111 protein-coding genes, 1 tRNA gene and 1 pseudogene (1 of these 113 only partly in view) are annotated in these 115,343 nt (G+C 49.0%); 108 read left to right on the forward strand and 5 right to left on the reverse strand.

The annotated features are described in order from the left end of the window. From B1H56_RS03065 to B1H56_RS03100, 8 genes are all read left to right on the forward strand, one after another. Window positions 1–957 carry a phosphoglycerate dehydrogenase gene (locus B1H56_RS03065; RefSeq protein ID WP_066739634.1) on the forward strand — a complete coding sequence of 319 codons (957 nt, stop codon included), beginning with the start codon at window positions 1–3 and terminating at the stop codon, window positions 955–957. Window positions 958–970: 13 nt separating this feature from the next. Further along, window positions 971–1,612, forward strand: a complete 642-nt coding sequence (locus B1H56_RS03070) for a bifunctional 2-keto-4-hydroxyglutarate aldolase/2-keto-3-deoxy-6-phosphogluconate aldolase (protein WP_066523639.1) — start codon at window positions 971–973, stop codon at window positions 1,610–1,612. Window positions 1,613–1,944: 332 nt separating this feature from the next. Further along, a complete protein-coding gene (locus B1H56_RS03075; RefSeq protein ID WP_066739982.1) occupies window positions 1,945–2,931 on the forward strand; it encodes a sugar phosphate isomerase/epimerase family protein in 987 nt (328 codons plus the stop codon). Between the two features lie 22 nt (window positions 2,932–2,953). Beyond that, window positions 2,954–4,012 (forward strand): zinc-dependent alcohol dehydrogenase, encoded by a 1,059-nt coding sequence (locus B1H56_RS03080; protein ID WP_066519154.1) that lies wholly within the window; start codon window positions 2,954–2,956, stop codon window positions 4,010–4,012. A 2-nt stretch (window positions 4,013–4,014) separates the two neighbouring features. Further along, window positions 4,015–4,407, forward strand: coding sequence for a VOC family protein (locus B1H56_RS03085; protein ID WP_066519152.1), 393 nt, complete (start codon window positions 4,015–4,017; stop codon window positions 4,405–4,407). A gap of 248 nt (window positions 4,408–4,655) precedes the next feature. Then, window positions 4,656–5,993, forward strand: a complete 1,338-nt coding sequence (locus B1H56_RS03090) for a hypothetical protein (protein WP_242862037.1) — start codon at window positions 4,656–4,658, stop codon at window positions 5,991–5,993. A 34-nt stretch (window positions 5,994–6,027) separates the two neighbouring features. Continuing rightward, complete coding sequence (locus B1H56_RS03095) at window positions 6,028–6,888, forward strand: sugar phosphate isomerase/epimerase family protein (RefSeq protein WP_066519150.1); 861 nt, start codon at window positions 6,028–6,030, stop codon at window positions 6,886–6,888. A gap of 16 nt (window positions 6,889–6,904) precedes the next feature. Next, on the forward strand, window positions 6,905–8,074 hold the full coding sequence (locus tag B1H56_RS03100; protein WP_066519148.1) for a Gfo/Idh/MocA family protein: 1,170 nt from the start codon (window positions 6,905–6,907) through the stop codon (window positions 8,072–8,074). Between the two features lie 124 nt (window positions 8,075–8,198). Here B1H56_RS03100 and B1H56_RS03105 read toward each other — a convergent pair whose 3' ends face one another. After that, window positions 8,199–9,737 (reverse strand): xylulokinase, encoded by a 1,539-nt coding sequence (locus B1H56_RS03105; protein ID WP_066519146.1) that lies wholly within the window; start codon window positions 9,735–9,737, stop codon window positions 8,199–8,201. A 245-nt stretch (window positions 9,738–9,982) separates the two neighbouring features. Here B1H56_RS03105 and B1H56_RS03110 point away from each other — a divergent pair, with 245 nt between their 5' ends. The 18 genes from B1H56_RS03110 (at window position 9,983) to holA (ending at window position 30,498) form a co-directional block, all read left to right on the forward strand. After that, window positions 9,983–10,912 carry a 1-phosphofructokinase family hexose kinase gene (locus tag B1H56_RS03110; RefSeq protein WP_066519137.1) on the forward strand — a complete coding sequence of 310 codons (930 nt, stop codon included), beginning with the start codon at window positions 9,983–9,985 and terminating at the stop codon, window positions 10,910–10,912. A 56-nt stretch (window positions 10,913–10,968) separates the two neighbouring features. Next, on the forward strand, window positions 10,969–11,601 hold the full coding sequence (locus B1H56_RS03115) for a class II aldolase/adducin family protein (RefSeq protein ID WP_066519134.1): 633 nt from the start codon (window positions 10,969–10,971) through the stop codon (window positions 11,599–11,601). After that, window positions 11,598–13,085, forward strand: a complete 1,488-nt coding sequence (locus B1H56_RS03120; RefSeq protein WP_066519131.1) for a rhamnulokinase — start codon at window positions 11,598–11,600, stop codon at window positions 13,083–13,085. The genes B1H56_RS03115 and B1H56_RS03120 overlap by 4 nt, the downstream gene beginning before the upstream one ends. Window positions 13,086–13,205: 120 nt before the next feature. Next, entirely contained in the window at window positions 13,206–13,874 is a 669-nt protein-coding gene (locus B1H56_RS03125; protein WP_066519331.1) for a response regulator transcription factor, read from the forward strand. Window positions 13,875–13,929: 55 nt separating this feature from the next. After that, window positions 13,930–15,312, forward strand: a complete 1,383-nt coding sequence (locus B1H56_RS03130; RefSeq protein WP_242862154.1) for a sensor histidine kinase — start codon at window positions 13,930–13,932, stop codon at window positions 15,310–15,312. A 126-nt stretch (window positions 15,313–15,438) separates the two neighbouring features. Continuing rightward, window positions 15,439–16,110, forward strand: a complete 672-nt coding sequence (locus B1H56_RS03135; RefSeq protein WP_066519126.1) for a response regulator transcription factor — start codon at window positions 15,439–15,441, stop codon at window positions 16,108–16,110. After that, window positions 16,107–17,123 carry a sensor histidine kinase gene (locus tag B1H56_RS03140; protein WP_066519123.1) on the forward strand — a complete coding sequence of 339 codons (1,017 nt, stop codon included), beginning with the start codon at window positions 16,107–16,109 and terminating at the stop codon, window positions 17,121–17,123. Before B1H56_RS03135 ends, B1H56_RS03140 begins: the two co-directional genes overlap by 4 nt. 178 nt (window positions 17,124–17,301) lie before the next feature. Next, window positions 17,302–18,069 carry an ABC transporter ATP-binding protein gene (locus B1H56_RS03145; RefSeq protein ID WP_066519328.1) on the forward strand — a complete coding sequence of 256 codons (768 nt, stop codon included), beginning with the start codon at window positions 17,302–17,304 and terminating at the stop codon, window positions 18,067–18,069. Beyond that, window positions 18,059–20,080, forward strand: coding sequence for an FtsX-like permease family protein (locus B1H56_RS03150; RefSeq protein ID WP_066519120.1), 2,022 nt, complete (start codon window positions 18,059–18,061; stop codon window positions 20,078–20,080). The genes B1H56_RS03145 and B1H56_RS03150 overlap by 11 nt, the downstream gene beginning before the upstream one ends. Before the next feature lie 448 nt (window positions 20,081–20,528). Next, window positions 20,529–21,296, forward strand: a complete 768-nt coding sequence (locus B1H56_RS03155; protein WP_066519118.1) for an ABC transporter ATP-binding protein — start codon at window positions 20,529–20,531, stop codon at window positions 21,294–21,296. A 147-nt stretch (window positions 21,297–21,443) separates the two neighbouring features. After that, a complete protein-coding gene (locus B1H56_RS03160; protein WP_066519116.1) occupies window positions 21,444–22,130 on the forward strand; it encodes a response regulator transcription factor in 687 nt (228 codons plus the stop codon). Further along, complete coding sequence (locus B1H56_RS03165; protein ID WP_147554682.1) at window positions 22,105–23,559, forward strand: sensor histidine kinase; 1,455 nt, start codon at window positions 22,105–22,107, stop codon at window positions 23,557–23,559. The genes B1H56_RS03160 and B1H56_RS03165 overlap by 26 nt, the downstream gene beginning before the upstream one ends. After that, window positions 23,556–24,533 (forward strand): GerMN domain-containing protein, encoded by a 978-nt coding sequence (locus tag B1H56_RS03170; RefSeq protein WP_066519111.1) that lies wholly within the window; start codon window positions 23,556–23,558, stop codon window positions 24,531–24,533. Before B1H56_RS03165 ends, B1H56_RS03170 begins: the two co-directional genes overlap by 4 nt. A 7-nt stretch (window positions 24,534–24,540) precedes the next feature. After that, the gene (locus B1H56_RS03175; protein ID WP_066519108.1) at window positions 24,541–25,983 is read left to right on the forward strand and encodes a GerMN domain-containing protein; all 1,443 of its coding nucleotides are present in this window, start codon (window positions 24,541–24,543) and stop codon (window positions 25,981–25,983) included. A gap of 15 nt (window positions 25,984–25,998) precedes the next feature. Beyond that, window positions 25,999–26,511, forward strand: a complete 513-nt coding sequence (locus B1H56_RS03180) for an ECF transporter S component (protein WP_066519106.1) — start codon at window positions 25,999–26,001, stop codon at window positions 26,509–26,511. Then, entirely contained in the window at window positions 26,508–27,224 is a 717-nt protein-coding gene (locus tag B1H56_RS03185; RefSeq protein ID WP_066519104.1) for an MBL fold metallo-hydrolase, read from the forward strand. Before B1H56_RS03180 ends, B1H56_RS03185 begins: the two co-directional genes overlap by 4 nt. 43 nt (window positions 27,225–27,267) lie before the next feature. Continuing rightward, the gene (locus B1H56_RS03190; RefSeq protein WP_066519102.1) at window positions 27,268–29,472 is read left to right on the forward strand and encodes a ComEC/Rec2 family competence protein; all 2,205 of its coding nucleotides are present in this window, start codon (window positions 27,268–27,270) and stop codon (window positions 29,470–29,472) included. 9 nt (window positions 29,473–29,481) lie between these two features. Next, window positions 29,482–30,498 carry a DNA polymerase III subunit delta gene (holA, locus tag B1H56_RS03195; protein ID WP_066519101.1) on the forward strand — a complete coding sequence of 339 codons (1,017 nt, stop codon included), beginning with the start codon at window positions 29,482–29,484 and terminating at the stop codon, window positions 30,496–30,498. Window positions 30,499–30,546: 48 nt separating this feature from the next. Here the strand turns inward: holA and rpsT are convergent, their stop codons facing one another. Further along, a complete protein-coding gene (gene rpsT, locus B1H56_RS03200; RefSeq protein ID WP_066519326.1) occupies window positions 30,547–30,810 on the reverse strand; it encodes a 30S ribosomal protein S20 in 264 nt (87 codons plus the stop codon). 165 nt (window positions 30,811–30,975) lie between these two features. Between rpsT and murI the strand changes: the two genes are divergently transcribed. The 3 genes from murI to B1H56_RS03215 all read left to right on the forward strand — a co-directional run bounded on the left by murI (window position 30,976) and on the right by B1H56_RS03215 (window position 34,922). Further along, on the forward strand, window positions 30,976–31,764 hold the full coding sequence (murI, locus tag B1H56_RS03205; RefSeq protein WP_066519100.1) for a glutamate racemase: 789 nt from the start codon (window positions 30,976–30,978) through the stop codon (window positions 31,762–31,764). 96 nt (window positions 31,765–31,860) lie between these two features. Beyond that, window positions 31,861–34,101, forward strand: coding sequence for a vitamin B12-dependent ribonucleotide reductase (locus B1H56_RS03210; RefSeq protein ID WP_066519099.1), 2,241 nt, complete (start codon window positions 31,861–31,863; stop codon window positions 34,099–34,101). 161 nt (window positions 34,102–34,262) lie between these two features. Continuing rightward, window positions 34,263–34,922, forward strand: a complete 660-nt coding sequence (locus tag B1H56_RS03215) for a beta/alpha barrel domain-containing protein (RefSeq protein ID WP_066519098.1) — start codon at window positions 34,263–34,265, stop codon at window positions 34,920–34,922. A gap of 37 nt (window positions 34,923–34,959) precedes the next feature. Here the strand turns inward: B1H56_RS03215 and B1H56_RS03220 are convergent, their stop codons facing one another. Beyond that, window positions 34,960–35,247 (reverse strand): hypothetical protein, encoded by a 288-nt coding sequence (locus B1H56_RS03220; RefSeq protein WP_066519096.1) that lies wholly within the window; start codon window positions 35,245–35,247, stop codon window positions 34,960–34,962. 187 nt (window positions 35,248–35,434) lie between these two features. Here B1H56_RS03220 and fusA point away from each other — a divergent pair, with 187 nt between their 5' ends. From fusA to B1H56_RS03340, 24 genes and pseudogenes are all read left to right on the forward strand, one after another. Continuing rightward, window positions 35,435–37,510 (forward strand): elongation factor G, encoded by a 2,076-nt coding sequence (gene fusA, locus B1H56_RS03225; RefSeq protein WP_066519093.1) that lies wholly within the window; start codon window positions 35,435–35,437, stop codon window positions 37,508–37,510. Between the two features lie 138 nt (window positions 37,511–37,648). After that, window positions 37,649–39,400 carry a pyruvate kinase gene (gene pyk / locus B1H56_RS03230; protein ID WP_066519084.1) on the forward strand — a complete coding sequence of 584 codons (1,752 nt, stop codon included), beginning with the start codon at window positions 37,649–37,651 and terminating at the stop codon, window positions 39,398–39,400. An 8-nt stretch (window positions 39,401–39,408) separates the two neighbouring features. Then, entirely contained in the window at window positions 39,409–40,317 is a 909-nt protein-coding gene (locus B1H56_RS03235) for a DUF2156 domain-containing protein (RefSeq protein ID WP_066519083.1), read from the forward strand. After that, a complete protein-coding gene (locus tag B1H56_RS03240; RefSeq protein ID WP_066519082.1) occupies window positions 40,314–41,366 on the forward strand; it encodes a GNAT family N-acetyltransferase in 1,053 nt (350 codons plus the stop codon). Before B1H56_RS03235 ends, B1H56_RS03240 begins: the two co-directional genes overlap by 4 nt. Window positions 41,367–41,516: 150 nt before the next feature. After that, window positions 41,517–41,831, forward strand: a complete 315-nt coding sequence (locus tag B1H56_RS03245; RefSeq protein WP_066519079.1) for a hypothetical protein — start codon at window positions 41,517–41,519, stop codon at window positions 41,829–41,831. After that, window positions 41,806–42,486, forward strand: coding sequence for a F0F1 ATP synthase subunit A (locus B1H56_RS03250; protein WP_066519075.1), 681 nt, complete (start codon window positions 41,806–41,808; stop codon window positions 42,484–42,486). The genes B1H56_RS03245 and B1H56_RS03250 overlap by 26 nt, the downstream gene beginning before the upstream one ends. 64 nt (window positions 42,487–42,550) lie before the next feature. Then, entirely contained in the window at window positions 42,551–42,775 is a 225-nt protein-coding gene (atpE, locus tag B1H56_RS03255) for an ATP synthase F0 subunit C (RefSeq protein WP_046443207.1), read from the forward strand. Window positions 42,776–42,826: 51 nt separating this feature from the next. Further along, on the forward strand, window positions 42,827–43,303 hold the full coding sequence (gene atpF / locus B1H56_RS03260) for a F0F1 ATP synthase subunit B (protein WP_066519070.1): 477 nt from the start codon (window positions 42,827–42,829) through the stop codon (window positions 43,301–43,303). Between the two features lie 9 nt (window positions 43,304–43,312). Further along, window positions 43,313–45,103, forward strand: a pseudogene (gene atpA, locus B1H56_RS03265) (F0F1 ATP synthase subunit alpha); the annotation flags it as partial. A gap of 59 nt (window positions 45,104–45,162) precedes the next feature. After that, window positions 45,163–46,023, forward strand: a complete 861-nt coding sequence (atpG, locus tag B1H56_RS03270) for an ATP synthase F1 subunit gamma (protein WP_066519068.1) — start codon at window positions 45,163–45,165, stop codon at window positions 46,021–46,023. 13 nt (window positions 46,024–46,036) lie between these two features. Continuing rightward, window positions 46,037–47,452 carry a F0F1 ATP synthase subunit beta gene (gene atpD / locus B1H56_RS03275; RefSeq protein WP_066519065.1) on the forward strand — a complete coding sequence of 472 codons (1,416 nt, stop codon included), beginning with the start codon at window positions 46,037–46,039 and terminating at the stop codon, window positions 47,450–47,452. Next, a complete protein-coding gene (gene atpC / locus B1H56_RS03280) occupies window positions 47,452–47,865 on the forward strand; it encodes an ATP synthase F1 subunit epsilon (protein ID WP_066519054.1) in 414 nt (137 codons plus the stop codon). The genes atpD and atpC overlap by 1 nt, the downstream gene beginning before the upstream one ends. Before the next feature lie 66 nt (window positions 47,866–47,931). After that, entirely contained in the window at window positions 47,932–48,504 is a 573-nt protein-coding gene (cobU, locus tag B1H56_RS03285) for a bifunctional adenosylcobinamide kinase/adenosylcobinamide-phosphate guanylyltransferase (protein WP_066519052.1), read from the forward strand. Next, window positions 48,501–49,067 (forward strand): histidine phosphatase family protein, encoded by a 567-nt coding sequence (locus tag B1H56_RS03290; RefSeq protein WP_066519049.1) that lies wholly within the window; start codon window positions 48,501–48,503, stop codon window positions 49,065–49,067. The genes cobU and B1H56_RS03290 overlap by 4 nt, the downstream gene beginning before the upstream one ends. Window positions 49,068–49,203: 136 nt before the next feature. Continuing rightward, complete coding sequence (locus tag B1H56_RS03295) at window positions 49,204–50,502, forward strand: phenylacetate--CoA ligase family protein (RefSeq protein WP_066519324.1); 1,299 nt, start codon at window positions 49,204–49,206, stop codon at window positions 50,500–50,502. A 65-nt stretch (window positions 50,503–50,567) separates the two neighbouring features. Beyond that, window positions 50,568–52,295, forward strand: a complete 1,728-nt coding sequence (iorA, locus tag B1H56_RS03300) for an indolepyruvate ferredoxin oxidoreductase subunit alpha (RefSeq protein ID WP_066519321.1) — start codon at window positions 50,568–50,570, stop codon at window positions 52,293–52,295. Next, window positions 52,292–52,870 (forward strand): indolepyruvate oxidoreductase subunit beta, encoded by a 579-nt coding sequence (locus tag B1H56_RS03305; protein ID WP_066519047.1) that lies wholly within the window; start codon window positions 52,292–52,294, stop codon window positions 52,868–52,870. Before iorA ends, B1H56_RS03305 begins: the two co-directional genes overlap by 4 nt. Before the next feature lie 46 nt (window positions 52,871–52,916). Beyond that, window positions 52,917–53,348 (forward strand): ACT domain-containing protein, encoded by a 432-nt coding sequence (locus B1H56_RS03310; RefSeq protein ID WP_066519046.1) that lies wholly within the window; start codon window positions 52,917–52,919, stop codon window positions 53,346–53,348. A gap of 11 nt (window positions 53,349–53,359) precedes the next feature. Next, window positions 53,360–54,502, forward strand: coding sequence for an alanine racemase (alr, locus tag B1H56_RS03315; RefSeq protein WP_066519039.1), 1,143 nt, complete (start codon window positions 53,360–53,362; stop codon window positions 54,500–54,502). A gap of 16 nt (window positions 54,503–54,518) precedes the next feature. Further along, window positions 54,519–55,070, forward strand: a complete 552-nt coding sequence (locus B1H56_RS03320; RefSeq protein ID WP_066519037.1) for a 5-formyltetrahydrofolate cyclo-ligase — start codon at window positions 54,519–54,521, stop codon at window positions 55,068–55,070. Next, window positions 55,067–55,615, forward strand: coding sequence for a 16S rRNA (guanine(966)-N(2))-methyltransferase RsmD (rsmD, locus tag B1H56_RS03325; protein ID WP_066519036.1), 549 nt, complete (start codon window positions 55,067–55,069; stop codon window positions 55,613–55,615). Before B1H56_RS03320 ends, rsmD begins: the two co-directional genes overlap by 4 nt. Continuing rightward, window positions 55,616–56,095 carry a pantetheine-phosphate adenylyltransferase gene (gene coaD, locus B1H56_RS03330; protein ID WP_066519035.1) on the forward strand — a complete coding sequence of 160 codons (480 nt, stop codon included), beginning with the start codon at window positions 55,616–55,618 and terminating at the stop codon, window positions 56,093–56,095. It abuts the gene before it with no gap. Beyond that, entirely contained in the window at window positions 56,092–56,562 is a 471-nt protein-coding gene (locus B1H56_RS03335; protein ID WP_066519028.1) for a hypothetical protein, read from the forward strand. Before coaD ends, B1H56_RS03335 begins: the two co-directional genes overlap by 4 nt. A gap of 67 nt (window positions 56,563–56,629) precedes the next feature. Continuing rightward, window positions 56,630–57,409 (forward strand): patatin-like phospholipase family protein, encoded by a 780-nt coding sequence (locus B1H56_RS03340; protein ID WP_066519024.1) that lies wholly within the window; start codon window positions 56,630–56,632, stop codon window positions 57,407–57,409. Here B1H56_RS03340 and B1H56_RS03345 read toward each other — a convergent pair. Next, window positions 57,402–58,577 (reverse strand): nucleotidyltransferase, encoded by a 1,176-nt coding sequence (locus B1H56_RS03345; protein WP_066519018.1) that lies wholly within the window; start codon window positions 58,575–58,577, stop codon window positions 57,402–57,404. The genes B1H56_RS03340 and B1H56_RS03345 overlap by 8 nt on opposite strands. Window positions 58,578–58,685: 108 nt before the next feature. Between B1H56_RS03345 and pta the strand changes: the two genes are divergently transcribed. The 50 genes from pta (at window position 58,686) to B1H56_RS03595 (ending at window position 109,314) form a co-directional block, all read left to right on the forward strand. After that, window positions 58,686–59,684 carry a phosphate acetyltransferase gene (gene pta, locus B1H56_RS03350; RefSeq protein ID WP_066519318.1) on the forward strand — a complete coding sequence of 333 codons (999 nt, stop codon included), beginning with the start codon at window positions 58,686–58,688 and terminating at the stop codon, window positions 59,682–59,684. Window positions 59,685–59,703: 19 nt separating this feature from the next. Beyond that, window positions 59,704–60,906 (forward strand): acetate/propionate family kinase, encoded by a 1,203-nt coding sequence (locus tag B1H56_RS03355; protein ID WP_066519010.1) that lies wholly within the window; start codon window positions 59,704–59,706, stop codon window positions 60,904–60,906. A gap of 102 nt (window positions 60,907–61,008) precedes the next feature. Continuing rightward, entirely contained in the window at window positions 61,009–61,494 is a 486-nt protein-coding gene (locus B1H56_RS03360; RefSeq protein ID WP_066519009.1) for a YceD family protein, read from the forward strand. Between the two features lie 21 nt (window positions 61,495–61,515). After that, on the forward strand, window positions 61,516–61,704 hold the full coding sequence (gene rpmF, locus B1H56_RS03365) for a 50S ribosomal protein L32 (protein ID WP_079547589.1): 189 nt from the start codon (window positions 61,516–61,518) through the stop codon (window positions 61,702–61,704). A 114-nt stretch (window positions 61,705–61,818) separates the two neighbouring features. Further along, on the forward strand, window positions 61,819–62,829 hold the full coding sequence (gene plsX, locus B1H56_RS03370) for a phosphate acyltransferase PlsX (RefSeq protein WP_066519006.1): 1,011 nt from the start codon (window positions 61,819–61,821) through the stop codon (window positions 62,827–62,829). Beyond that, the gene (rnc, locus tag B1H56_RS03375; RefSeq protein WP_066739973.1) at window positions 62,819–63,499 is read left to right on the forward strand and encodes a ribonuclease III; all 681 of its coding nucleotides are present in this window, start codon (window positions 62,819–62,821) and stop codon (window positions 63,497–63,499) included. The genes plsX and rnc overlap by 11 nt, the downstream gene beginning before the upstream one ends. 6 nt (window positions 63,500–63,505) lie before the next feature. Continuing rightward, window positions 63,506–64,744 (forward strand): serine hydroxymethyltransferase, encoded by a 1,239-nt coding sequence (locus B1H56_RS03380; RefSeq protein WP_066519003.1) that lies wholly within the window; start codon window positions 63,506–63,508, stop codon window positions 64,742–64,744. 63 nt (window positions 64,745–64,807) lie between these two features. Continuing rightward, complete coding sequence (locus B1H56_RS03385) at window positions 64,808–66,106, forward strand: DUF512 domain-containing protein (RefSeq protein WP_066519001.1); 1,299 nt, start codon at window positions 64,808–64,810, stop codon at window positions 66,104–66,106. Window positions 66,107–66,116: 10 nt separating this feature from the next. Next, a complete protein-coding gene (gene der / locus B1H56_RS03390; RefSeq protein ID WP_066518996.1) occupies window positions 66,117–67,448 on the forward strand; it encodes a ribosome biogenesis GTPase Der in 1,332 nt (443 codons plus the stop codon). Between the two features lie 3 nt (window positions 67,449–67,451). Beyond that, window positions 67,452–68,057, forward strand: a complete 606-nt coding sequence (plsY, locus tag B1H56_RS03395) for a glycerol-3-phosphate 1-O-acyltransferase PlsY (RefSeq protein ID WP_066518994.1) — start codon at window positions 67,452–67,454, stop codon at window positions 68,055–68,057. Window positions 68,058–68,177: 120 nt separating this feature from the next. Continuing rightward, window positions 68,178–68,636 (forward strand): ribosome maturation factor RimP, encoded by a 459-nt coding sequence (locus tag B1H56_RS03400; RefSeq protein WP_066518990.1) that lies wholly within the window; start codon window positions 68,178–68,180, stop codon window positions 68,634–68,636. Window positions 68,637–68,651: 15 nt separating this feature from the next. Continuing rightward, complete coding sequence (gene nusA, locus B1H56_RS03405; protein ID WP_066518986.1) at window positions 68,652–69,857, forward strand: transcription termination factor NusA; 1,206 nt, start codon at window positions 68,652–68,654, stop codon at window positions 69,855–69,857. Between the two features lie 4 nt (window positions 69,858–69,861). Continuing rightward, the gene (gene rnpM, locus B1H56_RS03410) at window positions 69,862–70,134 is read left to right on the forward strand and encodes an RNase P modulator RnpM (protein ID WP_346979859.1); all 273 of its coding nucleotides are present in this window, start codon (window positions 69,862–69,864) and stop codon (window positions 70,132–70,134) included. Next, complete coding sequence (locus tag B1H56_RS03415; RefSeq protein WP_066518981.1) at window positions 70,124–70,459, forward strand: L7Ae/L30e/S12e/Gadd45 family ribosomal protein; 336 nt, start codon at window positions 70,124–70,126, stop codon at window positions 70,457–70,459. Before rnpM ends, B1H56_RS03415 begins: the two co-directional genes overlap by 11 nt. Beyond that, window positions 70,446–72,911: a translation initiation factor IF-2 gene (gene infB / locus B1H56_RS03420; RefSeq protein ID WP_066518980.1), complete on the forward strand. Its 2,466-nt coding sequence runs from the start codon at window positions 70,446–70,448 to the stop codon at window positions 72,909–72,911. The genes B1H56_RS03415 and infB overlap by 14 nt, the downstream gene beginning before the upstream one ends. A gap of 14 nt (window positions 72,912–72,925) precedes the next feature. Next, on the forward strand, window positions 72,926–73,282 hold the full coding sequence (gene rbfA, locus B1H56_RS03425) for a 30S ribosome-binding factor RbfA (RefSeq protein WP_066518978.1): 357 nt from the start codon (window positions 72,926–72,928) through the stop codon (window positions 73,280–73,282). Beyond that, window positions 73,279–74,229 (forward strand): DHH family phosphoesterase, encoded by a 951-nt coding sequence (locus tag B1H56_RS03430; RefSeq protein ID WP_066518975.1) that lies wholly within the window; start codon window positions 73,279–73,281, stop codon window positions 74,227–74,229. Before rbfA ends, B1H56_RS03430 begins: the two co-directional genes overlap by 4 nt. Before the next feature lie 8 nt (window positions 74,230–74,237). Then, complete coding sequence (truB, locus tag B1H56_RS03435) at window positions 74,238–75,125, forward strand: tRNA pseudouridine(55) synthase TruB (RefSeq protein WP_147554681.1); 888 nt, start codon at window positions 74,238–74,240, stop codon at window positions 75,123–75,125. Next, complete coding sequence (locus B1H56_RS03440) at window positions 75,122–76,042, forward strand: bifunctional riboflavin kinase/FAD synthetase (protein ID WP_066518967.1); 921 nt, start codon at window positions 75,122–75,124, stop codon at window positions 76,040–76,042. Before truB ends, B1H56_RS03440 begins: the two co-directional genes overlap by 4 nt. A gap of 93 nt (window positions 76,043–76,135) precedes the next feature. Next, a complete protein-coding gene (gene rpsO / locus B1H56_RS03445; RefSeq protein WP_066518960.1) occupies window positions 76,136–76,399 on the forward strand; it encodes a 30S ribosomal protein S15 in 264 nt (87 codons plus the stop codon). A gap of 144 nt (window positions 76,400–76,543) precedes the next feature. Continuing rightward, complete coding sequence (locus B1H56_RS03450; RefSeq protein WP_066518957.1) at window positions 76,544–78,640, forward strand: polyribonucleotide nucleotidyltransferase; 2,097 nt, start codon at window positions 76,544–76,546, stop codon at window positions 78,638–78,640. A gap of 87 nt (window positions 78,641–78,727) precedes the next feature. Then, on the forward strand, window positions 78,728–80,005 hold the full coding sequence (locus B1H56_RS03455) for a M16 family metallopeptidase (RefSeq protein WP_066518953.1): 1,278 nt from the start codon (window positions 78,728–78,730) through the stop codon (window positions 80,003–80,005). A gap of 168 nt (window positions 80,006–80,173) precedes the next feature. Then, window positions 80,174–82,603 (forward strand): FtsK/SpoIIIE family DNA translocase, encoded by a 2,430-nt coding sequence (locus B1H56_RS03460; protein WP_066518950.1) that lies wholly within the window; start codon window positions 80,174–80,176, stop codon window positions 82,601–82,603. Between the two features lie 6 nt (window positions 82,604–82,609). Further along, a complete protein-coding gene (rimO, locus tag B1H56_RS03465; protein ID WP_066518947.1) occupies window positions 82,610–83,935 on the forward strand; it encodes a 30S ribosomal protein S12 methylthiotransferase RimO in 1,326 nt (441 codons plus the stop codon). Then, the gene (gene pgsA / locus B1H56_RS03470) at window positions 83,932–84,474 is read left to right on the forward strand and encodes a CDP-diacylglycerol--glycerol-3-phosphate 3-phosphatidyltransferase (RefSeq protein ID WP_066518945.1); all 543 of its coding nucleotides are present in this window, start codon (window positions 83,932–83,934) and stop codon (window positions 84,472–84,474) included. Before rimO ends, pgsA begins: the two co-directional genes overlap by 4 nt. Window positions 84,475–84,492: 18 nt before the next feature. Continuing rightward, window positions 84,493–85,533, forward strand: coding sequence for a recombinase RecA (gene recA, locus B1H56_RS03475; RefSeq protein WP_066518942.1), 1,041 nt, complete (start codon window positions 84,493–84,495; stop codon window positions 85,531–85,533). 664 nt (window positions 85,534–86,197) lie between these two features. Further along, window positions 86,198–86,746 carry a hypothetical protein gene (locus B1H56_RS03480; protein WP_066518941.1) on the forward strand — a complete coding sequence of 183 codons (549 nt, stop codon included), beginning with the start codon at window positions 86,198–86,200 and terminating at the stop codon, window positions 86,744–86,746. Beyond that, window positions 86,730–87,515, forward strand: coding sequence for a TlyA family RNA methyltransferase (locus B1H56_RS03485; protein ID WP_066518938.1), 786 nt, complete (start codon window positions 86,730–86,732; stop codon window positions 87,513–87,515). Before B1H56_RS03480 ends, B1H56_RS03485 begins: the two co-directional genes overlap by 17 nt. Before the next feature lie 62 nt (window positions 87,516–87,577). Then, the gene (locus B1H56_RS03490; protein WP_066518935.1) at window positions 87,578–88,420 is read left to right on the forward strand and encodes an NAD(+)/NADH kinase; all 843 of its coding nucleotides are present in this window, start codon (window positions 87,578–87,580) and stop codon (window positions 88,418–88,420) included. A gap of 10 nt (window positions 88,421–88,430) precedes the next feature. Further along, complete coding sequence (locus tag B1H56_RS03495; protein WP_066518932.1) at window positions 88,431–88,883, forward strand: arginine repressor; 453 nt, start codon at window positions 88,431–88,433, stop codon at window positions 88,881–88,883. Between the two features lie 15 nt (window positions 88,884–88,898). After that, on the forward strand, window positions 88,899–90,608 hold the full coding sequence (gene recN / locus B1H56_RS03500; protein ID WP_066518931.1) for a DNA repair protein RecN: 1,710 nt from the start codon (window positions 88,899–88,901) through the stop codon (window positions 90,606–90,608). Window positions 90,609–90,623: 15 nt separating this feature from the next. After that, the gene (locus B1H56_RS03505) at window positions 90,624–91,370 is read left to right on the forward strand and encodes a sporulation initiation factor Spo0A C-terminal domain-containing protein (protein ID WP_066518929.1); all 747 of its coding nucleotides are present in this window, start codon (window positions 90,624–90,626) and stop codon (window positions 91,368–91,370) included. Window positions 91,371–91,385: 15 nt separating this feature from the next. Then, the gene (locus tag B1H56_RS03510; protein ID WP_066518927.1) at window positions 91,386–92,201 is read left to right on the forward strand and encodes a purine-nucleoside phosphorylase; all 816 of its coding nucleotides are present in this window, start codon (window positions 91,386–91,388) and stop codon (window positions 92,199–92,201) included. A gap of 99 nt (window positions 92,202–92,300) precedes the next feature. Beyond that, the gene (locus B1H56_RS03515) at window positions 92,301–92,990 is read left to right on the forward strand and encodes a site-2 protease family protein (RefSeq protein WP_066518926.1); all 690 of its coding nucleotides are present in this window, start codon (window positions 92,301–92,303) and stop codon (window positions 92,988–92,990) included. After that, window positions 92,968–93,714, forward strand: coding sequence for a segregation and condensation protein A (locus B1H56_RS03520; RefSeq protein ID WP_066518924.1), 747 nt, complete (start codon window positions 92,968–92,970; stop codon window positions 93,712–93,714). The genes B1H56_RS03515 and B1H56_RS03520 overlap by 23 nt, the downstream gene beginning before the upstream one ends. Beyond that, on the forward strand, window positions 93,707–94,243 hold the full coding sequence (scpB, locus tag B1H56_RS03525) for an SMC-Scp complex subunit ScpB (RefSeq protein WP_066739970.1): 537 nt from the start codon (window positions 93,707–93,709) through the stop codon (window positions 94,241–94,243). Before B1H56_RS03520 ends, scpB begins: the two co-directional genes overlap by 8 nt. 25 nt (window positions 94,244–94,268) lie before the next feature. Beyond that, entirely contained in the window at window positions 94,269–94,988 is a 720-nt protein-coding gene (locus tag B1H56_RS03530) for a pseudouridine synthase (protein WP_066518922.1), read from the forward strand. A 199-nt stretch (window positions 94,989–95,187) separates the two neighbouring features. After that, window positions 95,188–96,693: an acyl-CoA carboxylase subunit beta gene (locus B1H56_RS03535; RefSeq protein WP_066518919.1), complete on the forward strand. Its 1,506-nt coding sequence runs from the start codon at window positions 95,188–95,190 to the stop codon at window positions 96,691–96,693. A 15-nt stretch (window positions 96,694–96,708) separates the two neighbouring features. Continuing rightward, window positions 96,709–97,074 (forward strand): OadG family transporter subunit, encoded by a 366-nt coding sequence (locus B1H56_RS03540; protein WP_066518917.1) that lies wholly within the window; start codon window positions 96,709–96,711, stop codon window positions 97,072–97,074. A 26-nt stretch (window positions 97,075–97,100) separates the two neighbouring features. Beyond that, a complete protein-coding gene (locus tag B1H56_RS03545; protein WP_066518914.1) occupies window positions 97,101–97,493 on the forward strand; it encodes a biotin/lipoyl-containing protein in 393 nt (130 codons plus the stop codon). Between the two features lie 114 nt (window positions 97,494–97,607). Then, complete coding sequence (locus B1H56_RS03550) at window positions 97,608–98,699, forward strand: sodium ion-translocating decarboxylase subunit beta (protein WP_121418965.1); 1,092 nt, start codon at window positions 97,608–97,610, stop codon at window positions 98,697–98,699. A gap of 21 nt (window positions 98,700–98,720) precedes the next feature. Continuing rightward, entirely contained in the window at window positions 98,721–100,118 is a 1,398-nt protein-coding gene (locus tag B1H56_RS03555) for an oxaloacetate decarboxylase subunit alpha (RefSeq protein ID WP_066518911.1), read from the forward strand. A gap of 70 nt (window positions 100,119–100,188) precedes the next feature. After that, on the forward strand, window positions 100,189–100,980 hold the full coding sequence (surE, locus tag B1H56_RS03560) for a 5'/3'-nucleotidase SurE (protein ID WP_066518904.1): 792 nt from the start codon (window positions 100,189–100,191) through the stop codon (window positions 100,978–100,980). A gap of 56 nt (window positions 100,981–101,036) precedes the next feature. Next, window positions 101,037–101,927, forward strand: a complete 891-nt coding sequence (locus B1H56_RS03565) for a MurR/RpiR family transcriptional regulator (RefSeq protein ID WP_066518902.1) — start codon at window positions 101,037–101,039, stop codon at window positions 101,925–101,927. Next, on the forward strand, window positions 101,920–103,149 hold the full coding sequence (locus tag B1H56_RS03570) for a BaiN/RdsA family NAD(P)/FAD-dependent oxidoreductase (RefSeq protein WP_066518900.1): 1,230 nt from the start codon (window positions 101,920–101,922) through the stop codon (window positions 103,147–103,149). Before B1H56_RS03565 ends, B1H56_RS03570 begins: the two co-directional genes overlap by 8 nt. A gap of 114 nt (window positions 103,150–103,263) precedes the next feature. Continuing rightward, window positions 103,264–104,805 (forward strand): ribonuclease Y, encoded by a 1,542-nt coding sequence (gene rny / locus B1H56_RS03575; protein ID WP_066518894.1) that lies wholly within the window; start codon window positions 103,264–103,266, stop codon window positions 104,803–104,805. 136 nt (window positions 104,806–104,941) lie between these two features. Further along, on the forward strand, window positions 104,942–106,369 hold the full coding sequence (gene purB / locus B1H56_RS03580) for an adenylosuccinate lyase (RefSeq protein ID WP_066518891.1): 1,428 nt from the start codon (window positions 104,942–104,944) through the stop codon (window positions 106,367–106,369). Between the two features lie 89 nt (window positions 106,370–106,458). Next, window positions 106,459–107,004: a rubrerythrin gene (gene rbr, locus B1H56_RS03585; protein WP_066518886.1), complete on the forward strand. Its 546-nt coding sequence runs from the start codon at window positions 106,459–106,461 to the stop codon at window positions 107,002–107,004. A gap of 130 nt (window positions 107,005–107,134) precedes the next feature. Continuing rightward, window positions 107,135–108,052 carry a glycosyltransferase family 2 protein gene (locus B1H56_RS03590; protein WP_066518884.1) on the forward strand — a complete coding sequence of 306 codons (918 nt, stop codon included), beginning with the start codon at window positions 107,135–107,137 and terminating at the stop codon, window positions 108,050–108,052. A gap of 14 nt (window positions 108,053–108,066) precedes the next feature. After that, entirely contained in the window at window positions 108,067–109,314 is a 1,248-nt protein-coding gene (locus B1H56_RS03595) for a competence/damage-inducible protein A (RefSeq protein WP_066518879.1), read from the forward strand. Here B1H56_RS03595 and B1H56_RS03600 read toward each other — a convergent pair. Continuing rightward, a complete protein-coding gene (locus B1H56_RS03600) occupies window positions 109,308–110,201 on the reverse strand; it encodes a DMT family transporter (RefSeq protein WP_066518876.1) in 894 nt (297 codons plus the stop codon). The two genes, B1H56_RS03595 and B1H56_RS03600, sit on opposite strands and share 7 nt — an antisense overlap. A gap of 89 nt (window positions 110,202–110,290) precedes the next feature. On the opposite strand from B1H56_RS03600, the gene B1H56_RS03605 reads away from it, so the two are divergent. The 5 genes from B1H56_RS03605 to B1H56_RS03625 all read left to right on the forward strand — a co-directional run. After that, window positions 110,291–111,004 (forward strand): NAD-dependent protein deacylase, encoded by a 714-nt coding sequence (locus B1H56_RS03605; RefSeq protein WP_066518873.1) that lies wholly within the window; start codon window positions 110,291–110,293, stop codon window positions 111,002–111,004. 100 nt (window positions 111,005–111,104) lie between these two features. After that, window positions 111,105–112,277: an NAD(P)-dependent malic enzyme gene (locus B1H56_RS03610; protein WP_066518871.1), complete on the forward strand. Its 1,173-nt coding sequence runs from the start codon at window positions 111,105–111,107 to the stop codon at window positions 112,275–112,277. 358 nt (window positions 112,278–112,635) lie between these two features. Then, window positions 112,636–114,003, forward strand: a complete 1,368-nt coding sequence (locus B1H56_RS03615) for a citrate/2-methylcitrate synthase (protein ID WP_066518866.1) — start codon at window positions 112,636–112,638, stop codon at window positions 114,001–114,003. A gap of 108 nt (window positions 114,004–114,111) precedes the next feature. Then, a tRNA-Trp gene (locus tag B1H56_RS03620) sits at window positions 114,112–114,185 on the forward strand. Window positions 114,186–114,289: 104 nt separating this feature from the next. Next, a protein-coding gene (locus tag B1H56_RS03625; protein WP_066518863.1) for an ROK family transcriptional regulator crosses the window boundary here: on the forward strand, window positions 114,290–115,343 show its 5' portion. 161 nt of this gene lie beyond the right edge of the window; the window shows 1,054 of its 1,215 coding nt (coding positions 1–1,054); its start codon is at window positions 114,290–114,292; the stop codon falls past the right edge of the window.

Raw genomic sequence — 115,343 nt, forward strand, 5'->3', positions numbered from 1 at the left:
ATGAAGATATTGGTAACTCCCACTTCCTTTCTGAAGCCGGAGAATGCTGCTGCAAAGGCGAAGCTGGAAGCGTTTGCGGACGAGGTTGTTTACAATGACCTCGGGCGGCCGTTACAGGCGGAAGAGATTCTGGAGCGCCTTGATGGTGTGGACGGTTATGTAGCCGGCCTTGATTATATCACTGCGGACGTGCTCAGCAAGGCGCCGGACTCTTTGAAGGTAATTTCGCGTTATGGCGCGGGTGTTGACCGTGTGGATATGCCTGCGGCAACGGCAAAAGGGATTAAAGTAACCAATACCCCGGGTACGAACTCGGTAGCGGTGTGCGAGCTTGCATTTGCATTGATGCTATGTGCGGCGCGGAATATCCCCAAGCTGCATGCTGCGGTTGAGAAAGGCGAATGGCCGCGAAGCCAGGGAATTGAGCTTCGCGGGAAGACGCTTGGCATTGTAGGCATGGGTGCGATTGGAAAGAATCTCGCAACACGCGCAAAAGCGTTCGGAATGACGGTCAATGCATACGATCCTTATTTTGACGAAGCGTTTGCAAAGGAAAACGGAATCGGCAGGATGGACCTTGACGAGGTCCTTACGACTTCAGATTTCATTTCCCTGCATGTACCGCTCAATGATTCGACACGGCATATGATTGACGCGGAAAAAATCGCAGAAATGAAAGACGGCGCAGTTGTAATCAATACGGCACGCGGAGGAATTATTGACGAACAGGCTGCCGCGGATGCGGTGAAGAGCGGCAAACTCGGCGGTCTTGGTCTTGATGCGTTTGAGCAGGAACCGCTGATCGAGTCTCCTTTGAAGGGACTTGATAATGTAATTTTCACGCCCCATACAGGCGCACATACGGCGGAAGCGGTGAGCGGAATGGGAAGCATGGCGGTCGATAATGTGATCGCGGTTCTTTCGGGCGAGAATTGCCCGTATGTCTTAAATAAATAAGCAGGTGGATAATATGGAAAAATTAGAAGTTCTGAGAAGACTTGAAGAATGCGGAGTTGTGGCGGTTGTACGCGGCAACAGCGAAGAAGAAGTTATGAAGATCATTGATGCGTGCATTGCAGGCGGGATTATCGGTATTGAAGTAACGTTTACGGTACCGGGTGCCGTGGATATTATCAAAGCACTTGCGAAGCGCTATGATCCTAAAGACGTGCTGATCGGCGCGGGTACGGTTCTCGACCCGGAGACGGCGCGCGCAGCAATTCTGGCCGGAGCTCAGTTTATTGTGGCCCCCTGCCTTAATGCGGATACGGTAAAAATGTGCCTGCGTTACCAGGTTGCGTGCATGCCCGGCGCAATGACGATTAAAGAAACGGTTGACTGCCTGGAGGCAGGGGCGGATATCGTGAAGTTGTTCCCCGGAAACCTCGCGGGTCCGAAGATGATTAAAAACATTAAGGGGCCGCTGCCGCAGGTGCGTATTATGCCTACGGGTGGTGTGAACGCCGCAAATGCGGGTGAATGGATTGCCGCCGGCGCAGTTGCAGTCGGCGCAGGCGGAGACCTGACGGCGGGAGCGAAAACCGGCGATTATGAATCCATTACGCGGATTGCCAAGGAAATGGTGGCAGCCGTAAAGGAAGCGCGCAAATAAATAAAAATTTTTCAGTTTGATATGCACGAGGGCTGCGGCAACCTATGTTTCGCAGCCTTTGCTGTATTTTGGGCGGAAAAAAGGGGCGGTTTTAGACATGAATTTAGCGGCTGTTTCGATTGGAAATGCGCGAAGGAATAATCGGAAAAATGTCCGTACATTCTATCAAAAAATTCATGGCATATTTCTCTTGTTGCTGTTGACTTGGAGCGGCTTTTGGTATATCATAGAAACATAAACAGACAGAAAACAACTAAAAACAACATTTTCAAAAATGTAGTGTGAAAAAAATGGACTTGTAAGCTATATGAAAATAAACAGGAGGTAAGGAAATGAAGTTAGGATTCTTTGCGGCAAACTATGCGCATCTGAGCCTTGAAGAAGTGGCAAAGATCATGAGCGAGCATGGTTATGAGATGATGGAGATTCCGGCGTACATAGGGAATGGGCAGTTCGACTGCGACGAGATTCTGAAAGGGAACAACGCGGAAACCCTGAAAAAGATGCTGGAGAGTTATGGGATTACGATCTCGGCGCTGTCAAACCATGCGGACTCACTGCTGATCCTGGGGCCGTGGGGAGAGGATACGGACGGACTGTACAAAGGAACGAAGGAAGAAAAGATCAAGTACGGAACGGAGAGCCTTATCAAGACGGCGCAGGCGGCGAACGCGCTGGGGGTTCCGGTGGTAAACGGCTTTACGGGAGTGACGAACTGGGGGAGGTATTTTCCGTTTCCGTGCCCCCAGGGATGGGAAATGATGGAGAGGGATTTCGTGAAGTATTTCACGCCGATCCTGGACAAATTCAAGGAATATGGAGTGAAGTTTGCGGTAGAGCCGCATCCGAACAACTTCATCTATGATATTCACACGGCGAAGAAGGCGATCGAGCTTGTGGACGGGCATCCGTGCCTCGGGTTCAATATGGACCCGGCGAACCTGATCTACCTTGGGCTTCGGATCGAGAACTTTGTGGACGAGCTGGGAGACAGGATATTCCATGTACACGCAAAGGACGGGGAGATCGTAGAGCACAACATCCAGTACGGAGGGATTCTGATGCAGGGGGACTGGCAGAGGCTTGACCGTACGTTCCGGTTCCGGATACCTGGCTGGGGGAGCGTGCCGTGGAAGAAGGTGATTACGGAGCTGTCGATGGTGGGATATGATTACGTTCTGAGCTATGAGCATGAAGATGTGACGATGAGCGTAGGAGACGGAGTGGAGAAGGTATCGGCCTTCCTGAAGCCATTGATTATCAAGGCGCCGTATGAGGGAAGACGCGATAAGATATTCAACAATCCCTGCGAGAAATAAACTTAACAGGAGGAAAAATGAAATGGCAAGAATGATGAAGGCACAGGTTGTGGAATCACCAAACAATATGGTTCTGAAGGAAGTTCCGGTTCCGGAAATCAATGATGATGAAGTGCTGATCAAGGTAAAATATTGCGGCATTTGCGGTTCTGACTGGAGCATCTATACCGGGAAATATGCGGCAGACCAGCTTCCGCTGATTACAGGGCATGAGATTTTCGGTGTGATCGAAGAAGTGGGCCAAAATGCGAAGGGAATCAAAAAAGGTGATCGAGTTGCGGTGGACATCTGCCTCACCTGCGGAACCTGTTATTTCTGCCGCCGGGGCGACGGGCTGCTCTGCGAATCCTTTACGCAGCTTGGTATCCATACGGACGGCGGCTTTACCGAATATGTAAAAGCACCGTGGAAAAATATCTATCATATTCCGGACAGCATGGACGATTATACGGCAACGTTTGTAGAGCCTCTTACTGCGACTCTGCAGGCAAGTAAAAAGATGGATGCCAGGATTGGCTCTTCCTGCGTTGTGATTGGCTGCGGTCTTGGAGTCGTGCATGCCCTGTTAGCAAAGCTGCGCGGCTGTGCACCGGTAATTCTGGTGGGTGACAGTGAGCTGCGCCTCAATATGGCCAAAGAGATGGGGATCGATTATACGATCAATATCAAAGAGGTGGACGATCCGATCGCGGAAGTGAAAAGGCTTACGGGCGGCGTTGGCGCAGACTATGCAATTGAAGCGGTCGGGCATCACAGCACATATGAACAGGCGTTCGCCATGCTTCGCCGCGGCGGAAAGCTGGAAGCGTTCGGCGTGTGCGCGACGGACGATCTGATGCAGCTCGCACCCTATGATTTTGTTCTGGGAGAGAAGAAGGTCAGTGGTTCGTGCGCAGGGATTGGCAATGACTGGGGCGATGCGATTCGCCTGCTCGAATACAAGAGAATTGATCCGAAGCCGATGATTTCCATGGTGGTTCCGCTGGAAGAGCTGGAGGATGCGCTTAAGGAACTGCGCACTAATCCTAACCTCTTTAAGGTTTTGGTATCTCCCGAAATCAAGGAACGGGTGGTATTTTAAGTATGAAAATAGAAGGAGCGGATCATATCGGAATTAATGTCAGTAATATGGAAAGAGCGCTTCATTTTTACCATGATTTGCTGAAGTTGCCGATTTTGCGGGAAAAGATTGACAATGGGGATAACGATATCTACTACCTACAGCTGGGAGCAGATTCCCGGATTGAGCTTTTCGATTATCATGGCTCCAGTGAAAAGAAAGAAGTTGCGGAAAGCGATCTCGGTTACCGACATCTTGCAATACGCGTCGATGATGTAGACGAATGGGCGGCGTATTTGAAAGAGAAAGGCGTACCGATTCGCTATGGCCCGGAAAGCCTTACGCACCTGGGTTCACGCGTATGCCTGATTGAAGATCCGGATGGAACGGAAATCGAGATTTGCGCAGCATTATAAGTCTGACAAAAAGCCACCGGAAACGGTGGCTTTTTTTAGTAAATCCATTGATTTATTTTCGTTTTGTGTTACAATAAAGATATATTAGTGTTGGATGTTATTTTTTACTAGCTTTTTAGTGCGAAATTATTATCGAATTTTGTTGTTTGAGGTAGATGCTTCTATCATTTGGTGCTATAATAAGAGAGTGTTATGATAAGTTTGAAATGGTTTCTCGATCGAGAAAAAATGAGGGAGGTTAACCTGTTATGATGAAAGCACGTCTGGTGCCGCTTTATTTTGATGCGGCAAATGAGAGGGAACGGGGAGAGTTTAAAGAGCAACTTGACAGGCTGAAAGAAATGTACGGTGATGTTGCTGAATTTCTTGAACCGGTTTGTGTAGGAAACGCCCTGCCGGAAGCGGCGGATGCGGTTGTATTTCCGCAGTTGATCGGTGCGGCATTCAAGGAGAGTGAAAGCCTTAAAAAGTACGATTTGCCGATGATCGTTCTGACATCGAAGTTTGGTACGGTGGAAATGTGGGACTGGGAGATTGTATACTATCTCCGCGAAAAAGGTATGAATGTCTTTTCACCCTACAACATTGAACTGGCCAAGGTTGTCATTCGTGCAATTGCGGCCAAGGTGCAGCTTAAGCAAGGCGTAAAATTCCTGATGTTTCAGGATACGCCGGGCGAAGGTATGCAGGCCTATATCTTCAAGCGTTTTTACTGGTGGGAGGATGAAGCGACTCAGACAATGGCAAACGCCTTCGGCATGAAGTTGATTCATAAGAGCTGGAGAAAACTTGCGGAGGATGCGAAGGCTATATCTGATGACGAAGCGCGCAAGATAAGTGCCGACTGGGATATCAACAAAGCCGAAGACCTTACAGAAAAGTCTTTTCTTTCGGCAGTAAAGCTATATATTGCCGCTAAAGCGGAATGCGAAAAAGAAGGCAATGTAGTTGGTATCGGCTGCAATTGCCTGAACGAAAGTTTCTATTCCGACAGCACTCCGTGCCTCGCATGGAATATGCTGTTTGAACGGGACGGCATCATATTTGCTTGCGAGGGAGATACGCTTACGCTACTTTCCAATTATATGATCTACCAGTCGCTGAAAGCACCGTTTATGATGAGTAATGTCTATCCGTTCCTCGTTGGGATGGCTGCTCTTGCGCATGAGAAAATCGATAAATTTCCGGACATTGAGGATCCGGACAACCATGCACTCGTAGTGCACTGCGGATATTTCGGACTCGTGGCACGACAGTTCTGCTCGCGGTGGATTCTCCGGCCGAAGGCGCTTGAAATCGTAGATGACAACGCTGTTGTAGTGGATTGCGAATTGCCGAAAGGGCCCGCAACGTTGGCAAAAGTCACGGCGGATATGAAGCATATTGTTATTATTGAGGCTGAGATTGAAGACTATGTGCAGTATCCGGGCAGCGATTGCCGCAATGGTGCCCTGATCCGCTATAATGACGGTCACAAGGTAATGGAGGGATTAAGCTCGCACCATGCTATTGTGATGTCCGGCGACTGGAAGGTCCAGCTGCTTCAAATGGCAAAGGTATTCGGCTTGGAGCCGACAGTTCTATAATAATTATTAAGCTCAGGAAAGGGAGGACTAGAAGATGAAAATAGGTATTGACAGTTATTGCTACCATAGATTTTTTGGCGAGGTATATGACGATCAGGAAGCACCTAAAAAAAATATGACGATGGAAGATTTCCTGTGCCGGGCGAAAGAGCTTGATGTAGACGGCGTTTCGCTGGAATCGTGCTTCTTCCCAAGTTTCGATGAAGCCTATCTTGCTGACCTGAAAGGCCAGCTTGACGAATATGGCTTTGACCGGGTATTTGCATGGGGACATCCGGACGGACTTGAAAGAGGCGGAAATCCGCAGGCCTTTGAGGATATGAAAAAATTGATTCCCTGCACGAGGATGATCGGCGCGGATACGATGCGCGTAACCGGATCGAGCCTGATGTTCCGGCATGAAGACCACGGTCCACAGGTGAAAGCGCTGATTAAACAATTTAAAGAAGCAGTCAAAATCGCGGAAGACAATGGTGTGAGAATGGCCGTTGAAAATCATATCGACTTCACGGCAGATGAAATTTATCAGATTCTTGAAGGGGTTGATTCTCCGAATTTTGGCGTGAATTTTGATACTGGGAATTTCCTGCGCCTGCTTGACGATCCAATTGCGGGGATGGAAAAATTGGCTCCCTACGTATTTGCCACACACATCAAGGACCTGAAGATTGAGCCTTCCGCAAACCCCACCGATTGGTTCTTCTTTGCTGGTGTACCGGTAGGAATGGGCCTCATTGACAACCAGAAACTGGCCGAAATCCTCCACAAGAACGGCTATAAGGGATTCCTTGCCGTTGAGATCGACCATCCGCACAGTGACTGGGCTGGCTTTGAGGATGAAGCAGTTGGCATCAGCGTAAAGAATCTTCGCAAAATTGGCGATTCACTGAAATAAACAAAGGAGATTTGCTATGAAGAAAAAATTGAATATTGCCCTGATGGGCAGTGGTTTTATGGGAAAAGCCCACAGCTATGCGTGGACGCTCGTCAATAAGTTTTTTGATGTCGATTACGAACCCGTACTCAAAGTAAACTTTGGAACGGATGAAGAGCTGACGAGGGAGTTTGCTGAAAAGTGGGGATGGGAAGAGATTTCCACTAATTGGGAAGAAGTGATTAACCGCGACGATATTGATATCGTAGACATCGTGACACCTACCTACATCCACAAGGATATGGCAGTTGCCGCTGCCAAAGCGGGAAAGCACATTTTCTGCGAGAAACCCTGTGCGGTTACATACGACCAGACTAGGGAAATGGCGGAAGCAGCGGACAAGGCCGGTGTAGTAAATTATTTAAACCATAACTACCGCAGGGTCCCGGCGGTTGCATTTGCAAAGCAGATGATCGAAGAGGGTAAACTGGGTACGATCTATCACTGGAGAGGTGTATATTTGCAGGATTGGGTCATGGACCCGAATTTCCCGCTGACTTGGCATTTCAAGAAGGATCTCGCGGGCGGAGGTCCGCTGTTTGATCTGAGTTCTCACGCGATTGACCTTGCCAGATATCTGATTGGTGAAGTAAAGGCAGTTACGGCTGTGAATAAGACGTTTATCGAAGAGCGGCCGCTTCCGGGCCAGCGTGCGGCAACGTTCTCCGCAGGTGGCGAAGTAAACAGTGAAAAGGGCAAGGTAGAGGTAGAGGATGCGAGCTTCATGATCGCCGAATTTGAAAACGGCGCGCTGGGCTCCTTTGAGTCTTCGAGATTTGCGGCAGGCCGTAAAAATTACAATACGTTTGAAGTTTATGGCAGCAAGGGCGCGCTTACGTTCAATTTTGAACGTATGAACGAGCTTCAATATCTAAATCTCGACGATCCGGCCGACGAACAGGGCTATAAGACGATTCTCGTTACTAACATGACGCATCCGTATGCGGGCGCGTGGTGGGCTGCCGGCCATGTAATCGGTTATGAGAATACGTTTGTACATGCGATGGCAGACTTCCTCAAAGCTGTCGAGAAAAATGAAACGATCGAGCCGAATTTCCACGATGGGGAAAAGATTATCCGTACGCTTGAAGCGGCGGCACTCTCAAGTGAAGAAAAACGGCGTGTTGAGGTTTCCGAAATCAAATAGGAAACAGGAAATGTAAAAAGACGCACATGGGAAAGAGGTAATCCTTACACTCCGTTATCCTTTCCCGGTGCGTCTTTTTGTGCGTTTTGGCAGGGGATATCATGAAAAAGTATTCCCCTTTTTCTTATTCCTCAATATCAAGCGCATACAATTTATCGCCGATTTTAGCCAGATAATCGGCCGCTTCCTTGTAAACTTCAAGAATCTTATTATATTCGGCCTGCGCCACAGGATCGACATGGCTCACGCTTTCGATTTTATGGATTCGATCAATCGGTGAGAAATCGTTCCACATTCCACAGCCGACTGCCGCGATCGCTGCCGCGCCGAGAGAGCCGGCTTCCTGGCCGACATTTGTTTTGATAACATCCATGCCGTAGATATTGGCAAACATCTGCAGCCACAACGGGCTGTTGGCTCCGCCGCCAACGAACAGTATTTCGTCCTGAAGCGCAGTCATAGTCTTCATATAGTCAAGCGCGATACGCAGGGCAAGGGAAATGCCTTCCATTGCGGAACGGATCAAATCCGCCTGCGTATGTTTGAGATCAAGACCTACATAGGCGCCGCGAATATTGGGTGTGAGATCCGCTCCCGTGCCACCCGCAAGACTCGGATTGAAAAGCAGCTTATGGGAACCAATAGGCGACTGTGCGGCGAGTTCGTTCATCAATATGTAAGGATCCCTGTCGCCGGCATTCTGCATGATATCCTTGCAAAGCTGATTGCGGACCCATTGGAAAGAAGAACCGGCCGAGAAAATAGAGGTTGCCGAAACAAATAAACCGGGGATACAGTGCGCGAACACAAAAGGAGAGAGCTTGGTGTCAAGGATCGGCTCATAGCTGGATACCACGTTCCATGCCGAGGAACCAAGAGACACGTAGGCGCGTCCGTCCGCAATGCAGCGGCCGCCAAGCGCCATGCACGAGTTGTCTACGCCTCCGCACGCTACCTTGACATCTACGGGAAGGCCGATTTCTTCCGCAGCCTCGTTCGTCAAAGTACCGATAATCTCGGTGGATGGGATGATCTCCGGGAAAATATCGGCGGGAAGTCCCATTTCCTTCATATAAGCTTCGTCGTATTGCCCCTTCTTCAGGTCATAAAAGCCAATGCCCGAAGCGTAAGAATGATCGGTATACATTTTTCCGGTCAGAAGATAATTGATATAATCCTTCGTTCCCAGTACCGTTGCAATCCTGGCAAACATCTCCGGTTCGTTTTTGCGGTACCACATCAGCTTGAAAGCCGAATACAGATGGCTGGGAAAGCCGTTTCCGGTCATCATATACCAATCATCCTTGCTGTGCGATGCAAAAAACTCATCTGACTCCTTTTGCGCCCGCGTATCCGACCAAATCGGCGCTGTTTCGCGCAGGAGTTCCCCGTTTTTGTCGACCGGAACGACGCCGAGGCTATGGCCCGAAATCGCAAGTCCTTCAATTTTATTTTTGTCAGCTCCAGATTTTTCAAGCAGGCGCTGCGTGCTTATACAAATGGACTGCCACCAATCGCTGGGCCGCTGCTCATGCCAGCCGACGTGCGGGTAGACCGTATCGTAAGGTTCGAAGGACGAGGCGAGGGAAAGACCCTCGGCGGTATACAAAGACGCTTTGATGCCGCCGGTTCCAAAATCATATGCAATAATATACTGTTTCATGAAAAGACTCCATTCGAGATAATGTGATACATCTAATTTTATTATAATAAATCGTTTCTGCAGTTTCAATAGAAAGCAGGTAAAAAATGAAAATATTTTTTCAAAAAAAATTTATATTTCCAGAACGAAACGGACAAAAAACCACATTGATTTTATGGTGTTTTTGGCCCTTCAAAATTTGACGCAAACCCGCTTCCGTATTATAATAAATGAGGTATAAATTTCAAAATCAGAGGGAGAATCGTATGATTAATACAGTTACTTTAAATCCAGCGATGGATGAAATTCTCTACATCGAATCCTTTCAGGAAAACTGCATGAACCGAATCCAGAAAAAAGAAAAATGCCTAGGCGGGAAAGGGACGCATTTGGCGTATAATTTTTCACTTCTTGGCGTTCCGAACCGTACGTTCGGTGTTTCCTTTGGAAGCTGTGGGCAGGAAGTGATTGATGTCCTGAAGGAATCGGGGTCGGATACACACTACCTTTGGTATGAAACGCCGGAGACGCGCACAAATTATCTGGTGGTTGATAAAGACAGGAACTGCACGTTTCTTGGAGGAAAAGGAGAGGTCCTGACGCAGGAGATTACGGGAAAACTGTTGGCGTTGATGGAGTCCCAGATGCAGAAAGGGGATACGCTGATTATCGCGGGGGATGCCTCCAATGTGGAGGATAAGGACGTTCAGAAGAAGCTTCTTGAGATCGCGAAGAAAATGGACCTGAAATTGTATCTTGACAGCTCGGGTGCATTTATGAAGGAAGGACTTAAATATCATCCTCAGCTGATTAAGCCTAATCTTGAAGAACTGTCCGAGCTTGTGGGCCGCGAACTTAAAAATGCGGACGATGTGGTCGGCGCGCTTGATGAAATTCCGGATATTCCGGTGGTGATGGTCTCCATGGGAGGGGACGGCTGGGTATTCCGGTACGAAGGAAAAATCTACCGTGGCTATGGCCTTAAAGTGCAGGTGGGCAACACGGCGGGATGCGGGGATGCCCTTCTGACCGGGCTTATCTACGGTCTCGAGTGCAATCCGATGCCGGTCATGGATATGCTTGCATATGCGACTGCGCTTTCCGCAACTTGTGCGGCAAGCAATAAAACGGTTGGCTTTGATATTGAAAAAGCAAAAGAATGGATGAAAGACGTTAAAATCGAAGTCATCCGCTAAAAAGTTAAAATCCGGCGATGCCGGAAATATAAAGTTTATGCTGGGAGGCAATTAAAATGGCAGAATTATCTTATATGGATAGAAGATTGGAAATGCTGGAAATCATTCGGTTCTTGTATGACCGCAAGCTTACGAATGCAGCAGGCGGGAATCTTTCCGAGCGTGTGGCGGAAAACCGCGTATTGATTACACCTACTATGATGTCGGAGCATCATAGGTGCCGCCTGAACCCGGAAGACCTGATGATTATCGACTATGACTGCAACATTATTGAGGGGCCGGACAAGCTTTCGCGTGAAAGCAAGATGCACACGATGCTGCTTAAAAATTTTCCGGAGTTTGGCGCGGTGATCCATGCGCATCCGCAGTTTTCCATGTGTTTTGCGGCGTTCAGCCAGCCGATTCCGTCCGTGACGGAAGCGACCATGAAAATGGGAGACTGCGGCGTGATCCATCAGGCGTGGGCCTATTCCGAGGAGCTTGCGATCCGTACTAACGAGTATTTTATGAACAATCGTGAGCGCGCACAGAAAATGGGGCTCGAAGGGATACTGCCGCAGCACGGCATCGTCGCGGCGGCACCTACGCTTAATAAAGCCTACAGCATCGTAGAGCGTGTGGAATATGATGCGATGGCGAACATCTTTAAACCGGCGGTATATGCGGCGCAGGAGAATTTACACGAATGAAAAAGGAAGGCTTGGCGTTAGCGGTTGATCTTGGCGCGTCCGGTGGCAAGCTTTTCGTGGGCGAGCTTAAGGATGGAAAAGCAGAGATCCACCCGGTACACAAATTCAAAAACAAGATCGTACTTGCACAGGGCAGGGCATATTGGGATTTTCTGCGCATTTTTGATGAAATCAAAATGGGCTATGCGCTGGCCCAGCGCGAGTTCAGCGGGCAGATCACATCGATTGCAATCGATTCATGGTGCAACGATTATGCCTTAATTTCCGAACATGGAACAATGATCGGTACGCCGCGCAATTACCGTGACAGCCGCACCTTTGGCTGGATAGAACGCTCGTTTGAGATGATGCCGCAATATGAGGTATACAAGCGGACGGGGCAGCAGTTTCAGCGTTTTGAGACGAGTTATCATTTGCTTGCAGAAAAGGAACAGGATCCGGATATCCTCGGGATCGCAAAGGAACTGATCTTCATACCGGACTATCTTTCGCACCTGCTGGGTGCAAAGAAATATTCGGAATATACGATTGCGAGCGTATCGAACCTCTATAATCTCGTAGAAAACAAATGGGATGAGGATATCCTCAAGGCCTATGGCCTGCCAAGGGAAATCTTTATGCCGATAGTATATGCGGGAGATAAGGTCGGTGAAATAGCAAAGGATGTGACGGATGAGCTCCAGGTGCCTTCCGCAGAAATTTATGCGGTCGGTTCCCACGATACGGCTTCGGCGGTGGTGGCAGCACCGGCGGAGGATGATGAAGAGTTCATCTTTATTTCGAGCGGCACGTGGTCCCTTGTGGGTGCAGAACTGAGAAATAATATCATGACGGAGGAAAGCATGAAACTTGGCTTCGGAAACGAAGGCGGGGTTATGCGGCGAAACCGTTATATCTGTAATGTGATGGGGCTGTGGATCATTCAGGAATGTGTGCGTATGTGGAACCTGCAGGGAAAGGATTACGACTTTGCAGGGCTTGCGGAAGAGGCAAGCAAGGTTACTACATGCGATACAGTGTTTATTGATCCGGATGACAGCAGGCTTTTCGAGCCTGCCAATATGCCGGAGGTTGTCGCGCAAATGGCGCGGGAACATGGGTATGCGCCTCAAAACGATTTTGAGATCGTACGGATTGTGACGCAAAGCCTTGCATGCAAATACCGTTATGTGATCGACAACATCGAATACCTGACGGGAAAGAAGTTCCCATGTCTGCATATCATTGGCGGCGGAAGCCAGAATACGTTCCTCGACCAGCTTACGGCGAATTACCTGCATAAGCCAGTAAAGGCCGGTCCGGCGGACGCTACGGGGATTGGAAATATCCTTACCCAATGGATCGGGCGGGGAATACTGAAAGGCCTGAAGGAAGCGCGGCAGGTTTGCGCAGCCTCGTGCGGGATCAAGACCTACCAACCGAGCAGCGATGAAACGTTTGAAAAGAATTACCACAAGTTTCTGCACGATATCGGGAAAGCTTAATTGTAATGCTGAAAACGGCCCTGTTCAGGGCCGTTTTTTGATACAAAACAGCTTCCTGTCACGCGATGTTCACATTATGCGGATAGAATGGTAAAAAGTAAACATGCGGTGGTGAAATATATGTATAAGATTCTGGTTGTAGACGATGAAGAAAATATTCGCGCCCTGATCCGTAAATATGCGGAATTTGAAGGATACGAAGTCGAGGAGGCAAAGGATGGGATGGAGGCGGTTGCTATGTGCCGTAACCATGATTATGATTTTATTATCATGGATATTATGATGCCTGAGCTCGACGGATTTTCCGCATGCAGTAAAATCCGGGAAATCAAGGATATCCCCATGCTGATGCTTTCCGCGCGCGGAGAGGAGTATGACCGGATCCATGGTTTTGAGCTGGGAATCGACGATTATGTGGTCAAACCTTTCTCACCCAAAGAATTGATGATGCGCGTGAACGCAATCCTGCAGCGCTCGAGCAGGGGCGGTGCGGAAAATGAAAAAATAACGTTTGGCGGCCTTGTCATCGATACTTCGGCGATGCTCGTATATGTGGACGGGGAGAAGGCGGAGCTGTCGCCCAAGGGGTATGAGCTTTTATACTATCTCGCCAGGAATAAGGGGATCGCGCTCACGCGGGAGAAGCTGATTACCGAGGTGTGGGGCTATGACTTTTATGGCGACGACAGGACGCTTGATACGCATATCAAGCTGCTGCGCAGCGCCTTGAAGGAGTATCGCGATTATATTGTGACGCTTAGGGGAGTGGGTTACCGGTTTGAAGCCTGATACGATGAGTGTAAAATGGAAAATCTTTTTCTATATACTGATTTTTGCGGTTGCAATGATCGTACTGTTATGGTTATTCCAGATTGTATTCCTGAATGATTTTTATCAGGCGATTAAAAAAAACGAAATCCAGAAAACAGCGCAGACCATTTCGCAAAACATCGATAATGAGAACGTAGAAACGCTGATCGACCAGATTGGCGACCGTTTTGACGTGCGCGTCGAAGTTGCGGATATGGAGGGAAATGCGATCTATAGCACGGATACTATGCCGAACCTTCCCCAGAGTGAATTGGCGGTAGTTGCACGGAAGACGCAGGAAAGCGGCGGAAGCAAGATCGAGATATTGAGGATGGAAAAATTTGAAAATCCTGACTATAATGAACAGCTGTTCAATGGTAATAATATACCGCCGCGCGGCATGAGCGGGTTTGAGACGCTCATTTATTCACAGATCGTGACCCCGGAAGATGGAACGCCCATTTTGTTGGTGCTTACCTCGCGGATTACGCCTGTAGACGCCACGGTAGATACCCTGCGCGTTCAGCTTGTTTATATTACGATTATTCTGCTTGGCTGCGCTTTGTTCCTCGCGTTTGTGATTTCTAAGTGGATATCGCGGCCGATTGTAAAGATCAATAAGGGAGCCAAAAAACTTGCGCGAGCCGAGTACGACGTACATTTTGATGATGGGGGATACCGGGAGATTGCCGAACTTGCGGATACGCTGAATTACGCCTCGCGTGAGCTTTCGAAGGTGGAAAAACTCCGACGCGAACTCTTGGCCAATATTTCTCACGACCTCCGCACTCCGCTTACGATGATTATTGGCTATTCGGAAGTTATGAGGGATATTCCCGGGGAAAATTCGCCGAAGAATATTCAGATTATCATTGATGAAGCGAAACGGCTGACGACCCTTGTAAACGATGCGATGGATATTTCCAAGCTCCAGGCAGGAACGCAGGAACTGAACATGGAGCGTTTCAACCTGACGGAGTCGATTAGCAATATTGTTGCGCGTTATATTAAGCTGATGGAGCAGGAAGGCTATCATATCAGTTTCATATGCGAACGGGATGCATATGTGTTGGGGGATGAAGTAAAGATTGGACAAGCGCTATGCAACCTGATTAATAACGCCATCAATTATTCGGGTGAAATTAAAAGGATTATTGTGCGGCAGCGGGCCGAAAATGGGATAGTTACCGTTTCCGTCGAGGATAACGGTGAAGGGATCGCCAAAAGTCAGCTTGAGTATATCTGGGATCGTTATTATAAGGTGGATAAAACACACAAACGCGTTTCTGTTGGGACGGGACTTGGACTCTCCATCGTAAAGGGAGTGCTTGAACTGCACCATGCGGAATATGGCGTGGAAAGCGAACTGGGAAAAGGAAGCGTTTTTTGGTTCAGGCTTCCGGAAGATACAAAATAAGCAGAAGCAAGGAAAGACGGCCGCCGGCTGTCTTTTTTGGTTCTATAATGCTTAAGATTTTTTTAAGACCGGGAAAGCGCATTGAATAGGCTACGGGCTTCTTTTATAATGAAGTGGAAAGAAAGGATGATTTCAATGAAAATATGTATTGTGGAAGACAATCAGAAGATACGGGAAGAGCTAACCTCCTTCCTGCAAAAATACGGATATTCCGTGTGCTCGGTCGAGGAGTTTGAGAGCGATGTAGTATCCGCGATCCTTAAGGAAAAAGCGGATTTGCTTTTGCTTGATATCAACCTGCCGGTGGTCGACGGATATTCTATCTGCCGTGAGATACGCAAGCAATCCACCATGCCTGTTATCATTGTAACGAGCCGGAATACGGAAATGGATGAGCTGATGAGTATGAATCTGGGCGCAGACGATTTTATTACCAAGCCTTATAACACACAGATTCTTCTCGCGCGCATTAATTCTGTGTTAAAAAGGGCCTACCATACGGTGGATAAACTTGACTGTGGCAGATTTGTACTGAATCTTTCCAAAAGCCTGCTAGAATATGACGGGCGGGAAATCGAATTGACGAAGAATGAACTGCGTATTTTGAATACGCTGGCCCGGCAGGCGGGAAACATAGTTTCCCGCGAGGAATTGATGAACGACTTGTGGAGCAGCGATATGTTTGTGGATGAAAACACTTTGAATGTGAATGTAAACCGGCTGCGCCGGAAGATGGAAGACGCCGGCCTTGCGGATGTGATCGAAACGAAAAGGGGACAGGGGTATTTGCTGAAATGAAGCTGATTGACTATCTGAAGGATAAAATACTGTTTCTGTTATTCGATCTGCTGATTCTTGCATCGGCGGCGCTTTTGTTTTACCTGCTTGCCGTTGGATCGATGATTATTGTGTTTTTCGGGACAGTTATTGCTGCCTGCCTTATCATTCCGCTGCTCGTCGATTACCACCGGAGAAAAAGGTTCTATAATGGTTTTCTGTTATTGCTGGATGAACTTGAACAGAAAAACTTGATTGCTGAGATTATGGAGAGGCCGGGCTTCCGGGAGGGGATGATTCTTTACGATTCCCTCCATATTGCAAATAAAGCGATGCTCGAAGAGATAAAGAAATACAGTAAGGCACAGGAGGAATATCGCGGGTATATTGAAATGTGGATTCATGAGATCAAAACGCCAATCGCGTCTTCGCGGCTGGTGCTGGAAAACCATAAAGAGATACCGGCCGCGAAAGGGCTCGCGGAGGATATTGATGCACTTGAAAACCTTGTGGAGCAAGTGCTTTTTTATGCGCGGAGCAGTGCGGTCGAAAAAGATTATATGATACGTAAAACCAATTTGAAGGATATCGTATATGCCGTGGCACGCAGGAATGCAAAGATGTTGATCGAGCGCAGAATCCGCCTTGAAACGGAAAATCTCGATATCTGTGTCAATACCGACGCTAAGTGGATCGAATTTGTCCTGAACCAAATCGTTGGGAATGCGGTGAAGTATTGCGATAAGAGCGACGCGAAAATATGGATCACCGCCCGCAAAGATAGCAATGCTGTCCTTCTCAATATCTCGGATAACGGGATTGGCATCCTTGAGGAAGAACTTGGCAGAGTGTGCGAAAAGGGATTTACCGGCACCAACGGAAGACAGCAGGAGAAATCGACCGGGATGGGGCTTTATCTGTGCGCAAGGCTATGCGAAAAGCTGGGACATGGATTTAAAATCTCATCCGAATATGGAGAAGGGACAACGGCGACTATTGTTTTTCCGGAAAGTTCGATGCTTAAAATGCAATAATCCAAAGCGGCGCTTGGCTTTTTTTCTTACAAAACTGTAAGGGAGGCGTAAGGCGAAACGATAGGTGCTTTTCACTGGCCTGTATATAATAAAACCACAGAAGGATGCGCAAAGCATCCTGATCGAATCTATTTATGCAGTCAGGGGCTTTGAAATGAGCATCTATTGGGAGGTAAAAATGGAAACGCTGCTAAAGGTCAGAAATGTAGAAAAAATATACGGAGGAAAAGGTAACCTTACAAAAGCGTTGGACGATGTCAACTTCGATGTGGGCAAAGGCGAATTCCTCGGGATCATGGGTCCTTCCGGAAGCGGGAAAACAACGCTTTTAAATTGCATCTCTACCATCGATATGGTAACGAGCGGCCACATTGCGGTAAACGATACGGATATTACTATGCTGAAGGCAGGACGGCTTGCGGAATTCCGGCGGAAGCAGCTCGGGTTTATTTTCCAGGATTTTAACCTGCTGGACACGCTGTCGGGCTACGAAAATATCGCGCTTGCGCTTACGATATGCGGCGTTGGGTACGGACAGATCAAGGAACGTATCAAGAATATCGCCAAAACGCTTGAAATAAACGACGTGCTTTATAAATATCCCTGCGAAATGTCCGGAGGACAGAAACAGCGCGTTGCGGCAGCAAGGGCGATCATCACAAACCCGTCCATGATCCTCGCGGATGAACCGACGGGCGCGCTCGACTCGAAATCGTCCCGTATGCTGCTTGAAAACTTTGTAGATATGAATAAAAAACTGGGGGCGACGCTCCTCATGGTGACGCATGATGCGTTTGCGGCAAGCTACTGCAGCCGCATCCTGTTCCTGCGAGACGGAAAGATATTTACCGAGCTTGTGCGGGGTATGGACAGCCGGAAAGATTTCTTCAGTAAAATTATTGAAGTGGTGTCCCTTTTGGGAGGTGACGTAGCCGATGCTGTGTAAATTAGCCTTCCGAAATGTCCGCAAGAGCATCAGCGACTATACGGTCTACTTTATCACGCTGATGTTTGCGGTAATGTTTTTTTATGCGTTTAACTCACTCGACGCGCAGCAGGCGATTATGGACCTCAACGAAAACAAGGCGTCCTCGGCGCAGGTAATGTTGGAGAGCATTAAGGTTTTTTCGACGTTCGTTGCCGTTGCACTTGCGATCCTGATCCTATATGCCAATAATTTCCTAATCAAGCGCCGGAATAAAGAACTGGGCATTTATCTTATGCTTGGGATGGGAAAGGGCCGCGTGGCGGATATCCTGATGATGGAGACCTTGCTTGTGGGCGTGATTGCACTCGTGGTAGGCCTTCTTTTGGGAATTCTGTTCTCCCAGGGGATGTCGCTTATTACGGCGAAAATGTTTGAAGTGCAGCTCAAGGAATATGTTTTTGTTTTTTCACCGAAGGCGGCGATCCAATCCATTATTTATTTTGGGGTGATGTTCCTGTGCGTGATGATTTTCAACGCGATAAGGATATCCAAGCAAAAGGTAATCAAATTGCTGCATTCGGATGCGGAAAACGAAAGAGTTATCGGAAAAAAGACATGGGTCTCCATCCTGATGACGGTTGCGGGGATCGTCTTGATTCTCATTGCATACTACCTGATTATCAAAGGAATGCTGATTATGTATCTTCCGTTTGTGATGTTGTTCGGTATTCCAGGCACGTTCTTGCTGTTTGCGGGACTTTCCGGCTTTGTATACAAGATTGCTTCACGAAACAAAAAGAAATATTACAAAGGACTTAATCTGTTTGTAACAAGGCAGCTTACAAGCAAAATCAATTCGACGCATACATCAATGGCGCTTATTTGTCTGATGCTGTTTGTGACGATCGTGACGCTCGGTGCGAGCTCAGGCGTATCTGCCGCGGTAAATAAGGAAGCTGTGCGCGACCTTCGATTTGATGCGGAATATTTCATGGAGCCGTCAGCCGCTGAAAGCGCTGGAAGCGGGGTCGCGGCGCTTGAAGCTTATGGAATTCCCGTAGGCGAGTTTTTCAAGGAAACGGCGGAATACGCGCGCTACGACAGCGATGTGGATATGCTGACGGATTTTGCCGAATATCTCGACATTGCGCAGGCGAATGAAATGTCGAACAATATGGACGTGAAGGCCCTTGCGGGCGCAATTCCCGTTTCGCAGTTTAATAGCTTCCCTCGTTTGATCGGCGAACCGGAAATTCAGATTGGCGAAAACGAAATCGGCGCAGTAACCTATAACGAGATGATGGCGGAAAGCCTTGAACAATATGTAAACGACGGTCACAAAATCAATTCGAACGGAAAAGAATATGCGCTCACACCGGATCGTATTCGAATGGCAAATACGAGGATCATGGGCTCCGCAGCCATCGCGCCGATGATCTTCATTTATCCGGATGCGGACGTTGTTAATTTTGAACTGAAGGAAGTAACAGTCGACGGGGTCTATGTAGACAATGCGCCCAAGGAAGAGACAGATCAGGCCTTGGTCAATAAACAGGCGGAGCTGCGGAGAGCGAACCCGGACCAGGAACGTCCATTCAGCAACTTTACGTCGGCGCTGAGGTCGCAGGATTCCAGTATTGGCCTGCGCGTGACGATTTCGTTTGTGGGGATATACCTTGGCATCACTTTCCTTGTGACGGCGGCAGTCATCCTGGCCTTGCAGCAGCTTTCCGCGGCAAATGACAACAAGAAGCGCTATGCGACGCTCAGGAAGCTTGGCACGGAAGAGAAAATGATCAACAGGTCGTTGTTGAAACAGATCGCAATTTATTTTCTGATCCCGCTTGCTGTAGCGGCAGTCCATGCGGTTTTCGGAATACAAGGCCTGATGAGTATGATTAATATGATGTGGTATGAAAACGTCTATCAGGATGTATTTTGGGGCCTTACAATCATTGCGGTGATTTACGGAATTTATTTTGCGGCAACTTATTTCAGCAGCAAAAAGATTATCCGCGAAAAGCAATAAAAACGAGAAAAATACGTGAGCTTATCATAGTGTAAAGGTGCTTTGGCACACAGCAGGAATATGAGCTGTGCGGACGGCCAATTAAACGCTATATAAAAACGCGGACGCGGCGAGAGGATATTAAGAACTGGGAACAGGATATCGTTCCCCGGTCAGGAATACAAAAAAAGAGGCTGGGAAGCCTCTTTTTTGCGTAAGACGCAAGAAATAACGGAAGTTATTAGGACTGGAAGATTGTAAGAATATCGTAAGAATTTTAGGCGCCCGCCGTTAAGAAGTGTGGCCTATAATTAAGGCATCAAATAAAGAAAAGGAGTGATGAAAGTGAAAAAAATGTTTTATGCGGTTATGGTCCTGGTGAGCGCCTTCTTTCTGGTCAATGCGGGGATGAGCGAAACTGAAGCGCTAGAAATCATTCCTGACTATAAAAAAGTATAAGGTAAAGACAATGGGACATTTGCTTTGGGTGAAAGACATAGAGAAAATATACGGAAGCAGCAGGAATGTCACAAAAGCCCTTAACGGACTCAGCTTCTGTGTGGACAGTGGTGAGTTTGTAGGTATTATGGGACCGTCCGGCAGCGGGAAGACGACTTTGCTTAATTGTATCTCCGCAATTGATACCGTGACAACCGGGCACATCTATATCGATGGGACCGACGTGACACAGATAAAACCGGGGGATATCGCGCGGTTTCGGCGGGAACAGCTGGGATTCGTTTTTCAGGAATTCAGCCTGATCGATTCGCTGACCGCTTATGAAAATATATCGCTTGCGCTTACGATCAATGGAGTGCCCTATCAAGAGCTTCGTGTTCTCGTAGCGCAGGTGGCGGATGCACTTGAAATCAGCGGCATCCTGGGTAAATATCCGGGGGAATTATCCGGGGGCCAGAAGCAACGCGTAGCGGCTGCACGGGCAATTGTGACACAGCCCGCGTTAGTGCTTGCGGATGAACCGACAGGCGCGCTCGATTCCCGTGCGGCGCGCAGGATGCTTGAAAGCTTTTCCGATATGAACAAACGGTTCCGCACTACGCTCCTGATGGTAACGCACGATGCGGCTGCGGCAAGCTACTGCAGCCGTATCCTGTTTCTGAGGGACGGGGGAATTTTTACGGAACTCCGGCGCGGCAGTCTTGCGCGCGGCGCGTTTTTTAAAAAGGCGCTGGATGTCGTTTCGCTCATGGGAGGAGATGCGGAGGATGCCGGTTGATTTTCCGGCGGCAGGCGCGGATGAAGCGGGGGAGGTAGAATAAACCATTGAAAAAGCGGCATTTACCGCCTTTTTCTATAAGAAAATGTTACAAAATCATAACGGGTATGCTATAATAAATTAATGTCTTAATAAGGAGCATTCATTATGGCAAAAAATATTTTGATCGTGGATGACGAACCTACTCTGGTGAAAGGACTGCGTTTTAATCTGGAGCAGCAGGAAGGCTATGTGATCGACGTTGCTTATGACGGGGAAGAAGCACTCAATATTTTTGATCCGGAAAAGCATGATCTTATCCTTCTGGATTTGATGCTACCCAAAATTGACGGAATGGAAGTATGCCAGAAGATCCGCAGCGTTTCGGAGGTGCCTATTATCATGCTGACCGCCAAAGGGGAAGACATGGACAAGATTATGGGCTTGGAATTCGGCGCGGACGATTACATGACAAAACCGTTCAATATGCTTGAACTGAAAGCGCGTATTAAGACAATCCTCCGCCGTGCGGGTGCGCAAAAAACGGTGGCGGATACGCAGACGATCCAGGTGAAAGATATGAAGGTGAACCTGATTAACCGCAGCGTTGAGATTAAAGACGAGGATGTCAACCTTACTGCCAAAGAGTTTGACCTGCTGAATCTTTTTATTACGAACAGGGGCAAGGTATTCGACCGGAATACACTTTTGGAGCTCGTCTGGAAACATCAGGGAGATTTGCGTACTGTGGACGTACATATCCGCCGCCTGCGTGAAAAGATCGAACAAAACCCGGCAAAGCCGGAATATATTTTGACAAAATGGGGAGTTGGCTATTATTTTACGAACAAATAAGCTGCTATACTCTATTAGATGGCAATTTGCCGTCATCTACCTGATCCTTGTAGGAATCGTATTTGGGCTGGTGTCTGTTGCGGTTTCATCGCTGGTAGAAGATTATCTGGTCAACCAGCGTGTTTCAGCGCTGACAAAGGCGGCCAACAGCACTGCGGTTCAGGTAGCGCCGTATCTTTCGGATGATGATGCGGGTACGATATATGACATCGTGGTCAATAATGGGAATGATTCCGGCGGCCGTTTTCTGGTGCTGAACAGTTCCGGGATTGTTGTTGTTGACAGTTTTTCCGATCTGAACGGGGTTAAGTTGTCAGACCGGGAGGTAAACGATATTTTGTATGGCCGGAATTCATCTTCCTATGGATTTCATTCCATCAGTGATCCCAGCGGGGATTTCTGGGCCGTTTATTGCACGTCTTCTATTGTCCACAATGGCCAGATTATAGGAGCCGTGCTTTATTCTTCCAGCATTCAGGATGTGGTCAATGCGACCGGTATGCTGCAGGAGCGTACGCTTGCCATATTCTTGCTCGCCTGCGGAATTATTATTATCATCAGCCTTTTTACAACGAATCTGATTACCAAACCGATTAAAAAACTGACCGACGTTGCGATAAAGATTTCCAACGGAGATCTTTCTCAACGGGCGAATATCCGCGGAAAGGGCGAGGTCGCCGAGTTGGCGCAGACTTTTGATATGATGTGCGGCCGGATTCAGAATATGGACCAGCAGAGGAGCGAATTCGTATCGGATGCTTCCCATGAACTGAAAACTCCGCTTGCCTCTATGAAAATACTGGTGGAATCGATGCTGTATCAGGACAATGTGCCGGAAGAAGTGTATAAGGAATTTCTGGGTGATATCAACGGAGAAATAGACCGGATGAACAGCCTGATTACGGATCTCCTTCTGCTCTCCAAGATGGACAGCGACATCGTGACAATCAATCTTGAAAAGGTACGGATTTCTTCTATTGTAAATAAATGTGTCAATGCGCTTGAACCGATTGCACGGGAGCGCAATATCAGAGTCAGGACAGACCTCAGCGACGATTTCGAACTGGAATGCGATCCGCTGAAATTACGGCAGGCAATCAATAATCTGATTGAAAATGCAATTAAATATACAGGCGACGGCGGTCATGTGTTTGTGACGACAAAGCATCATGGCGGCGAGGGAGCCGTACGTATTGAAGACAATGGAGTCGGGATGAGCCCCGAACATTTGGAGCATATCTTTGAACGTTTTTACCGGGTGGATAAGGCGCGTTCCCGCGAAACCGGAGGAACGGGCCTCGGCCTTCATATTGTGCGCCGGATCGCCCTGATGCATGGCGGACGCGTAGACGTGGAAAGCCAGGAAGGCAAAGGCTCTGTGTTCACGCTTGTGGTTCCGCTGGTCCAGCATACGGAGGACATATTATGAAGCAATGGAAAAAACTTGTTTGTATCGCATTATGCTGCCTCTCTTTTTTGGGGATTGCGGCCTGCACGCAGCAGAGCGAGGCGCCGTCCGCTGTGCCTTCGGAGGAAGCGGCGATTCAAATCAATCCGCTTCCGGAAGCGGTCAGCAAAGACAAGGAAACAGCCCGTTTATATTTTGGGTATATGCAGGAGGCTCTCCTGATTGGTGAAGTCCGTGTGTTTTCCGTTCCTATTAATGAAAATTCCGAGGCTTCCATTATTGCGGAACTGATAAAAGGGCCTTCGACTGCGCGTACCGATTTAACCCAGCTGATTAATCCCAATACCAAAGTGGTAAATGTCACGCAGGACGGCACATTTCTTTCCGTAACGCTCAGCCAGGACTTTTTAACGCCGCCGGAGGATACCTCGGCTGACGGGACAGAAAACGAGGCATACGAAAAAACGAGGAAAATGCTGGCCGCCTATTCTATCGTAAATACGATTGTGGAGCAGGGAAATTTTTCGCGGGTGCAGATTTACATCGACGACGACGGCACGGGTACGGGACGGCCGCTGACGCTAGAGGAGGCGGGCCTGGACGGGGAAGGAACCACGGAGGCGCTGGAACGCAAAGGAGACCTCGACCTGAACGGGCGGAATACTTTGCGCGAGATCATGAGCTGCATTGAAAATAAGGATTGGAATATGCTGTACCGCTACATTTCTTTTAAAAATCTTTACGGGGAAGACAAACCTTCACTTGAAGATTTCAAGAGCGAAATCACAGCGGCCAAGCTTGTCATTTCGGATGTTGAAATCGGGGATGAGATACAAAGCGCGGACGACCTCACCGAGGTGGTAATGGCCAGCTATGTCTTAAAGCTGCGTGATGGGGATGCAAAGACGGTTTCCAACGTCCCGCTCCGCCTGATCCTGGAAAATGATGTGTGGAAAATGACGTATACCACATTCAAACGGAATTTTTTGTCGTAGGTGATATATGAAACGGTTATTGGCCATCCTACTTGCGGGAGCGCTGTTGCTTTCGGGCTGCTCCGTCGTGAGGGAGGATACGAACCAACAAAACAATTATGCGGAAGCAGATATGGTAATGCAGGAAGTCAATTTGGACCCCAGCATTATTATTAATCCTGCCCTTTATTTTTTGGATAAATCAAAATCGGAACTGACGCTTGCGGCGGAAACGCGAAAGCTGACGGTAGGACAGAACGAGCGTGCTGAAAAAAGGATTATTGAAGCGATTTTGGAAGGGCCGTCGACGGAAAATTACGGACCGGTTGCGAACGGATTTTCTTATGAAGGAATTGAAATACTCCCGAATTTGATTAATGTGTTTTTAAACACCGATTCCGAAAAAACGGACGAAGAGATTACGATTATGGAGCTCGCAGTGGTATCGACTCTCGTAGATTTCTCGGGCGTGTCCTATATCAATATTTTTGTTAACGGCGTTCAGTCGGGGTATGAAAGCCGGCCTATCGGCGTGCTGCAAAAACCGAAGGGGACTCTTCAGGAAGAACAGACGAAGATCGAGCAGCGGGCCCGCATGGAAAAGCCGTCTATGGACATCATGCTCTATTTTCTGGACCGGACAGAGCAGTTTTTAGTGCCGGAGGCAAGGAGCTTCCAGTTTGAAACGAATGACCCGGAAGAAATGGTCAGTGCTGTTGTACAAGCAATGATGCGCGGGCCGGAGAACACCTATCAGCATATGCCTGTGATCGATAAAACCATAGCCGAGCTGCTTGGGACGGAGATTGTCACCCTTGAAGATGGACAGGCCGTCGTACGCCTTAATTTTAACAAGGCGCCTGTGGCGATCACGCAGCAATTCAACGACGGGGAAAAAATCGCTGCTCTGGCGCTGGCAAAAACGATCATTGGGTTTATGCCGGATATAAACGGGATAGAAATATATGTGAACGGCAGTCCACAGGCGGAGCCGGTCGTCTATACTCAATCGATGAGCGACGAATTACTGGGGAACAATATTCTTCTATACTTTCCAAATTCCACATATACACTGTTTATGAGTGTGGAGCGCATGGTAGCGCAGGAAACGGCGGGTTATCCGGAAGAAATACTCGCAGAGCTGATGCGCGGCCCGGCGGGCTTGGATGATAAGGATGTGAGTCCCGCCTTTTTGTCGGGGATATCAATGGACGATGTCAACGACGTCTATCTTGCAGAGGATACGGCGGTGGTTGACTTTAAAGCCTCGATTTCCGATAAGTTGAAGGGGATCAGCAGGAAAGATGAATCGATGATGATTTATTCTATTGTCAATACGCTGACGAATATTGAGAATATCAAACGGGTCCAGTTCCTGCTTGACGGAGAGCGCGTGGAAAGCCTTGGAGGCGGAATCATCAATGTGGCCGATCCGCTGCTTAAAAATCCAGGAATCATCAAGGACGAATAATATGGAGAACGGATAATGGATGTAAAGACAAGACGACTCACGACAACGGCGGTTACGGCAGCGCTGGTTTACGTAGTGACCATATTGCTGGTAATTCAGATACCTGCTGTGAAAGGCGCCTATTTCAATCTTGGAGATGTGATTATTTATTGCTCCGCCTTTATTTTGGGAGGACCGTATGCGGCGGGGGCCGCTGCAATTGGAAGCGGCCTTGCCGACCTCACCGTTGGTTCCACGGTATATATTCCGGCGACAGTTATTATCAAAGCCTGCATGGCGCTCCTTGTCGGGTTTATCACGAAAAAAAGTAATGCCTTAAAGCAATATGCCGCGGCGTGCGTGGCTGCAGCACTGGTTATGGCATTCGGATATTTTGGTTATGAAATATTCTTAGTGGGTTTCGGAGGGGCGCTGCTTACCCTGATCCCAAACCTGATTCAGGCGGGATGCGGCGCGGTGCTTGCAATCGTACTCTATCACCCGATGGTGATGATGAGGACGAAATTGAATTTGAGGATGGCGGCATGAAACTTACGATACTCGGGAAATATGGTCCTTATCCCAGGCGGGGAGGCGCGACTACCTCTTATTTGATAGAATGCGGAGGGAAAAGGGTGCTGCTCGATGCGGGCAGCGGAAGCCTTTCCCGATTGCAGCAATTTTGTGCGCTCGACGATCTTGATCTTATTGTGTTGACCCATCTGCACTCCGACCACTGCAGCGATATGTTTGTTTTGCGGTATGCGCTGAAGGATAAGTTGCTTCCTGTTTTGCTTCCGCATACGCCGGAAAAGGAATATGGGATACTGCACGCCTGTCCATGTTTCGAGGCAATGGAGATTTCGGAGTCGCTGGACTTTACAATACCGGAAACAAACGTCAAGCTTTCGTTCTGCAGAACGATCCATCCTGTAGAATGTTACGCGGTTAAGTTTCGGGAAGGACAAGACAGCTTCGTATTTTCAGGCGATTCCCGGTATACCGACCATCTAACGGATTTTTGCAGCGGAGCGGTCACTTTTTTGTGCGACAGCGGCTTTTTATCTGCCGAGGAAAATACAGGAGCGCTTCCGCATATGTATGTTCGCGAGGCGGCCTTTACGGCCCGGAGGGCCGGCGTGGGGCGTTTGCTGCTTACGCATATCAATCCCTCTTATGAAGAGGAAATGCTTCTGAGCGAGGCGGCAGAAGTGTTCAGGCCGGTGGAAATAGTAGAGGAAATGAAACAATATCATATATAAAATAAATGTACCGCACTTGCGGTCCCGGTGATGGGGGGAAGAGATGAAGCGCGTCTTAAACTCAAGACCTGTCGCTTTTCTTGCATTCTTTTTGGTGCTCGGTATTGCCGCGGCTTACTATCTTGGATTACCCGAGATTTTTTCGCTGCCCGCGTGGATTTTATGCGGTCTTATTTTTGTAATCCTTTTTATCACTGGAAACAAACGTATGCTTATTGCATTGTATCTGCTTATATTTTTTCTGGGCGCGTTTTTATTCCAGATACAGTTTCATACGGATTTTCCGGAATTTGAAGTACAGGAGACCTGCCGGATAACAGGGTATGTTTCCGACCGCTCCAAAATGGATTCAGAGACGCATGTCTATCTCCTGACGAATGTAATGATTGGAGAGCGGGATTTTAATAAAAAAGTCATACTATATTCTCCCGAAATACTTCAATATGGAGAAACGGTGGCGACGGAAGGGGAAATAGTCCCGCCGTCGCCACCGCGCAACCCGGGAGATTTCGACGAAGAAATGTATCTGGCCGGAAAAGGGGCCGGGTTCAGCCTGTACCGGACGTCGGTAGAAACGGAGGGAAGCCGGCGGTCATGGTACCAATATCCGTTTTTGATTCGTGAAAAACTGGCAGAAAAGATAGATCAAATTCTTTCAGAAAAAAGCGCGCCTATCGCTAAGGCAATGTTTCTGGGAATCAAAGACGAAATCCCGCAGGAGATCAGAGACGGCTTTTCAAAAACAGGGATTGCACATATTCTTGCGATTTCCGGCCTTCACGTTGCAATCCTCTCCTATGCGTTCAATTTTTTGCTCAAAAAGCTAAAGGCGGAGCGGAAACTGCGGTTTGCTGTCAATATCATCCTACTTCTGCTTTATGCTGCGCTGACGGGGTTTGCGCCTTCTATCCTGCGGGCGGTTCTGATGACGATATTTGTTATTATAGGGAGATGGAAATTCGCAAAGCGGGATACGCTCGTATTCCTGTCGGCAGCCCTCATAGTCACATTGCTCGGCAATACCGCCCAGCTTTTTTCGCCGGGGCTTTTAATGTCCTATGGCGTTGTATTCGGCATTTTGTGCTTAAACCCTCCGCTTACGCGGGCGTTCCGGAAGATTCATCTGGATAAAGCAAAACTTGATGTGCCGCTGGCCACTTCCTGCTCGGCGACAGCATCGGTTTTTCCCATGACCGCGTATTTTTTTAATAATATCGCGCTTGCCGCTCCGCTGGCAAATTTTTTTGCTATCCCGCTGGCTGGCGTTATTGTGCTGTTTACGGGTATTGGAACTGTCTTTGCGCTCGCTGCCCCGCAATTAGGCCGTATACTCGCCTTACCGGCAGAACTCTCCATCCGGGGCCTTACCTGGCTCAACGAGCAAATTGCCCGGAGCTCTTTGGGGTTTATAGAAATAAATGGATTCCCGGTCTGGGCCTGCATTGCCATTATGGCGGTTATCTTCCTATGTTCGGACTATATGCTGATTAAGCGGAAGACCCGAGTACTGGCTGTTGGAGCCCTTGCCGGAGCAGTTTTGTTTGCGGGAATTACAGCCGTACCGTCTGTGCCGGTACGTGCAGTCATACTGGACGTAGGAACAGGGGATGCAATTCATATTTCTGCAGAGGGGAAAGACTACCTGATCGATAACGGCGGTAATCTTCAATACTCCAATATCAGCGACTATGCTGAGAAAAACAGGATTGTATTTGAGGGGGTTATCGTGACGAACGACCGGACCAAAAATTTGAAACAGCTGGCGGCGACCAATCGTATCGGGGCCCTTTATGTTCCCGGAAATTACCAAGCCAAAGAATATGATGCACAATATCCCGTGAAAGAATATGCATTGTATGATAAAATACAGATGAGCGACAATGTCCTCCTTGAAAATGTGGGAAGTGACGGCAAATATCAGTCGCTGGTTTTATACTATCGGGGACAGCCGGTATGCCTGTTCGCACAGACTATGCCGGAAGATATGGATTTTGCGGAAAAAGTGCCCGTTTTCAAACCCGCGGGCGGAGGCAAAGAGGGCGCGGTAACAAATGCGCTGCTTGTGCAGCTTCAGCCGCAATATGCAGTGATCTCCGTAAAGGAAAAGAACAGGAAAGAGCTGCCAAGTCCGGCGGGCATAGAACTGCTTCGGGCAAACGGCGTCAAGCTGTTTACTACTGCGGCGGACGGAGCGGTGACGATTCTGGTAAACGGGCAGGGAAACCTTCAAATACAGACGGAAAAGTGAGCGTGTTTCATGAAAGCACAGGAAGTATTAAAACAGATCAAAACAGGTGCGGTTAAGAACTTCATTGTATTGAGCGGCGAAGACGACGCACAGGTCCGGCAGGCATTCCATGCTACTCTGTCAGCCTTGGATATACAGATGCCCGAATTGAATCTTTCGGTTTTCGAGGACCGCCCGGAGCCTTTAGCGGTGGTGCGTTCTCTTGAGACGCTGCCGTTTATGGGAGAACGCAGGGTCGTTGTCATTAAAAATACGGATATTCTTTCGTCCGCTGCTTCGGGGGAACTCAGCGCTCCGTTTGAAAAGGCCAATCTGCCGGCGCAAAATGTTCTGCTTATTGTACAACGTGGAAAGGCGGATAAACGAAAAGCATTCGTAAAATATGTTATGAAAAACGGAATGTTTGTTGAATGCAATGTGATGAAGGATAACGAGCTTACCGCCTATATTGTGCAAGCGGCCAAGCGCAAGAACCTTTTGATTTCCGCAAGGAATGCGCAAGCTCTTGCCGCGCTTTCAGACGGGGATATGGGCGTTATCAAAAGCGAGCTCGAAAAGCTTTCCTCCGTTTGCCGCGGGGATATTACTGCGGATGATATTGAAAAGTATGCCGTGAAGTCCATGCAGTATAATGTATACAAGATTCACGACCTGATGGTGGGCGGACACGCACGGGAGGCATATGCGCTTATTGAACGTATGCTTGCGGAAGACAGTAACCCGATTGGTTTCCTTACGCTCCTTGCCAATAATTTCCGCCAGATGCTGGTTGCGCGGGCATGCCGGGATGCGCGTTTTCCAGAGCAAAAAATTATTTCGCATATCATGCAGGCGACAGGGGCGTGGGAATTTGCCGCCCGCAGGGCACTCGCCCAATGCAAACAGTTTACGGCACGGCAGATCAGGCGCGCGCTTGAAAAGCTCGCCCAAATGGATTTTGATGCAAAACAGGGGATTATCAGCCTGAAGACAGACCTGTACCCGCTGCTTGTGGATATCTATATGAATGCAAACAAAAAAGGCTGAGGGTGAATCAGCCTTCTGTATTTTATCTTTAATGGGGGAGGCAAAAAATTATTCAGCTTTGCTGTTTAACTTTTTTGCCAGCTGTGCTTTGGTACGATTTGCTTTATTCTTATGGATCGTACCTTTTAAAGCAGCCTTATCTACCGCGCTGACAGCGTCTTTATAGAGATCGCTTGCATTTGCTTCATTTCCAGCGACCGCAGCTTCAAATTTCTTCAGATCCGTCTTAAGTGCGGACTTAATCATTTTGTTCTGCAAAGTCTTTTTGGCAATTACCTTTACGCGCTTTTTTGCTGATTTAATGTTAGGCATCGTTTCACCCCCCGTAATATTTTGATCCAGCAAATGGTATTCTATCACATTATAAGCCCCTTTGCAAGATGTTTTTAGCAGAATTACCGTAAATGGGGCCCCTTTACTCCGTTCACGTCTTGTTATATAATAAAAAACGTTGACAAGAAGAAATCAGGTTGGAATATGCAGACAAAAGAACTGCCGATCGGCGTTTTCGATTCGGGCGCAGGCGGAGTGAGCGTGCTTGCTCAGGCAAAGATATGCCTGCCGCATGAAAATTTCATTTATTATGGAGACAGCGCAAACGCGCCTTACGGTACGAGGTCGGAAAATGAAATCCGAGACCTTACGCTTGCCTGTGGAGATTTTTTGTGCGGGAAGGGCGTAAAAATGATCGTGATTGCCTGCAACACTGCAACGAGCATCACGGTACAGGCGATGCGTGAAAAATATAATATTCCAATTATCAGCATCGAGCCAGCGGTGAAACCAGCAGTAGAAAAGCACCCGCAGGATCAAATCGCCGTTTTGGCGACACCAGCGACGCTTCACCAGAAGCGGTATTGGCACCTTCTTGATAAACTGAACGCGGCTGGCCAGGTAGTTAATATTGAATGCGACAGTCTTGCGGAGCTTGTCGAGCAGGGCAACCTTTCCGATCCGCATATTAAAGCCTATTTGTATGAAAGGTTCCTGCCGTACAGGGGGCGGAATTTTGGTGGTATTGTAGTAGGATGTACGCACTATTCGTTTGTAAGTGCGCAAATCCGCGACGTGGCGAAGAAAATTTGCGGCGGATCATGTGAAATATTTGACGGGATGTATGGTACGGCAAGGCATGTGGCGAATGTACTCGCTTCGGAAGGCCTCTTGAGCGATTCGACAGAAGAAGGCGCTGTTGCTTTTTTTTCATCCGGAGAAGAGCATAATGTCGGCATTTTTAAGCGGTTTCTCCGATTTTTTTTGAAATAAAAGAAAAAAGGGCTGGTAATTCAATTCCTCCTGGTGTACTATATGTAGTGTTGAAATCATGCGATTCGCACTAAATATATTGCACAGGGGGATTTTCTGATGTTGAGCAAAAATGCGGTAACAGTGTTGGAAAGACGTTACCTAAAGAAAGACGCGGCTGGGCAGCCGACCGAAAAACCGGATGATCTTTTCAAGCGTGTGGCACAAGCCATCGCAGAAGCGGATAAAGAATTCAATATCGATGCGGACGTGAAGGCGACGCAGGATGTGTTTTACGATATGATGTCCCGATTGAAATTCATGCCGAATTCTCCAACGCTAATGAATGCGGGGCGGCCGCTCGGGCAGCTTTCCGCATGCTTTGTTCTCCCTGTATCGGACAGCATGGAAGACATTTTCGATGCTCTGAAAAATGCGGCGCTGATTCATAAAAGCGGCGGCGGAACAGGCTTTTCCTTTTCGCGTTTGCGGCCGGCCGGCGCTGCGGTGAACTCCACAGGCGGCGTTGCCAGCGGGCCAATTAGCTTCATGAAGGTTTTCAACGCGGCGACTGAGGCTGTAAAGCAGGGAGGAACCCGCCGCGGAGCCAATATGGGCATTTTGCGTATCGATCATCCTGATATCATGGATTTTATTCAGTGCAAAAAAAATACGGCAGAGATCACAAATTTTAACATCAGCGTAGGAATTACGGAAGAGTTTATGAAAGCCGTTCACGAAAAACGGGAATATGCGTTGGTCGACCCGCATGATAAAAAAGAATGCGGACGGCTTTACGCACCTGCGGTGTTTGACCTGATCGTAAAAATGGCATGGACCAATGGGGAGCCGGGCATTGTGTTTCTGGACCGTATCAATCGCGATAACCCTGTGCCTTCCCTCGGGGAGGTGGAAAGCACGAACCCCTGTGGCGAACAACCACTGCTGCCTTTTGAAAGTTGTAATCTTGGCTCTATTAATCTCGATGCAATGCTCATCAGAAAAGGCGGCGGATACGAATTGGATTATGAGGAATTCGAGCGGACGATTCGGCACGCGGTCCATTTTCTTGACAATGTTATCACCGTAAATAATTATCCGCTTGATGAAATCCGGGAAATGACTCTTTCTACCCGCAAGATCGGGCTTGGACTGATGGGGTTTGCGGATATTTTGTATAAGCTGAAGATCCCTTATAATTCCGACGAGGCGATTGAACTGGCGGAAAAAGTGATGAAATTTCTGCGGGATACCGCGCGGGACGCCTCCAACGAGCTTGCAAAGGAACGGGGAACATTCCCGACTTATTCGGAGAGTGTATTTAAATCAAAGGGGATCGTCCAGAGAAACGCCACTGTTACGACTATTGCCCCTACGGGTACGATTTCGATCATTTGCGGAGCGTCTTCGGGGATTGAACCGATCTTCGGCCTTTCCTATATTCGTAACGTTATGGATAACGATGAACTTCTTGAGATACATCCTTACTTCGAGGAAGTTATGAAGGAGAGAGGACTCTACAGTAAAGAGCTGATGTCCCGGATTGCGCAGGAAGGCACGATCGCTCATATTGAAGAAATACCGCAGGATATTCGCGATATCTTTGTAACTGCGCATGATATTACACCGGAATATCATGTCCGTATGCAGGCGGCTTTCCAAAAATATACGGACAATGCGGTTTCCAAGACCGTGAATTTCCCGCGCGAGGCGACGCAGGACGATGTGCGGACAGTCTATGAATTGGCGTACGAGCTTGGGCTCAAGGGCGTCACGATTTATCGCGATGGCTCCCGCGACGCGCAGGTCCTGAATATTGGCAAGGTAAATAAAACGGAGGAAGCACAGGCCTCTGCCGTCACAATGGAAAAGGATGCAGGCAGGGTCGCCCCGAGGATGCGGCCGGAGATCACGCAAGGGGTTACCCAAAAAGTCAAGATTGGTTGCGGGAATCTCTATATTACGGTGAATTATGATGAAAACGGCATTTGTGAAGTGTTTACGAATTTGGGGCGCGCGGGTGGATGTCCGTCGCAGTCCGAAGCAACGAGCCGCCTGATCTCGACGGCGCTGCGTTCCGGCATGGATGTAGAATCCATTGTTGAGCAGCTGCGCGGAATCCGCTGCCATTCCACACTCCGTAAGGGCGGGGACGTGAAGGTGCTGTCCTGCCCGGACGCAATCGGCCGGGTTCTGCAGACGGTGGCACAAATGCAGAGCGAAAAAATTGCCCCGCTCGTCATGCAGGACGAGCCCGAGGTACCGGATGATTCCAAATGTCCGGAATGCGGAAAGCCGCTGGCGTTTGAAGGCGGATGCAATATCTGCCGTTCCTGCGGTTATTCCAAATGCGGATAACCGAGCGGATTAACAAAAGCAGGCGGAAAATAAACGGTATTTCCGCCTGCTTTTGTATGCGGAAACAATTTGTGCTCCAAATTATTCAGTTTATAGTTGATTTTTCGTGGTAGATGTATGATACTTAGTAAGAGAATCTGACCTGTGAAAAGAGGTTTTTTATGCCTGCCAAGGAATTTGAAAGCAAGCTGCGCTATTTGATTATTTCCGTACCCGATGTAATTCGGTCGGCACCGGGAATTAAAATATTCGGACGTACTCTTCGGTCGTTCCTATTTACGACGGATATTGCTCTTATTCGGAATACCGATGCGGATGCGGTTATGGCAGTCTATCCGTTCACGCCGCAGCCCTCCATCAATCAGGCGATCATGACGACGGCAGATGTACCCGTGATGTGCAGCGTCGGAGGCGGAGAACTGAAGGATGAACGGGCGGTGCATCTGGCGCTGGAAACCGAATTCCGTGGAGCGGTGGGAGCCGTGCTGAGCCCGGAAATCGACAACGACATCGTTGCGAAGATTAAGAAGCGCGTCGACATCCCTGTCGTGGTGACAGTAGTATCGGAAAAAGAAGACATTGAGCGAAGAATTGAAAGCGGCGCGGATATCCTCAATGTGTCGGGTGCGGACAATACCTGCCGCATCATTGAACGGATACGCAATAAATATCCGTATATTCCGATTATCGCCACAGGAGGCCCCACGGATGACAGTATCCGGGAAACGATTGACTGCGGCGCGGACGCGATTACCTACACGCCCCCGACCAATGCGGAATTGTTCAAGAAGACCATGCAGCTTTTCCGGGAAAATTTGTAAATAAAAAAATCCGGCCGTCGGCCGGATTTTTTACTGCTCAGTTAAACATTCTGCCTGTAAGGGCGCCTACGAGAATGAACAAGCCAAGTCCGATAATCAGGCCGATCAGCCAAAACTTAGTGAATAGAGTCAGCCGCATATCGAGCGTACGTTCAATTTTGCGCTGCCCAAATATGATAACGGCGAATATAATGACGAATAAATATTGCAGCAGAATATTATCGGATTCGCTGCCGAAATAAATTGCCAGCCAGATACCGATCCCGGCGGCGATGCCTAAAAATATTTGCCAAAAATTCAACTGTTTTTCCGTAAGCTTTTTCATAGAATACCCCTCAATTTCAAGTGCTTTTCCTATTATTACATAGAATGCCTTTAAATTCCATATTAAATTGAAAAATTTATTTATTTTTTAGCAGGAATCTGTTACACTGAATATATCTTCATTTCAAATATGGAATTTAAGTTTAAGAGGCTTCACATAAATAAATATCATTAGGGAGGCTTATTACATGAAAGTATATCATCCACAAGACATTTTTAACATTGCGGTTGTCGGGCACGGCGGAGAAGGGAAGACGACGCTCGTCGAGGCAATGCTTTATGATTCCGGCGCAACAGAGCGCATGGGCCGCGTGGAAGATGGAAATACCGTGACGGACTATGACGGCGAAGAAATTAAACGGCAAATATCAATCGGGCTTGCGCTGGCACCCGTTGAGTGGAAGAATAAAAAGATCAATCTGATCGACGCTCCCGGATACTTTGACTTTGAAGGAGAAGCGGTCGCGGCATATGAGCTTTGCGACAGCGCCCTCATTGTACTGAGCGCAAACGGAACAGTTCCGGTCGGCGCTCAGAAGGCTTATGATTATTGTTCCAGGCATGCAATCCCGCGTGCATTTCTCGTTAATCAGGTAGATAAAGAACATGCCGACTACGTAAAAACCGTAGCTGCGCTGGGGACGAAGTACACCTCTTCAATCACAGCGGTTCAAATGCCGATTATGAAGGACGGCAAGTTTGAGGGGATCGTTGACATCATCGGCATGAAAGCATATCTGTTTGACGGGCAGAATGTGAAAGAAGCGGATATTCCGGCGGAATGTTCCGCAGACGCGGAGGGCCTGCGGGAGGCACTGGTAGAAAATGCTGCCGGCAACGATGAAGAGCTGATGGAAAAGTTTTTCGACGGACAGGAGCTTTCCACCGATGATATATTGAAAGGACTGCGTGCGGGAATCCTCCAGGGAAACATCGCGCCCGTGTTTGTCAGTGCAGCGGCGCCGAATGCCGGAGTGCGGGAACTGATGGACGAGATTATTGCCCTTATGCCGAATGCGGCGGAAATGCCGGGCACTGAGGCGCTCGACGCTTCCGGTAATTCTGTAACGCTCAAAATCGATACTTCCGCTCCTTTCACGGCGCATGTATTGAAGACCATTGCAGACCCGTTTGTGGGGAAATTGTCCATTATAAAAATTGTACAGGGCACTTTGAAATCGGATATGTCTATTACAAACGCCAATACGGGCAAACCGGAAAAGTGTTCGGGCCTTGGCATTATGCGGGGCAAAAAGCTAATTAATATAGGCGAACTTGAGGCGGGGGATATTGGCGCGGTTGCCAAGCTGCAGCATACGGCGACTGGTGATACGCTGTGCTCTACTTCGTGCGTTGTGAAATTCCCTCCGCTTGCTTTCCCGGAACCGTGCATTTGTCTTGCGGTCGGCGCGAAGAAGAAAGGGGAGGAAGAGAAAGTGTTCTCAGGCCTGCACCGTTTAGAGGACGAGGATCCGACTTTTAAACTTGTAAAGGATACGGAAACGGGTGATATGCTGGCTAACGGCATGGGAGAGATGCACCTTGAGGTTATTAACAACAAACTGAAAAGCAAATTTAATGTGGAAGGCGAACTGCACGATCCGCGGATTCCGTATCGTGAGGCGATTAAAAAAGCTGTTAAGGCACAGGGGAAGCATAAGAAGCAGTCGGGCGGTCATGGGCAGTATGGTGATGTATGGATTGAGTTCTCTCCGGTGCCGGACGGACTCGCAGACTTTATATTTGAAGATAAGATTGTTGGCGGCGTTGTACCGAGACAATATATACCGGCGGTAGAAAAGGGCCTGAAGGAGAGCATACAGAAAGGCGTATTGGCGGGCTACCCTGTAGTAGGACTGAAATGTACGCTCTATGATGGTTCCTACCATACGGTTGACTCTTCTGAAATGGCATTTAAAGTGGCTGCAAACCTTGCGTTTAAGAAGGGTATTGCGGAGGCGAATCCTATCTTGCTCGAACCGATCATGAAGGTTGTTGTTACGATTCCGGACGAGTATATGGGAGATATCATTGGCGATCTCAACCGCCGGCGCGGCAGGATTCTTGGGATGAATCCGGAGGGCGGTCTGCAGGAAGTAACGGCCGAGGTGCCGCTGAGCGAATTGTTTAAATATGCGACGGATCTGCGGTCTATGACACAGGCGCGCGGGACATTTAAGCAGACGTTTGAGCGGTACGAAGAGGTTCCTGCACAGATGGCGGGAAAAATCATTGAACAAGCAAAAAAAGATATGGAAGAATAACACAAAAACTGGTAAGATAAAGGCTGCGGGAGCGCAGCCTTTATTTTTTAGCTGAGCGCGGGCATAAGACTTTTTAGCAGTTCTATGTTAGAATGGGATTGTTACCATAAATTTTTAAATCGTACGGGAGAATGACACATGAGAAAGACAAAAATTATTTGCACACTGGGACCTTCCAGTGAAGATGAAAATACGATCAGACGCATGGTGGAAGCCGGCATGGATGTGGCGCGTCTTAATTTTTCGCATGGCGATCATAAAACTCAGCTGGAACGCATCCGGAAAATTAAAAAAATAAGCAAAGATACGGGAAAACATATTTCCTGCCTCTTAGATACCAAGGGGCCGGAAATCAGGATCGGAACCTTTAAAACAGGCCGTATTGAACTGCACGAAGGCGATACGTTTACCCTTACGACGCGCGAGGTGGAAGGCGACGAGACCTGCGTTTCAGAAACGTTTAAGAACCTGCCGCAGGACCTTGCCCAGGGAGCGATCATCTTGATCGATGATGGCCTGATTGAGATGCAGGTAATGTGTATCACCGATACGGAGATCACATGCAAGGTGTTGAACGGAGGAATGCTTTCCGACCGAAAGGGCGTAAATGTGCCGGGATTCTCCGTATCTCTGCCTTATATCAGTGAAAAAGACCGTGCGGATATTGTTTTTGGCATTGAGAATGATGTTGACTTTATCGCAGCAAGCTTCACCCGCAGCGAACAGGATATCCTTGACATCAAACATATTCTCGATGAATATAAGTGCAAGAGTATAAAAATTATCGCTAAAATTGAAAATGCGGAAGGCGTAAAAAACATCGATGATATCCTGCGCGTATCAGACGGGATTATGGTTGCCCGCGGTGATATGGGTGTGGAAATACCGCTCGAAGAAGTGCCGGTATTGCAAAAACGGTTGATCCGCAAAGCGTATGGGGCTGGTAAAATTGTCATTACGGCGACCCAGATGCTGGAGAGTATGATGCATAATCCGCGGCCGACGCGTGCGGAAACGACGGATATCGCCAACGCGATCTACGACGGGACGAGCGCAATTATGCTGTCGGGTGAGACGGCTGCCGGGAAATACCCGGTCGAGTGCGTAAAGACAATGGCCCGCATCGCGCTGCGCACGGAAAAAGACATCAACTATGAAATGCGGTTTAAGAAAAACGATATGGCGCAGATATCGGATGTAACAAACGCCATTTCACACGCAGCCTGTACGACTGCGTATGACCTTGGCGCGTCTGCCATTATCGCCGTGACAAAGACGGGGAGATCTGTACGCATGGTTTCAAAATACCGGCCCTCCATTCCGATTATTGGATGTTCGCCAGAGGAGCAGGTATGCCGCCAGCTCAATATGTCCTGGGGCGTAACTCCTATGAAGGTGGAACAGAAGCTGAATACGGACGAGTTGTTTGAGATGGTCGTGAATTATGGAAAAAAAGCGGGCCTGCTTGAAAACGGAGACCTCGTGGTAATTATGGCCGGGGTGCCGCTTGGTATCGCAGGGACTACGAACCTTTTGAAGGTTCATATCGTGGGCGACGTATTGGTCAAAGGAACGGGCATCAACGGACTGTGCGCCTCCGGGAATCTTTGCGTCGCGCGGACGGAAAAGGAGGCGCGGCAAACCTTTAAACGTGGCGACATTCTGGCGGTTCCCACAACCTCCAATAATATTTTGGATTTAATGAAACAATCCGCGGGTATAATAACAGAAGAGGATGGGCCGGATACACATGCCGCGATTGTGGGTATGGCTCTTGATATCCCCGTATTGGTAGGCGCGGTGAGCGCGACCCAGATTCTTAAGACGGGAACGCATATCAAACTGGATGCGGAACGCGGACTCGTCTGCAATGAAAATCGTGAGGACTGATAATATCTATGCTTAATTTTAAACCGTTAGAGTTGGAAGATAAACCGATCTTCGATAGTTTTGTATTGCCTCAGCAATTCCGGCATTCCGAAGCTTCCTTTTCCAATATGTATACATGGCAGGAGGCGTGGGATATCCAGATGGCAGTGGAGGGAAATGGCCTGTATATTTGGATGTATAGTGATGTATATAAACCCTTTATGCTGCCTCCCTACCTTAAAGACCCAAATGAGCCGATTGAGCCTTATATGCGGAAGTGTGAGGAATACATGGCAGACAAGGGAGGGGTCTTCTATATTAAGTGCGCAACACCGCGCATGGTGGAGAAGATCAAAAACGATTGCGGCGACCGTTATGGTTTTGTCTATGATGAGTATAATTCGGAATATGTGTATCACGCCAAGGATCTGATCGATCTTTCCGGCAAAAAATATCATTCCAAGAGAAATCATATCAATGCGTTCCTCCGCACTTATCAGAGTGAGTTCGATCTTTATGATGATAAATATAGGGACGAATGCTTAAAGCTTCAGGAGGATTGGGCACTGGATAAAGACGCAGACCCAAGGGAGGCGGAAGAAGAGCTTCTTTCCATTACAAAAGCGCTCGATCATTGGCGGGAGCTCAACTTCAAGGGTTGTGTGATTAAGATTGCGGGCGAGGTCGTCGCGTTTTCATTCGGGGAGCAGATTAGCGAAGATACGGCAATTATCCACATTGAAAAGGCGCGTTCAGATTATAATGGATTGTTTACCTACGTCAATAATGCCTTTGTAAAGAACGTATGGTCCCATTGCACATACATCAATCGCGCGGAAGACATGGGAGTCCCGGGAATCCGCAAGGCAAAACAGTCTTATCATCCGGTATTTATGCTGGAAAAATACGATGTGATTTTGAGTGGTGAAACGACATGAGTATCAGGCCGCTTTCAAGAACAGACGAAGCAAGGGCGAAAAAGATATGGAAGATTTGTTTTGGGGATTCGGATGCTTTTATTGAAGAATATTTTAATGGAATTGTACGCTATGAGAACACACTCGGTTATTATGAAGGGCGTGAACTCATAGCGGATCTTTTTATGTTGAAGTTTCAGGCAAAGATTGCGGGCGCTGACTTTGAAACGAAATTTCTGGCGGGCTGTGCGACGATGCCCGAAGCGAGAAAGCGCGGTTTAATGCGTGAGCTGGTACGGAATGCAATGTTGGATATGAGGAGGCACGGGCTTGCCGTTACATACCTGCATCCGTTCCTTCACGATTTTTACCGCCGGTTCGGCTATGAAACGGTCGCATACGTAAAAAAAGGACGTATAATACCGCGTCCCGGGCTTGAAAACGGAAGGACTTTGATCTGTTCACGAATGGACCAAATCCCGGTGCACGGCATGGAGGCTGCCTATTGCAGTTATATTGAACATTACGACAATGCTTTTCACCGTACAGGCGGACGCTTCTCACAATGGTTGCGCCTTCTCTTGGCAGATGGCGGATATGCGGCCGTAAGCGAAACGGAGGAGATTGCTTCCTATGCTCTTTACTATATGGAAGATGGGACCGCAGATGTATTTGAACTGGTATGCCCGGAAGAAAAAGACAGCGGCCCTTTGCTGAACTCTATCCCCGCCAGGACCGTGAACTACATTATTCCTTCAGTAAATGATGGGGATTCGGAGGAATTTACTATGATGAGGATATTGAATCCGGTTTCGCTGCTCGAAAAAGTCCCGGTTTGCAAAGAGCGGTTTATTCTTGAAATAGAGGATGATTTTTTGGGAGAACATTATAATCTGAAAATAGAAAAAACGGTTGGGGGAGAAAACAAAGTAGAAGAAACGGATGGGAAAGCCGATCTTTCACTCTCAATCGGCGGATTAGCCCGAGCGGCAGCGGGAGCTTTTCCGGCTGGCGATAAGTGTGGAGAGTATTTTCCAAGACAGACGGCGTGTTTTTTTGAAACCTATTGAATATCGCGAGTATTCGTGGGGAAGCGTGCGTATCACGCGAATAATAGAAGCAAACACCGTTTTCAGCTGGAATTTGCGGTTGCATTCTGCAAGGAATAGGACTACACTAGGATTTAGAATTTTTTTTAAAAATGTGAGCAGGTAGATAATATGTGGGGAATCTTCATCGGATTTGGCCTTGGGACCTTCGAGGTATTTCTGCTAAAGAAATTGATAGGGATGATGACTTCCGAACGAAGAAATACTGCCGTTGCGGTTCCTGTCACGATTGTCAAGCTCGTGCTGATCCTTGTAGTGCTGTGGCTGATGGCAAGGTTCGTTTCATTGACAGCTATGGTCTGGTGCGCGGCAGGAGCTGCGGCCGCCATGATCGGGATTCCGGTTGTTACAAGCATTTTGACAATTAAAAAGTATAAGCAGAGTGGAGGTGAGCAAAATAATGGATATACCAAGCGTATTCCCTGACAAGGTGACGGTTTTTGGCGGATGGACGGTATCGACAACGCTGATTGCGGCCTTTGGTACAACGCTGGCCATTATTGTATTTGGGCTCATTTTTCGTTTTGTTATTTTGAAAAATTTCAAACGGGTGCCCAAGGGTCTGCAAAACGTAATGGAACTTATGGTGGAGGGTGTGAATAAATTTTCCACATCCATTATGGGCGCGGGCAAGAAGGCCAGCTCTATTGCGCCGTATATTATGACTATTTTTGGTTTTATTATCTGCAGCGGACTTCTGGAATTTATGGGAATCCGTTCTCCCGCTACGGATTTAGACTGCACTATCGGACTCGCATTGATTACGTTCGTACTTATTATTGCTTATTCGATCCGCTTTCGCGGTGTGAAAGGGTGGCTCAAGACCTATGCGGAGCCAAAGGCGTTTATGGTTCCCATCAATGTACTTTCATCGGTAGCGGTTCCGATTTCGCTTGCGTGCCGGCTGTTTGGCAACATGTTCAGCGGACTTGTGGTTATGGATATGCTCTATGGAGCGATGGGGTATTTTGCAGTCGGCGTACCTGCGCTTGCTTCTATTTATTTCATTTTATTCCACCTTGGCATGCAGTCGTATGTGTTCTCAATGCTGACGATGTCGTTCATCGAGGAAAAAGCATAAATGTGTTTGAGCGGCGTGCCGCTTGTATATTTTAATGAATAATGGAGGTAATTAAGTTATGGATATGGGTTTAATTGCAATCGGCGCAGGCTTGGCCGTTTTTACAGGCATGGGTGCAGGCATTGGTATGGGCATTGCTACAAGCAAAGCGTGCGAGGCTGTGGCAAGGCAGCCTGAGGCGACCGGGAAAATTAACCAGGTGCTTCTGATCGGTCTTGCGCTTGCGGAATCTACGGCGATCTACGGTTTTGTTATTTCTATTATCATGATCTTCACAATGGGAAAATAAGAACGTAGGGGCGCACACGGGGTGCGCAAATAAGCACAGGGGAAATTTGAGATGGAAATTAATTTTCTGGAAATCATACTCTATATTGTCAACATTATTATTCTGTTTTTCTTTTTGCGGTGGCTGCTTTATAAGCCGATTACGCGCTTTTTGAGCAACCGGACAAACGAAATTCAAAAGCAGATCGATGAAGCGGCGCAGAAGTATTCCGATGCGGAACAACTGAAGGCGAAGTATGATGAAATGATGGAAAACGCGCAGGATCTTGCAACGGAGCTTATTAACAAGAGCAAGTCCGTTGCGGATGAACAAGCGCGGCAAATTGTTGCCGAAGCGGAAGAAAGTGCGGATGAGATTCGCACGCGTACGGAAAAGCATATTGAATCGCAGAAGCAGCAGGCGGTGCTCGAAATGCGCCAGGAAGTGACGCGCATGGCGATTCAGATCGCGGAAAAGGTGCTGCAGCGTGAAGTATCTTACGAAGATAACAAGAATGTCATCAACGAATTTTTTGAGAAGGTGAGTTAACATTTGGAAATGAAGGGCAAACTCGTTTGTGCAACTGAATTTACGCCAGATGAAATATCCGCAATCACCGGGAAGTTTGATAAGCTTTTTGATGCGAAAATAGATTTCGATATTACTGTGGAGCCATCCCTTATCAGCGGTTTTGTCGCGACGGTAAACAATATGGTTTACGACCTCAGCGCAAAATCTTATCTGGATAGGATGCAGGAGTATATTGGCGACAATTCGATCAATACAAGTAGTGAAAATATTGAGGATATCATAGCCGCCCTGAAAAAGAACGTAGACGGGGCGCTTGGGAATACGGCGGTGGGGGAAGACCTCGCAAGCAAGATTACCCAGTTTGACGTAAAATATGATATTTCGATGATCGGCATCGTAGAACGTACGGGCGACGGCGTTGTCTTTGTACGTGGGCTCGATGGGTGTAAATACGGCGAACTTCTGCAGTTCGAGAATGATGCATACGGAATCGTCATGAATCTGGAACTTGAACGCGTTGGCGCCGTTCTTTTGAATGGCGTGGCGGAGGTTGTGGAAGGCTCAATGGTACGTCATACCGGTGATGTGGTAAAGGTACCGGTAGGTGACGCCGTCATGGGACGCGTCCTGAATCCGCTCGGTCTTCCTATCGATGGGAAAGGAAGGATACTGACTGAAAAATCCCGGCCGATCGAGACACCGGCGCCGGCAATTATCGACAGACAGCCGGTTGATACGCCGTTGCAGACAGGTATTATGGCAATCGACGCCATGATCCCGATTGGCCGCGGACAAAGGGAGCTTATTATCGGCGACCGCCAGACCGGAAAAACGGCAATAGCGGTCGATACGATCATCAATCAAAAAGGCCAGAACGTTAAGTGCGTTTATGTGGCAATCGCTCAAAAGGCTTCTACGATTGCGGAGATTGTCAACCGGCTCGATGAATTTGGCGCGCTCGATTACACAACGGTCGTAGCCTCTACGGCGAGCGATACCGCGCCGATGCAGTATATCGCCCCATACGCAGGATGTGCAATCGCAGAGGAGTTTATGCGCGACGGACAGGACGTGCTCGTTGTCTATGACGATTTGTCCAAACACGCTGTCGCATACAGGACCATGTCCCTGCTGCTGCGCAGGCCTCCGGGGCGCGAAGCGTATCCGGGCGACGTTTTCTATCTGCATTCGAGGCTGCTTGAACGCGCTGCGAAACTTTCAGGCGAGCTTGGCGGCGGTTCAATGACTGCTCTGCCGATCATTGAGACGATGGAAGGGGATATTTCTTCTTATATCCCGACGAATGTAATTTCCATTACGGACGGGCAGATTTATCTGGAGACAGAATTATTCAATTCCGGACAGCGCCCGGCCGTAAATGTGGGGCTTTCCGTATCGCGCGTGGGGGGGAGTGCCCAAATTAAAGCGATGCGCAAGGTTGCGGGACCGCTTAGGCTGGAACTCGCCCAATACCGTGAGCTGGAAGTGTTTTCACAGTTCGCTTCCGACCTTGACAAGGCTACGCAGGATGCACTTAATAATGGACTAAAGGTTACAAAAGCGCTGGTGCAACCACAATATACGCCGTATTCGGTCGAAAATCAGGTTATTTTGCTGTGCGTTGCCACCAATAAGGTGTTGATGGATATCCCGGTGGAGAAGGTACGCAAATTCAACGAAGAATTTTTGGACTTCGTGAATGCCAAGTATCCGCAGATCCGCGGGGCGATCAAGGAAACGAAAGAGCTTTCCGAAGAAAACGAAAAACTGATTCTTGACGCGGTGAAAGAATTTGAACGCGGTTTTTTGGCGGAGAAGGCGAATGATGCATCAAGTGAAGAAACGCCCCGGATAGAGGCGGCGGAGGCTGCTAAATCATGAGAAGCCTTGCGGATGTAAAAAACAGTATGCGTGCGATCGGCGACACAAGCAAAATCACGAGCGCAATGAAGCTTATCTCGACGTCGAAAATGCAAAAGGCGATTCAACGCTATGATGCAAACCTGTTGTATTTCAACCGTGTCAGAAGCGCGATCAAGGATATCCTTGTGCACTCCCATGAATTACACCATACGTTTTTAGAAAAGCATGAAAAGGGGCATCCGGCCTATATTGTGATTGCCGCGGATAAGGGATTATGCGGCGCTTACAACCACAATATTTTGAATTTCGCTTCGGAATTCATGACACCGGATGAAAAATTCGTCATAACGATCGGGCAGGAGGCGCGCGCATTTTTTGAACGAAAGGGAATCCCGATCGATGTGGAGTATCTCCATATTTCCCAGAATCCGACATTATACGAGGCGCGAAATCTTGCGGATGACCTCTCAAAGATGTATAAAAACAGCGAGATGAACGAGGTCTATCTTCTCTATACGCGTTATTATTCCTCTGTGAAGCAGGTACCGACGGCGTTGAAATTGCTGCCGGTGGAGCTTTCAAGCTTTGCGGACATTGAAACGGAGCTCGATTACGAGAATGAGATGAATTACCATCCGTCTCCGCGGAAGGTATTTGACGTGCTTGTGCCGCAATACATTATCGGGTTGCTCTATGGCGCGCTGATTCAAGCGTTCGCGAGCGAGAACAGCGCCCGTATGATGGCGATGGATTCTTCCTCGAAAAATGCAGCCGAAATGCTCAGCAAGCTCAGTATTGAGCTGAACCGGGCGCGCCAGCAGGCGATTACTATGGAGATCACAGAGATCGTGGGCGCGATGGAAGCACTAACCTAAGGAGCAGGAATGTATGTATGATTATAAGATTGTAAGCGAAGGCGAAATCATAAGAATAACGGGGCCTGTTATCGACGTAAAGTTTGCCGAAAAAACGGATCCTTCCATCAATACAATCCTTTACGCGAAAAATGATGAGGGCAAGGACGGGCGCGTGTGGATGGAGGTTGCTTCACAAATTGGGAATAGCGTTGTGCGCTGTATCGCTCTCGAAGCAACGGAAGGCCTTGCGTGCGGCATGAAGGTGTACAATACTGGAGAGCCGATTACAGTACCGGTCGGAGATAATATCCTTGGGCGGGTGGTAAACGTCATGGGGGAAGCGATCGACGGCAAAGGCGAAATCACGACAAACGAGTATTGGCCTATCTATCGTCCGGCTCCGCCGTTTGCGGAACAAAATCCGGTCTCTGAAATTTTTGAAACCGGCCTTAAAGTAATCGACCTGATTGCGCCATATGCAAAGGGCGGCAAAATCGGCCTGTTTGGCGGCGCGGGCGTTGGGAAGACGGTCCTGATTAATGAACTGATCCATAATATCGCAACGGAAAGCGGCGGATACTCTGTGTTTACCGGCGTTGGTGAACGAAGCAGGGAAGGACGCGACCTGATCGGCGAGATGGCGGAAAGCGGCGTCCTGGAAAAAACGGCGCTGGCATTTGGCCAGATGAATGAACCTCCGGGCTCGCGTATGCGGGTGGCCTTGACGGGCCTTACAATGGCGGAATATCTGCGCGACAAAACGCAGCAGAATGTCTTGCTGTTTATCGATAATATCTATCGTTTTATTCAGGCAGGCTCCGAGGTTTCGGCGCTGTTGGGGCGCATCCCTTCTGCGGTTGGTTACCAGCCGACGCTGGCGAACGAACTGGGAGCGCTTGAAGAACGCATTACATCAACTACACATGGTTCCATTACGTCGGTGCAGGCGATCTATGTTCCTGCCGACGACCTGACAGACCCGGCCCCCGCGACAACGTTCTCGCACCTTGATGCGATCACCGTACTTTCGCGGAGTATTGCGGAGCTTGGCATCTATCCGTCTGTCGATCCGCTGGAGTCCTCTTCGCGCATCCTCGATCCCCGTATCGTGGGAGAAGAGCATTACGAGGTGGCAAGCCGCGTTATTCATACGCTGCAGCGCTATAAGGAGCTGCAGGATATTATTTCCATCCTCGGGATGGAAGAGCTTGCCCCGGAAGATAAGATTACGGTATTCCGGGCGAGAAAAGTACAGCGTTTCCTGTCACAGCCGATGTTTGTGGCGGAGATATTCACGGGGATCAAAGGAAAATATGTACCGCTCAAGGATACGATCAGGAGTTTCAAGGCGATCCTTGACGGCGAGGCGGACGATCTGCCGGAGCAGGCGTTCCTCATGGTTGGAGATATTGACGAGGCGAAAGAAAAAGCAAAGGGAATAAAATAATGGCTTCGGAATTCTTACTCGAAATCCTGACGCCCGAACGGTCCTTCTTTTGCGAGAGCATTGTGTCTGTGATTTTTCCGACGGAAGACGGACAAATGTCAATTCAGAAGAACCACGAATCGGAAGTTGTGACCGTCGTTCCGGGCGAGGTAAAAATAAATACGGGGAAAAAGTGGCTGATGTGCTCGGTGGCGGAGGGATTTCTTGAAATCCGTCCGGATGAAACCATTATGTTTACACAGGCGGCCGAGTGGCCGGAAGAAATCGACGTTAAACGTGCGGAACGTGCAAAGGAACGTGCAGAAGAGCGCTTGCGCCAGAGGCGGAGTGAACAGGAATACCGGCGAAATAAGATTGCGCTCGCGCGGGCAATGGCAAGGCTGAGCCTTACCAAGCGGAAGACTACGCTTTAGCGGTTATGGGCGAGGGATATTGAAATCCCCCGCCTTTTTCGTCATGGACAGAAAGCAGGTGGTTAAATGGGGGAAATTATATTTATTACAGGCGGCGCACGAAGCGGGAAAAGCTATCATGCAGAACGGCTGGCGGGAAAATATCAGGATGTGGCCTATATCGCGACAGCGGTAATCACGGATGATGAGATGAAGCTGAGGGTTGAGCGGCACAAGGAGCAAAGGCCTTCGGAATGGAGAACGTATGAAGCGCCGTATGATCTCGAACAGGCAGTGCGGGGGAGCAGTCATGAGGCTTATCTGATAGATTGCATCACCGTATATATTACGAATCTTCTTTTGCGGGAAAAGGCGGATTGGGAATGTGACACGCTGTCTTTTGCGGAACAAAAGCGTCTGGAAGAAACGGTAGGACAAAAAATCAGCAAGCTGCTTGCGGCGATAGAGGAAAGCCCGGCGCGTTTTTTTGTCGTTTCCAACGAAGTGGGAATGGGGCTTGTGCCGGCGTATCCGTTGGGACGGATTTTTCGGGATGCGGCGGGGAAGGCAAACCGCATGTTCGCCCAAAAAGCGAAGGAAGCCTATTTTGCGGTGAGCGGAATATTGATCCCTTTGAAAAAGATACAGGAGGAACTATGAGTACCAGTTTTACTTTTTTGCGCCATGCGCAGACGGAAGCCAATGAAAAAGGCGTATTCAGCGGCAGCCTTGATTTGCCGCTCAGCAAGGAAGGGGAAGCCTGCGCGGAGAAAACGGCTGAGAAGCTTGAGGGCGAGCATTTTGACGCCGTTTTTTATGGAACCGCAAAGCGCGTGCTCCAGACTACGGATTATGTATTGAGCAAGTTGCGGGATACGCCAAAAATCATCCTGAAATCAGAGCAGATCAAAGAGACGGATTTCGGCTTGTTTGAAGGACTTTCCGCAGCTGAAGCGCAGCAAAAGTATCCGCAGGAGTGGCAGCGGTATATGCAGGATTGGCAAACTTTTGTTTTCCCGCAGGGAGACGGGGTAGAGGCCTATTATGAGCGCTGCGGACAGTTTATCCACGATATCCTGTTTGAATATGAAAATAACCGGATATTGATTATTGCACACAAGGGCTTTATCCTCGCGTGCTGGTCGGCGTTGCTTACCGGCGATATTGCGGATGTGTTTACCCGCAGCATAGAGAATGGCGAGGCCGTTACGGTCACAGTCTGACGGCAGCGGTTTTTAAAATAGCTTTCGCTTCCTCCGAAAGCTATTTCCTTTTTCACGCAGATGTATTATAATAATATTTAATCGTTTTTAAGCGGGTAGTACCGCTTTTCTTTTAGGAGGGAATACGTTGGAACATATTATCTGGGATAGGGAATTTGAATGTGCGGACCGAAAGAAGATCAAGGAACTACAGCTTGAGCGGCTCAGACATACGGTGCAGTATTGTTATGACAACGTACCCCACTATAGAAAGAAGTTCAGTGAAATCGGGCTGAAACCGGAGCATATCAAAACCCTTCGCGACATTGAAAAAATACCGTTTACAACGAAGGAAGATTTTCGGGCGAATTATCCGTATGATATGTTTGCGGTGCCCATGAAAGAGATCGTTCGCCTCCACGGCTCTTCGGGGACGACGGGGAACCCGGTGGTCACCGGTTATACGCGGCATGACCTTGATATGTGGACGGGGCTTGTGTCGCGCGTTGCATGCGCGGCGGGCGTTGTACCGGACGATATTGCCCAGATTTCCTTTGGGTATGGCCTTTTTACAGGCGGTTTCGGTCTGCATTACGGCCTCGAACGCGTGGGCCTGAGTGTGATTCCAGTCTCCAGCGGCAATACGAAGCGCCAGATTAAGTTCATGCAGGATTTTGGCAGCACCGTACTGATCAGTACGCCGTCGTATGCCATGTACCTTGGCGAGACCGCACAGGAAATGGGCATCGATTTTAAAAAACTGAAACTGCGTCTTGGTCTTTTTGGCGGCGAGGGGCATACCAAAGAGATGCAAAAACAAATCGAAAAATATCTGAACATCACAGACACGGAAAATTATGGGCTGACAGAGGTCATTGGCCCCGGCTTCTCCGGGGAATGCTATATACAAAACGGAATGCACATCGCAGATGACGAGTTTATTTCCGAGGTCATCGATCCGGAAACGGGCGAGGTGCTTCCCATGGGAGAGAAGGGCGAGCTTGTCGTGACCAGCCTGACCAAGGAAGGCGTGCCGATCCTGCGTTACCGTACGAAGGATATTACGCGCCTGATGGATGAGCCGTGTAAATGCGGGCGGACGACAACGCGTATGGAGAAGGTCTCCGGGCGGACGGACGATATGCTTGTGATCCGCGGGGTGAATGTTTTCCCGTCGCAAATCGAAGGAGTTCTGCTGGGGATGGACGACGTCGCGCCGCATTACGAAATTGTGCTTACAACAGAAAAGCACCTTGACCGGATCGAAGTTAAAGTGGAGGTTGCGGATGCGGAACTGTTGACCAGTTATTCGGCGCTCGAAAACCTGAGGGAAAAAATAGCGAATAATATTTATTCGATCTTGAATATGCATGTCAAAGTGACGCTTGCCGAGCCGCATACCCTGAAGCGCTTTGAAGGAAAAGCGCGGCGTGTCACAGATATGCGCAGCCAATAATTGAAATATACTCTTGCTGGCTTTAATGGCAGGAAGCTTTATATTAGAAGAGGACTGGTATGGGAATGAAAAGAATTATGCTTGGGAATGAGGCGTACGCGCAAGGAGCGTATGAGGCGGGGGTAAATGTCGTCTCCTCCTATCCGGGAACGCCGAGTACGGAAGTTACTGAAAATATCGTAAAACATGACGAAGTGTATGCCGAATGGGCACCAAATGAAAAGGTTGCTCTTGAAGTTGCCGCTGGTGCGAGCTATGGCGGCGCGCGGGCGCTTTGCTGCATGAAGCATGTAGGACTGAACGTGGCGGCAGACCCCCTTTTCACCGCATCGTACACGGGTGTAAACGGCGGGTTGGTGATTTTGGTCGCGGACGATCCGGGAATGCATTCAAGCCAGAATGAACAGGATTCCCGTTTTTATGCGCGCAGCGCGCATGTGCCGATGCTCGAGCCGGCAGACAGCGGAGAAGCAAAAGAATTTATAAAAGCGGCCTTCGGGCTGAGCGAGCGTTTCGACACGCCCGTGCTGGTGCGCTCCAACACAAGGATTTCACATTCCCGTGGAATTGTTGAGGTGGAGGAACGCCGGGAGGTTCCGCTTAAGGAATATCAAAAGGATATCAAAAAATATGTTATGATGCCTGGTATGGCGAAGGGACGGCATATTATTGTTGAGCAGCGTATGAAGGACATTGCGGAATATGCGGAGACAGCAGACCTTAACCGGGCGGAATATGCCGACGCGGAGATCGGCATCATTACCAGCGGGACGTGTTATAACTATGTGAAGGAGGCAATGCCAAACGCCAGCATTCTGAAACTCGGCATGGTGTATCCGCTGCCCCAAAAGAAGATACGGGAATTTGCTTCCAAGGTAAAGACGTTATACGTGATCGAGGAATTGGAGCCCTTTTTTGAAAATCAGATTAGGGCTATGGGAATCGAGGTAAAGGGAAAAGAGCTTTTCACGGTGCAGGGGGAATATTCCACGCGTATGATCCGGGAAAGGTTGTGCGGCGAGCATTGCCGGACGGTAGAAGTCGGCGCTCTGCCCCAGCGGCCGCCGGTGCTCTGCCCGGGCTGCCCCCACAGGGCTGTTTATTACATGTTCAACAAATTGAAATTGACCGCGATGGGAGATATTGGGTGCTATACGCTTGGCGCGGGCGCCCCGTTGTCCGCAATCGATACGACGCTATGCATGGGTGCTTCCATCGGGATGGCGCATGGAATGGAAAAGGCGCGCGGGAAGGAGTTCGCACGCAAGCTTGTCAGTGTAATCGGCGATAGCACCTTCATGCATTCCGGTATTACCGGCCTTATCAACATGGTTTATAACGGTGCAACCTCGACCGTGCTGATTCTGGATAATTCAACGACGGGCATGACGGGACACCAGGATCATCCGGCAACAGGGAAAACCGCAAAGGGTGATCCGGCTCCTGCGGTAGATATTCCGAAACTCGTGGAAACGTTGGGAGTGAAATATGTGCGCGTCGTCGATCCGTTCGACCTCCCGGCACTTGAGGCGGCGCTGAGGGAGGAAACGGAACGCGAAGAAGTTTCCGTCATTATTACGAAGCGCCCATGCGTATTGATCGATAAGAATTCAATCAAAGGGACGCTTACCGTTACCGACGCGTGCCGTAATTGCGGAGCGTGCATGAAGCTTGGATGTCCGGCCCTTGTAAAAGGCGGCAGCGCAGTGCGGATCGATGCATCGTTGTGTATCGGATGTGGATTGTGTGCGGACGTTTGCCCGTTCCATGCGATTGAAGGAGGGTGTGAATGAAAAGTATATTGATAGCCGGAGTCGGCGGCCAGGGTACGCTGCTCGCGAGTATGGTATTCGGGCAAATCGCCCTGAAGATGGGATATGACGTTAAACTTTCCGAAGTACATGGTATGGCGCAGCGCGGAGGAAGCGTAGTGACCTATGTGCGCATTGGTGATAAAGGAGAAAAGGTATATTCTCCCGTCATCGACGAGTGCGGTGCAGATATTCTTCTGGCGTTTGAGGAGTTGGAGGGCCTGCGCTGGCTTCCTTATCTGAACCCGGATGGCGGGAAGCTGTATTGCAATTCCCAGCAGATTCTGCCGATGCCCGTAATTACCGGAGCGGCAGCCTATCCGGAAAATATCCCGGAAAAGATCAAAGAACATTTTCCGAATGCAGTTTTTGTGGACGCGTTGACGCTCGCCAATGAAGCGGGCAGTGTAAAAGCCGTCAACACCGTGCTTCTTGGCGTTCTTGCCAAGAATATGGAAATAGACAAGGAAATCTGGAAAGAAGCGGTCCGCTGTGTGGTGAAACCGAAATTTGCGGATTTGAATGAAAAAGCATTTGAACTTGGATATGCTCTGTAATATACCGGAAGAGAATCTGTGCAGAAACGCTGAGGGAGGAAAGAAGATGTTGATAAAACAGATATCGGCTTTTGTTGAGAATAAAAAGGGAAGATTGTATAGCCTGACGCAAACGCTGGCCGACCATAACATTGACCTGAAGGCGCTTTCTATTGCGGACACGTCGGAATTCGGGATACTCAGGTGCATTGTCAATGATCCGGATAAGGCGCTTGAAGTCTTGCGCGAGGAGGGCTTTACGGCTTCAATGACACCGGTGCTCGGGATTGAAGTGGAAGATACGCCCGGCGGCCTTGCGCAGGTGTTGAAGGTTTTGCATGAAAATGAGATCAGTGTGGAGTACCTTTATTCCTTTGTCGGAACGAGGAGTGAAAACGCGATTGTCATTTTTCATGTAAAAGAGACGGAAAAAGCATTTGAAATCTTGCAAAATGCGGGCTTGAAAATGCTGACAGGTGAAATGATTTATAATATTTAAGAGGCAGAATTTTGTATAGAAGGACATATGCCAGAATCCATCTCGGGAATCTGAAGCAAAATATCAGGAATGCGGCGGCAAATGTACCGGACGCATGTGGAATTGTTGCGGTTGTAAAGGCGAACGCGTATGGGCATGGCGCGGTGGAATGCGCTCGTGCGGCAAAACAGGCGGGCGCATGCATGTTAGCGGTAGCCCTTGCGGAAGAAGCAGTGCCGCTGGAAAAGATTGGGCTTCCCATTATTATCATCGGACGTTCCAATCATGAACAACTGCGTCTCGCCCTCCGCCTCGGCTTGCAGCCGTGCGTTTTTACGCCGGATGATATTACCTTTCTCCAGGAACTATGCGCGGAGCAGGGCGGAGAGGCAAGGATCCACCTCAAATTCGATACGGGGATGTGTCGTATTGGGATACGCAGCGACAGTGAGCTTGAAAAATGTATCAGCGCCTTGAATAGCTGCAGCAATGTGAAACTGGCAGGAGTCTTTACCCATTTCGCAAACAGTGACGCAAAAAATAAAGATCATGCGATCCGGCAGCATAAGAAATTCCTGCATTATATCGGAACTTTGAGGGAGCGTGGGTTTCGGCCTGCCATCCATGCGGACAACAGCGCGGGAACGATTGATCTGCCGCAGTTTTCGCACGACATGGTTCGTTTTGGTATTTCCATGTATGGCTATTATCCTTCGGAGGAAGTGGACAAAGACGCGGTGCCACTTAGACCGGTGATGGAGGTTTTTGCTGAGGTTTCCCATATCAAAGATATCGCACGAGGGGAAAGCGTGGGCTATGGAAGCACTTTTACCGCACAGCATACGACAAGAGTCGCAACCGTTCAGATTGGCTATGGAGACGGCTATAACAGATTGCTTTCTAACAAAGGGAAAATGATTGTAACAACGGATTGCGGTTCATTTTACGCTCCCATCATTGGACGCGTTTGTATGGATCAGACCATGATCGATGTGACGGATGTTGGGGGAGTGGTGCAGGCGGGCGACCTCGTAACTGTGCTGGGAAGAAAGGGAGACAAGCTGATTTCAGCGGATGATATTGCAAAACTCTGCGGGACCATCAGCTATGAAGTCCTTCTTGATTTCAACGAACGGGTGCCGCGGATTTATTTGGACGATACAACCGGGGTCTAGCCGGTAGGGAGAAAAAATGACAAAGCAGGAAATACGCGAAAAAATACTCAGTATGCGGAGAGGTCTTACCTCGAAATATATTGACGACGAATCTGCAAAAATATATGAATTGCTTACGGAAAGCGGGATATTCGAGGGTGCCGGCACCGTGCTTTCCTACAGCGATTTTGATAACGAAGTAAAGACGGCAATGCTCACGGGCTGGCTTATGTTTCGCGGGATGCGGCTGTATCTTCCGTGTGTGCGGAAAAAGGAAATGTTTGCGGCCGATATTAAGAGTGCGGGGCTTGAACTGAGCAAATTTGGAATTGCCCAGCCGAAGTTTGGAGAAGCCTCTTTTTTGGAACCGGAAAAAATAGACGTTGTGATCGTACCGGGTATCGCTTTTGACCGGAATGGCCACCGGATCGGATTTGGTTGCGGATATTACGACGATTTCCTGAAACGGGCTAGGCAGGCTAAAAAGATCGCCCTTGCCTATGATTTTCAAATCGTAGATTTTATTCCCGCCGAAACGCATGACGTTCGGGTGGATGTGATCGTTACACCGGACGGAATCATTCGATGAGAATTATTGCGGGCGAAAGACGCGGCCTGAAACTGATGACGCAGGAAGGACTTGATACGCGGCCGACACTTGACCGGGTCAGGGAAGCTATGTTCGGACGGATCCAGTTTGAAATCAGGGGAAAATGCGTGCTGGACCTATTTGCGGGCAGCGGCGCGCTTGGCCTTGAAGCCCTTTCGCGCGGAGCGCGGGAGGCGGTGTTTGTCGATTGCAACGATGGCGCGGAGCGGGCGATCCAGCATAATATTTCTGCGGCGGCAATGGAAGACCGTGCGGTATTTATTAAAAATGAGTACGGGAACGCTATGAAACTATTTCAAAATAAAAAGAAGTTTGATATAGTATTTATAGACCCGCCGTATACCAGCGGTTTTTACAAACCGGCAATGGAGGGCCTTGTGGAATACGGTTTGCTCTCCAACGGTGCGATCATTGTGGCGGAAAGCAACGCTCCGCTGGAAATTGAATTTGCGGGATATATGGTGGAAAAACAAAAAAAATACGGAAAAACATTTTTAAATTTTTTCCGGTGGAAAGAGGGATAAATGAAAGCTTGCATATATCCGGGCAGCTTCGATCCGATTACCAAAGGCCATATGGATATTATCGGCCGTGCGCGTAATCTTTTTCCGAAAGTATTTGTGGGAGTATTGAATAATCCGGCGAAGAGGAATCTCTTTTCGGTGGATAAGAGGATAGAGATGATACGGCGCGCAGCCGCCGGGATGGATGGCGTTGAAGTAGTGGCTTTTGACGGACTGCTTGTGGAATTGATGAAAAAACTCGACTGCCGCATCATTATTCGCGGCCTTCGGACGGGGACCGACCTTGAGCTGGAACAGCAGCTTTCCGTTATCAATGGGAAATTGCTTCCAGGCGCGGAGACAGTTGCGCTTCTTTCCAAACCGGAAACCTATTTTATCAGTTCGAGCGCAGTGCGGGAATTAATTGAGTTTCGTGCAGACATATCCGATTATGTTCCGAAAGAAGTGGCTGATATGATAAACGGAGGGAATGCAAAATGAAAGTCTTTGATTTGCTGGATGAGATCATTGAAGAAGTAGACAATAGCCGAAAATCCCTGTTTGGAAATAAAAAGACCATCGACGTAGAATTTGTTCTGGAAATACTGGAAGAGATCAAGGCGGCGTTGCCTGAAGAAATCGTCTATGCGCAGGAGGTTTTGGATCATAAGCGTGAGATCATTGATTCGGCGCAGGGCAAGGCAAAGAACATATTGGACGGAGTCGACAACAGGCTGTCCGAATTGGTAGAGGAGCACAAGGTGACGCAGCTTGCCTATGAAAAAGCCAACCGAGTCATCGACGCGGCGCAGAAGCAGGCATATGAGATCCGTGTGAATGCAAACGATTATGCGGTGAATGTCCTTGAAGACCTGTCTTCCTATATGAAGGAGTATATGGATATTATAAAAGAAAACCAGTCCAACTTTATCAACAAAAAGAACAAAGACCAGGCTGAATTTGAATAAAAGGTTTAAAGAAAAATCTTTATGCTATTGGATAATGATATAAAGATTTTTTTTGTAGGAGAAATATATGGCCAGAATAAAAAAAATGGGGCTTGCACTCGGGGGTGGTTCCGCTCGTGGATTTGCACATATTGGCGTGCTTCGGGTCCTGATTGAAAATAAAATTCCAATCCATTCGATTGCCGGCTGCAGTATGGGTTCGCTGATCGGAGGAATCTATGCTTCGGAAGCCAATCTTGAGACACTGGAAAATCTTGCGGTGGTATTTGATTTTAAAAAATATTTTGACCTGACCCTGTCTTCCAAGGGGTACGTGAAAGGCAGCAGGGTTCAGGAGCTTATCAAGCTGATGACGAAAAACATTATGATCGAGAAATCAAAAATCCCGTTCTGCTGTATTGCGACGTGCCTGCGTAATGCCACCCTGAAAAGATTCACGGAAGGGCCGGTCCATGAAGCCGTCCGTGCGAGTATTTCTATCCCGGGGATGTTTACCCCGCATGTGATCGACGGAGTTTCTTATGTGGACGGCGGCGTGATCGACCGCACCGCGATTGGCGCGGCGTGGGCGATGGAACCCGACGTGGTGGTCGCGGTGGACGTCGGATACCGGGGAGAAGAAATTACACCGCCCAAAAGTATGATTGGACTTGCACAGGCCTCTTTTTCTGTCGCAGACTGGTATCTTGCGCAAACAAACCTTCCAAAAGCAAGTCTGTGCATTTTTCCCGACGTCAGCGGGATTGACGGCAGCCAATATAAGGACATCCAAAATATTATTACGCGCGGGGAAGAGGCGGCGCGTATAGTGCTTCCGGAACTCAAGGAGTTGGTTGGGCTCAAATAATAAGGAGCCTTTGTGTAAAATCGCGCTTTCCCGGCGCGATTTTTTTTGTGAGCAGGGAATAGATATCCGTTGCCAGAATATCCATATCCAGCAGCGGGCTTTCCGGAAACTCAGAGGCTTTAGTCACAATAGGAACAGCAGATTCCGCCGCAAGGCGGGAAAGCAGTCCGAGGGCATCCCTGCGGACCCCAAGAACGCGTGCATAGAGCGGAGAGCCTGTCAGCATGTACATTTGTTCTCGGGTAATGCCGAAGAGGCAGTAAAGTAAAATGCGCTGGATACGGGAGCGGGGATAACGCTTGCTGGCGATAGCCGTCACCAAATCCTCATAGCCTTGCGCTTTTTTCGCGGCCTCGCAGATGCGGTATTCCAATCCTTCGGCTACGCCATAGATATTGCCGATTTTGGCAGTATCCCTGCGGCGGAGTTGAAACATAAGAAGAGGAAAAAGGGCCTCTCCAAATACGGGGTCTATACTTGGAACAGCTTCCGCATTGGGAATATAACGGAGGTACGAAGCGTCTCCTTTCTTGATTGCGGCACGAATGGCCCGCGCGCTTGCATAACCGGGCGTGAGGACGGATTCTGAGTATCCGCCGCCCAGGCGTTCGATAGGCAGAGGCCGGAGCGCGCTTCCCCGCCGAATTATTGCTTTCAGATATTCGATCGCCAGGATATTGTTCGGCTGCTGCCACGTAGCGGCATCGGTCGCGGGAAGACAAGCGGTGAGCGCTTGTGCGCGTGCAACAGGAAAAGACAGGCCGGCTCCAAGACCTGTTTTTAATGCGGCCTGAAAACCGTTCGGCTCAGCGGAAAGCAGCGACGCTGCCTGTGACAACGCGGCAAGATCAGTGGTTTCCACGCCAAAAGAAAGGGCATCTACACAATTGAGCGCATCGAGAATTGCGACGCCGCCTTCGGCAAACCCCTCCGCGCTTTGAGTCGCATAAGCGAAAGGGAGTTCCAGCACAAGGCTTGCCCCACCCAAAAGTGCCGCGCGCGTCCGTACCCATTTATCCCAGACCGCAGGTTCGCCGCGTTGTGTAAAATTCCCGCTCATCACACAAATAATGTGATCTGCGCCGTGCTTTTCACACGTCCTTCGGATATGATACTCATGCCCGGTATGAAAGGGATTGTATTCGGAGATGATTCCGGCGATTTTCATAAAATACCTTTGCAAAGCGTTGTTTTTTTATATATAATATATAAGTGTCATTATAACAGAGAAATCAAAAATTTAAAATTCATTTATAAAATCGTGAGGTGCAGAGAAATGTCATTAATGGACAAAATCAAGGATAAGGCGAAATCGGTTAAGAAAAATATCGTTCTGCCTGAGGGAAGTGAACCGCGTACGATCGAAGCGGCGGCGAAGATCGCGGAGCAGGGGATTGCAAATGTAATTCTTTTGGGCGATGAAAAGGAAATCGAAGCGGCCAATACGAAAAAGGCCGACCTTTCCGGCACGACGATCATCAATCCGGCTAATTCTCCGAAGCTTCAGGAATATGCCGATATGTTCTATGAAATGCGCAAGAAAAAGGGAATCACGCCCGAACAGGCGCTTGAGACCGCAAAAGACCCGCTTTATTATGCGGTTTTAATGATTAAGGCAAACGACGCAGACGGCATGGTATCGGGAGCGATTCATTCCACGGGCGATACGCTTCGTCCGGCGTTGCAGGTGATTAAGACCAAGCCGGGCGTACCGATCGTGTCGAGCTGCTTTATTATGGAGCATCCGGACAGCAAGTGGGGCCAAGACGGCGTAATGGTATTTGCGGATTGCGCGGTCAATATCGATCCCAACGCGGAAGAACTTGCGGCAATTGCAGTTGCTTCCGCGGACTCGGCAAAAGACCTTGCCGGAATCGACGATCCCAAAATTGCGATGCTGTCATTCTCGACCAAAAACAGCGCAAAGCATGAGCATGTGGATAAAGTAATTGAAGCGACGAAGCTTGCCAAGGAAATGGCACCCGAATTGAATATTGATGGCGAATTACAGGCGGATGCAGCGCTGATCGAGGCGGTCGGCCAGTTGAAGAGTCCGGGCAGCAAGGTTGCAGGCCATGCAAATGTGCTGATCTTCCCGGATATCCAGGCGGGAAACATTGGCTATAAGCTCGTCCAGAGACTGGGCGGCGCGGAAGCGATCGGCCCGATTTGTCAGGGACTTGCGCGTCCGGTAAACGACCTTTCGCGCGGATGCAGTGTGGAAGATATCGTTTCCGTTGTGGCAATCACGGCAGTGCAGGCTCAGTCTTTCTAATCAAAAGGGGTATAGGAAAATGAAAAATGTTTTGGTAATCAACGCGGGAAGTTCTTCCCTGAAATATCAACTGATCGACATGGACGATGCAGATGTTATCGCAAAGGGCCTTGTCGAAAGGATCGGCATCGACGGTTCCGTCATCAAGCATAAGCCGTCCGGCAAGGACAAGGTAGAAATCGAAACGTCCATGAAGGACCACAACGACGCGATGAAACAGGTGATCGCGGCGCTGACGGATCCTGTACACGGCGTGGTTTCAGACCTTTCCGGTATTTGCGCGGTTGGGCACAGAATTGTGCATGGCGGTGAGAAATTCAGCGAATCCGTGCTGATTACGGATGAAGTGATGGAAGCGATCAAGGAAAATATCGAGCTTGCGCCGCTCCACAATCCGGCCAACCTGATGGGGATCGACGCATGCCGCGCCCTGATGCCCGACGTACCGATGGTTGGGGTGTTTGATACGGCGTTCCATGCGAATATGCCGAAAAAAGCGTTCCTTTACGGAATTCCTTATACGGCTTATACGGACTATAAAGTCAGAAGATACGGTTTCCACGGGACATCCCACAAATATGTCTCCCATCGTGCAGCGGAGATGCTTGGGAAGGATATACGGGATCTCAAGATCATCACCTGCCATCTTGGTAACGGTTCCTCCGTTGCAGCAGTCGACGGCGGCGTTTCGGTGGATACGTCCATGGGCTTCACGCCCCTTGAAGGGCTTGTGATGGGAACGCGTTCCGGCGACCTTGACGCGGCGATTGTTCCGTACCTTATGGATAAAATGAACATGAATGTAGACCAAGCAATCAATTATCTTAACAAGGAATCGGGCGTTTGGGGAATTTCCGGCGTGTCGAGCGATTTCCGCGATCTTTGGGCGGAAGAGGAAAAAGGTAACGAGCGGGCCAAACTTGCCCTTGATGTCTTTAATTACCGCCTGAAGAAATTTATCGGCGCGTATGCGGCGGCAATGGGCGGCGTTGATGTTATCACCTTTGCGGGCGGCGTTGGCGAGAACGATTGGGACGTCCGTATGCATGCGCTTGAAGGACTCGAGTTTATGGGCGTGAAGCTCGACAAAGAGAAAAACGACGGCCTGCGCGGAGAGGAAATGGATATTTCCGCTGCAGATTCCAAGGTAAAAATACTCGTAGTTCCGACGGATGAAGAAATGACGATTGCGAAAGATACCTACGATATCTGCTGCAAGTAAACCTGGAGCAAGCAGAGGCTTCCGGCAAGAAAAAATAGTTGACAAGCGCGCTGCATAAAAATATAATGTAGTGGTACTCGTTTTCTTGCATGGAGAAGAGCAATGATAGAGATTGACATTCGGGAAGCGTTGAAAAATGAAGGAAAGGTTTATATTTTCCAGTATGAAGGAGCTCCTGCTTTGGGAGAAGACATAAGCTTCGCAAAGCCGCTTGAGTTCAATGCAGAGTATGTTGCGCTTAACCGGAATATTTCTGTCAGAGGAAAGTTTGAAACGGTTTTGAACACCGTTTGTGACCGGTGTCTTGACGATATGGAGATGGAAATAGCCTATCGTTTCGATGAAACGATCTTTCGGACCGGTACACAGGAAGAAGAAGAGTATACCTACGAAGGCGACGTACTATCGCTGGACAAACTGGTGTATGACGCAATCATTTTGAGTTTGCCGCATCGACTTTTGTGCAGAGAAGAGTGCCGAGGCATTTGCCCGACATGCGGGCAGAACCTGAACCGCGGCTCGTGCGGATGTAAACCGGAAGATACGGATGAGACAAATCCGTTTGCAAAATTAAAGGGATTGTTTTGACCTTAAGGGAGGTGTGTGAAAATGGCAGTACCAAAGAATAGAACGTCGAAGCAGCGTAAACATACGAGAAGAGCGCATTGGAAACTGACGGCCCCGGCTGTATCTCAGTGCCCCCAGTGCCACCAGCCGAAACTGGCTCACAGAGTTTGTCCAAACTGCGGTTATTATAACGGCAGGCTGGCAGTTGCGCCGAAAGAAGCGGCAAAATAAGAAATAGTAAAAAGGTTTGCGTAAAGCAAACCTTTTTTTGTTAATCCGCCCTTTGAAAAACACGCTTTTTCGTGTATACTGTAACTATTGTACATCGCTTACAGGGGAGACGGCATGAAGATTATTATTGATGCAATGGGCGGCGATCATGCGCCGGAAGAAATTGTTGCCGGCGTTTTGTCGGCGCTCGAAAAATTTAACGACACCTCCTTCTTGCTGACGGGGGACGAGGCTAAAATCAAGGCGCTGCTCAGCGAATCGGCTTATGACCCGGACAGAATAGAGATCGTACCAACAACGCAGGTGATTGAGATGGACGATTCTCCCGTACGGGCCTTGAAGGAGAAAAAAGATTCTTCTATGGTGGTAGCCCTTAACTTGCTGGCGGAGAAAAAAGGAGACATGCTGATTTCGGCCGGCTGTACAGGCGCGCTTGTTGCCGGTTCTACGCTGGTTGTGAAACGCCTTCCTGGTATTAAGCGCCCGGCGCTTGCACCGGTGCTTCCCTCGCAAACCGGAGAGGTGCTTTTGATCGACGGCGGAGCAAACGCGGATTCAAAGCCGCAGTATTTACAGCAGTTCGGCGTTATGGGCAGCATTTATATGCAAAAGGTCTTTGGCCTTGAGGCGCCGCGCGTCGCGCTGATTAACAATGGTGCGGAAGAAGAAAAGGGCAGCGAACTGACGAAAAAAGCATACCAGCTTTTGAAGCAGGCACCGATTAATTTTGTAGGAAATGCCGAGGGACGCGAGCTCCTTTCCGGCGAGTTCGACGTACTCGTATGCGACGGGTTTACAGGGAACATTGTCCTTAAATTCCTGGAGGGCTGCGCAAAAACGATTCTTGGGATGCTGAAAGGCTATGTTCAGGAAAGCAGGAGCGCTAAATTTGGATATTTATTCATGAAGGGCGTGTTTGGCAAACTAAAACAAAAGATGGATTATAAAGAGTACGGCGGCGCGCTTCTCTTGGGGCTGAACGGCGGCGTTATGAAGGCGCATGGAAGCTCGAACAGGGATGCGATTTTCCATGCAATCGCCGCGGCACGTAAATTTATCGCCGGAGATGTGGTTGGCGCAATCGGACAAGAAATAGCTAAGCTGGCGGATGAAGATGAAGCATGAAGAACTGGAAAAAAAAATCGGGTATTCCTTCCGCGACAGGCAGCTTTTAGAGCGCGCACTTACACATCCGTCCTGCGGGAATGTGCCTAATTATGAACGCCTGGAATTTTTGGGGGACGCGGTAATCGAACTGATCGTCAGCGGCGATCTTTTTCGGAATTATCCAAATTTTTCGGAAGGAGTGCTGACCCAGCGGCGAGCGGATATTGTATGCTCCAAATCCCTTGCACGGATCGCCCAGTCGATCGCTTTGGGGTCTTACATTTTCCTCGGAAAAGGCGAGGAGGAATCGGGCGGACGGGAAAAGACATCCATTCTTGAAAACGTTATGGAAGCGCTTATGGGTGCCGTTTATGTGGACGGGGGATTTGAAGAAGCCCAGCGGGTAGTCCGTGGGCTGTTTACGGAGGCGGTCGAGAGCGCCATGCGCCGTAAGAACGACCATGATTATAAATCCCAGTTCCAGGAGCTTATTCAGAGGACGGTGAAACAGGAGATATCCTATAAGGTAACGCGCCAGGAAGGACCGCCGCATAGTACGGTGTTTTACGTGCAGCTTTCCGTAGGCGGAAAGGCCTTGCACGAAGGAACTGGCAATTCAAAAAAGGAAGCGGAACAAAGTGCAGCTAAATCTGCGATCGCGGATTTTGATAAATTTTATAAGGAGTAAAATGCGATGTTTGAATTTGAGGAAGTAAAGAACACGGATCAGGAAATTTATGATTCGATGATGCGCGAACTGAACCGGCAGGAACATAATATCGAACTGATTGCTTCAGAGAATTTTGTATCTCCCGCAGTGATGCAGGCGATGGGTTCTCACCTGACCAATAAATATGCGGAAGGATATCCGGGAAAACGCTATTACGGCGGATGTCAGTTTGTGGACGAGATAGAAGACCTTGCCCGGGAACGCGCGAAAAAGCTGTTTGGCGCGGAACACGCAAATGTCCAGCCCCATTCAGGCGCACAGGCAAATACGGCGGTTTACTTCGGCGTCCTAGAGCCGGGCGATACAATTTTGGGGATGAACCTCTCCCACGGCGGACATTTGACGCATGGGAGTCCCGTGAATCTTTCAGGGAAATATTTCAACATCGTACCCTATGGCGTGAGCGAGACGGACGAAAGGATCGATTACGACAAGCTTTCCGATCTTGCATTGGAGCATAGGCCGAAGATGATCGTTGCAGGCGCCAGTGCCTATCCGCGTACGATCGATTTTGCAAAATTTAGAGAGATTGCGGATTCCGTGGGCGCGTATCTTATGGTAGATATGGCTCATATTGCGGGGCTCGTAGCGGCGGGACTGCATCCCAATCCTGTTCCTTACGCGCACTTTACAACCACCACGACGCATAAAACGCTGCGCGGCCCGCGCGGCGGCATGATCCTTTGCCCGGAAGAATATGCGAAGATTGTTGATAAAGCAATTTTCCCGGGTACGCAGGGCGGCCCGCTGATGCACGTCATTGCGGCAAAGGCGGTTTCTTTCAAGGAAGCGCTGCAGCCGGAATTCAAGGAATACCAGAAACAAATCGTGAAAAATGCGGCGGCACTTGCGAAGGCGCTTGCGGATAACGGCCTGCGGCTTGTTTCAGGAGGAACGGATAATCACTTGATGCTTGTTGACGTAGGGAAAAAGGAAAAAACAGGCAAGGAGATCGAAGCTCTTCTGGATACGGTGAATATCACAGTTAATAAGAATACGATACCGTTTGAAACATTAAGCCCGTTTGTTACAAGCGGTATCCGGATCGGAACGCCATCCGTAACAACGCGGGGGATGAAAGAACAAGAGATGGAAGCGATCGGTAATTTAATCGCGGATATGATCCTGAATGGAGAAGCTTCATCGGATAAGGTGAAAAAGAGCGTTTCAGAGCTTTGCGAAGCATTTCCACTGTATAAATAAGGCAAAAGGTAGTGTTTGGGAATCGGGCGGAAGGATATTCCGCCCGATTTTGAGGAAGCGTGAATGGTTGTAAAACAGATAGATTCCGGCAGTATCGCTGAAGAATGTGGGATTTCACCCGGAGATGTTTTGCTCTCAATTGACGGACATAAGCTCCGGGATTATATAGACTATATCTATGAGCTTTCAGGGGACGAAATCCTTCTTGCTGTACGGAAAAAAGGCGGGATCATCGAAGAGATTGAAATCGAAAAAGAGCCGTATGAAGAGTTGGGAATCACCTTTGAAAGCGACGGATTCGGAAAGAAAATAAATTGCCGGAACAGGTGCATATTTTGTTTTGTCGACCAGATGCCGAAGCATATGCGCAGGACCCTCTATGTCAAAGACGATGATTGGCGTATGTCCTTTTTGATGGGGAGTTATGTAACGCTTACCAATCTTTCAGAGGAAGAAATAGAGCGTATTATCGAGCAGCGGATATCTCCGCTTTATGTTTCGGTACATGCGTATGACAACGAGCTGCGCAAATTGCTATTTGGTAATGAGGATGCGGGCAAAACCTTTGACTTGATTCGCCGTTTTACAAAAAATGGGATTCGTATGCATACGCAGATTGTAATGTGCGAGGGCCTTAACGATGGCGTTGCTTTGCAGGAAACGATCGAGCAGCTTTACCGCCTTTTTCCGGGAGTTCAGTCTGTTGCGGTCGTGCCGGCCGGACTTACGAAATACCGGGAAAACCGTTATCCGCTTTCCATAGTGAGCAGGGAGACGGCGAGGGAAGCCATCCGTATCATCGAAGGGTTTCAGGAGCGCTTTTTGGAAAACAACGGTGAAACGCGCTTTGTGTTTGCTTCGGACGAGATGTACATCCGTGCCGGAGTAGATCTTCCGCCCTATGAGGCATATGAGGATTTTGTGCAGATTGAAAATGGCGTCGGCCTTGTGGATATGTTTCTGAGCGAGGCAGGCGAAGCGCTTGAGGCGTTAAGGGACGGAAAACCGCGTTACCAAAAGATTGGCTTTATTACCGGAGAAGATTTCCATCCTTTTTTGGTGGGGCTTGCGGAGCGGATCGAAAACATTTTTGGAATCTGCGTAAGCGTTCACAAGGTCAAGAATAATTTTTTTGGCGAAACGATTACGGTCGCCGGCCTTTTGACCGGAGCGGATGTTGCCGCCCAGGTGAAGCGGGAGGAGGAAGAGGCTTTTTTCCTGAGCCGATACTGCTTTAAGGAAAATGAAAATGCAATGCTTGACGGTGTCACGCTTGAAGATCTGGCAAATGCCTTGGGGGCGCCGTGCTACAAAGCCAGCGGAGACGGATATGAAGTAATACAAGCTCTGCTTGAGGAATGAGGAGAAATTTATGGCAAAACCATTGGTTGCGATCGTGGGTCGGCCGAACGTCGGAAAATCCACTTTTTTCAACCGGATTACAGGAACGAAGTTAGCGATCGTAGAGGATACGCCGGGTGTCACACGCGATAGGATCTATGCGGATGCGGAATGGCTTGGAAAGGAATTCACCCTTGTCGATACGGGCGGCGTCGATATGGACACGGAAGATGTGCTTTTAAGGCAGATGCGCATGCAGGCCGAACTGGCCATCGAAGCGTCGCAGTTGATCTTATTTTTTGTGGATGGCAAAACAGGCATTACCTCGGAAGATTACGAAGTCGCAAAAATGCTTCGCAAATCCGGAAAACCGGTGATTGTCGTGGTCAATAAGACCGACAATAAAAATGATGAACAGAATATCTATGATTTTTATGAGCTGGGCCTTGGCGAAGTGATTGGCATTTCATCTTCACAGGGGCTGGGCCTTGGCGATCTGCTCGATCTCGTGATCAGCGGGCTGGGCGAATACGAGACCGACGGGGAAGAGGACGATACCCTCAAGATCGCGCTGGTGGGCAAGCCGAATGTCGGCAAGTCTTCCCTGACCAACAAAATCCTTGGTTATGACCGCGTAATCGTAAGCGATATCCCGGGAACGACACGCGATGCGATCGACTCTGTTTTTGAGCGGGGCGGGCAAAAATATACGATTATCGATACGGCGGGAATGCGCAAAAAGGGGCGTATCGACGATAAATCAATTGAGCGTTACAGTGTAATCCGCGCCCTTGGAGCGGTACGCCGGGCGGACGTAGCGGTGGTTATGATTGATGCGACCGAAGGAATCACGGAACAGGATGTTAAAGTGGCCGGGTATGTTGATTCCGAAGGGAAGCCATGTGTCATTGCCGTCAATAAATGGGACGCGGTTGAAAAGGACACCTATACTATAGAGGAATACAATAAAAAGATTTCCGCAGATTTGGCGTTTATGCCATACGCGCAGCGTATTTATATTTCGGCGCAGACAGGACTGCGTATTGACAGACTGTTTGCGATGCTGCATACCGCGTATGAAAATAATATCCGGCGCATCCCGACGGGCGTGCTAAACGACTGCCTGCAAGATGCCGTTACGGCTGCCGAACCGCCGTCGACAAAAGGCAGGAGGCTGAAAATCTATTATATGACGCAGGTAAGCGTTAAGCCGCCCACGTTTGTATTGTTCGTCAATGAAACCGCGCTGATGCATTTTTCGTACCAGCGCTACCTCGAAAATTATTTGCGTAAAACATTTGACTTTACAGGCACACCGATTAAAATAATAGTAAGACAGAAGAGTGATGAAAAGGGGGAATAGGGTATGAACGAGGTCCTGATACTTATTTTGTGCGCAGTGATCGCATACCTTTTAGGGTCGATCTCGTTTTCCTATATTTTTACCAAGAAGATCAGGCATGAGGATATTCGTAAAAAGGGCAGTGGAAATGCCGGGACAACGAACGTGCTGCGCAGTTATGGCTGGGGGATGGGACTGCTCGTATTTGCAGGAGATGTGTTGAAAGGCCTGCTCGCGGCGCTGATTGGCCTGCATTTCGGAGGAACAATCGGCCTTTGCGTTGCGGGCGTATTTGCGATTGTGGGGCACAATTACTCCTGCTTCCTGAATTTTAAGGGGGGAAAAGGAATCGCCGCGACGATCGGCGTATTACTCATTATCCAGACGATACCGACGCTGATTATTTTTACAGTTGCAATTATTATTGTTATTTCAACGAAGATCATGAGCATCGGTTCCATTATAGGTCTTATTCTGAGCGCTGTTGCCGCCATTATTGTCGCGCCTGGAGATCCCTATCACTATATTGCGGTGATTGTGATTGCCATTTTGGGTATCTGGAGCCATCGCGAAAATATTGAACGCTTAATGCATGGAAACGAGCGTAAATTGAGTCTATCCAAAAAGTAAAAAATACTTGCATAAACGGCGCTGTTATGGTATTCTTAAGTAGGTTAATAAATGCTTGACTAAAGAGTGGGAGTGAAAACCCACTCTTTCGCATTATGAATACTTTTTATGGGAGCTGTTATGGCAAAAAATACGCGTGTCCTGGTGGAAGAGATTGCCCTGCCTGTCGTTGAGGCCTTAGGGTTCCGGTATGTGGACACAGAATATGCAAAGCAGGGGCAGGATTGGCTGCTTACGGTTTATATTGATAAAGACGGCGGCGTGCTGATCGATGATTGCGAGACGGTAAGCCGGGCGCTTGAAACGATCCTCGACGAAAAGGATTTGATTGCGGATAGTTATATCCTGTGCGTTTCTTCGCCCGGGCTTGACCGGCCGCTTAAAAGCGAACGCGATTTTGCGCGTTGCATGGGCAAGAAAATAGATATAAAGCTTTACAAGCCCTTCGAGGGACGAAAGGAATATACCGGCGTATTGACAGCTTATACGCCGGCGAGCGTTACGATTGAAACGGACGAAAACGAGATCATCTTCGATTGCAAGGAAACTGCAAAAATTTGCCTGCATTTGGATTTTTGATAAGGAGATAGAATAATGAATACGGAATTTATGGAAGCTTTATCAGATTTAGAGCATGATAAGGGAATAAAAAAGGATATTTTATTGGAGGCAATCGAGACGGCATTGATTTCGGCCTATAAACGTCATTTCGGTACGGATCAGAATGCGCGTGTCGAGATTGATGGAGATACGGGCGAGATTAAGGTGTTTGCCATTAAAAATGTGGTCGATGAAGTGGAAGACGGGGAGACGGAGATTTCCGTAGCCGATGCGCGTGCGATCAATGAAAAGTATGAAGCGGGCGACGTGCTCGAGACAGAGGTGACGCCGCGTGATTTCGGGCGTATTGCAGCACAGACCGCCAAGCAGGTCGTCGTACAGCGGATTCGCGAGGCGGAACGCGGCATTATTTACGATCAATATTCCGAAAAGGAAAATGAGGTGCTGACTGCGATTGTGCACAGGATTGAGCGCGGAAACGTTTATGTAGAGCTTGGCCGTGCGGAAGGCATTATCCCCGTAAGCGAAACGGTATATTCCGAGCAGTACAATATCAACGACCGCCTGAAGGTCTACGTCCTTGAAGTAAAAAAGACGAACAAGGGGCCGCAGATCATTGTATCCCGCACCCATCCTGCGCTTATTAAGCGCCTGTTTGAGATCGAGGTGCCGGAGATTCGGCAAAATGTCGTGCAGATTAAGAGTATTGCGCGCGAAGCGGGAGGCCGTACCAAGATCGCTGTATGGAGCGATGAAAAGGACGTAGACCCGGTAGGCGCCTGTGTAGGGCACAAAGGAACGCGCATTGAAAAGGTGGTGGAGGAACTGGGCGGCGAAAAAATAGACGTGGTTCCGTGGAGTTCGGACCCAATCGAGTTCATCGCAAACGCGCTGCGGCCTGCAAAGGTTGTTATGGTCCAGATTAATGAAGACGAAAAGGCCGCCAAAGTGATCGTACCCGATTACCAGCTCTCGCTTGCAATCGGGAAAGAGGGACAGAATGCGCGTCTTGCCGCGAAGCTGACGGGATGGAAGATCGATATCAAGAGCCAATCCCAGACAGAGCAGGAGGTTTTCGGCGAAGCGTTTGCAAATGCGGATACAAGTTTTGATTCGATGGCTGGTGAATTTGGAATCGTAGACCAGCTGAATGAAGAAGAAGCGGTGGAAGAAGTCGAAGAAGATATCATTCTCGACAACTTTGCAGCGGATGACCAGAATCCGGAGGAAGACAAATAAGAAGGTGGTTGGTTTGAACAAAAAGCAGCCGGTTAGGATGTGCGTCGCCTGCCGTGCGGGAAAACCGAAGCGGGAGTTGGTGCGGCTTGTCCGTACCAAAGAGGGTATGCTTTCCGTTGACGAAACAGGCAAGGCCCAAGGGCGCGGCGCATATGTGTGTGCGGATGAGGCGTGTATCGAGAAGGCCAAAAAAATTTTCCCCAAGGTGATGCGCTGCGAAATGGATGAAACCATCTACGAAAAGCTCATGAGGATTGCGTGCAGGCATGGGAAATGAAAAGTTCCTGAGATTCCTTGGACTTGCGGCCCGGGCGGGAAAACTTGTCTATGGAGCGCAGGGAGTCGATCAAGCGATCAAGAAAAGAAGAGCGAAGCTCGTCATTGTAGACGGGAGTGCTTCTGAAAATACGAAAAAAGAGATAGGGGATGCCTGCACCTATTACCGCGTGAGGGTCATCGTTCTTGATGAGAGCGGGGTATTGGGCAGGAGTCTCCACAAACCAAACAATAAAGTCATAGGAATAGTGTGTCCACAGTTTGCACAAAGCGCATGGGACAAATATAACGCTATTTCCGGGGGTGAAACTATTGAGCAAGATTAGAATTTTAGAAACAAACAAATCGCTTCTCGCAAATGCGCAGAATATTTTCAACCGCATTTTGGAAATGCAAACGGAGGCTGACGGCCAAATCCGTGATATAAAAGCCATCGAAGCCAAAATTCTTGATATTGAAAAAATCAAGAATGAGAAAGCGCGTGCGGAAAAGGAAGAGCAGCAGCGCGCGGAGGAAGAGGCAAAACGTCTGGCCGAACAGGAGGCCAAGGCCGCCGAAGAGAAGGCAGCCCTGCAAAAGGCGGCAATAACGGATGTAAAGGAAGAGACGGAAACGCCTGAACCGGCAGAAGCGGCGGAAGCGCATAAGGCGGCTCCACAAAAGAAAACGGAGCAGCCCGCCCGCCCTGCCGCACGGGAGCCGCAGCAGCAACAGCAGCGTGCGCCGCAGGGGAGACGGCCGGAAGCGAAAGAGAAACCAATACCCCAGAAACAGGAAACAAAGGAAGCGCCGAAGAAGCAGGAACGCGGCGACGCCAAGCCTGTTAAGAAATTCGCGAATACGAACGCGAAGCCGGGCGGCTTTGAGCATGGGAAAAAGACGAAAAAACAGCTTGAAGAAGAGCGCATGAAGCGCCCCAAGATTAAGGAGCGCGTCTTTAATATCGACGATGACGATTTCCCGAAAGGCTCGAGGAAGCGGCATAAAAAACAGCAACAGCCCAAAATGGTAATCGAGCCGATCAGGATTGAAAAAGCGGTGATTACCGAGGAGACGATCTCTGTAAAATTATTTTCGGAGAAGATTGGGAAACCCGTTTCCGAAATCCTGAAAAAACTGCTGCTGCTCGGGATGATGTCTACCATCAATTCTCAGATAGACTTTGACACGGCTACACTTGTTGCGGGTGAATTTGGGATTGAGCTTGAACAGAAGATAGAGAAAACGGCAGAGGATATTCTGGTCGAGGAAGCGCCCGATACGGAAGAACAGTTGCAGAAGCGTCCGCCTATCGTCACCATTATGGGCCATGTAGACCATGGCAAAACCTCACTGCTCGATAAGATCAGGCAGTCCAAGGTTACGGAAGGCGAAGCTGGCGGCATCACCCAGCATATCGGCGCCTACCAGGTGGAACTGAACGGTGAGAAGATTACGTTCATCGATACGCCCGGACATGAAGCGTTTACGGCGATGCGCGCGCGGGGGGCGCAGGTAACGGATATTGCGATTATCGTAGTTGCGGCGGACGACGGCATCATGCCTCAGACAGTGGAGGCGATCAACCATGCAAAGTCTGCGGACGTTCCGATCATTGTTGCGGTCAACAAGATCGACCGCCCGAACGCGAACATTCAAAAAATCATGCAGGAACTGACGGAGCATGATCTTCTGCCCGAGGAATGGGGCGGCGAAACAATTGTCGTCCCGGTTTCGGCGAAGACGGGCGAAGGAATCGATAAGCTTCTGGAGATGATCCTGCTTGTAGCAGAGGTACAGGAGCTTAAAGCAAACCCGGACCGTCTTGCGAAGGGGACCATTGTGGAAGCGCAGCTTGACAAGGGACGCGGACCCGTTGCGACCGTTTTGGTGGAAACCGGAACGCTTCGGACCGGAGACACGATTATTGCGGGGACGGCCTATGGCCGGGTGCGTGCTATGGTCGACGACCTGGGACAGACAGTGAATGAAGCGCTTCCGTCCCAGCCGGTGGAGGTCATTGGATTCTCCGAGGTCCCGGTTGCGGGCGATATCCTGCACGCTGCTCCTGCGGATAAGCTTTCCAAGCAGGTTGCCGAGGAAAGAAAAGACCGGCAAAAGGCGGAAATGCTCAAGAAGATGTCCAAGGTTTCCCTTGACGACCTGTTCAGTCAGATCGCGGAAGGGCAGATCAAGGATCTCAATATTGTTATCAAGGCAGACGTGCAGGGATCCGTAGAGGCGGTTCGCCAATCCCTCGAAAAGCTTTCCAACGAGGAAGTGCGCGTGCGCGCGATCCACTGTGGCGTAGGCGCGATCACGGAGACAGACGTAATGCTTGCTTCCGCCGCAAATGCGATTATCATTGGATTTAACGTCCGTCCGGATAATATGGCACAGGCGGCCGCAGAGCGGGAGAAGGTCGATATCAGGCTCTATCGTATCATTTATAAGGCAATTGAAGATATCACTGCCGCCATGAAAGGGATGCTCGAGCCTGAATTTGAAGAACTTGTGATCGGTCATGCGGAAGTGCGTCAGACCTTTAAGGTCTCGGCGGTAGGTACGATCGCGGGATGCTATGTGACGGACGGCATGATCCGCAGAAATGCACAGGCGCGTTTGCTGCGGGATAATGTGGTTATCTATGAAGGAGCACTCAGTTCTCTGAAGCGTTTTAAAGACGATGCCAAGGAAGTTGCGCAAGGATATGAATGCGGACTTTCCCTTGAACGCTTTGACGATATCAAGGAAGGCGACGTTGTTGAGTGTTTCGAGATGCATGAAATCGCACGTTAAGGAGTGAAGCGCTTATGGCTACAAACCGGATTAATAGGATTGACGAAGAGGTAAAACGCGCTCTTTCCGAAATCATAAGGAACGACGTCAAGGATGATCGACTGTCCGGCATGACAACTGTTACAAAGGTCGAGATTACGCCGGATTTGAAATTTGGCAAGGTATATGTCAGCGTATATGGAACGGAGAAAGAGAAGCGGGCTTCTATCGACGCTTTAACGCACGGCGCTTCTTTTATCCGTATGAAGCTTGCGGGAGCGGTTGATTTAAGGCGCGTCCCAGAGCTTGCTTTTGTATTGGATGATTCAATCGAATACAGCATCAAAATTTCAAAGCTGATCGATGATGTGAACAGTAAGGAAACGAAATGAAGGAAGTCGTTGCATTTTTGGAGCAGCACAATAAATTTGCGGTATTTACTCACCTGAACCCGGACGGGGATGCGTTGGGAAGCGCTTATGCGCTTGCACAAACATTAAATAATCTTGGCAAGTCCGCCGAGGTTATTTTATTATGTGAACCGCCTGCAAAATACAGGTTTGGACGCTTTGAGCGTTTGTACCGGATACTGGGGGACGTTTCGGCCGCATCTTATGACGCGGCGGTTGCGGTTGATTGCGCAACCGCGAAACGGCTTTCGTATGCTCAGGAGCTGTTTATGCAGTTGCCTAACTGCAACATAGACCATCATGTCTCCAACACCAATTATGCGCAAATTAATTATGTGGCGGACTTGCCGGCGACCGGAGAAATCATTTGGCAGTTAGGGGAAGAATTAGGAGCGCGGGCGGACGAAACGGTGCGGATGGCCGTTTATATGGCGATCTCCACGGATACGGGAAATTTTACGTATTCCAATACCCAAAAAACGACTTTGGAATTATTTTCCCGGCTGGTTGCCGAGGGACTGCCACTATCCGCAATGGCAGAGCAGATTTTCAACCGGCGGTCGCTTGGGGCAACGAAGCTGATCGCGCGCTTCATTGACAAAATCCGGCTTTATGAAAACGGAATGCTGGCAGTTTCGGTCATTATGTTGGATGATATCGAACAAAGCGGTGCGGATTTATCTGATACGGAGATATTGATTGATTATGCACGCGAGGTCGAAGGTGTGGAAATTGCCGCGTTTATTCGCGAAATGAGCCGGGATACTTACAAAATCAGCCTTCGTGCAAATATCTATGCCGACGTTGGAGAACTTGCTGCGCAATTTGGCGGCGGAGGACACGTCAAAGCAGCCGGATGTATGCTAAAGGGAAATATTTATGATGTCACGGAGACACTGATAAAAGCGGCGAGGAATTATCTGAAGTGAACGGCGTTTTGAACATACTTAAACCTCCGGCGATGACGTCGAGCGACGTAGTTTCCCATGTGCGCAGGATTCTTATGCAGAAAAAGGCGGGTCATACGGGCACTCTTGATCCGGGGGCGGCAGGCGTGCTTCCGGTTTGTGTCGGACGCGCGACCAAGATCGCTGATTACATCATGCGCGGCGATAAGGAATATATTGCGGAAATCACCTTTGGTGCCGAAACAGATACGCAGGATAGTTATGGGAGTGTAACCCGCACTTGTGAAAGCAATATAATGAAGGAAATGCTGGCCTGTATTTTGCCGGATTTTACCGGCAAGCTTTTGCAGAGGCCACCAATGTATTCGGCGGTAAAACACGAAGGCCGAAAACTTTACCAGCTTGCCCGCAAGGGCATTGTAGTGGAAAAGCCGCTCCGTGAAGTGCGTGTACATGAAATAGAGCTGCTTGGCGGGACTTGCAACCGTTTCCTTTTGCGAATCCGCTGTTCCAAAGGCACTTATATCCGCACCCTGTGTGCGGATATGGGCGAGGCGCTTTCTTCTTGTGCCTACACGTCGTTCTTGATGCGGACGGAAACGTGCGGTATTCGGATAGAGGATACGTACACGCTGCCTGAGGTCGAAATGCTGATGCAGGCGGGAGATGTAGAAAGGGCGGTACAGCCGATGGAGCAGGTGCTTTCTTTTCTGGAACCGATATATTGTGACCCATATTTATACCGCTTCCTTACTACGGGAACGCCGATCGACCTGGCAAAGGCGAAGCTGTCCGTAGAGCCGGACAAAGAATATACGGTCTACTGTAAAGGTGAGCTGATTGGGATAGGTAAAAAAGAAAGGGATACACTGAAGATTGTATCCATGCTGAAAGAATTGGGGGATCTTCGCAGGTGAAACTGCTGACACAAAATGATTTGCCGCTCAGCGAGGAGACGGCTGTCGCGATCGGCCTGTTTGACGGCATACACGCCGGGCATATGGCGCTGATCCATGATATAGAGTGCCAAACGGGGCTGAAGTCCCTTGTCTATACGTTTGATACAAAGCCAAACCACACAGCCTATAAGAATATTTATACGGCGGAGGAGAAGGCTTCTATTTTCGCTTCCCTGAATGTGGACATGCTCTACCAGCAGTCCTTTACCCGTGAATTTTCCAGATTGACCAAGGAAGCGTTCATGGAACGAATAGTGAAGGATATGCGTGCCAGACATATTACGGTTGGCTTCGATTTCCGTTTCGGTAGGAATGCGGAAGGAACCGCTGGGTATCTGCAGGAGCAGGCGGGGCGGTTTGGCTATACGGTATGCATTGTGCCTGCAGTAAAATGTGGAGACGGCAAAATAAGCAGCACGTTGATCCGTGGCCATATCGAACGCGGAGAGATGGAGCAGACGGCTTCGCTGCTCGGACGCTTTTATTTCATCGACGGCAAGATTGAAAAAGGAAAGCACCTGGGGTCGTCGATTGGGTTCCCAACGGCTAATATTTCAACGGACAAGCTGTTGCCGCGTTACGGGGTATATGCTACGATCGCTCAGATCGACGGGAAATGTTATCCGGCGGTGACGAACGTCGGCATAAAACCTACCGTTTCGGATGCGGGCGTTCCTAATGTGGAGACCTTTATTTTTGATTTTTCCGGCGATGTTTACAATGAATGGATGCGCGTTAATTTTGTGTCGTTCCTGCGCGGAGAACGAACGTTCCCGAACGTTGACGCACTGCAGAAGCAAATTGCGCAGGATGCGCATTTGGCATATGAAATGCTCAGGGATTTAGAGGTTTACAAAAACCATATTCTGTGGTAAACTATAATACGTATTGATTATCGGATGCTCCGATGTACGACAACTCCGACGTCACCGTAGCATCACGAGTTTTCAAAAAAATGGAGGTAAGAAATGGACAAAGCAGTTAAGACAGAAATCATTCAGAAGTATGCCCAGAAAGAAGGGGATACCGGTTCGCCGGAAGTGCAAATTGCTCTCCTGACGTACAGGATCAATCACCTGAACGAACATCTGAAACAATTTAAAAAAGACGCGCACTCGAAGCGCGGCCTGCTGAAAATGGTTGGTAAAAGGCGCAACTTGCTCAACTATCTGAAGGAAAAAGATATTGAGCGTTACAGAAGCCTGATCAGTAGCCTGAATTTAAGAAAGTAAGCGATAAGGAGCGGGGCTTGTCTCGCTCTTTTTGCATGCCAGGTGCCGGGACACCACCGGGCGGAGGGACGCCTGCGTGGTGTTCCGGTTTTATCGATTCGTTACCAATAGAGGGAATATAAAGAAAGAACATAGGAGGAAACTATGCAGGATCACATGTATGAAATGGAACTCGGAGGCCGTACTCTTTCGATCGAGAGCGGCAAGTATGCTTTTCAAGCGGGCGGTTCCGTCATTGTAAGGTGCGGAGATACGGCCGTTATGGTAAATGCAACGGGCTCCAAAACGGAACGGGAAGGAATTGACTTTTTCCCGCTCAGTGTAGAGTATGAAGAGAAAATGTACGCTGCCGGTAAAATACCGGGAGGATTTATCAAGCGCGAAGGAAGGCCTGCCACTTCGGCTATTCTGGCAGCGCGTCTGATCGACCGCCCTATTCGTCCGCTTTTTCCGAAGGGATACTACAAGGATGTACAGGTGGTTGCGACGGTCATGTCTGTAGACCTCGACAATCCGCCGGAAGTATTGGCCATGATCGGCTCGTCTGCGGCACTTTCCATTTCAGGGCTGCCGTTTGCGGGCCCAACGGGCTCTGTCGTTGTCGGTATGGTCGATGGGGAATACATCATCAATCCAAACAGCGAACAGCGCGAAAAGAGCAGGCTGAACCTTACGGTGTCCGGTACAAAGGACGCGGTAATGATGGTGGAAGCGGGCGCGAAGGAAGTGACCGAAGCGGAAATGCTGGACGCGATTCTGTTTGCGCATGAAGAAATTAAACGCATTTGCGCGTTCATTCAGAACATTAAAGATGAGATCGGAAAGCCGGAACAGGAAATAGAAATCCACAAGCCGGCGGAAGAAGTGGAAGCAGCAGTTCGTGAATATGCTGCGGACAAGGTGGTATGGAGCCTTGATACTTTCGAGCGCGACGAACGCGAAGCGCGTGAAGAACAGGTGAAGCAAGAGACGATCGAGCATTTTGCGGAACAGTTTCCTGAGAGCGCGGGCGACATTTCCGACGTGCTTTATGCAATGACTAAAGAAGTACTCCGCGGCAAGATTATGAACGACGGAATTCGCCCCGACGGACGCGGCTATGAAGACATCCGCCCGATCTGGTGTGAGACGGGGTTGTTTAAACGGACGCACGGAAGCGCGGTATTTACGCGTGGCCTGACACAGGTTATGAATATTGTAACGCTTGGCGGTCTTCGTGAAGGCCAGAACCTCGACGGAATTACGGACGAAGATTTCAAACGTTATATGCACCACTACAATATGCCGCCGTTCTCTACCGGCGAGGCAAAAATGATGCGTAGTGCTTCCCGCCGCGAAATCGGACATGGCGCGCTTGCGGAACGTGCAATCGAACCGATGCTTCCTTCGGAAGAAGAATTTCCATACGCGATCCGTGCGGTCTCTGAAGTCATCAGCTCCAATGGCTCCACATCGCAGGCGAGCGTATGTGCAAGTTCTCTTGCGCTGATGGATGCGGGTGTTCCTATGAAAAAGCCGGTGGCGGGCTGCGCAATGGGTCTGATTAAAGATCCCGACACCGGAAAGGTTGCTGTCCTTACGGATATTCAGGGATTGGAAGATTTCATGGGCGATATGGATTTCAAGGTAGCCGGCACCAAGGACGGAATCACGGCGATCCAGATGGATATCAAAATCAAGGGAATCGATAAGGAGATTCTTGAACGTGCCTTGGCACAGGCTCTGCGCGGAAGACTTTACATACTTGACAAAATGAATGAAGTGCTTGCCGCCCCGCGCGAGCATCTCTCGCCCTATGCGCCGAAGATTGTTCAGTTCACGATTGATCCGGACAAAATACGTGAAGTAATCGGCTCGGGCGGCAAAGTTATCAACAAAATTATTGACGACACCGGTGTGAAGATCGATATCGAAGACGATGGACGCGTTGCGATCCTGACGCCTGATGATGAAGCTGCGGCTAAGGCGCGCAAGATTATCGAAACAATTGTAAAAGACGTAAAAGTTGGTGAAGTGTTCAATGGTAAAGTTACGCGCATCATGAACTTTGGAGCCTTTGTGGAACTTGCGCCGGGCAAGGAAGGGATGTGCCGCATTTCCAACCTTTCCAAGGATTATGTGAAAAAGGTTGAAGATGTTTGCAATATCGGCGACACCTTGCTCGTAAAGGTCATCGAGATTGACAAGCAGGGCAGGATCAATCTGACGCACAAGGGTGTAAAACCGGAAGAATTGAACTAACACGAGTGAGAAAAAGCCGGCGAATGGGGGCAACGGTAACCGTTTGGGACCCATGTCGGCTTTTTTGTATCATGAAAGGATTTTGCTATGGATGGAACATTTATCAATGAAAAGCTGGAATGCGGGGCGCGGCTGATCGCCGAAAAGCTTCCGAATTTCCATTCCGTAACCGCGGGTATCTGGGTGGGAGCGGGATCTGTAACGGAAACGCCCGAAGAAAATGGTATTTCCCATTTGATAGAACACATGCTGTTTAAAGGAACAGAGAAGCGCACCTCTAAGCAGATCGCCGTGGATGTGGATAATATCGGAGGACAGATCAACGCTTTTACCTCCAAGGAATGTACGTGCTATTATATCAAGGTAATCGACGAAAAGCTGTCGGACGGGCTCGAAATATTGACCGATCTTTTTTGTAACGCTACGCTGCAGACGGAGGAGCTTGATAAGGAGCGCAATGTTGTACTGGAAGAAATCGCCATGAGCAACGACAACCCGGAGGACCTCGCGATGGATCTCATCTCAAGTACTTATTTCAACGGCTGCTCTCTTGAAAAAACGATCCTTGGCCCGGCGGAAAATATCCGTCGGTTCGGGCGCGAAGACCTTGTGGACTATATGAAGCGTTATTATACGGCCTCCAATATCGTTGTAGCTGTAGCAGGAAATTTTGACGAGCAGGAACTCCGGGACTGCCTGAACCGTCTGCTGCAGAACGTCAATCAAAGCGCGTTGAACGTGCCCGCGTTTGCCGACTGCGGGAAATTTGCGCCACAACGGGCCGGATTCGAGATAATTGAGCGGGACATTGAACAGGTCCACCTGTGTATGGGCATGCCCGGAATCAAGGTGAGCGACAAAAGAAAGTATGCGCTGAACATTGTCAATAACGTAATTGGCGGTTCCATGAGTTCGCGTCTTTTCCAGAAAATCCGTGAAGAGATGGGCATGGCATATTCCGTCTTTACTTATCCCGCGCTCTATGCAAGCTCAGGTATGTACGGCGTATATGCGGGGACGATGGCGGATAATACGCTGCAAGTTGCTGAAATGATATTAAAGGAACTTAAGACCGTGAAAGAGAAAGGGATCACGGAGGAGGAATTTATCCAAAGCCGGGAACAATCCAAGGGCAACCTGATTCTTTCTTTGGAAAGCACGTCTTCCAAAATGAGCGCGATCGGGAAATCGATGATCCTCACAGGCAATGTTTATTCGGATGAAGAAGTGCTGCGGTTTATGGAAGAAGTCCGTTATCAGGACATGAAAGATATAATTGATGACTGTCTTGATTTTGAGAAGCTGACAGTGACATGCGTTGGCAGAGTCCCGGACGGAGAAGTGCTCCGCGCGGCTGTTTTCTGATCGGTTTTATTTCGATTCAAAAGAACAGGTATGGAAAGGCTTTCCATATCTGTTCTTTTTATAAACGATATGCGGAAGGACAAAGTTTCCGAAGGCAAGGCAATTGAAATGTGGTACGTTTGATGCTATAATAAATAAGATTGTTATCTGGGTTTTGAAGGGGTTTTCATGGCAGTTCGTAAGAAACGGAAAAGAAAGAACACCAACAAGAAAAACGAAATCGCCGGCATCATCATCATAGGGCTGGCTGTTTTTGTTGCAATCACGATTTACATGAATATAGACAGCGTCTTTGGCAATATGATTGCGGGCGTTGTATTTGGGATGTGCGGCGCAATCGGTTATGTGGTGCCCGTAATTCTTGGCGTCATCGGCGTCCTGTTTATTGCGGCGCGAAAAAAGGCACCGAATGCGGGGAAGCTGATTCTGCTGGCTTTGGCTGTATTTTTTGTTTTTTCGCTTGCACAGCTGATTCCCATCGGCGATATTTATACAGAGGGCGGAGACTATGGCGGGTTTGTGAAAGCATCTTATGATTTTGGGGCGGCAAACCATGCGGGCGGCGGCGTGCTTGGAGCGCTGCTTACCTATTGGACCTATCGCTTCCTCGGGATGGTGGGGAGTTGTATTGTATTTATTACGGGGATTGCGGCCTGTGTGATCGCGCTTACCAATCTTTCTATTAAACGGGTGAGCAAAGAGATTGGAACCGTGGTCAAAACCACATACGATGAATACCGTACCCGCGCAGAGCAGCGGCGCGAAAAGAAACGCCTGTATATTGAGAGCCTCGATTTAGAGAGGGAAGAAGAACTGCGTGCGAGGCAGGAAGAGGCGGCGCGCATCCGGCAGGAAGAAGAAAACGAATTTAATATGCATGTGGAAGAGCCTCAGCCGACAGATGAAATCTATTCGGCAGAGGAGATACCGGAGCAATTTACCGATTACGATCCTGGGGAATACCGCAGGGTATTTTCGGATACGGATATCGAGTTTGATGACGAGATACAGCCGGAACCTAAAGGAAGGCGCAAGATCGGTGTTTCTCAAGTGACGGCGGAACAGCCGAAGCTAGACCGGCAACAGACAGAGGTGCCACAGCAAACAGCGGAATTTGCTCCGGTCGGCGGAGTGCAGGGGAGCATCGCACCTGCAAAAAAATACATTAAGCCTCCACTCAACCTCCTTACGCTGCCTGCAAAAAGCGCGAGAACGTCTTCTGCGGATCTAAAGAAAAATGTCGAAATACTCGAAAATACACTGGCCAGCTTCAATGTTAGCGCAAAAGTTGTCAATGTCAGCCGCGGCCCGGTTGTCACGCGGTATGAAGTGCAGCCTGCGCCCGGTGTAAAGGTCAGCAAAATCGTCAATCTCGCCGACGATATTGCGATGAACCTTGCAGCGCGCGATGTGCGGATTGAAGCGCCCGTTCCCGGGAAACCAGTGGTGGGCATTGAGATACCAAATCTGGAAACAAGCTCTGTCGGGCTGCGGGAGCTTGTGGGCAATGAGGAATTTAAAGAGATCAAGAGCCCGATCGCATTCGCGCTCGGGAAAGATATCGCGGGTGCAAACGTTTACGCGGATATTGCAAAAATGCCCCATATGTTGATTGCGGGAGCAACCGGATCAGGCAAGAGCGTGTGCATCAATTCCCTGATTGTCAGTATTTTGTACCATGCTTCCCCGGAAGAGGTCAAAATGATTATGATTGACCCGAAGGTTGTGGAGCTTAACGTATTCAACGATATTCCGCATTTGCTGATTCCGGTAGTTACAGATCCCAAAAAAGCAGCTTCGGCGATCAATTGGGCGGTCAATGAGATGACGATGCGCTACCGCATGTTTGCGGCCAAAGGCGCAAAAGATCTCAAAAAGTATAATGAACTGATGCGGGCCGAAGAAGACGGGGAGACGCTCCCGCATATCCTCGTTATTATCGATGAGCTTGCGGACCTGATGATGGTTGCACCGGGAGAAGTAGAGGATGCGATCTGCCGGATCGCTCAGCTTGGGCGCGCCAGCGGGATTCACCTTGTGATTGCAACCCAGCGTCCTTCGGTGGATGTTATCACCGGGATTATCAAGGCAAATATTCCGTCGCGGGTGGCGTTTGCCGTATCATCCCAGGTGGATTCGCGGACTATTCTCGACATGGCGGGAGCGGAGAAGCTTCTCGGGCAGGGAGATATGTTGTTTTATCCGTCGGGCGCGCCGAAACCGGTACGGTTACAGGGCTGTTTTATTTCTGACCGTGAGGTAGAAGCAGTGGCGAAATTCCTGAAAGAGCGGTTGTCCGCCGATTATGATGCAAAAGTGATTGATGGAATATCCAAAGACAGCGCAAGCCCTATCGCCGGGCAGGCGGAGACGGACGAACTTTTTATCCGTGCGCTTGAAACAATCGTGGAATATGACCAGGCGTCAACTTCCATGCTGCAGCGCCGTCTGCGCATCGGATATGCCCGCGCTGCACGGCTGATTGACCAGCTTGAAGAGCATGGCTATATTTCGCCGATGGACGGGAGCAAAGGACGGCAGGTGCTTATTACCAAAGAGGAACTCCAAAAGGTTATGAATCCACAGGAAGAGGAATGATAGAAAATGACTGTGAAGATTGGCGTTATCTCGCTCGGATGCGTGAAAAATAGGATTGACACCGAAGAAATGCTTGCCCAGCTGCAGGATGAATATGAGTTTGTGCAGGATATGCAGGATGCGGATATCATGCTTATTAACACGTGCGCTTTTATCAGCGATGCGAAGGAAGAATCCATTAATACAATACTCGAAGCCGAGCAGCAGAAAAAATTTGGCAAGCTCAAAGGGATTATTGTAACCGGATGTTTGCCGGAGCGTTATCATGAAAGGTTAAAGCAGATGGTCCCGCGTGTCGATGCGTTTCTTGGAACCGCGGCATATAAGGAAATTCGCCGGGCGATCGAATCGGTAGTGGAAGGAAGCCGTTTTGACAGCTATCCGGACAAGGCAATCGACGAGAGCTTTTCACGGCGCGTATTGACGACGGTTCCGCCGACCGCTTATGTGAAAATTGCAGAAGGATGCGATAATTGCTGCAGTTATTGCGTTATTCCGTCCATACGCGGAAAATATCAGAGCAGGAAGCCCGAATATATCCTTGAGGAGATCGCGTCGCTCGCACGTGATGGTTATAATGAAATCATTTTGATCGCACAGGATACCACCGGATATGGAAAAGATCTTAACGAAGAAATCAATCTTGCGAAGCTGATGGACCGGGCGGCCGAAATTCCGGGAGTAAAATGGCTCCGTGTGCTCTATAGCTATCCGAACGGCATTACAGATGAATTGCTTGAAGTGATGTGCAGGCACGACAATATTGTAAAATATCTTGACATTCCGATCCAACATACGGATGATGAAATATTGCAGAAGATGCATCGCCGTAACACCTCGAAGCTACTGGACGACATTGTGCAGAAAATACGCGACGCTTCGGAGGATTTTATCATACGGTCTACGGTGATTGTAGGGTTCCCCGGGGAAAAACGTGAAAATGTGATTCATCTGTACCAGGATCTGAAAAAATATCAGTTTGACCGTTTGGGTGTTTTTTCTTACTCGCAGGAGGAGGGAACACCCGCGGCGGAGATGGAAGGCCAGATCGACGAGGAGGAGAAGGAATTCCGGCGCGACTCTGTGCTGAATACGCAATCTTCCATTTCGCTGGACAGGAATCAGGCTCGCGTGGACAAAACATACGAAGTGTTGGTAGAGGGATATGACGAGCATTCGGGTCTTTATTACGGCAGGTCCTATGCGGAGGCGCCGGATGTGGACGGGAAAATTTTTGTGAAGACAAAGGAAGCGCTTGAAGAGGGAAAATATTATCCGGTAAAAATAACGATGGCTTACAGCTATGACTGCATGGGAGAATTGATAAAATGAAATGGAATGCGCCCAATATATTGACGATCATCCGAATTATATTAATTCCGTTTTTTGTGCTGTTTTATTTCACGGGATTACCGCATTGGAACATCTGGGCTGCTATAATATTCATAGTGGCGGCGGTGACGGACTGGCTCGATGGGTTCCTTGCCCGTAAAAACAACCAGGTTTCCAATTTCGGCAAGCTGTGGGATCCGATTGCCGATAAGCTTCTGGTACTCGCGGCGCTTTTGCTGCTTATGGATTGGGGTAAGGTTGGGTTCATTGCGGTGCTGATCTTGGAAGCACGGGAGCTCCTTATAGGCGGCATGCGTTCGGTTGCGGCCTCAAAGGGCGTTGTGATCGCAGCGGATAAATCCGGAAAGCTTAAGACGGTGGTGCAGTTTATTGCGATCATCTTGCTGATGCTCAATGATTGGCCGTTTATGTTTGTTCCCGTTTCCATCGGAACGATTCTGATTTGGGTAAGCGTCGCTTTGTCGGTCTACTCTTGCATCGAATATTTTGTAAAGAACCGCAGTGTGTTTGCAGATTGATAATGGAAAGGAAAAAGTATGGATAATAAAGGAAAAGCTTTAGACGCGGCTCTCGCGCAGATTGAGAAACAATTTGGAAAGGGCGCGGTCATGAAGCTGGGCGACGCGTCGAAAAATATGAATATTGAAGCAATCCCGACGGGCTGCCTGGAATTGGATGTTGCGCTCGGAATCGGGGGTGTGCCGCGCGGGCGGATCATCGAGGTATATGGACCGGAATCTTCCGGTAAAACGACTGTGGCACTGCATATGATTGCAGAGGCACAAAAACTCGGCGGCGCGGCAGCGTTTATCGACGCCGAGCACGCGCTTGATCCGGTTTATGCTAAGAATCTCGGTGTAGATATTGACAATCTGTACGTTTCCCAGCCCAGTACGGGTGAAGAAGCGCTCGAAATTACAGATATGCTCACGCGCAGCGGAGCGATCGATATTGTGGTTGTGGACTCGGTCGCGGCGCTGGTCCCGAAATCTGAGATCGAAGGATTGATGGGCGACTCGTCGGTAGGCGTTCAGGCCCGCCTGATGTCGCAGGCTTTGCGTAAACTGGCAGGTGCGATCAATAAAACCAATACAGTCGTTGTCTTCATCAACCAGTTGCGTGAGAAGATCGGCGTTATGTTCGGCAATCCGGAAACGACAACAGGCGGCAAGGCGCTTAAGTTCTATGCGTCTGTGCGTCTCGATGTGCGGCGGATTGAAACGATCAAGGTGGGCGACCAAATGATCGGTAACCGGACCCGTATCAAGGTTGTGAAAAACAAAGTGGCGCCGCCTTTTAAAACGGCTGAATTTGAGATTTATTATGGAGAAGGCATCAGCGAACCGGCAAGCGTCCTGAACCTCGGAACCCAGCTTGGCCTGATCGTAAAGTCCGGCGCGTGGTTCTCTTATCAGGGAGAACATATCGGACAAGGCCGCGATAATGCGCGGCAGTACCTCATGGCGAATCCGGAAATCATGGAAGAGGTGAAACAGCAGGTCCTCAAAACGTATGGGCTTGGTAAATATAAGAATGAGGCTCCGGCGGAGGAACCGGAGGCAGAGGAAAAAAAGTAATTGCGTTTACCGTGACTACGGTATGCGCATGATAAGTTTTGGTGGTGCAGTATTCTAGTCGGTACTGCCGATTCCGAAGACGGGCCTAAAAATCCGTTATAGGGCACATCGATGAAGTTTCTGGTGTTGGCCGCTGACGCCCCGTCGGGAGCTGATGCTGGGAGTTAAGAAAGAAGGGCGATCCATAAGGGCATATGGGCGTTGACCCAGCTTTCGCGGAGACCTGTTGCGGTGGTGGCTTGCCATTACTGGACAGGGAAAAACCTGCTATGCGGTACTAAGCTGTGTACAGAGTAGCCTGCCTTGAGTTGGCATGGTGGAAATGCGGGATAATTTGCAAGCCATTTGCAGCGTACGGGCAATGGCGAGCACGACTGTAAAAAACCATGCTGGCAAAAGAGACTAGGAATTGGATTTGTGCTGTTGAGGAAAGCTCCTAGACTGTATTTCAGGCAATAAGGGGATTATAGTGTGGTTTGAACAGGCAATCCGGTCGTGCGTGTGGTAACACCGCACCGGAGGCTTCAAAGGGAAACCGCTCCTTTCGGCGACGGGGAGTAGCTTCCGGGGAAATCCTACCGGACCATATACTGCAAGGTCTACTCTTATTGTCACCACCAATTTTTTAATACCGGCCGCAATATTAGGCCGCAGTGAGGATTCGATGAAGGTAATCAAGCACTGGACGATTAAGATATTTTTTATTACGCTTTTTATTTCCGCAGGCGTTTCCGTGGCTGCGGAATATTTTATTTCCAATCTGTCGCTTCCTGCATCCGTGGGGATATTGGCGGCGCTGATTGCGATTGGCGTACTGTTCGATATTGTGGGAGTAGCCTTCGCAAGCTGCGACCAGGCCCCGTTTATCGCGATGTCCGCAAAAAAAAATACGAAAGCGCATTATGCACTCAAGATGCTCAAGAATGCGGATGTAGTTTCCAATTTTTGCAATGACGTGATTGGGGATATTTGTGGAATTGTGAGCGGGGCGGCCGGGGCCGCCATCACCCTGAAAGCGCTGGTATTTGAGTTTCCGTTTCCAGATCTTATGGTATCGATTGCGATTTCAGCCCTGATTGCAGCGGCGACAGTCGCAGGGAAAGCATGGGGAAAAACAATCGCGCTCAAAAGAAATAAAGATATTGTTCTTTCCATCGGTACGGTCGCAAACTTTTTCAATGGAGGCAGGAAAAAGAATGAAAAAGAGAATTGACGTGCTGATTGCAGAAAAAGGCCTTGCGCAAAGCCGGGAAAAGGCCAAGACCCTTATTATTGCCGGACAGGTGAAGGCGGATGGGAGAGCTGTTAAAAGCCCGTCTGAGCAATTTGAGGAGGATGTTAAGCTTGAAGTAGAAGGACATGCCTGCCCTTACGTCAGCAGGGGCGGCCTGAAGCTTGAAAAAGCGGTAAAAGAGTTTGGACTCATTTTGGAGGGAAGCGTTTGCATGGATATCGGCGCTTCGACCGGAGGATTTACGGACTGTATGTTACAGAATGGTGCGCAGTTTGTATATGCGGTGGATGTTGGTTATGGCCAGTTTGACTGGCGCCTTAGGAATGACAAGCGCATAAAGCTGATGGAACGCACAAATGCCAGATATTTGGAGAAGCAGGATCGTCCGGTCGATTTTGTAAGCGTGGACGTATCCTTTATTTCATTAAAACTTATTTTTCCGGCTATTATGCGTATTATTGGAGAAAATGCCCGAATAGTCACACTGATTAAACCGCAATTTGAGGCAGGGCGGGAGTTTGTTGGGAAAAAAGGCGTTGTGAGAGATGCAAAGGTACATGAAGCAGTAATCCGGCAGACGGTAGAAAACGCGCTTTCCTGCGGATTTTTTCTGCATGGTCTCACGTATTCGCCGGTAAAAGGACCCAATGGAAACATCGAATACCTTGCACTTTTCTCAATCGAGCCGCGGGAATACCCGCTTGACACCGAACAGGTCGTGGAAGATGCGCATGGAAAACTAAATTAACTTGTATATCTATGCATATTTATGTATAATGAAACGGGAAATGGATTGGTGCGGAGGCTCATATGCTGAAAATCGGTATTTATACAAATAAGGGCAAAGATCCCGGCCTTCAGGCGACGGACAGGGTGATCGGCGCGCTCGAGGAAGCCGGCTGCAGTGTTTGCTATGATTCGGATACGGCCGCATTGTTGGGGCTTTCCGAATATAAGGATGCTGGCGAGGCAGACGCACTTTTTATTCTGGGCGGAGACGGAACCATTCTGCGCGCGGCGCGCAAGTATGTTTCATTTGGCTTTCCGTTGATAGGAATCAATATTGGGCACCTTGGATTTATGAGTGAAATCAACCTTCCCGATATAGAGCGTATGATTGACCATATCAAGCGCGGAGATTATGTGATCGACGAACGGATGATGCTTGAAGCGAGGATCAATGGGGCGGGCAGTCCGTTTATTGCGCTCAATGATTTTATTATTACGAAGATCAACCGTACGCGGATGGTACAGCTTGACCTTTACGTGAACGGAACGTTAGCGGAGCTTTATAATGGGGATGGGCTTATCGTTGCGACTCCTACCGGATCGACGGCATATTCTTTATCGGCCGGAGGCCCCATCATTGCCCCGAACGTAAGCTGCATACTGATTACGCCGATGTGCCCGCATTCGCTGTATGCGCGGAGTATCGTGACTAAGTACAGCGATACGATTACGGTTCGTCCGCATGAAGGAGAGGAAAACGTGACTTTCTCGGCGGACGGACAGGAACTGCATTACTTGAGTGATGCGGACGAGGTAATTATTCAGCGTTCGGAAATGAAAGCGAAGTTTTTGCGCTTTACCAACGACATGTTTTTCCCGCAGCTGAAAGATAAGCTTGCCCAATGGAGCGGCCCGAAGAAATAGGAGTTTTGCCATGAAATCCAAAAGACAGAATAAAATTCTAGAGATCATTGAAAATAACGAAGTAGAGACGCAGGAGGAGCTTGTAGCGCTTCTTAATGAAGCAGGTTATAAGGTAACGCAGGCTACTATTTCCCGGGATATCAAGGAACTCCATCTTATCAAAGTACAGGCTTCGTCGGGAGCGTATAAATATGCAGACAACAAAAAAAGCAAGGGGAACGATATGGACATCCTGATGCGCATTTTCCGTGATACTGTTGTTTCGATTGAAAGTGCGGTCAACCTTGTAGTAATCAAGACGCTTTCCGGAAGCGCAAGCGCAGCGGCGGAAGTTGTGGACAGCATGCACTATAACGGAGTTCTTGGGACACTCGCGGGCGACAATACGATTTTCGTCGCTACAACCAGCGAGCAAGCTGCGGAAGAAATTGTGGAGCGGTTTTCTAAAATGCTGAATAGATAAGAAAGCGATACACGAATGATACAAAGCCTGGCGGTGAAGAATATCGCCCTGATAGATGAACTGAATATCGAATTTGAGGCGGGACTCAACGTTCTTTCGGGAGAAACCGGCGCGGGAAAATCAATTCTGGTCGATTCAATGAATCTTCTTTTGGGTGAACGAGCCGACCGGGAGCTTATACGAAGCGGACAGGAAAAAGCGCATGTTGAAGCGAATATTTGCATTGATCCTGCGGTATTCGCGGATTTTTTCGATGCAAACGAGCTTGATGCGGAGGATGAATTGATCGTTTCGCGGGATCTTTCTGCATCCGGTAAAAATATATGCCGGATCAATGGGACGGTGGTAAGTCTTTCCGCGCTCAAAGCATTGATGGACCGGATTGTGGACCTTCACGGGCAACACGAGCACCAGTCCCTGCTATATGCGAAGAATCATCTGGCTTTCCTCGATAATTACTGCGGCCAGGAGGTGGGCGAGGCAAAAGAACGGATTGCGAAGCTAGCTTCACAATTAAAAAAGGTGCAGGAGCAGCTTGAGGATACGGGCGGAGACGAAAAAGAACGTGCGCGCAGCATGGACCTGCTGTCTTTTCAAATACAGGAGATCACAGATGCGCAAATTTTTGCAGGGGAGGAGGACGTTCTGCGCGAGGAGCGAAACAAGCTTAATAATGCGCAGACGATTGCGCAGAACCTTTCCGCGTGCTATACGGAGATATACCTCGGCGGGGAAGAGGGCGGGAGCGCACTTTCCCTTATACAGGATACGGTTCGTTTGATGTCGCAAATTTCCATGTATGACGAGGCCTATGAAAAAACGGAGGAGCGCTTGCAGGAGAGCGTCTTTGCTTTAGAGGAATGTGCCCACGACCTGCGGAACTATCTGGAAGCCGTCGTATTCGACGAGCAGCGGCAGGCCGAAATTGAAGAGCGAATTGACCTGATTGCCGGGCTGAAGAGGAAATATGGAAATTCGGAAGAAGATATTTTGAACTTTTGTGCGGAGGCGCAGAAAAAGCTTGAAAGGTTGCAGAATGCAGAACTGGATGCGGCCCGCCTGACGAATGAAATTGAGACGCTTAAAGATCAGTTGTATGGGGAATATCAGAACCTGTCCGGCCTGCGGCGCAAGGCGGCGGAAAAATTTTCCGCCGCCATTTTGAGAGAACTCGGCGATCTCGGGATGGCGGGCGCACAGTTTGAGGCGCGGTTTTCTGCGCTGCCTGGACGTGAGGAAGCACCATGGCGCAGAGACGGAATTGATGAAATGGAATTTTATCTCTCAACAAACGAAGGAGAGCCATTAAAACCGCTTTCCAGAATCGCATCCGGCGGAGAAATGTCACGGGTCATGCTGGCTTTTAAAAATATATCGGCAGGGCTGGAAGACATTTCTACCTTGATATTTGATGAGATTGATACCGGAATCAGCGGACGGATGGCGCTTGTGGTTTCTGAAAAAATGGCTTCTATTTCGCGATCCAGACAGGTTATTTGCGTAACCCACCTTCCGCAAATTGCGGCAATGGCGGATGCAAATTTTCTGATCCAAAAACATTCTGCGGACGGAGCGACGCATACGGCGGTTACACGGCTTGAGGGGAACGGCGTGATTGATGAAATTGCGCGCCTTGCTGGCGGGATCGAAACCGAAAGCTCGCGGATATACGCAGCGGAGTTGCGCCAAAACGCGGAGAAGATTAAAAAAGCATTCGGAGGGTAAGGGCGGAGGTTTGCATTGGCAAGGTTCAGGCGCACATTAATTGTTGAACAAAAAGATGATTATGTAAAACAGATCAAAGAGATGCTCCGGGAAGAATCGGCATCTTTTTTATGTACGACCGACGGCGGGGAGGCGCTTGAACTTTATGATAGGTATCATCCGGACCTGGTCCTTGTGGAGGCGATCCTTCCCGGATACGACGGTTTTGAACTTATGGAGCATATGCTTCCCGAAAGGGACGTGGTTAAAATTGTGCTGACCGCGATGAACCGGAAGCTCATTATCAAAAAAGCGTTTGAGTTGGGAGCCGCATATGTTATCGTCAAGCCTTATGTGAAAAAATATTTTGTACAACGAGTCCTTGAGGCGGCAGACACCCTGAAAAAACGACAGAATATCCGTGCGGAGAGCGACCAGCTGATTGCGGGGAAAATATCCGTTGCATTGAAAAGACTGGGGATCCCGGTGAATATCAAGGGATATAAATTGCTGCGTGAGGCGCTGCTGACCGCTTGCATGGAGCCGGCAAAGATGCGCCCGTTTAATGTGAATATTTATATGCCGCTTGCAAAAAAATATGGATCCACGGCCAAATGTGTGGAACGTAACATCAGGCATGCGATTGAAACGGCAGCTATACGCGGCGACGCGGAAGCCTTTTACGAATATTTCGGCTATACGATCAGCTCTGAAAAGGGGAAACCCACGAATGGAGAATTCATTGCGACACTCGCGGAAAAAATACTTTCGCGGTATGAATAGGAAAGGAAGAATAGTATGAAAGAACGGTTGACTATTGCAAAAAATTATATCGAATCCAAAACAAATTTCCGGCCGGAGGCCGTCATTGTGCTGGGTTCCGGGCTTGGCGATTATGGAAATACGGTAGAGGACATTGTGATCGAATTTCCTTATGCCGAAATTCCGGGATTCCCGGTCTCGACGGCGCCCGGCCATGCGGGAAAGTTAACGTTCGGATGCAAGGAGGGGAAAAAAGTCGCCTTGCTTTCCGGGCGGTTCCATTGCTACGAAGGTTACCGGGCGGCGGAGACGGTCGTACCGCTGCGCACGATGCTGATGCTTGGCGCGAAATACGTTATACTCACGAATGCTGCCGGGGGCATCAATAAGGAATTTTCCGCCGGAGACCTTATGGTAATTACGGATCACATTAATTTTTCCGCGCATAACGCACTTACCGGCCCGAATATCGACGAACTTGGGCCGCGTTTTCCCGATATGTCTTTCGCGTACTCGAAGCGGCTGAACAAAATAATCGATGAAGTGGCGCGGCAGGAAGGGATTGCATTGCGGCACGGAGTTTACGGATATATGGTGGGCCCTTCCTATGAAACACCGGCAGAGATTCGCGCCCTGCGCGTACTTGGTGCGGATGCGGTGGGAATGTCTACTGTGCACGAGGTGGTTGCCGCATCGCATGCAGGGGCAGAGACCGTAGCGGTTTCCTGCATCAGCAATTTAGCGGCGGGCGTTGCAAAGCATGCCCTCACCATGGAGGAAGTTCTCGAAGCAGGAAAAAAGGTTGCATCCAGGATGTGCGCTTTAGTCGATGGTTTCCTCCAAAAATTGTGATAGCTTAACTGCTGTAAAAGTGTTAAAATTAATTCATATGCTTAAAATCTAAAGAGCGGTTAAGCATGTTAAGCAGCAAAGAGACAAGGAGCCCGAAATATGTTTAGTTACTTTACAAGCCCAAGCTACTGGATGATGCTTCTTTACAGCATACCGGCAGTACTTTTGGCGCTTTCGATCCACGAATATTCCCATGCGTTCGCCGCTTATAAGTGCGGCGACCCGACCGCAAGGAACCTTGGGCGCATGACGCTTGATCCGGTCAAACATCTTGATCCGATCGGGCTGATCTGCCTGCTTTTGTTTCGTTTTGGATGGGCGAAGCCGGTACCTGTCAATTCCCGCAATTTCAAGCATCCGAAAAAGGACAACATTATCGTTTCGTTATCGGGTATCATTGCGAATTTTATCCTGTCCTTTATTGCGGCGGCGGTTTTGTTCATCGCGATAGGACTTGGGGTTACAAATGGGATATTCATTCATATCATGGTGCCAATCATTACTCTGAATATTACTTTGGGGATATTCAACCTAATACCGATCCCTCCGCTCGACGGTTTTCAGTTTCTGAGCAGTTTCCTCACCCGTAAAGCCTCTGCGGTTATCAACGTTTTATACCGCTACGGATTTATTATTCTGCTGATCTTGATTATCAGCGGTTTTACAGGATGGCTTCTAGGAAACTTTACTTATTGGCTGATTGGAACCTACGATTCGTTTTTCAGTGTATTCGCTCCGGGAATGAAAGGAATTTTGCAGCAGGCATATGTCTTCTCATATACTTATTAAGCTCGCTCAATTCGAAGGGCCGCTCGATCTGCTCCTGCATTTGATCAGCAAGGCAAAAATTGACCTGCAGGATATTTTTGTCTCCGAGATCACCGAGCAGTATCTGGTCTATATGGACCAGATCGGCGAACTCGATATGGATCGGGCAAGCGAATTCCTCAATATGGCGGCAACGCTTTTGTATATCAAATCCCGTGCACTTTTACCAGCAAAACGTGAAGAGCTCGAGGATACAGATTTTATTGATCCGGAAACTGAGTTGATTGAGAGGCTGCGCGCATATAAGCTGTATAAAGAGGCGGGCGAACGGCTTGCGGAGATGGAGAGCGGCGCAAAGGATATCTATTATAAACTGCCGGAAGAACTTGTAGATATCGATCAGGAGTTGGTCATAGAAGGCAGCGATGCGGATACGCTTTATATGGCATTTCTTGACTTGCTGAGGAACCGGGAAAAAGAACCGGAAGAACGGCGGCGGGTGGAAATCCGTCAGGATACGTTTAGTATCCGGGTACAAAAAAAGAAGATATTGGAACGGTTAAAACGGGAAAAAAGGATTTCCTTTTTTTCGTTGTTTGAGGTACAAGCGACCCATATGGAGGTTGCGGTAACCTTTGTTGCGCTTTTAGAGCTTTGGCATGCAGGCAAGCTTGCGGTGCGCCAGAAAAAAGCGTTTTCGGATATTGCGCTTATGTATCAGGAGGGAGGAATGCAGGGTGAATAAGAATGAAATATGCGGGGCTGTTATGGCTGCGTTATTCGTTTCCGGCGATGCCGTTGAGATTCGGGCGTTTGCGGAATTGTTCGGTATGGATCCCGATGAACTGGATATCCTCCTGCAGGAAATCATAGAAGAAAAAAAGAACCGCGGGGAGGGCTTACTGTTCGTTCGTTTGGGAGACAAGATACAGCTTTGCACAAATCCCAAATATGCGGATTATATCAAAGCGCTGCTTGTCCCGGATGAGCACACTTCCCTTTCAAAATCCGTGCTGGAAACGCTGAGCATCGTAGCCTATAAACAGCCGGTGACACGCTCTGAGATTGATGAAATCCGGGGGGTTCGATCGAATTACGCGGTCACCACACTGGTGGAAAAGGGGCTGATTCATGTAGTTGGGAAAAAAGATGTCCTTGGACGGCCGTCACTTTTTGCAACGACGGACGAGTTTTTAAGGCATTTTGGGATATCCTCCTTAGAAGAGCTTCCCAAAATAGATTTTGAGGAATTGGAAAAAGGCAGCCTGGAGTAAGGGCTGTTTTTTATGGGGGAAAATCATGAGACTGCAAAAATTTTTAGCGGATGCGGGTATTGCTTCACGCCGGAAAGCGGAGGAACTGATTGCCGCTGGCAGGGTAGAGGTTAATGGAAAAACCATACGAGAGATGGGCTTTCTTGTCGATCCGGAAAAAGATGAGATAAAATATTTGAACCGAGTCGTAAAACCCGCGAAGAAGAAAATCTATTTAATGCTCAATAAGCCGGCGGGATGCGTGTCCACCTGCCATGATGAAAGCGGCCGGAAAACCGTTATGCAATATGTGAAGGATGTAAAAGAGCGGCTTTATCCCGTGGGCAGGCTGGACTTTACAACGGAAGGCCTTTTGCTGATGACAAATGACGGCGCACTTACCAACGCGCTTACCCATCCGCGGCATAACGTCTCCAAAAAATATCTGGCGGTGATAGATTCAGAAGTAACGGATGAAGAGCTTGAAAAGCTGGCCAAAGGAGTAGTTCTTGACGACGGGTATAAAACGGCTCCTTGTATTTTAAAGCTTTTATCGGAGGCAAAGGACCGCAGCGAGGTGCTTTGTATTATTACCGAGGGGAAAAATCGGCAGGTAAGGCGGATGTTTGCGGCAATTGAGAAAAATGTATGCTATTTGAAGCGAGTTGCTGTCGGAGATATCAAATTGGGAAACCTGCGGAAGGGAACTTATCGAATGCTGACGGATGAAGAGGTGGCCTATTTAAAAAAATTTATTTCTTTATAAAAAAATGTTTTTTTGGCAGGGAAATAAAGGCCACATGTTGAATTTGTATAAGTAGGATAAGTTTTTAATTACACGGAATAATTATCGCTCCTTGTATTTTATGCTTTCTTTGCACGCATATGCATCGGGTGATTCGTGCGAAAGCATGGAAACGTGTAACCTTGTTTTTATTTTAAATTTTTAATATGGAGGTATCATAATGGGCAAACTGGAAGAGCTCAGGCAAAAGAACGCAGAAGTTCTTGCGGGTAATGAGCAGAATGTTCAGGCTCAGCACGCCGCTGGAAAAAAGACTGCGCGTGAGAGAATCAGCAGCCTGCTCGACAAGGGCAGCTTCGTTGAAATCGAAAAGTTTGTAAAGCGTACGTTGGCGACCCCGGGTTTTGAGGCCGCAAGCGAAACAGGCGAGGGCGTAGTATGTGGATACGGGACGGTTGCAGACCGGGCGGTATTTATCTACGCACAGGATTATACGGTCCTTTCGGGGTCGCTTTCCGCGGCGCATGCGTCTAAGATTATCAAGGTCATGGACATGGCTGCCAAAAACGGTGTTCCGGTCATTGGCGTGCTCGACTCAGGCGGTGCGCGTATCTCGGAAGGGATTGCGGCGATTGACAGTACGGCGGCGATCCTGAACAAATATAATGAAATTTCGGGCGTGGTGCCCACGGTTACGATCGTGGCGGGGCCGTGCATTGGCACAGCAGCCTATATTACAGCGGTATCCGATTTTACACTGATGGTAGACGGTATTTCCGCTGTTGCGCTTCATGGACCGCAGATATATGCGTCTGCACTTGGCAAGGGCATTGAGGCGAAGGAATTTTTCGGTGCCAGGAATCACGCTGAAAAGACCGGACTTGCACAATTTGTATGTGCGAATGAAGACGAATGCGCTGGGACCGTAAAAAAGCTTATTTCGTTCCTGCCGTCCAACAACTTGGACGAAGCGCCCTACGAAGTTACGGCAGACGACCTTAATCGTCAGCTTCCGTTTACGGGAGAAGAGAAGTACGATGCAAAAGCGGTAATAGCTGCGGTTTGCGATGGAGGCGATTTGCTTGAACTTCAGTCTGCTTACGCTGCGGATATAATTCTTGCCTTTGGCAGGATCAACGGCAATGTATGCGGTTTTATCGCCAATTCGGATACGGATATTACGGGCGCAGGCGCGAAGAAAGCGGCGCGGTTCGTGGAACTGCTGGATGCCTTTAATATACCGGTTGTTACGCTTGCTAATTGCGGCGGTACGAAATTCGACGTGGAAGCGGAGCAGGATTCTCTGATCCGGGATGCGGCGCGCCTGATCTCTGCCTATGCGCAGGCGGGAATCCCCAAACTTACCCTGATTACGGGCAAAGCAGTGGGAGATGGATTCGCTGTAATGTGCCCTAAAGCGCTTGGCGCTGATATGGTTTATGCGTGGCCGAATGCGGAGATATCCTCTATGCCCTCCGAAGCAGGCGCGCTCGTTTTGTATGAGGATGAAATTGATAAAGCAGAAGACGGTGTTGCTGCAAAGGCCCAGATGAAAGACAAATATATCGCGGAATACGCGAATCCGTGGCAGGCAGCGGCTCAGGGCGTGATCGACGATGTGATCGAGCCCGCGCATACCCGCCAGATTCTTGTGGCCGCACTCGAAATGACGATTTCAAAACGGGAAAACAAGCTGCCGAAGAAGCACGGCGTGCTTCCGCTCTAGGAAAGGTGGATCGTCATGAACAGTGGACTTAGTTTAGCTGAAAAATTTTCCATAGCTGGTGAAACGACGGCGCTAGGGCTTGTAGTCGTATTTACGTGCCTGATCCTGCTGATCGTTGTAATCATAGTCCTTTCAGCCATACTGAAGGAACGTAAAAAACCGGAATCGAGGCTTGAAAAGGTAATGAAAGAGCCTCTGCCGGAAGTACCGACAGTGCAGGTACAGGACGATGAACTTCTTGCGGTCCTTACTGCGGCAGTCGCAGCGGCAATGGAAAGTGAAGGGAGTTCAACACCTTTCGTCATCCGTTCCTACAAAAGGACGGGCGGATCTCGGGCATGGAACCGTGCCGGACGGGATTCGCAGATCACGAACTGGTAATCAAATTTATTTCGGAGGTAACAAACATGCGCAGATTTATTATTAATGTCAATGGAAATTCTTATAACGTAGATGTAGAAGAGGTTGGTGCACCCGCGCCCCAGGCCGCCCCGGTTGCTGCTCCTGCAGCGGCGCCTGCCGCTCCGCCGGCTCCGGCACCTCAGGCTGCTCCGCCGGCACCCGCTCCTACAGCAGCGCCCGCCGACGGCATTAAAGTCACGGCGCCGATGCCGGGGAACATTCTCGATATTCAAGTAACGGAAGGCCAGCAGGTTGCGGAAGGCGACATACTGGTCATTCTTGAAGCAATGAAAATGGAAAATGAAATTATGGCTCCTCATGCAGGGACAGTCAAAACGATTTCAGTTGCAAAAGGAGCTTCCGTAGAAACCGGAGACCTTCTTGTGGTAATTGGTTAAAACGACTAAAACTATTGAGGAGGTTGATTCATTTTGGAAAATTTTGGAGAGACATTATCCAATTTCTTGCAATCGACCGGGTTTTTTAATGCTAGTGACTGGCAGCAGTGGGTAATGATAGGTATAGCATGCGTATTGCTTTACCTGGCCATTGTTAAAAAATTCGAGCCGTTGTTGCTCTTGCCGATTGCATTCGGCATGCTGTTGACAAATCTGCCGATTGCGGAAATGTACCATACGGAGCTTTTTGCCGGCGGACATGTAGACTGGACGAACTTCCAGGGGACAGCCGGTTTGCTGGATTATTTGTATCTCGGGGTAAAGCTTGGCATCTATCCGCCGCTTATTTTCCTTGGCGTCGGCGCGATGACAGATTTTGGACCGTTGATTGCAAACCCAAAGAGTTTGCTCCTTGGGGCTGCGGCACAGCTTGGCATCTTTATTGCGCTTATTTTGGCCCTGCTCGTCGGGTTCGATCCGAATGTCGCGGCGTCGATTGGTATTATCGGAGGTGCGGACGGACCGACGGCAATTTATGTTACGTCAAAGCTGGCGCCTGAGTTCCTGGGGCCGATTGCGGTGGCGGCATATACATATATGGCACTCGTGCCTGTTATACAGCCGCCGATCATGAAGCTGTGCACGACAAAAAAAGAGCGTTCCATCAAGATGGAACAGCTTCGCCACGTATCGAAGCGCGAGAAGATCATCTTCCCGATCGCAGTTACAATTTTCGTATCCCTGCTTGTACCTGCAGCGGCGCCGCTTGTCGGCATGCTGATGCTTGGCAACCTGATGCGTGAATCCGGCGTGGTGGACAGGCTGTCCAACACAGCCCAGAACGAACTGATGAACATCGTCACGATCTTCCTTGGCGTATCGGTCGGCGCAACGACAAACGGATCTGTATTCCTTTCCGGAACGACAGTCGGCATTATCATCCTCGGCGTAATTGCCTTTGGGTGCGGTACACTTGGCGGTGTGCTGCTTGGAAAACTTATGTGCAAACTGACGCACGGCAAGGTGAACCCGTTGATTGGTTCCGCCGGCGTGTCCGCGGTGCCTATGGCCGCGCGCGTATCCCAGAAGGTCGGTCAGGCGGAGAACCCTTCCAACTTCCTGCTCATGCACGCAATGGGTCCGAACGTGGCAGGCGTAATCGGCTCGGCAGTGGCGGCAGGCGTGCTGCTCTCGCTGTTTGGCTAATGAACTGAAGGAGAAACAACTATGGCAAAAGTAAATATTATGGATACAATCATGAGGGACGCGCACCAGTCGCAGGCGGCGACGCGCATGACGACGGAAGAAATGCTTCCAGTCGCGCCCCTTATGGACAGCATCGGCTATTGGTCGATCGAATGCTGGGGCGGCGCAACGTTTGACGCGTGCCTCCGTTTTCTGAATGAAGACCCGTGGGAGCGCTTGCGCAAGCTCAGGAAGGCGATGCCCAACACAAAACTGCAAATGCTTCTGCGCGGACAGAATCTTCTCGGATATAAACATTATGCAGACGACGTCGTTGACTTCTTTGTAAAGATGGCATGCAAAAACGGGATTGATGTCATCCGTATTTTCGATGCGCTTAACGACACGCGCAATCTGCGCCAGTCGATCGAATCGACTAACCGTTACGGCGGATGGCCGGAGGTCGCGCTTTCCTATACGACAAGCCCGGTGCATACGCTGGATTACTTTATTGAACTTTCCCAGGAGCTTGAACAGATGGGTGCGAAATCCATCTGTATCAAGGACATGGCAAACCTGTTGCTGCCTTACGAGGCCTATAATCTCGTTTCGGCAATGAAAAAGCATGTCAAGGTTCCGATCCACCTGCACACGCATAACACCAGCGGCGTGGGGGATATGACCTATCTGAAGGCGATCGAAGCGGGTGTCGACATCATTGATACGGCGCTTTCGCCGCTTGGAAACGGCACGTCCCAGCCGGCAACGGAATCCATGGTCGCAACGCTTGCGGGGACCGAATACGATACGGGACTTGATCTGAAAAAGCTGACGGAAGCGGCGAAATATTTTACCAAGGTTGCGGACAGGCTGAAAGCCGATGGATTCCTTGATCCTAAGGTTTTGGGCATCGACATCAACACGCTTCTGTACCAAGTTCCGGGTGGAATGCTCTCAAACCTGATCAGCCAGCTTAAACAGTCGGGCGCGGAAGATAAACTTATGGACGTGCTGGCCGAAGTACCGCGCGTACGTGAAGACTTTGGCTACCCGCCGCTGGTTACGCCTTCAAGCCAGATCGTCGGCACACAGGCTGTGCTGAATGTTCTTTCCGGCGAACGCTATAAGATGGTGACAAAGGAATCCAAGGCAATGCTGCGTGGCGAATATGGCAGACTGCCTGCGCCGGTCAACGAAGAAGTGCGGAAAAAATGCATCGGAGACGATGAGATCATCACGGTTCGGCCGGCAGACCTCCTTCCTCCTGAAATGGATAAATACAGGGAAGAAGTCAAAGGATGGATGGAGCAGGAAGAAGATATCGTAACTTACGCAATGTTCCCGCAGGTAGCACCGAAGTTCTTTGAATTCCGGCGCGCGAACCAGTACAAGCTAGATTCGGAAATGCTGGATAAGGATAACATGATCCACCCGGTATAATGAAAAAAAAGAAGCCGCATAGAACTTGCGGCTTCTTTTTTGTTATAATGAATGCAGGAGGAGAGATGCAATGAATGTTCTGATTACAAATGACGACGGAATCCATGCGTGCGGAATCCGCGCACTGGCAGAGGCGGTAGCGGATATCGGTCATCGCGTGACGGTGGTCGCGCCCGACCGTGAAAAAAGCGCGTGTGCGCATGCGCTTACTATGGATATGCCGCTTACAGTAAAACCTGTAGATGGATTTGGGATGCCGGCTTACGCTGTCGCGGGCACTCCGGCGGACTGCGTAAAAATCGGCATGGCGCACCTGCTGGATAAAAAAGCGGACATAGTGCTTTCAGGGATCAATATAGGGGCAAATCTGGGTTCCGACATCGTATATTCGGGAACGGTGAATGCCGCTTTGGAAGCAAACATGCTCGGTATCCCGGCGGTTGCATTTTCCCAGTCGCTTCTCAGGACACAAGATGAAGACAGTTCCGCGTATTTTAGGGAAGCGGCCAATCTTTCGGTGCAGCTGATGCAGGCATTTGCGGTGGAAGAACTAAAAGAGTGTATTTATAATGTCAATTTTCCAGCCGCCGCTGGAAGCGCTATCCGGGGCATTAGGTTTTGCGAGCAGGGGATCAGCGCCTATGACGATACCTATGAGAAACGAACGGATCCCTTTGGAAGAGAATATTTTTGGATTAGCGGACATTTGATGGAGGATGAATATAACGAAAAACACCAGACCGATATCAAGTGGAACCGGGAGGGATACATCACGATAACGCCCCTAAAATGGAATCAAACCGCCCGGGACGAGCTGACTTCTTTAAAATGCAAGATGAAAGAGATAAAATTGCATTTCTAAGCATTTTTTGTTATAATAAAGACCATTAAATGTATTATGTGTAATTGGAGGAGAGAATGGTCGGTAATGTGATAGACCGTATCAACAGCGAATATGCCAAAATGTCCAAAGGACAAAAGCTGATTGCGGATTATATTTTGAAGGAATATGATAAAGCCGCCTTTATGACGGCAGCGACCCTGAGCAAATTGGTGGGGGTAAGCGAATCCACGGTCGTGCGCTTTGCATATGCACTCGGGTACGACGGATATCCGAAGCTTCAAAAGGATTTACAGGAAGTCATCCAGACCAAATTAACGACGGCGCAGCGGCTTAACATGATGGAGGGCTTAACCTCAGATGAAGTCGTGAACGCATCCTTTAAAACAGATATCAACAATCTGCGCGTCACGCGGGAGCATATCAATACGGAGAATTTGGAACGTATTGTAGACAGTATTGACAAGGCAAGAAAAATTTATATTCTGGGCACCCGCTCGAGTGGCCCGCTGGCGGAATTTCTGCGGTATTATATGAACTATATGAATGAAAATATCCGTCTGATCCGTTTTGACGGCAGTGACATTTTCAGCCAGATACTTACGGCTAACGAGCAGGATGTGGCAATCGCGATCAGTTTTCCGCGCTATTCCATGCGCACGATCGAGGGAATGACATATCTAAAAAACTGCGGCTGTAAGGTTGTTGCTATTACAGACAACGAAGCTTCTCCGCCCGCTCAGATTGCAGACTATACTCTGACGGCTAAAAGTTATATGAACTCATTTGTAGATTCTTTTGTGGCACCGCTGGCGGTGATCAACCTGCTCATCATTATGCTGGGATTGCGCAAGAAAGACGTATTATTTGCGAATTTCAACCGCCTTGAAGAACTGTGGCAGACAAATGATGTATATGCAACAAAAGAGCTCGACGCGCAGATAACCGACGAGGATATCTATGAATAAACTGATTGTTATTGGAGCTGGGGCTGCGGGCATGATGGGGGCTTATGCGGCTGCGTCACGCGGGGTTTCCACAACTATAATTGAAAAGAACGAAAAGGCGGGCAAGAAACTTTTTATCACGGGGAAGGGGCGCTGCAACATTACCAATAACTGTGATATCAGTGATTTTTTCCCACAGATCGTGCATAATAGTAAATTTCTTATGAGCGCGCTTTATACGCTCGGCAACGAGGGACTTATTACCCTCTTAAACGAGAACGGACTGCAGACCAGGGTTGAGCGCGGGGGGCGGGTGTTTCCGCAAAGCGATCGCTCGAATGACGTTATTAAGACTATGCTCCGCCTTGTACGAACAGCCGGAGCGCATCTTCGGCTGGATACCGCGGTGAAGCGGATCGAAAAACAGGAAGAGACATTTATCGTGTCTTTGGGAGACGGCACTGATTTGCATGCGGACGCGGTATTGATCGCTACGGGTGGAAAATCTTATCCGCGGACCGGGTCAACGGGCGACGGATACCGGTTTGCGCAGGAGTTCGGCCACCGCATCGTGCCGCCGCACCCGGCATTGGTTCCGCTTGAAGATGTACATCATGTTTGTCCTAAGATGCAGGGGCTGACCCTTAAGAATATAAATTTTTCCCTCTTCCAAAACGATAAAAGGATATATTCCGAGCAGGGCGAGCTTCTGTTCACACATTTTGGGATATCCGGACCGGTAGTATTATCTGCAAGCAGCCTCATCAATCATGAGGAACAGCCGCTTGTCCTGCGTGCGGAGATCGACTTGAAACCGGCCCTCAGCTTGGAACAACTGGACGCAAGACTTTTACGCGAATTTGAAGAGGCGAAAAACAAGCAGCTTAAGAATGTTATGCTTGAGCTTTTGCCGGGAAAAATGGTGCATCCGTTTTTAGTGGAAAGCGGACTCGATCCGGAAAAAGCGGTCCACAGCGTTACGCGACAAGAAAGGGAGCGCCTTTGCAGGAGCCTGAAGGCTTTTTCTATTGCGATTGCCGATACGCGGCCGATAGAGGAAGGGATCATTACTGCCGGGGGCGTATGTGTGAAGGAAATCAACCCGTCGACAATGGAGTCGAAATTGGTGCGAAATCTCTACTTTGCGGGCGAGGTAATGGATGTAGACGCGAAAACAGGCGGTTTTAACCTTCAAATCGCATTTTCCACCGGATTTCTTGCCGGGACAAGCGTATTTAATTGACATTGGCCCCAAATAAAGATACAATATATATTGGTTATATTTGTTATTATTACAAACTTGCCAAGTTGAAATTTGAAAACAGAATTATGGAAGAATGGGAGGTGAATTTGCTAAGTGGATGTGATAATTCCTATCCTCGTAGGCGTAGGCGGCCTCGTGATTGGCCTCATTGTCGGCTACTTTTACAGGCGCAACATTGCAGAGTCAAAAATCGGCCGTGCCGAGGATTCCGTTAAAAAATTGATCGACGAAGCGCAAAAACGTGCCGAGGTCATCAAAAAAGAGACGGTGCTCGAGGCTCAGGAAGAAGTTCACAAGCTGCGTAGCGAATTTGACAAGGAATCAAGAGAAAGACGAAACGAAATTACAAAGATTGAAAAGAGACTTGTGCAAAGGGAAGAACTGCTGGATAAGAAGTTAGACAGTATTGAGCAGAAAGAAGAACAGGTCAACAGAAAGACGAAAGAAATCGCAAAAGCAAAAGAAGACCTTGCAAACGTCCATGCTCAGCAGCTTGAGCAATTAGAGCATATTTCTGGCATGACGATTGATGAAGCCAAGGGCCTCCTGCTTGAAAAGGTTGAGCACGAAGCGCGCCATGATATGGCGGTGATGCTGCGTGATATTGAGCAAAAGGCAAAGGATGAGGCAGATAAAAAGGCAAGGAACATTCTGTCGCTTGCGATTCAAAAATGTGCCGCCGACCATGTGGCGGAGAGTACGGTGTCCGTGGTTAATCTGCCCAACGACGAAATGAAAGGCAGGATCATTGGCAGAGAAGGCCGGAACATCCGGACGCTGGAAACGGCAACGGGGATCGATCTTATCATAGACGATACTCCTGAAGCGGTCATTCTTTCCGGATTCGATCCGGTAAGGCGCGAGGTTGCAAGAATCGCACTTGAGAAACTGATTGTGGACGGACGGATTCATCCCGCGCGTATTGAGGAAATGGTGCATAAGGCCCAGAAAGAAGTCGATACGCAGATCCGGGAAGCCGGTGAGCAGGCCGTATTCGACGTTGGGATTCATTCTCTGCATCCAGAGCTTGTCCGCTTGCTGGGCAGGTTGAAATACCGTACCAGCTACGGTCAAAATGTTTTAAAACATTCGATAGAAGTTGCGCATCTAGCTTCCCTGATGGCTGCCGAAATCGGAGCAAACGCAAAATTTGCGAAGCGTGCGGGTCTGTTGCACGATATTGGAAAGGCGGTCGACCACGAAGTGGAAGGGCCGCACATCCAAATCGGCGCTGATCTTGCAAAGAAATATAAGGAAAACGCAGATATCATCAATGCAATCGCGGCTCACCACGGAGATGTGGAGCCCAAGACGGTGGAAGCCGTTCTGGTGCAGGCTGCCGATGCGGTTTCCGCTGCAAGACCGGGCGCACGAAGAGAATCTTTGGAAAATTACATTAAACGTCTTGAAAATCTTGAGGAAATTGCAAATTCATTTGCAGGCGTTGATAAATCTTACGCAATTCAGGCCGGCCGCGAGGTCAGGATCATTGTAAAGCCTGATGAGATAGACGACGCAGGAACAACTTTACTGGCACGAGACATCGTGAAAAAGATCGAGGCCGAACTTGATTATCCCGGACAGATTAAAGTCAATGTAATTCGGGAAACGAGAACGACGGATTATGCAAAATAGTAAAGAGGCGGTTTTATAACCGCTTCTTTTTTTAACTGCGGGCAGGGGAAAAACATGGTTGCCTGCCTTGAAAACAAAGGATAAAACCGATACAATAATAAAGTATGATCTTAAACGAAAAGGCGGTATTGATTCAATGAAGGACGTTTACGAAAATCCACTAATCACAAGATATTCCAGCCGGGAAATGGCGCACATTTTTTCCGACGATATGAAATTTAAAACTTGGCGGAGGCTGTGGGTTGCGTTGGCGGAAGCCGAGCATGAAATGGGGCTTCCCATCTCGCAGGAACAGATCGATGAGTTGAAGAGATATGCGGAGGACATCAATTATGATGTGGCACAGGCGCGTGAACGAGAAGTGCGCCACGATGTGATGTCGCATGTTTATGCCTATGGCGTGCAATGCCCGAAGGCCAAGGGAATCATCCATCTCGGTGCGACGAGCTGCTATGTGGGGGATAATACGGATATCATCGTAATGGACCAGGCGCTCTCTATGATCGAGAAAAAGCTTGTAAACGTTATTGCGCGCCTGAAAGAATTCGCCCTGAATTATAAGGATATGCCGACGCTTGGTTTTACGCATTACCAGCCCGCACAACTGACGACGGTGGGCAAGCGCGCTACGCTGTGGATGCAGGACCTAGTGATGGACTATGAGCAGCTTCAGTTTGTAAAATCTCAAGTAAGGCTTCGCGGCGTAAAGGGAACGACCGGTACGCAGGCGAGCTTCCTAACGCTCTTTGAGGGAGACGCGAATAAGGTCAAAGAGCTTGAGCGCAAGGTGGCGCGGAAACTGGGCTATGAAAAAGTATACGCGGTCACCGGACAGACCTATCCGCGCAAATTTGATAGTATCGTTGCCGACCTGCTTTCCTCTATCGCTCAAAGCGCATATAAATTTGCAAACGATCTTCGTCTGCTGCAGAACCTGAAGGAAATCGAAGAGCCTTTCGAGAAAAAACAGATTGGATCATCCGCAATGGCATATAAGCGCAATCCAATGCGTTCTGAGCGGATATGTTCGCTCGCCCGGTATATTATCAGCCTCGCGTCCAGCCCGGCGATTACGGCTTCTACGCAGTGGTTCGAGCGGACGCTTGACGATAGTGCAAATAAGCGGCTCGTGATCCCGCAGGCTTTTATGGCGCTTGACGCAGTACTGAACATCTACCTCAATGTTTCGAGCGGTATGGTCGTTTATCCGAAGGTCATCGAAAAGCGTATTCGTGAGGAACTCCCTTTCATGGCGACGGAAACAATCCTGATGGATGCCGTCAAACGCGGAGGAGACCGGCAGGTGCTGCATGAAAAAATTCGTGAATATTCCATGCAGGCGGGCGCGCGTGTAAAAGAAGAAGGAAAGGCCAATAATTTGATCGAGCTGATTAAAGCGGATGTGGCCTTCCGCATGAAGCCAGAGGAGATCGATGACATTATGGACCCGCGTAATTTTACCGGACTTGCGGAGGTGCAAACAGAAGATTTTATCCGGGAAGTAGCGGACCCTGTTCTTGGAAAGTACAGCGATCTCTCTATGCAGGGAGAAATAAACGTATAAAGCGGACAAAAAGTGTTTAAATTTTTGTCATGAGTTTATTAATTAACCATCCGAGTTATTGATAAATCATGAAAAGGAGTATGTATTTTATGAAAGATTTAAAGGGAACGAAAACAGAAAAATGTTTACAGGATGCCTTTGCAGGTGAATCCATGGCGCACATGAAATATCTCTATTATTCTTCACAAGCAAAAAAGGACGGTTACGTTCAGATATCCAATATTTTTGCGGAAACGTCTGCCAATGAAAAAGAGCATGCAAAATTGTGGTTCAAATGGTTGCATCCGGACAATAAAGTGCCGGATACAATTACCAACCTGAAGGACGCCGCTGCGGGCGAGCATTATGAAACGTCCGAGATGTATCCTTCCTTCGCCAAGATTGCGGAAGAAGAAGGCTTCGCGGAAATTGCCCGCGAGTTCAGAGGCGCTGCCGCTGTTGAAAAAGAGCATGAGGACAGATACCGCAAGCTGACGGACAACCTTACGGACGGCAAGGTGTTTGAGCGCGATACGGAAGTGCTTTGGCAGTGCATCAATTGCGGTCACATCCAGAAATCCAAAGCGGCTCCGGAGAAGTGCCCGGTTTGCCAGCATCCGAAGGCATATTTCCAGCTCAAGGAAGACAATTATTGATTTTAGACAACAGGAAAACGGGAAACAAGCGTTTCCCGTTTTTTCTTTCCGCAAATAAAAAAGAACAAGCCTTTTTTTTTACCGATATTCGTGATAAATTAGATAGGGAATTCAGGAGCGGAGGAAAACGATGGTCGACATATTGCTTGCAACCTATAATGGGGAAGCCTATCTTAAGGAAATGCTGGACTCCCTGTTGGGCCAGACCATGCAGGATTTTCATGTCTATATAAGGGATGACGGGTCAACCGACGGTACTCCTGTTATTCTCGAAGGGTTCCGGCAGGCTTATCCGGATAAGTTTACCGTGATTCATGACGACCAATCCATCGGAAATGCACGTGATAATTTTTTTGCCCTTCTTTCTTATGCAAAGCGGGACTATGTTATGTTTGCCGACCAAGACGATATTTGGCAACCGGATAAAATTGCGCTCACGGCAGCGACCATGAAAATTGCGGAGGACGATCTGGGAGAAGGCCCGCTTCTTGCGCATTCCGATCTTACGGTGGTGGATGGGGACGACCGCGTGCTCTATCCCTCGCTGTTTGCCTTGCAGAAATTGGATCCGGAGCGTTTATATCTGAATCAATTGCTTCCGCAGAATAATATTACCGGCTGTACGGTGATGATGAACCGTGCGCTTGTACGGATCGTTCGGACAAGGAAGGAAGCGTTGATGCATGACTGGTGGATCGGGCTTGCCGCCGCTGCGTTCGGTCATATCGTGGTCGCGCCCAACCGCATCCATTACCGCCAGCATCAGGCCAATGCGGTGGGAGCCAAGGACGTGAAAAGCGCCTCCTATTTCAGGCAAAAATTGTCTAACACCGGAGGGATACGCGAATCGATCGCCGCGACCTACCGGCAAGCGGAAGCGTTTTTGGAAATCTATCAGGATATGCTGAGCGACGAACAGAAGGAGCTGATTCGCGTGTTCACGAGCCTTGGGGAATGTAACGCGCTGAAAAGAATGCGCTTGCTCTCAAAATATAAATTATATAAAAGCGGTGTTTACCGCAAAATTGGACAGATAATCTATGGATAAGGAAGTAATGGAACATGAAAGCTGAAATTTTATGCGTGGGGACAGAGCTGCTGCTGGGAGATATTATCAACACCAACGCAGCCTATATTGCCAGAGAGCTTGCCGCAATCGGTATTGACGTTTATTATCAAACTGTTGTAGGAGACAACGACGGAAGATTGAAAGACAGCCTTACGCTCGCTTTTTCACGGGCGGACGTCGTTGTGATGACAGGAGGGCTCGGCCCAACCTATGATGACCTTACCAAAGAGACGGTGGCGGAATATTTCCATAAGGAAATGGTCATGGATACGGCATCGCTGGGAAGTATAGAAGGCTTCTTTAAACGCCTGAAGCGGCCTATGACGGAAAATAATAGGAAACAGGCGATGATGCCGGAGGGGGCGACTATTTTTCCGAACAGCAACGGAACGGCGCCCGGACTCGCGGTTTCGGAAAATGGAAAGACGGCGATCCTGCTCCCCGGACCGCCTTCGGAGATGCAGCCGATGTTCCAGAGCTCGGTGCTTCCTTATTTGATGGGATTCTCAGATAAAGTTTTGATTTCACACAATGTACGGGTATTTGGCATGGGAGAATCGCGTGTGGAAGACGCGCTGCATGATCTGATGAAAAACAGCACCAATCCCACCATCGCCCCATATGCGAAAGAAGGAGAGGTTACCCTGCGCGTGACCGCCTCTGCGGATACGAAAGAAAAATGCGAAGAAATGATTGCGCCTGTGATCGGACGGATACGCGAGGTATTGGGCCAGTATATCTATGGGATCGATGTACCGAATCTTCAAACTGCCGCTGTGACGGAATTGATTAAAAAGAAGGTAACGGTCGCAACGGCAGAAAGCTGTACGGGCGGGCTTGTATCGGAACGAATCACGCAGGTACCGGGAGCAAGTGAAATTTTTGGTTGTGGGATATGCTCGTATGCAAATGAAATTAAGCACCGTGTCCTCGGCGTTTCCAAAGAAACGCTTGCCAAGCATGGAGCGGTCTCCGAGCAGACGGCAGAGGAGATGGCGCGTGGTGTGAGAAAGCTTTCCGGGGCCGATATTGGCGTTTCCACTACGGGAATCGCGGGGCCCGGAGGCGGAACGCCTGAAAAACCGGTAGGGCTCGTGTATATCGGAATTGACAGCGAGAAGCTTACAACGGTACTGAGGCTTAATATTAATTACCACAAGGCGGATGAACGGATGTATATTCGCCATATGACGGCGCAGAACGTGTTTAAACTGGTACTGAGGGCACTGGAAAACTACTGACGCGGAAGGGCTTTTTTTCTCCGAAAATCGGCTTCAAGGATCACGATTGATCCCATGATAATCGCGCCGCCCGCTATGAGTGACCAGGTGAGGGCTTCAAGCCCAAGAAGCACGGAAATAATGCTTGCGAACATTCCTTCGAGGGAAATAATGAGGGCGGACCGCGCCGCCGGAATATATTTTTGCGCCGTACACTCGAGCCAATAGGGAAGCGCCGTGCATACCACGCCAAGATACAGGGTGATCCATACGGCTGCTCCTAACATAGGCATTGATGAGGCTTTTTGTTCAAAGAGAAGGAAATAAACGAGCGCAACGACACCCGTTACTGTGATCTGAACGAAAGAGAAAGATGCTGCTTCCGACTCCTTGGCCGCATATCCGATATATGCAATCTGCATTGCGTAAGAGGCGGCACACAAGAGGGAGAGAATATCTCCGAGACTGAAAGAGATTGTCGTATCGAGCGCCCGAGTCAGGATGGAAATGCCGAAGAAGCCAATCGCGACCGCGAGGAAAGTTTTAAGGGGCGGACGTTTTTTTAATAGCAGCCAGCTGATAAACGGGACAAAAATAACGTTTGTCGTTGTCAGAAAGGCATTGTTCGAGACGTCGGTATACTGCATGCCGATCGTCTGCAACAGGAACCCGGCTGACATAAATATGCCGGCAATTACACCGTGTTTGATCTGGACTTTCGTGAGCCGCCCGATCTGGGGAAAAAAGATTATCAGCATAGCGGCGGACGCAAAAAGCATGCGGAATACAACGATCAGGGAAGAAGACATTCCATAATCCTGCGCGTATTTTGTGCCGATAAATCCGGTGCTCCATGTAAGTGCCACAACCAGCAGCATGAGGTCGTACTTAAAAGTGGATTTTCCCACGAGAATATCTCCTTTTATTTTTTTGTAAACAAATTTTATCTTAACACAATTTTTGCATGACCACAATCGGTTAGAAAGGGAGGACAAAAATGTCTGGAATTCAAAAACTGAGGGATATGATTGATGCAAGCGGCAGGATCGTCTTCTTCGGCGGTGCGGGAGTATCTACGGAAAGCGGAATACCGGATTTCCGCAGTGTTGACGGTCTTTACCACCAGACATACCGTTATCCGCCCGAGGTGATACTTAGCCATGAATTTTTTATGACACATACGGAAGAATTTTATGAATTCTACCGGGCGAAGATGCTTGCCCTTGATGCGCAGCCGAATGCCGCTCATAAGAAGCTGGCTGAATGGGAGCATGAGGGAAAGCTTACCGCAGTCGTTACGCAAAATATCGACGGACTCCACCAAAAAGCGGGATCAAAAAATGTGCTTGAACTGCATGGATCGGTCTATCGGAACCATTGCATGAATTGCGGGAAAAGCTATGATGTGAAGCGGATCGCTGAGGGAGAAGGGATTCCGCGTTGCTCCTGCGGCGGTGTGATAAAGCCCGACGTAGTCCTGTATGGAGAACCGCTCGATAATGGGACCGTTGAGCGATCCATACAGAATATTTCGCAGGCCGACATGCTTGTGATTGGCGGAACATCGCTTGCTGTTTATCCGGCTGCTGGCCTGATTGATTATTACCGGGGAGACAGGCTGGTTCTCATCAACCAGTCGCCGACTCAATATGACCACAATGCGGATCTCCTGCTGCAGGAAAAGATTGGCAGCGTTTTTTCTGAGGTATAAGCCGGAAAGACATTTCCCCCTGTTTTAGTATGACAATATTTTGTTTATCTATAATACGATAGAGAAAATATTGGAGTTAACAGCAGGGGGAGGTTTTTTGATGGACTATGAAAAAAAAGCGCTCGAAATGCATAAAAAATGGCAGGGTAAAATAGAAGTGACGAGCAGAGTACCGCTTGAAAATAAAGAGGACCTGTCTATTGCCTATACGCCTGGCGTTGCGGCGCCTTGCCTTGAGATTGAAAAGGATACTTCGCTTTCTTACGAATATACCCGCCGTCACAATCTTGTTGCGGTAGTAACGGACGGCTCGGCAGTTCTCGGCCTGGGGGATATTGGCCCGGAGGCAGGAATGCCCGTTATGGAAGGCAAATGCGTGCTTTTTAAAACGTTCGGTGGGGTAGACGCATTCCCGCTCTGTATTCGCAGCAAGAATGCCGACGAGATTGTCAATACTGTGGCGTTGCTGGCCGGAAGCTTTGGCGGAATCAATCTTGAAGATATCAGCGCGCCGCGCTGCTTTGAGATAGAAAAAAAACTCAAGGAGAAATGCGATATCCCGGTGTTTCACGATGACCAGCATGGAACGGCCATTGTCACGCTGGCAGCGCTTTTAAATGCGCTGAAACTCGTAAAAAAGGACATTCATGATATCAGCGTCGTCACATCGGGCGCGGGCGCTGCGGGAATTGCCATTATCAAACTTTTGATGGCTATGGGACTCGAGGATGTGGTTATGTGCGACCGTCATGGAGCAATTTATCAGGGCCGTGGCGATTTGAACGAAGAAAAGACGGAAATGGCCGCGATCTCGAATGGAAAAAAGAAAAAAGGAAGCCTCGAGGAGGTTATGAAGGGTGCGGACGTATTTATCGGAGTTTCCGCACCGGGAACCGTGACGGAAGATATGGTTCGTTCTATGGCTAAAGATGCGATCCTTTTCCCGATGGCGAACCCGGTCCCGGAAATTATGCCTGATCTTGCCGTAAAGGCAGGTGCGGCAGTCGTGGGTACGGGACGCAGCGATTTCCCGAATCAGATCAATAATGTACTTGCTTTCCCGGGTATTTTCCGGGGGGCACTCGACGTGCGCGCCAGCGACATCAACGACGAGATGAAAATTGCTGCTGCACGCGCTATCGCGGCCCTGATTCCCGAAGAGGAGCTAACTTCTGAATATGTGATCCCGTCGCCATTCGATCAGCGGGTTGCTCCTGCGGTCGCCAAAGCAGTCGCGCAGGCAGCGAAAGACACAAAGGTAAACCGGATTTAATCCGGATACGAAGATTAAAAAAGCGTCCAAAATTATAGTTTTGGACGCTTTTTTTTGTATGCTTAGTGTTTTTTAAAAAAGAAAAACCGTGTGTGCAAAAGGATTTTTACAAACTGGGCAATAAAAAAAGCGTTACATGAGGCCGTTTTTGTAGTATAATAAAATTATTAACAATTTGTTACCCGTTTATTAGGAAATCGTGAACTGTGATTAATTGTGGGAAGCAAAATCAGCCATGGATCATCCGATGCATGACAGAGTGTTTGTTCTATCATAAGGGGTAGAATGGAGAAGGGGGCAGTGAAGCAAAACGCTGCCGGCGAATCAATATAAAATACTGGAAAGAGGAGGAAAGTGAATGGAAAATAAAAATATTTCTGAAATCACGCCGGAAATCTACGAACTAACGGAACGAATCTATCAGACAGGCACTATTGATCCTGAATTATATACAAAATATGAGGTCAAGCGTGGGTTGCGCGATATCAGCGGCAAGGGCGTTTTGGCAGGCCTTACCCGAATATCGGATATCCAGTCTTTTATCGAAAAGGATGGCGAACGCATTCCATGCGAAGGAAAACTGTTCTATCGCGGAATCAATATCAAAGAGATTGTGCGGGGATTTATGCAGGAAAAACGTCACGGCTTTGAAGAGGTCGTATATCTTCTGTTGATGGGAAACCTGCCCGATAAGAAGCAGCTTTCCGATTTCACGAAGCTTTTGGCGCATTACCGCACCCTGCCGACCAGTTTTGTTCGTGACATTATCATGAAGGCGCCGAGCCCGGATATGATGAATACTCTCGCGCGAAGCGTGCTCACGCTTTACTCCTATGACGACAAGGCAAACGATATTTCGATCCCGAACGTGCTGCGCCAATCACTGCAGCTGATCGCCCTGTTCCCATTATTGTCGGTGTATGGCTATCAGGCATACCGCCATTATCACGACGGGCAAAGCCTTTTTATTCATGTACCGGATCCGGAACTTTCGACTGCGGAGAATATTCTGCATTTGCTCCGGCCGGACAGTAAATATACCGAACTGGAAGCAAAAATCCTTGACGTGTCACTGGTGCTCCATGCAGAGCATGGCGGCGGCAACAACTCAACTTTTACGACGCATGTCGTTTCTTCTTCGGGGACAGACACCTATTCCACGGTGGCGGCATCCCTTGGGTCGCTGAAAGGCCCGAAGCATGGCGGCGCGAATATCAAGGTTGTCCAAATGGTCGAGGATATGAAAAAAAATCTTTCCGATTGGACCAGCGAGAGCGAGGTGCGGGATTACCTTACTAAGCTGCTCAATAAGCAGGCGTTTGATAAAGCTGGGCTTATTTACGGCATGGGCCATGCGGTTTATTCGCTGTCCGATCCGCGTGCGGATATATTCAAAAGTTTTGTCGAAAACCTTTCGGAGGCAAAGGGGCTTTCCGATGAATTTAAGCTTTATACACTGGTAGAACGGCTTGCGCCTGAAGTGATTGCCAAAGAACGCAGGATATATAAGGGCGTCAGCGCAAATGTAGACTTCTACAGCGGATTCGTATACAATATGCTTAAGCTGCCTACAGAGCTCTTTACGCCGATCTTTGCGATTGCGCGTATTGCAGGCTGGAGCGCGCACCGCATTGAAGAACTTTCCAATGCGGGTAAAATTATTCGTCCAGCTTATAAGAATATCCAGGACGAGCGGCCGTATATCGCGCTGGATGAGCGTAATTGACCAATTAAAGAATAAAAACCGCTTTATCAAAAAGCGGTTTTTTTGTAGGAAAGTAATTGACGCAAGACGGGGTTTCGGGTATAATTTAATATGTTGCTTTTGGTAAATAGGGGTGTAGTATAATGGTAGTGCATTGGTCTCCAAAACCAATTGTGGGAGTTCGATCCTCTCCACCCCTGCCACTCTGAAAGCGGGCACCGGCGTTTTTACCGGTGCTTTTTTTGTCAGCGCATTGTTTTTTGGCGTGCCTTACAGTATAATGGGCTAATATAGGGAGAAAAAACAAATGCCGACCTATTCAACTATCAGTGAACGACACAAGAATATGCTCAATATTCTGCGTTACATTATGCATACGGGCGAAGTCTCAGCGAACGATATTACACAAGCGACCGGTCTTAGCTTTGCGACGATCAGCCGCGTGCTTGCTTCACTTCTGGAAGCGAAGTTTATTGTGAAGTGCGGGAAAACGTGTATCGAAATGGGACGCCATCCGGAGCTGTTTTCTTTCAACGGAAAATGCGGATACCTGGTGCATTTTTTTATCGAAACAGACTCAGTTTCGGCGTGGATTGCTGACTTTGGGAAACATATTATCGCAAAAGCGGCGAGAAAAATTGCGCGTGATATCACGCTTGAGGAATTGGCGGATAAATTCGCCGAGCTTGTTTTTTCGCTGACGGCAAAACTTTCTCTCGATAAGGATCAGGTATTGGCTGCCAGTATAGCGGTTCCGGGCGTTGTAGACGACAAGAACCATGTGATTCGGCGTATTCCGAACCTCTCCGGTCTGAATGACAAGAATTTGCGCAGGCAGATCATGGAGGGACTGAACATTCCGGTCCTCATTTCAAATGAGGCGCGGTTCTGTGCTCTTGGGGAAAAAATTTGTCGTTTTCCCTATGTAGATGATATTGTTTATGTAGATATCACCAAGTACAGCGGAATCGGCGCAGGTATTCTGCTCAACGGCGGGATTTTCAATGGGAAGAACGGTGTGGCCGGAGAGCTTGGAGATATTATTATTGACACCCATAACCTTGATTACGAATACCGGGAGCAGGAGGGCTGTCTCGAAACGCTTGCCGGCCTTGCGACTCTTTACCGGAAGTGTGAGCATTTGATTGCGGAAGGGAAGGCTCCTGCACTGGGGCGGGAACTGAAGAATGGCCTCCTTGATTTTGATATGATCGAACGCGCCATATCGGAAGACCGGGCAGTGGAAGCCGTATATGACGAAACCGTGAGGATGTGGAGCATTGCGATCATCAATATCATATCGATCCTGAACCCGGAACTTGTCATATTGGGTGGCGTACTTGACGGCAGGAACAGGAAAA

The organism is Christensenella minuta (assembly GCF_003628755.1).
In the GTDB taxonomy this organism is placed as follows: domain Bacteria; phylum Bacillota; class Clostridia; order Christensenellales; family Christensenellaceae; genus Christensenella; species Christensenella minuta.

Bases quoted from the DNA above. Each gene is read 5' to 3' on its own strand.
- B1H56_RS03065 (WP_066739634.1), top strand. From the start codon at position 1: ATGAAGATATTGGTAACTCCCACTTCCTTTCTGAAGCCGGAGAATGCT.
- B1H56_RS03070 (WP_066523639.1), top strand. From the start codon at position 971: ATGGAAAAATTAGAAGTTCTGAGAAGACTTGAAGAATGCGGAGTTGTG.
- B1H56_RS03075 (WP_066739982.1), top strand. From the start codon at position 1,945: ATGAAGTTAGGATTCTTTGCGGCAAACTATGCGCATCTGAGCCTTGAA.
- B1H56_RS03080 (WP_066519154.1), top strand. From the start codon at position 2,954: ATGGCAAGAATGATGAAGGCACAGGTTGTGGAATCACCAAACAATATG.
- B1H56_RS03085 (WP_066519152.1), top strand. From the start codon at position 4,015: ATGAAAATAGAAGGAGCGGATCATATCGGAATTAATGTCAGTAATATG.
- B1H56_RS03090 (WP_242862037.1), top strand. From the start codon at position 4,656: ATGATGAAAGCACGTCTGGTGCCGCTTTATTTTGATGCGGCAAATGAG.
- B1H56_RS03095 (WP_066519150.1), top strand. From the start codon at position 6,028: ATGAAAATAGGTATTGACAGTTATTGCTACCATAGATTTTTTGGCGAG.
- B1H56_RS03100 (WP_066519148.1), top strand. From the start codon at position 6,905: ATGAAGAAAAAATTGAATATTGCCCTGATGGGCAGTGGTTTTATGGGA.
- B1H56_RS03105 (WP_066519146.1), bottom strand. From the start codon at position 9,737: ATGAAACAGTATATTATTGCATATGATTTTGGAACCGGCGGCATCAAA.
- B1H56_RS03110 (WP_066519137.1), top strand. From the start codon at position 9,983: ATGATTAATACAGTTACTTTAAATCCAGCGATGGATGAAATTCTCTAC.
- B1H56_RS03115 (WP_066519134.1), top strand. From the start codon at position 10,969: ATGGCAGAATTATCTTATATGGATAGAAGATTGGAAATGCTGGAAATC.
- B1H56_RS03120 (WP_066519131.1), top strand. From the start codon at position 11,598: ATGAAAAAGGAAGGCTTGGCGTTAGCGGTTGATCTTGGCGCGTCCGGT.
- B1H56_RS03125 (WP_066519331.1), top strand. From the start codon at position 13,206: ATGTATAAGATTCTGGTTGTAGACGATGAAGAAAATATTCGCGCCCTG.
- B1H56_RS03130 (WP_242862154.1), top strand. From the start codon at position 13,930: ATGATCGTACTGTTATGGTTATTCCAGATTGTATTCCTGAATGATTTT.
- B1H56_RS03135 (WP_066519126.1), top strand. From the start codon at position 15,439: ATGATTTCAATGAAAATATGTATTGTGGAAGACAATCAGAAGATACGG.
- B1H56_RS03140 (WP_066519123.1), top strand. From the start codon at position 16,107: ATGAAGCTGATTGACTATCTGAAGGATAAAATACTGTTTCTGTTATTC.
- B1H56_RS03145 (WP_066519328.1), top strand. From the start codon at position 17,302: ATGGAAACGCTGCTAAAGGTCAGAAATGTAGAAAAAATATACGGAGGA.
- B1H56_RS03150 (WP_066519120.1), top strand. From the start codon at position 18,059: ATGCTGTGTAAATTAGCCTTCCGAAATGTCCGCAAGAGCATCAGCGAC.
- B1H56_RS03155 (WP_066519118.1), top strand. From the start codon at position 20,529: ATGGGACATTTGCTTTGGGTGAAAGACATAGAGAAAATATACGGAAGC.
- B1H56_RS03160 (WP_066519116.1), top strand. From the start codon at position 21,444: ATGGCAAAAAATATTTTGATCGTGGATGACGAACCTACTCTGGTGAAA.
- B1H56_RS03170 (WP_066519111.1), top strand. From the start codon at position 23,556: ATGAAGCAATGGAAAAAACTTGTTTGTATCGCATTATGCTGCCTCTCT.
- B1H56_RS03175 (WP_066519108.1), top strand. From the start codon at position 24,541: ATGAAACGGTTATTGGCCATCCTACTTGCGGGAGCGCTGTTGCTTTCG.
- B1H56_RS03180 (WP_066519106.1), top strand. From the start codon at position 25,999: ATGGATGTAAAGACAAGACGACTCACGACAACGGCGGTTACGGCAGCG.
- B1H56_RS03185 (WP_066519104.1), top strand. From the start codon at position 26,508: ATGAAACTTACGATACTCGGGAAATATGGTCCTTATCCCAGGCGGGGA.
- B1H56_RS03190 (WP_066519102.1), top strand. From the start codon at position 27,268: ATGAAGCGCGTCTTAAACTCAAGACCTGTCGCTTTTCTTGCATTCTTT.
- holA (WP_066519101.1), top strand. From the start codon at position 29,482: ATGAAAGCACAGGAAGTATTAAAACAGATCAAAACAGGTGCGGTTAAG.
- rpsT (WP_066519326.1), bottom strand. From the start codon at position 30,810: ATGCCTAACATTAAATCAGCAAAAAAGCGCGTAAAGGTAATTGCCAAA.
- murI (WP_066519100.1), top strand. From the start codon at position 30,976: ATGCAGACAAAAGAACTGCCGATCGGCGTTTTCGATTCGGGCGCAGGC.
- B1H56_RS03215 (WP_066519098.1), top strand. From the start codon at position 34,263: ATGCCTGCCAAGGAATTTGAAAGCAAGCTGCGCTATTTGATTATTTCC.
- B1H56_RS03220 (WP_066519096.1), bottom strand. From the start codon at position 35,247: ATGAAAAAGCTTACGGAAAAACAGTTGAATTTTTGGCAAATATTTTTA.
- fusA (WP_066519093.1), top strand. From the start codon at position 35,435: ATGAAAGTATATCATCCACAAGACATTTTTAACATTGCGGTTGTCGGG.
- pyk (WP_066519084.1), top strand. From the start codon at position 37,649: ATGAGAAAGACAAAAATTATTTGCACACTGGGACCTTCCAGTGAAGAT.
- B1H56_RS03235 (WP_066519083.1), top strand. From the start codon at position 39,409: ATGCTTAATTTTAAACCGTTAGAGTTGGAAGATAAACCGATCTTCGAT.
- B1H56_RS03240 (WP_066519082.1), top strand. From the start codon at position 40,314: ATGAGTATCAGGCCGCTTTCAAGAACAGACGAAGCAAGGGCGAAAAAG.
- B1H56_RS03245 (WP_066519079.1), top strand. From the start codon at position 41,517: ATGTGGGGAATCTTCATCGGATTTGGCCTTGGGACCTTCGAGGTATTT.
- B1H56_RS03250 (WP_066519075.1), top strand. From the start codon at position 41,806: ATGGATATACCAAGCGTATTCCCTGACAAGGTGACGGTTTTTGGCGGA.
- atpE (WP_046443207.1), top strand. From the start codon at position 42,551: ATGGGTTTAATTGCAATCGGCGCAGGCTTGGCCGTTTTTACAGGCATG.
- atpF (WP_066519070.1), top strand. From the start codon at position 42,827: ATGGAAATTAATTTTCTGGAAATCATACTCTATATTGTCAACATTATT.
- atpG (WP_066519068.1), top strand. From the start codon at position 45,163: ATGAGAAGCCTTGCGGATGTAAAAAACAGTATGCGTGCGATCGGCGAC.
- atpD (WP_066519065.1), top strand. From the start codon at position 46,037: ATGTATGATTATAAGATTGTAAGCGAAGGCGAAATCATAAGAATAACG.
- atpC (WP_066519054.1), top strand. From the start codon at position 47,452: ATGGCTTCGGAATTCTTACTCGAAATCCTGACGCCCGAACGGTCCTTC.
- cobU (WP_066519052.1), top strand. From the start codon at position 47,932: ATGGGGGAAATTATATTTATTACAGGCGGCGCACGAAGCGGGAAAAGC.
- B1H56_RS03290 (WP_066519049.1), top strand. From the start codon at position 48,501: ATGAGTACCAGTTTTACTTTTTTGCGCCATGCGCAGACGGAAGCCAAT.
- iorA (WP_066519321.1), top strand. From the start codon at position 50,568: ATGAAAAGAATTATGCTTGGGAATGAGGCGTACGCGCAAGGAGCGTAT.
- B1H56_RS03305 (WP_066519047.1), top strand. From the start codon at position 52,292: ATGAAAAGTATATTGATAGCCGGAGTCGGCGGCCAGGGTACGCTGCTC.
- B1H56_RS03310 (WP_066519046.1), top strand. From the start codon at position 52,917: ATGTTGATAAAACAGATATCGGCTTTTGTTGAGAATAAAAAGGGAAGA.
- B1H56_RS03320 (WP_066519037.1), top strand. From the start codon at position 54,519: ATGACAAAGCAGGAAATACGCGAAAAAATACTCAGTATGCGGAGAGGT.
- rsmD (WP_066519036.1), top strand. From the start codon at position 55,067: ATGAGAATTATTGCGGGCGAAAGACGCGGCCTGAAACTGATGACGCAG.
- coaD (WP_066519035.1), top strand. From the start codon at position 55,616: ATGAAAGCTTGCATATATCCGGGCAGCTTCGATCCGATTACCAAAGGC.
- B1H56_RS03335 (WP_066519028.1), top strand. From the start codon at position 56,092: ATGAAAGTCTTTGATTTGCTGGATGAGATCATTGAAGAAGTAGACAAT.
- B1H56_RS03340 (WP_066519024.1), top strand. From the start codon at position 56,630: ATGGCCAGAATAAAAAAAATGGGGCTTGCACTCGGGGGTGGTTCCGCT.
- B1H56_RS03345 (WP_066519018.1), bottom strand. From the start codon at position 58,577: ATGAAAATCGCCGGAATCATCTCCGAATACAATCCCTTTCATACCGGG.
- pta (WP_066519318.1), top strand. From the start codon at position 58,686: ATGTCATTAATGGACAAAATCAAGGATAAGGCGAAATCGGTTAAGAAA.
- B1H56_RS03355 (WP_066519010.1), top strand. From the start codon at position 59,704: ATGAAAAATGTTTTGGTAATCAACGCGGGAAGTTCTTCCCTGAAATAT.
- B1H56_RS03360 (WP_066519009.1), top strand. From the start codon at position 61,009: ATGATAGAGATTGACATTCGGGAAGCGTTGAAAAATGAAGGAAAGGTT.
- rpmF (WP_079547589.1), top strand. From the start codon at position 61,516: ATGGCAGTACCAAAGAATAGAACGTCGAAGCAGCGTAAACATACGAGA.
- plsX (WP_066519006.1), top strand. From the start codon at position 61,819: ATGAAGATTATTATTGATGCAATGGGCGGCGATCATGCGCCGGAAGAA.
- rnc (WP_066739973.1), top strand. From the start codon at position 62,819: ATGAAGCATGAAGAACTGGAAAAAAAAATCGGGTATTCCTTCCGCGAC.
- B1H56_RS03380 (WP_066519003.1), top strand. From the start codon at position 63,506: ATGTTTGAATTTGAGGAAGTAAAGAACACGGATCAGGAAATTTATGAT.
- B1H56_RS03385 (WP_066519001.1), top strand. From the start codon at position 64,808: ATGGTTGTAAAACAGATAGATTCCGGCAGTATCGCTGAAGAATGTGGG.
- der (WP_066518996.1), top strand. From the start codon at position 66,117: ATGGCAAAACCATTGGTTGCGATCGTGGGTCGGCCGAACGTCGGAAAA.
- plsY (WP_066518994.1), top strand. From the start codon at position 67,452: ATGAACGAGGTCCTGATACTTATTTTGTGCGCAGTGATCGCATACCTT.
- B1H56_RS03400 (WP_066518990.1), top strand. From the start codon at position 68,178: ATGGCAAAAAATACGCGTGTCCTGGTGGAAGAGATTGCCCTGCCTGTC.
- nusA (WP_066518986.1), top strand. From the start codon at position 68,652: ATGAATACGGAATTTATGGAAGCTTTATCAGATTTAGAGCATGATAAG.
- B1H56_RS03415 (WP_066518981.1), top strand. From the start codon at position 70,124: ATGGGAAATGAAAAGTTCCTGAGATTCCTTGGACTTGCGGCCCGGGCG.
- rbfA (WP_066518978.1), top strand. From the start codon at position 72,926: ATGGCTACAAACCGGATTAATAGGATTGACGAAGAGGTAAAACGCGCT.
- B1H56_RS03430 (WP_066518975.1), top strand. From the start codon at position 73,279: ATGAAGGAAGTCGTTGCATTTTTGGAGCAGCACAATAAATTTGCGGTA.
- rpsO (WP_066518960.1), top strand. From the start codon at position 76,136: ATGGACAAAGCAGTTAAGACAGAAATCATTCAGAAGTATGCCCAGAAA.
- B1H56_RS03450 (WP_066518957.1), top strand. From the start codon at position 76,544: ATGCAGGATCACATGTATGAAATGGAACTCGGAGGCCGTACTCTTTCG.
- B1H56_RS03455 (WP_066518953.1), top strand. From the start codon at position 78,728: ATGGATGGAACATTTATCAATGAAAAGCTGGAATGCGGGGCGCGGCTG.
- B1H56_RS03460 (WP_066518950.1), top strand. From the start codon at position 80,174: ATGGCAGTTCGTAAGAAACGGAAAAGAAAGAACACCAACAAGAAAAAC.
- rimO (WP_066518947.1), top strand. From the start codon at position 82,610: ATGACTGTGAAGATTGGCGTTATCTCGCTCGGATGCGTGAAAAATAGG.
- pgsA (WP_066518945.1), top strand. From the start codon at position 83,932: ATGAAATGGAATGCGCCCAATATATTGACGATCATCCGAATTATATTA.
- recA (WP_066518942.1), top strand. From the start codon at position 84,493: ATGGATAATAAAGGAAAAGCTTTAGACGCGGCTCTCGCGCAGATTGAG.
- B1H56_RS03480 (WP_066518941.1), top strand. From the start codon at position 86,198: ATGAAGGTAATCAAGCACTGGACGATTAAGATATTTTTTATTACGCTT.
- B1H56_RS03485 (WP_066518938.1), top strand. From the start codon at position 86,730: ATGAAAAAGAGAATTGACGTGCTGATTGCAGAAAAAGGCCTTGCGCAA.
- B1H56_RS03490 (WP_066518935.1), top strand. From the start codon at position 87,578: ATGCTGAAAATCGGTATTTATACAAATAAGGGCAAAGATCCCGGCCTT.
- B1H56_RS03495 (WP_066518932.1), top strand. From the start codon at position 88,431: ATGAAATCCAAAAGACAGAATAAAATTCTAGAGATCATTGAAAATAAC.
- recN (WP_066518931.1), top strand. From the start codon at position 88,899: ATGATACAAAGCCTGGCGGTGAAGAATATCGCCCTGATAGATGAACTG.
- B1H56_RS03510 (WP_066518927.1), top strand. From the start codon at position 91,386: ATGAAAGAACGGTTGACTATTGCAAAAAATTATATCGAATCCAAAACA.
- B1H56_RS03515 (WP_066518926.1), top strand. From the start codon at position 92,301: ATGTTTAGTTACTTTACAAGCCCAAGCTACTGGATGATGCTTCTTTAC.
- B1H56_RS03520 (WP_066518924.1), top strand. From the start codon at position 92,968: ATGTCTTCTCATATACTTATTAAGCTCGCTCAATTCGAAGGGCCGCTC.
- B1H56_RS03530 (WP_066518922.1), top strand. From the start codon at position 94,269: ATGAGACTGCAAAAATTTTTAGCGGATGCGGGTATTGCTTCACGCCGG.
- B1H56_RS03535 (WP_066518919.1), top strand. From the start codon at position 95,188: ATGGGCAAACTGGAAGAGCTCAGGCAAAAGAACGCAGAAGTTCTTGCG.
- B1H56_RS03540 (WP_066518917.1), top strand. From the start codon at position 96,709: ATGAACAGTGGACTTAGTTTAGCTGAAAAATTTTCCATAGCTGGTGAA.
- B1H56_RS03545 (WP_066518914.1), top strand. From the start codon at position 97,101: ATGCGCAGATTTATTATTAATGTCAATGGAAATTCTTATAACGTAGAT.
- B1H56_RS03550 (WP_121418965.1), top strand. From the start codon at position 97,608: ATGATAGGTATAGCATGCGTATTGCTTTACCTGGCCATTGTTAAAAAA.
- B1H56_RS03555 (WP_066518911.1), top strand. From the start codon at position 98,721: ATGGCAAAAGTAAATATTATGGATACAATCATGAGGGACGCGCACCAG.
- surE (WP_066518904.1), top strand. From the start codon at position 100,189: ATGAATGTTCTGATTACAAATGACGACGGAATCCATGCGTGCGGAATC.
- B1H56_RS03565 (WP_066518902.1), top strand. From the start codon at position 101,037: ATGGTCGGTAATGTGATAGACCGTATCAACAGCGAATATGCCAAAATG.
- B1H56_RS03570 (WP_066518900.1), top strand. From the start codon at position 101,920: ATGAATAAACTGATTGTTATTGGAGCTGGGGCTGCGGGCATGATGGGG.
- purB (WP_066518891.1), top strand. From the start codon at position 104,942: ATGAAGGACGTTTACGAAAATCCACTAATCACAAGATATTCCAGCCGG.
- rbr (WP_066518886.1), top strand. From the start codon at position 106,459: ATGAAAGATTTAAAGGGAACGAAAACAGAAAAATGTTTACAGGATGCC.
- B1H56_RS03590 (WP_066518884.1), top strand. From the start codon at position 107,135: ATGGTCGACATATTGCTTGCAACCTATAATGGGGAAGCCTATCTTAAG.
- B1H56_RS03595 (WP_066518879.1), top strand. From the start codon at position 108,067: ATGAAAGCTGAAATTTTATGCGTGGGGACAGAGCTGCTGCTGGGAGAT.
- B1H56_RS03605 (WP_066518873.1), top strand. From the start codon at position 110,291: ATGTCTGGAATTCAAAAACTGAGGGATATGATTGATGCAAGCGGCAGG.
- B1H56_RS03610 (WP_066518871.1), top strand. From the start codon at position 111,105: ATGGACTATGAAAAAAAAGCGCTCGAAATGCATAAAAAATGGCAGGGT.
- B1H56_RS03615 (WP_066518866.1), top strand. From the start codon at position 112,636: ATGGAAAATAAAAATATTTCTGAAATCACGCCGGAAATCTACGAACTA.